Genomic DNA, 112848 nt, shown 5'->3' with positions numbered 1-112848 from the left:
GCCGTCCGCCGCTGGAGGCCCGGTGCCCGACCTGGCGCAGCAGCTTCAACCGCTGCAGCACGTCGAGCCGTTCGACCAGCGTCGGGCGGGACAGACCGGTCCGATCCTGCAGTTGCTGCCGCGTCAGCGGCCCCTCGCTGCGCAGGATCGCGAGGATGTGGCCCGGCGAGGTGGGCGAGCCGGTGCGTGCCGGGGGCATGTTGACAGGGTCTCCCTCGAGGACTTATGTTCAATAACCTGACAGAAGTGTAGGCGGCGAAATCTGGGGTGGAACTGAATGCGCGCGGCCCGCATTACCGGCAGCGGCCCCACCCGTCGTACCGTCCTCCGGGGCCTGTTCCTGGCCGGCGCCGCGTCCATGGCAGCCGGGTGCGTCGGTTTCGCGACCACGGGCGGCGACGGCATGGTCTTCCTGTCCACGCAGTTCCGGCCGGTCGCCGAGGCCGAGCGCTTCCGCTCGTTCCTGGCCGGCGCGGTCCCGGGCTCGGTGAGTTACGTCACGATCGAAGAAGGCCCGTTCGCCAGCCAGGTGCAGAGCCAGGTCGGCGCCGGGCGCACCCAGGTCGGCCTGCTCGGCGGCTCGCACAGCGACCTCGCGCCGCTCGCGGGGGAGTACCTCGAAGACGTCTCCGGGGTGCAGGCAGGCCAGGGGATCCCCGAGGAGTTCCGGGCACTGGCCAGGGCGGGCACCCAGCAGAGCTGGTACGTCCCGTGGGCGCAGGCCAGCTTCGTGCTCGCCGCGCACGAGGACGCGCTGGCCCACCTGCCGCCGGGCGCCGACCCGGAGACGCTGACCTACGACCAGCTTCTGGACTGGGCCATCGCCGCCCGCCGCGCCAACGGCAACCAGCCGGTGCTCGGCCTGCCGTGCGGGCCGAAGGGCTTGATCCACCGGTTCCTGCAGGGCTACCTGCTGCCCTCGTTCACCGGCGGGCAGATCACCACGTTCCGCTCGCCGGAGGCCGTCAGCGCGTGGCAGTACTTCAAGGAGCTGTGGGCCAACACCAGCCCGTCCAGCACCACCTACGACTTCATGCAGGAGCCGCTGCAGGCCGGTGCGGTGAAATTCGGCTGGGACCACGTCGCGCGCCTGGTCTCGGCGCCCGGCGACGAGCCGCGGCGGTGGCGCATGCTGCCCGCGCCGCGCGGCCCCCGCGGCCTCGGCTACATGGCCGTGGTGCTCGGCCTCGCGATCCCCAAGGGCAGCACCGACCGCCGCCAGGCCGAGCAGGTGATCCAGGCCCTGTCGACCCCGCAGGCGCAGGTCGGTCTGCTGCGGTCGAACGGGTTCTTCCCGGTCGTCGACGCGCAGATCCCCGCGGACCTGCCGCCCGCGCTGCAGATGGAGGCAGGCGCGGTGCAGCGCCAGCGGGACGCGCCGGGCTCCGTCCTGTCCCTGCTGCCGGTCGGCCTCGGCACCCGTGAGGGCGAGGTCACCAAGGCGTTCAAGGACTCGTTCCAGGCGATCGTCCTCGACGGCGCCGACATCCAGTCGACTTTGGACAGTCAGGCGCGGGTGCTGCAGAAGGTGTTCGACGACCTGAAGGTGCCGTGCTGGGCGCCCGACCCGCCGTCCGAGCGTTGCGAGGTGGGCTGACATGACCGTGACCACCGCACCCGCCCCGGTCGAGATCCCGGTGGCGAAGCGCCGCCGCCTGTCCGGCTCGCCGTGGCTGCTGCTCGCGCCGTCGATCGTCTTCATGCTGGCCCTGTTCGGCTGGCCGGTGATCCAGGCGCTGATCTCCGCGTTCACCGACGACTCCGGCTTCACGCTCGCCGCGTGGGAGCGGCTCTTCGGCGACCCGTACTTCCTGCGGGCGCTGCGCAACACCGTGCTGCTGATCGTCATTGTGGTGCCGGTCCAGCTCGTGCTGGCCGTCGCGATGGCGCTGCTCGTGCAGGCCCGGCCGAAGTTCCTGTCCGGCCATTTCTACCTGTGGACCATCCCGCTCGCGGTGTCCGAGCTGGCGGCCGGCCTGGTGTGGCTGTCGGTGTTCGACAGCCGCGGCTACCTGAACTCGCTGCTGGTGTCGTGGGGCATCTCGGACACCGGCGTGCAGTGGCTGAACTACACCAACACCGGCACGATGCTGCTGGCCGTGGTGATCGCCGAAATCTGGCGCGCCACCTCCCTGGTGTTCGTCATCGTCGTGGCCGGGATCCAGATGGTGCCCAAGGACTTCGACGAGGCCGCGCAGCTGTTCGGCGCGAGCGCCTGGCAGCGGCTGTGGCACGTCACGCTGCCGCAGCTCAAGCCGAGCCTGCAGGTCGCGCTGATCCTGCGCACGATCCTGGCGCTGCAGGCGTTCGCGGTCGCGCAGGCCCTCACCGGCCGGGACTTCCCGCTGCTGGTCGGGGAGACCTACCAGTGGTACGTGAACCTGCAGAACCCGGCGGTCGCCAGCGCCGCGGCGCTCGTCGTGCTGGCGCTGTCCCTGGCGACGGCGTTGTTCTACCTGCGCACCATGCGGCAGCAGGAGGCGGCCAAGTGAGCACGACCCTGCCCCCGATCGACCGGGCGCCACTGCGGCGCCGCCGTCGCCGCGCCGCCGCCGTCCAGGTCGCGTGCATCCTGATCAGCCTGTTCATGCTCGTGCCGATGGTCCTGATCGGCCTGGCCGCGGTGTCCTCGCCGCAGGCGCTGCTGGAGTTCCCGAAACCGCTGATCCCGAGCGGGTTCTCCGGGGACACGCTGCTGGCGTTCATCCAGGCCACGGGCACGATCCCGGCGCTGGGCAACTCGCTGCTCGTCGGCGTCTACACGGTCGTGCTGTCGCTGCTGGTCGGCGCGCCCGCCGGGTACGCGCTGGCGCGGCAGGTGTTCCGCGGCAAGGACGCCTACCAGGTGTTCATGCTGCTGGCCCGTGCGCTGCCGATCGTCGTGCTGTCCGTGCCGCTGGCGACGATGTTCCTGAACACCGGCGTCTACGACACGGTGTTCTCGGTGACGCTGCTGCACACCACGCTCGCGATGCCGACGACCGTGCTGATCAGCGCGAGCATCTTCGTCTCGGTGCCCACTGACGTGGAGGAAGCGGCGCAGGTGTTCGGCTGCAGCCGGTTCGAGGCGGCGCGCCGGGTCGTGTTCCCGATGGCGCTGCCGGGCCTGGCGGCGTCCTCGATCTTCACGTTCGTGTTGTCCTGGAACGAGATCCTCGGCGCCGCCGTGATCACGCTCGGGCACCGGACACTGCCCGCCCAGGTGCTGGCCTCGCTCGGGGAGGCGCCGCAGGCCTACCGGTTCGCCGGCGGCTTCGCGCTCATCCTTCCCGCGCTGGTGTTCATCTTCGTGATGCGCCGGTACCTGGTGAACATGTGGGGGACCACGCTGCGATGAGGGAGCGCAATGGCTGAGGTCGTCTTGCACGAGCTCGTGAAGACCTACCCGGGCGGCAGCGCCCGCGCCACCGACGAGGTGTCGCTGGAGGTGGCCGACGGCGAGTTCATGGTCCTGCTCGGCCCGTCCGGCTGTGGCAAGACCACGCTGCTGCGGATGGTCGCCGGCCTGGAGACTCCGGACGCCGGGCAGATCGTCATCGGCGGCCGCGACGTCACGTACCTGGAACCGCGGCGGCGCAACCTGTCCATGGTGTTCCAGTCCTACGCGGTGTTCCCCAACAAGAAGGTCGCCGACAACATCGGCTTCGGTCTGCGGGTGCACGGCGTGCCCGCGCACGAGGTGCGCAAGAAGGTCGAGTGGGCCGCGGAGCTGCTGCAGCTCACGCCCTACCTGGACCGGTACCCGGCGAAGCTGTCCGGCGGCCAGCGGCAGCGCGTCGCGGTGGCGCGGGCGATCGTGATGGACGCCGACGTGCTGCTCATGGACGAGCCGCTGTCCAACTTGGACGCCCTGCTGCGGCTGTCCTTCCGCGCGGAGCTGAAGAAGCTGGTCAACGAGATCGGCGTGACCACCCTGTACGTGACGCACGACCAGGTCGAGGCGCTGTCGCTGGGCGACCGGGTCGCCGTCATGCGCGACGGCCGCATCGCCCAGTGCGGCGACCCGGTCGCCGTCTACACCGAGCCCGCGGACGAGTTCGTCGGGGGCTTCCTCGGCAGCCCGCCGATGAACTTCCTCACCGGGACCGTCAGCGAGGACGGCACGCGAATCGACTTCGGCGGCCAGACGCTGCCGGTCCCGAGCGCCCTGAAGACGTTCCAGGGCAAGGAGTTGCGGCTCGGCATCCGGCCGGAGTCGATCACGGTGGCGCCCGGCGCGGACGGCCTGCGCTGCGAGGTGCAGGTGTACGAGCCACTGGGCTCCTCGACTCTGCTCACCACGGAGCTGTGCGGGCAGGTGCTGAAAGTGCAGGCCGCGGCGGGGTTCCGGGCCGACCCCGGCCAGACCCTGCGGCTCAGCCTGCCACCGGAGCAGTGCCGGTGGTACGACCCCGAAACCCAGCTCCTGTTGGAGGCGAAGTAGATGACCGTCGACGTCACGAGTCCCTGCGAAGGAGCCGCCGGCGGCAGAAGACCGGTCCGCTACGCCAGGCCGACCCTGGCCGCGCGGGCCGCCCGGGTGCTGCGGGACAACGACACCGGTGCCGTGATCACCGCGGCGCCGCGGCTCTACCCGCACATGTGGAGCTGGGACGCGGCGTTCATCTCGATCGGCCTGGCCCGGCTGGACCTGCCGCGCGCGGTCGCCGAGCTGGAGACCCTGTTCAAGGCGCAGTGGCGCAACGGGATGGTGCCGCACATCGTCTTCACCGACGACGACGCGTACTTTCCTGGCCCGGACCGCTGGGGCACCGACACGGCTGTCGACGGGCCGCGCAATGTGCGCACCTCGGGCATCTGCCAGCCGCCGGTGCACGCGATCGCCGTGCAGCGGATGGTGGAGATCGCCCGCACGTCCTCGCCGGAGGAGCGCGCCGACGCCGAGCGGTTCGCCCGCTCGATCTGGCCCGCGCTGTACTCCTGGCACCGCTGGCTCGTCGAGTACCGCACCCCGGGGTCGAGCGGGCTGATCGCGATCGTGCACGGCTGGGAGTCCGGAATGGACAACTCGCCGCGCTGGGACGTGCCCTACGCGGCGGTCAACCCGGGCGACGAGCTGCCGCCGTACGTGCGCAAGGACGTGCGCGTCATCGGTGACCCGAGCGAGCGGCCGACCGACAAGGAGTACGACCGCTACCTGTGGCTCATCGAGGAGATGCGCCGCGCGGGGTACGACCAGAAGGAGATCGTGCGCCGCTCCAGCTTCCTGGTCGGCGACGTGTTCATCACCGCGTTGTTCGCGGTGTCCTGCGACGTGCTGATCGAGCTGGGCACGGAGTTCGGCCAGGACGAGGACAAGCTCGCGGACCTGGCATTGTGGGCGTCGCGGGCGCGGGACGCGGTCGCGGCCAGCTGCCACTCGGTGTCCGGCATGGCTCGTGACCGGGACCTGCGCGCCAACCGGTGGCTCGACACGCAGACCATCGCCGGGTTCGCGCCGCTGCTGTGTGGCGGCGCGCCGGACGAGGTCCAGCTGCGCCTGCTGTCGCTGCTGGACAGCGATCGCTGGTGCGGCCACCCCGGCCTGCTGGCGCCGGTGCCGCCGTCGGTGTCGCCGATGCGCCCCGGCTTCAACCCGCGCCAGTACTGGCGCGGTCCACAGTGGCCGGTGGTGAACTGGCTGTTCGGGTGGGCCTTCGAGCGCCGCGGCTGGCACGAGCGGGCCCGCAAGCTGCGGGAGGCCGGACTGCGGCTGACCGACGACGGCGCGTTCGGCGAGTACTACGAGCCCTTCAGCGGCGAACCGCTGGGCAGCACCGACCAGAGCTGGACGGCGGCCGTGGTGCTGGACTGGCTCTGCGCCGACGCCGACTGACACCGAACGAAAAGAGGCTCTGTTGGTCTATGTGTGGGTGCGGTCGGGTAGTTCGGGGCGGTAGCCGCCGAGGGCGAGGAGCGCGAGGGAGATCAGGGCGTCGGGGTGTTTGAACCCGAAGGCCAGCCTCGTCAGCAGCCGGATCTTGGTGTTGGTTGATTCGATCAGCGCGTTGGACAGGCCGTGGTCCAGACTCGCGTGGATGGCGGCGAGTTCGGATCTGATGGTGCGCGCGAGCTTGACGAACTCGGGTATCCGGCATCGTGGGGCCCAGGACAGCCAGCGTTGCAACGCTTCTTTGCCGGTTTCGCCGCCGACTGCGAAAACGTGCCGGAGTCCTTCTTTGAGCAGGTAAGCACGGTAGAGGCGAGAGTCCGTTTTCGCGATCCAGGCAAGCTTGTGGCGTTGGTGATCGGTGAGGTTTTCCGGGTTCTTCCACAGTGCCCACCGTGCTCGCTTCATGGTTTGCGCGGCACCTGCCGAGGCGGTGCGGCCGCGTCGGTCCTTCTGGCTGCCGCCGGGCTGGCGGCGCGCGGTATTCCACGCCTGGCGCCGGACCTTGTCCAGGGCGTCGGTGGCCCACACGACCACATGGAACGGGTCAGCGCACCGGATGGCGTCCGGGCAGTACTGGGCCACGGTGTGGGCGATCCACGCGGCCCCGTCCGCTGATACGTGGGTGATCCGGGCGCAGCGGTCCGGTCCGAGTAACTCGAAGAACGCGGCCAGCGTGGCTTTGTCGTTGCCCGGCGCTGCCCAGACCAGTCTGCCGGTGTCGTGATCGACCACCACGGTGAGATACCGGTGATTCTTCTTGTAGCTGATCTCGTCGATCCCGATCCGGCGCAGCCCGGCCAGCCGATCAACCTGGGCGTCGATATCGGCCCGGACCCGGGTGATGATTGCCCCGACGGTCGGCCAGGCGATCCGCATCAGCTGCCGGACCGAGGTTCTCGACGACTGGGTCGCCAGCCACGCCACGGTGTCATCGAAGGCGCGAGTGTGCCCGGCACCATGGCGAGCCCACGGCACCGCGGCCACCACCACACCGTGCTCGCGGCACTGCACCCGCGGCGCGTCCGCCTCGACAAACGCCTGCACGGTGCCCAGATCCAGGGCACGCCACCGCCGCCGGCCCCGCCCAGCGTCATAGCGCGGACACCGCCGAGAGCACGCCCCGCACCGGTGTCGATCCCGCCGCCGCAACCGTACCCGGGCCACCAGTACCTGCTCGGCCTCGTCTAACTCCACTGATTCCACAACCGCGGGATGCACACCCAGCAGCCGACACCATACCCTGGCAGAGGGCACGTCGTTCTCCGTCTGTTCGTTTCTGTTCCTCGACAGCTCAGAAACCTAGACCCAGCAACGACGTGCCCCTTCTACCAGGTCAAACCCGGCCCACACATAGATCAACAGAGCCCGAAAAGAGGGGCGTGACGGCAGCCGTCACGCCCCTCTCTTTCGTGGTCTGGATCAGGCCACGCCCACGACGTCCTCGGTCGTCGGCGGTCGCTCGACCTCCACGTGCTTCTTGCTGCGCCGCTGGCGGCGTTCGATGTAGTTCGCCAGCGCGGTGAGCAGCAGGCACAGCGCGATGTACATCGCCGCGACCACCAGCGTGGACGGCACGATCGGGCGGCCGAACGTGCCCTGCGAGCCGATGTAGCGGGCGTAGTACAGCAGCTCGGGGTAGGTGACCAGGAACCCGAGCGCGGTGTCCTTGAGCAGCACCACGAGCTGGCTGATGATGGTCGGCAGCATCGACCGGACCGCCTGCGGGATCAGGACGAGCGTCATCACCTGCGTCTTGCGCATGCCCAGCGCGTACGCCGCCTCACTCTGGCCCTTCGGCAGCGCCAGGATGCCGGCGCGGAACACCTCCGCCAGAACCGACCCGTTGTACAGGGTCAGGCCCAGCACCACGGCGGCGAACGGCGGCAGGGAGATGCCCAGTGCGGGTGCGCCGTAGTAGAAGAGGAACATCAGGATCAGCAGCGGGATGGCGCGGAAGAACTCCACGATCCCGGTGGAGATGCCGCGGATCCAGGCGTGGTCGGACAGGCGCCCGGCGGCGAAGATCGCGCCGAACACCAGGGCCAGCACGGCGCCGAGGGCGAACGCCTGCAGGGTGGCGAGCAGGGCGTCGAGCAGGTCGCGCTGGACCTGGGCGTACTGCAGCCACTCCCAGCGGCGGGCGGAGAACTGTCCGCTGTCGATGAACCGCCAGATGATGTAGGCGATCACCGCGGCGACGACGAGGGTGCCCAGGACGGCGAACACGCGGTAGCGGGTGCGGGCCTTGGGACCGGGGATGTCGAACAGGACGTTGCTCATCGCGCCACGCTCCAGCGCTTCTCGAGGGTCCGCTGGATGAAGGACAGGACCGCGACCAGGATGATGAACCCGAGGGCGACCCACAGCAGGCCGACCAGCTGGTTGTCACCGCGCTCGGACAGGTACTGGCGGATCGCACCGGCCTCGGCGACGGAGAACCCGGCGGCGATGGTGGTGTTCTTCAGCAGCGCGATGAGCATGCTCATCAGCGGCGGCACCACCGAGCGGATGGCCTGGGGCAGCACGATCTGGCCGAGGATCTGGGTGAAGGTCAGCCCGAGCGCGCGGGCGGCTTCGGCCTGGCCGACGGGGACGGTGTTGATGCCCGAGCGGACGACCTCGCAGATGAACGCCGAGGTGTAGAGCGTCAGCGACACGACCGCGGCGGTGAAGTAGCTCAGGTCGATGATGTCGAGGAGCGGGTAGGCGAACACCAGGAACACGAACACCAGCGTCAGCGGGGTGTTGCGGAGCAGTGTCACGTAGGTGGCGCCGACGGCGCGGAACACCGGGACCGGGCTCACCCGAAGGCCGGCCAGGAACGTGCCGAAGATCAGGCTCGCCACGCCGGATATCAGGAACAGCTTGATCGTGGTCCAGAAGAACGGACCGTAGAGGTCCAAATTGTCGAGCAGGACGTCCATCGGGCCTTCCCCGCCGCGGTTCGATGAGTGGGTGGAAACGGGTGTGGCCGGTGAGCACGCTCGCGCTCACCGGCCACAGAGGTGTGTCAGTAGCGCTGGATCGCCGGAGGCGTCGCGGCCGAGCCGGACTTGCCGAGGGTGGCGTCGTAGATCTTCTGCCAGGTGCCGTCGTCGATGGCGGCCTGCAGCAGGTCGTCCACCTTGCCGCGCAGCGCGGCGTCGTCACGGGGCAGGCCGATGCCGTACGGCTCCTGCGAGAACGTCTTGCCGACGACCTTCAGGTTGTCCGGGTCCTGCGCGGCGAAGCCCTTGAGGATGGCGTCGTCGGTGGTGACGGCGTCCACCTCCTTGGTGATCAGCTTCTCCACGCACTGCGAGTACTTCTGGAACTCGACGATGTTCCCGGCCTCGGTCAGCTGCTGGTCGCGCACGCGCTGGATCGGGGTCGACCCGGTGACCGAGCAGACCTTCTTGCCCTTCAGCGTCTCCGGGCCGGTGATCGAGGTGTCGTCCTTGCGCACCAGCAGGTCCTGCCCGGCCATGAAGTACGGGCCGGCGAAGGACACCTGGGTCTTGCGCTTGTCGGTGATGGTGTAGGTGCCGACGTAGTAGTCGACGTTGCCGTTGGTGATCGCGGCTTCACGCGCGGCCGAGTCGACCGTGGTGAAGGTGATCTTGCTCTCGTCGAAGCCGAGGCCCGCGGCGACCATCTTGGCGATCTCGATGTCGAAACCCTGGAACTTGCCGGTCGTCGGGTCCTTCAGGCCAAGGCCCGGCTGGTCGTCCTTCACGCCGATGGTCAGCTTGCCTGCGCCCTTGATCTTGGCGAAGGTCGGCGAGCCGGCCACGTCCACGTTCTGGGCCACCGTGTAGGTGGGCAGCGCGGCGGCGTCGGTTCCGGTGTCCCCGGTGCCGCCGGAGGGCGCCCCCTCCTTGCCGCAAGCGGTCAGCGTCAGGGCGCCGACCAGCAGGCCCGCTGCCAGGGTGCGGATCTTCATCTGGATTCCTGTTCTCCCGGGATCGGGCGGCGCCTGCCGGGCGCCGCGGGAACTCAACTAGTGCGTCAGGATCTTGCCGAGGAAGTCCTTGGCGCGGTCCGACTTCGGCTTGGTGAAGAACTCGTCCGGCGACGCGTCCTCGACGATCTCCCCGTCGGACATGAACACCACGCGGTTCGCCGCGCGACGGGCGAAGCCCATCTCGTGGGTGACCACGAGCATCGTCATGCCTTCCTTCGCCAGCCCGGTCATGGTGTCCAGGACCTCCTGGACCATCTCCGGGTCCAGCGCCGAGGTGGGCTCGTCGAACAGCATCACCTTCGGCTTCATCGCCAGCGCCCGCGCGATCGCCGCACGCTGCTGCTGACCGCCCGACAGCTGAGCCGGGTACTTCTGCGCCTGGTTGGCGATGCCCACCCGGTCCAGCAGCTGCATCGCGGTCTTGCGCGCCTCGTCCTGCCCGACCTTGCGGACCTTCACCGGCGCGAGCATCACGTTCTCGACGATGGTCTTGTGCGCGAACAGGTTGAACGACTGGAACACCATGCCGACCTCGGCGCGCAGCGCGGCCAGCGCCTTGCCCTCCGCGGGCAGCGGCTGCCCGTCCACCTCGATCTCGCCGGAGTTGATCGGCTCCAGCCGGTTGATCGCGCGGCACAGCGTCGACTTGCCGGACCCGGACGGGCCGAGCACCACGACGACCTGGCCCTTGGGCACCTCGAGGTTGATGTCCTTGAGCACGTGCAGGTCACCGAAGAACTTGTTCACGCCCGCAGCCCTGATCATCGCTGGTGCTGACGTAGCTGTGCTCATCTGCCCTCCATAGCCAGGCTCACTCGGCGATCTAACACCGTGACGCGCCCCCGCGCCCGTAAATCGAATCAAACGCAACCTAGGTGTCATCCGTTCTGCCCGTTTTCGACTGACGGTGACCCCGGGTGCGGGTAACTGTAGTCAGGCGAGCGGTGCAGCTCGGACGGGGTCGCCTCGCTCGAACGGGGCATACCGCTGCGCTCGGCGTCGTCACGTTCAATACTCGGTTCGTGACCGCACGCAACCCCCGCAAGATGGCCGCCGCGCTCGTGCTCGGCGCGGGGCTGTGCACGCTCGCCGCCCCCGCCGCCCACGCCGACGGTGTCAGCCTGAAAGCCGGTCCGTACCCGACGCAGGCGGACTGCCAGTCGCGGCTCCCGTCCTGGCCGGGCCACATCTGCACGTTCATCCCGGACCTGCTGCCCGGCCCGATCCCCGAAGGCTGGTACGTCGCGCTGCGAACTTGACGCGCGCGAAGGCGGGCAACCCCGAAGAGTTACGCTGATGCCGTCATGGCTTGTCTTACCAGCGAACACGGTGCCCGATGAACGGTGGCAAAACCTACCAGATCCGCACGTTCGGCTGCCAGATGAACGTGCACGACTCCGAGCGGCTCGCGGGCCAGCTGGAGGAGGCGGGCTACGTTCCGGCGGGCGCGGACGACGCGCCCGACCTCGTCGTGTTCAACACGTGCGCGGTGCGCGAGAACGCGGACAACAAGCTCTACGGCACCCTCGGGCACCTGCGCCCGGCCAAGGACGCCAACCCGGACATGCAGATCGCCGTCGGCGGCTGCCTCGCCCAGAAGGACCGCGGCGAGATCGTCAAGCGCGCCCCGTGGGTGGACGTTGTGTTCGGCACCCACAACATCGGCGCCCTGCCGGTGCTGCTGGAGCGCGCCCGGCACAACGCCGAGGCCGAGGTGGAGATCCTCGAGTCGCTGGAGACGTTCCCCTCGACGCTGCCCGCGCGGCGCGAGTCGGCCTACTCGGGCTGGGTCTCGATCTCCGTGGGCTGCAACAACACCTGCACCTTCTGCATCGTGCCGTCGCTGCGCGGCAAGGAGCGCGACCGGCGGCCCGGCGAGGTCCTGGCCGAGGTCGAGGCGCTCGTCGCCGAGGGCGTGCTGGAAGTGACGCTGCTCGGGCAGAACGTCAACTCCTACGGCGTCGAGTTCGGCGAGCGGGACGCCTTCTCCAAGCTGCTGCGCGCCTGCGGCGGCATCGACGGCCTGGAGCGGGTCCGGTTCACCTCGCCGCACCCGGCCGCGTTCACCGACGACGTCATCGACGCGATGGCCGAGACCCCGAACGTCTGCCCGCAGCTGCACATGCCGCTGCAGTCCGGTTCGGACCGGATCCTGCGCGAGATGCGCCGCTCCTACCGGTCGAGCCGGTTCCTGTCCATTCTGGACAAGGTGCGGGACCGGATCCCGGACGCGGCCATCACCACCGACATCATCGTCGGGTTCCCCGGCGAGACCGAGAAGGACTTCCAGGCCACGCTCGACGTCGTGCGCGAGGCCCGGTTCTCCAGCGCGTTCACCTTCCAGTACTCCAGGCGCCCCGGCACCCCGGCCGCCGAGCTGCCGGACCAGTTGCCCAAGCAGGTCGTGCAGGAGCGCTACGACCGGCTGGTCGAGCTGGTCAACGAGATCGCCTGGGACGAGAACAAGAAGCTGGTCGGGCGCAAGGTCGAGCTGCTGGTCGCCGAGGGCGAGGGCCGCAAGGACACCGAGACCCGGCGGATGAGCGGGCGCGCCCGCGACGGCAGGCTGGTGCACTTCACGCCGACCGGCGCCGCGATCGAGGGTTCGGTGCGGCCGGGCGACGTGGTCGAAACCGTGGTCACCTACGGCGCGCCGCACCACCTCGTCGCCGACGGCGACCTGCTTTCGCACCGGCGCACCCGCGCCGGTGACAACGTGGAGGCGGGCCGCCGGCCCAGGACCGACGGGGTCAGCCTCGGGCTGCCGTCGTTCGGCCGCCCGGCGCCCCAGCCGGTGGCGACGGGCGGGTGCGGACTGTGAGCGAGAGCGACTACGACCGGTTGGGCACCGACGTCGACGAGGTCGTCACCAAGGCCTCCCGCACCGTCGAGCTGGGCCGACGCGGGTTCGTCATCGCGGTTCTGGTGTTCCTGCTGCTGGTGGGGCAGCTGCTGCCGTGGGTCGGCCCGCACGTGGGCTGGCAGGTGCTGCTCGGGCAGGGCGGCGGCATCCCGCAGCTGTTCGCGGTCACGTCCACGGTGATCGGCGTGCTGGCGTCCGCGCTGACGCTGGTGACGCGCCGGTGGTGGCTGTCGTGGGTGTGCGCGATGGGCGGCTGGTTCGCCTCCGTCGACGGGCTGCTGGCGATCTGGTCGCAGCAGTCGTCAGTCGCCAACGGGGCCACCGGGCGCGGCCCCGGCATCGGCATGGTGATCGCGCTGGTCGCGATCATCCTGCTGGCCGCCCAGTGGATGCGCACCGCCTGGTCCCGCACCTGAGGCGAAGCGCGGGGCCAGCGACCGGGCGAGGCCGCGGAACAGCTGCACGTGCGGGTCGCGGTCGCCGGTGCGGGTGGCGAGCACGCTGTGGTCCCACGGCGCGTCCACGACCGGCACGCACACTGTGCCGGGCCAGCGGTAGAAGCGCGCGAACGAGCTGAGGGCCGAGCCGGCGGCCCGCCCGGCCGCGACGCTCATCAGCACCTCCTGCGGGGTGACCGCGTGGTCCGGTCCGGGGCGAGGCGCCTCGCCGCCGCGGGCCTCGGTGAAGTACAGGTAGTCGGTGAACGGCCGCGGCGTGTGCGGCGGCAGTGCGACGAACGGCAGGTCCAGCACGTCGGCCAGGCGTAGCTCGCCGGCCGCGGCCAGTTCGGAGTGCGCCGGGATGACGACGATGCGGGCCTCCGTGGTGAGGACGTCGACGCTGATGCGCTCGTCGGTGACCGCCGGCCGTACGAAGGCCACGTCGACGCGGTGTTCGAGCAGTGCGCTGGTGTGCTCGGTGAAGGTGAGGGCCTCCAGGGTGAGGCGCACCTGCGGCCGCAGGTGGCGGAACGCGTTGATGACGGCCGGGGTCAGCTCGGCGGAGCCGTGCCCCATGACGCCGACGCGCAGGGTGCCGGAGTGCTCGGCGAGGTCCGCCATGTCGGTGATGGCGGCGTTGGCCGCGTCGACCAGGCCGCGAGCGTGGCCGAGGAAGCGGTGCCCGGCCGGGGTGAGCCGCACCGGGGCGCGCTCGAACAGCGGCACGCCCAGCTCGCGCTCGAGCTGCTGGACGTGGGCGGTCACGGCCGGCGGGGAGAGGAACAGGCGCGCCGCGGCCCGGCCGAAGTGCCCTTCTTCGGCCACCGCCAGAAACGAGGCAAGGCGGCGCAGATCCACGCCCTGACGGTAAGCCCGCCACGCGAGGTACGCCAAGGTGATCTACCACCCGCGCCGGCCGCCCTCCGGCTCCCGCGGCGGACGCTGCTGGGAGCCGGACGGCGGAGCGACGCACACTCGGCCCCGGCGGCCGCCCGGAACGGGCACATGATGCGCGAACAGCCGGCCCAGCACCCGCGGCGGCTACCGCTGCTGCCTGCGATGGCCGCCGCTGCTGCCCGCGGCAGAAACCGCTGGCGAGCGCGGCGCCCGCCGCTGCTTGCGGCAGCGATCGCGCTGTCCGCGGCGACGCGTCGGTTGCGGCAGCTACCGCGTCACCCGCGGCAGCTGGCGCTGGCTGCGGCGGCTGCCGGCTGTGGCAGCGATCGCGCGGCTCGCAGCGACGCGCTGCTTGCGGTAGCTACCGTGCGGCCCGCGGCAGCTACGGCTGGTGCTGGCTGCGGCCGCTGCTGCCTGTGGCAGGGTTCGCGCTGTCCGCGGCGACGCGCTGCTTGCGGTAGCAATCGCCGCGACCCACCGCTGCCGCTCGCGACCGCCGCTGCCACCCGCAGCGGCTACCGCTGCCGCTCGCGACCGCCGCCGCTGTCTGCGGCAGCAGCCGCGCGCCGCAGACACACGCCGGCTGCGGCAGCTACCGCGCGACCTGCAGCAGCCACCGCTGCAGCGTGCGGCGGCCACGGCTGCCTGCGGCAGCGACCGCGATGCTGCTCGCAGCGGCGCACCGGCTGCGGCGGCCACCGCGCCACCCGCAGTCACCGCCACCCGCAAGCCACCACCACCCGCGGCCACGGCGCCACTCGCGGCCACGGCGCCACTCGCGGCCACGGCGCCACTCGCGGCCACCGCGCCACACGCAGCCGGCACAACACCCGCAGCAGCCACCGCGCCGCCCCCAGCAACCACCGGCCCGGCCACGCCACCGCACAGCCGTTCGGGAATCGTGAACGCTCCGGTTTCCACAACGCCGCTCGAGTTAGAACCGGGGTATGACGGAGTGTGCCGTGCTGCCCGCGACCCGGCGGGCCTGGCCGCGGGCCGCCTGGTCGATCACCGCCGTGGGGTGGGGCGCCAACCAGTTCTCGCCGCTGCTCGGGGCCTACCGGCGCGAGATGGGGCTCTCCGCGGCGACCGTGACCGGGCTCTTCGCGATCTACGTCCTGGGCCTGGTGCCCGGCCTGCTGCTCGGCGGCCCCGGCGCGGACCGGTACGGACGACGGCCCGTCGTGCTCGGCGCGGTCGCTCTGTCGGTGCTCGCGACCGGCGCGCTGCTGCTCGGCGAAGTGGGCGTGCCGTGGCTGGGGGTGGGGCGCTTCGCTTCGGGGTTCGCCATGGGGGCGGTTCTCGCGGCGGGCAGTGCCTGGGTGAAGGAGCTGTCCCACCCGCCGCACGACGACACGGCCGAGGGGACCGGCGCGCGCCGGGCCAGTCTGTTCCTCTCCGCCGGCTTCGGGATCGGCGGGCTGGTCGCCGCGCTGATCGCGCAGTGGGCGCCGCTGGACGTCGCCTACCTGCCGCACCTCGTGTTGTCCGCGGTCGCCCTCGTCGCTGCGCTCAAGGTTCCGGAGACCGCGCCCCGCGCACAGCCCGGCAAGCGCGTGACCGGCATCCGCGACCCGCGCTTCCGGCGCATGGTCGTCCCGGTCGCGCCGTGGGTCTTCGCCGCGCCCGCGACCGGGTTCGCCGTGCTGCCGTCGCTGGTGGAGTCGCGCCTCGGCGGCGCCGAGACGGTCTTCGCGGGCGCCGCGATCGCCGTCGTGCTGGGGGCCGGTCTGCTGATCCAGCCGGTCGGCAGGAGGCTCGCCGCACGCGCGATCCTGCTGCCCGCGCTGATCGGGCTCGCCGCGGTCGGCACCGGGATGCTCCTCGGCCTCGCCGCCGCCGTGTCCGCGCAACCCGTCGTCGCGTTGCTCGCCGACGCCGCACTTGGCTGCGGGTACGGGCTGTGCGTGACCTTCGGCCTCACCGAGATCGCCCGCATCGCCCCGCCCGAGGGCCTGGCCCGGCTGGCTTCGGTGTGGTGGGCGCTGACCTACGTCGGGTTCTGCGCGCCGTACGTGTTCGCGCTGCTCACGCAGGTCACGACACCACCGGTGATCCTCGGGTGCGCGGCGGCGCTGGCGTTCCTGACCGGCGCGGGCGTGGCGCTGCGGCACCGGACAGCGCCATCATGACCGGGCGGACATCGCCGTCGAACTGCGGGCGATGGACGGCCTTGCGGACATCCGCGCCGGGTGGGCCACCCTCGAATCGTTGTGGGCGGACACCGTCGCCCGCGCGCGACGGCTGCTGGAGGAGGCGTCGCACGAACGCGTCGACGGCGAGTGGTCGTTCGTCGAAACCCCGCGGCGCCTGGTGACCGACGCCTAGGCGATCCGGACGATCCTCGACGAGCCGACGCCCTACCAGCCGCTGGCCCTGCCGCCGCTCATCCGCGCCCGGCTACCCCGAGGAGCCGCAACCGGTGGGGAAGTGCCTGCGCGTGGTGATGAACGAGGAGTGCGAGCTCCGCCGTTACGCGGTGCGCGACCTGGCGGTGCTGGAACGTCACTTCGACCGCACCAGCGGCAGGTAGACCTCGTCGACGATCTCGACCAGCACCTCGTCCGGCGCGGTGGGCACGCCCCGCACGACGAACTCGTTGCGCAGCAACACGATCGCCACCGTGGCGACGCGGTGGTGCAGCGCGGCCGGTGACACCTCCCCGCGTTTGACCGCGCGTTCCAGGATGGTCAGCCACGAGGTCGCCGCCTCCTCGGCTGGGTCCTGCAGTTGCCCAAGGAGTTCCGACGCGCCCCCGGCCGCGGCGATCAGCTCGCGCAGGATCGCGCCGAGCGGGGAGCTCCAGTGCCGGTTGGCGCCACGCAGCAGGGCGAGGGCGTCGTCGCGGAGGTTGCCGGTGTCCGGCACCGGCACCGATCTCGTGAGCCGCTGGTAGGCGGCGACCCCGAGGGCGAGCCGGTTCGGCCAGCGGCGGTACAGCGCGTTCTTGTTGGTGCCCGCGCGCGCGGCGACCTTGTCCATGGTCAGCGCGGCGAACCCGGACTCGGTCAGTTCGTCCGCCGCCGCCTGGAGGATCGCGTCCTCCAGCGCGGCTCCCCGCCTGCGGGTCCGGGACGGCTCCATGGGTACGTACAGTACCTTATTTCTGATAAGGTACGGCTGGTACCCTATTTGAGGAGATGGACATGCGAGCCAAGGGCATCAGCTACGACACCGCTTCGTCCAGAACGGGCAGGTCTCCCGGAAGCGGTTCGATCCGGAGGTGGTCGAGCGCGAGCTGCGGATCATCCGCGACGACCTGCACTGCAACGCGGTGCGGATCATGGGCGGCGATCCGGAGCGGCTGGAGGTCGCCGCCACCTGTGCGGCCGAGCTGGGGCTGGAGGTCTGGTTCTCGCCGTATCCGCTGGAACTGACCGAAGAGGAGACGCTGAAGCTGTTCGCGGACTGCGCCGAGCGCGCCGAGCGGATCAGGCGGCGGGGAGCCGAGGTCGTGTTCGTGGCCGGGGCCGAGCTGAGCCTGATGAACAAGGGTTTCCTGCCCGGCGACGGCATCCGGCAGCGGATCGCGTTCCTGATGGACAACCGCGAGCGGATCCCCGAACTCGGCTCGCGGGTCGGTGACTTCCTCGCCAACGCGGTCGCCGTCGTGCGGGAGCGGTTCGGTGGCCAGGTGACCTACGCGTCGGTGCAGCTGGAGCGCGTCGACTGGACGCTGTTCGACTTCGTCTCGGTGGACTTGTACCGGACGGCCGCGATCGCCGACCGCTTCTCCGACGGGGTCCGGGCCCTCGTCGAGCAGGGCAAGCCCGTCGCGATCACCGAGTTCGGCGCCGCCACCTACCGCGGCGCGGGCGATCTGGGGGCGAGCGCGCTGGACGCGGTGGAGTACGACGAGGACCGCGGGCCGGTCCGGCTGAACGGCGAGTACGAGCGCGACGAGGAGGGGCAGGCCGCGTACGTGCGCGAACTGCTGGAGACGTTCGACTCCGCGGGTGTGGACAGCGCGTTCGTGTTCACCTTCGCGCTGTACGACCACGTGCACCGCCCCGGCGGCGACGGGCGAGAGGACCTGGATCTCGCCAGCTATGGGGTGGTGAAGGTCTTCGAGGACCGCGACGGGCACGACCTGCCGTGGGAGCCGAAGGCCGCGTTCACGGCGATCGGCGAGTACTACCGGGACCACTGAACGACGGCGGCCCCTCCCCGCACCGGGAAGGGGCCGCCGCTCGAACCGGAAACCTCAGCGAATCGACAACCTCAGCGGTCCGCGACCGCCTGCTCCGCCGCCTGCATCCACTCGCGCCACTGCGCCGCCTGCTCCTCGGCCTTCTTGGCGCGCCGCTCGTCGCCGGCGGCGCGGGCCTTCGCGGCCTGCGCCTCGAACTGCTCGACCCGCTCGCGGAACTGCGCGGCCCGCGCCTGCGCCTCCGGGTCGCTGCGGCGCCACTGGCTGTCCTCGACCTCGCGGATCCGGTCCTGCACCGCCTTGAGCCTGCCGTCCAGCTCGCGGATCCGCTCCCGCGGTACCTTGCCGATCTCGTCCCACTGCTCCTGGATCCGCCGCAGCTGCGCCTTCGCCGCGTCGAGGTTGGCGCCCGGGTCGATCTTCTCGGCCTCGGCGAGCAGCTCCTCCTTGCGCGTGGCGTTCGCGGCGAACTCGGCGTCCCGCTCGGAGAACGTCGCGGAGCGGCGGGAGAAGAACGTGTCCTGCGCGGCGCGGAAGCGCTGCCACAACGCGTCGTCGGCCTCCTTGGGCGCCCGGCCCGCGGCCTTCCATTCCGTCATGAGCTCCTTGTAGCGCCCGGCGGTCGGGCCCCAGTCGGTCGAGTCGGCGAGCGCCTCGGCCTCCGCGATCAGCTCCTCCTTGCGGGCCTTCGCGGCCGCGCGCTGCTTGTCCAGCTCGGCGAAGTGCGAGCCGCGGCGCCGGTTGAACGCCTCCCGCGCCTTGGAGAAGCGCTTCCAGAGCTCGTCGTCGGTCTTGCGGTCGACGCCCTTGATCGTCTTCCACTCGTCGAGGATCGCGCGCAGCCGGTCGCCCGCGGCCTTCCACTGCACCGACTCGGCGGCGATCTTCTCGGCCTCCTCGGCGAGCGCCTGCTTGCGCCCGACCGCGGCCGCGCGGGCCTCCTCGCGCTCCTGCTTCGCCGTGGCCAGCGCGGTTTCGGCGTGCGCGACGATCTGGTCGATCCGCGCGGACAGCGCAGCGAGGTCGCCGACCACGGCCGCCGTCGGCAGGCTCTCCCGGAGCTGCGTCGCGGTGGCGAGCGCGTGCTTCGGGTCGCCCGCGCCGGACGCCAGCCGGGTGCCGAGTAGTTCGACCTCGGTGCGCAGGTCGTCGAAGCGCCGCGCGTAGTGCAGCAGCCCCTCCTCCGGCGAGCCGGCCTGCCACACGCCGACGGCGCGTTCCCCGTCCGCGGTCCGGACGTAGACGTTGCCCTCGTCGTCCACCCGGCCCCAGCGGGAGGGGTGCGGCTCGGCCGGCGGGACCGGCGCGCCGTGGCCGGCGGCGGGCGTGTGGCCGTGGGGCACCTGGTGGGGTGCCGGGGTGCCGGTGTTCTCGTCGGACATCGCAGGCTCCTTATCGCCTGTCGGCCCGCCTTGTGGCGGGCGCCCCGCTGGCGGGCGGGGCCGGGTCATGCGGGTCTCGTTCCCTCTGGCCGCATTCAAGCAGTTCAGCGCCGCTCGTGGTACTCGGTTGGGGGGTCGGAGCGGGTGATTCTACTTCCGGGCCACGTGGGATCGCTGCGATCGTCGATCTCGCTGCTCTCCGTGGTCGCGGGTTGCCCGAGAGTGGCTGCCGGTAACCTCGACGGGTGTGATCGTGCAAGCCGTGGTGGTACCGCAGCCCCCGCTGCTCGTGCCCGCGCTGTCCCCGGGGGCGAACGCCGAGCTGGAGGCGTTGCGCGCGGCGTGCCGCACCGCCGTGACCCGCCTCGCCGCCGTGACCCGGGAGTGGGTCGCGGTCGGCGCCGGTGACCACGAACGGGTCATCGAGCCCACCACGTCCGGGTCGTTCCGCGGATACGGAGCCGACGTTCCGGTCTCGCTGAGCGCAGGGCAGGCGACGCGCGCCGAACTCCCGCTGCCCGCCCTCGTCGCGGGCTGGCTGCGAGAGCAGGCGGGTGCGGATTCGGTGCGGGTGCACCTCGTGGACGGCGATCCGGCCGAGTGCGAGCGCCTCGGCAAGCTCCTCGCCAACGGCGACCGGACCGGCCTGCTCGTCCTCGGCGACGGCTCGAACCGGCACGGCCCCAAGTCCCCGGGCAGCGAGGACGAGCGCGCCCCCGCCTTCGACGAGGCGGTCGCCCGCGCGCTCGCCACCGCCGACACGGCCGCGCTGCGGGCGCTCGACCCCGGGCTGGCCGCCGAACTGGGCGCGGGCGGCCGCGCGCCGTGGCAGGTGCTGGCGGGCGCCGGCGACGACTGGCGCGCCGGACTGCTGTACTCCGCGGCACCGTTCGGCGTCGGCTACCACGTCGCGGTGTGGGAGCGCGGGTGAACCCGATCGCCGTCGTCGGCCCCACCGCCACCGGCAAGTCCGAACTCGCCATCACGATCGCGCGCGCGGTCGGCGGCGAGGTGGTCAACGCCGACGCCCTGCAGCTCTACCGTGGCATGGACATCGGCACCGCCAAGGTCCCCGCGGCGGAACGCCGCGGCGTGCCGCACCACCTGCTCGACGTCCTCGACGTCACCGAGACCGCGTCCGTCGCCGCCTACCAGCGCGACGCCCGCGCCGTCATCGAGCGTCTGCTGGCCGAGGGCAAGGTGCCCGTGCTAACCGGCGGTTCCGGCCTCTACGTGCAGGCCGTCCTCGACGACCTCCGCTTCCCGGGCACCGACCCGGCCGTGCGGGCGCGGCTGGAGGCCGAGGCCGCCGAGGTCGGCGCCGCGGCCCTGCACAGCCGCCTCACCACGCTCGATCCCGCCGCGGCCACCGCGATCCTGCCGACCAACACGCGCCGGATCGTCCGCGCGCTGGAGGTCATCGAGATCACCGGACAACCGTTCTCGGCCAACATGCCGCGACCGGGCCCCGCTCGATACGGCACCGTGATGATCGGGATCGACCGGGACACCGAGGACCTCGACCGGCGCGTGGAGCTGCGCGTGGACCGCATGTTCGCGGCCGGCCTCGTCGACGAGGTGCGGTCGCTGGTGGAGCGCGGGCTCCGCGAGGGCAAGACGGCCTCCCGCGCGCTGGGCTACCAGCAGGTGCTCGCCGAACTGGACGGAGACGGGGACTTCGCCGCCGCGGCCGAGGCGACGAAGCAGGCGACGCGCCGATTCGTTCGCAGGCAACGATCCTGGTTCCGCCGGGACGCGCGGATCCGGTGGTTCGACGGAGCCGATCTTGACGTGGCCGAGCGGGTGCTCTCCGTGGTGGCCCAGTAGTCTGATCGTGTGGTTATCGAGTTCCTCAAGGGGCATGGCACCCAGAACGACTTCGTGGTGCTCCCCGACCCTGACGCCCGGCTGGACCTGACGGCGAGCCGGGTCGCCGCGCTGTGCGACCGGCAGCGCGGGCTCGGTGCCGACGGTGTCCTCCGCGTGGTGCGCAAGGAGGCTCTGGACCTGCCTGCCGCGTCCGAGTCGGCGGGGGAGTGGTTCATGGACTACCGCAACGCCGACGGGTCGATCGCCGAGATGTGCGGCAACGGAACGCGGGTGTTCGCGCGGTACCTCGTCGAAGCGGGCCTGGTCTCCGGGCGGGAGTTCGTGATCGGCACCCGCGCCGGCGACCGTCCGGTGGTGGTGCACCCGGACCTCACGGTGACCGTGCAGATGGGGCCGGCCGCGATCACCGGCGCCTCGGTCGCCATCGTGGACGGGCACAACTTCTCCGGTGTCGCGGTGAACGTGGGCAACCCGCACCTGGTGTCCATTGTGGACGACGACATCGACGAGCTGGACCTGACCCGCGCGCCCCGCTACGACAGCGACTTCTTCCCCGACGGCGTCAACCTGGAGTTCGTCAACCCGCTCGGCGAGCAGCGCCTGAAGATGCGGGTGTACGAACGGGGAGTCGGCGAGACCCGCGCCTGCGGCACCGGCACGGTGGCCGCGGTCGCGGCCGCGCTGCACCTGGCGGGCACCGACACCGGAAAGTCCGCGGTGGACATCCCCGGCGGCCGCGTCGAGGTCACCGTGGAGCGGGGGGCGTCGACGCTGACGGGCCCGGCGGAGTTCGTGGCGCGGGGTCAGCTGGATCCGCAGTGGTGGGAGCGGGCGGGCTGACCGGCAGGTCGCGCATCCGCCGCAACGGGGAGAGCAGCACCGGCAGCATCGTCACCGCCATGAGCGCGCACCCGGTCCACACGGTGGACCGGACGCCGATCAGCTCGCCGAGCGCGCCGCCTGCCAGCCCGCCGAGCGGCATGGTGCCCCACACCACGAACCGCACGGTCGCGTTCATCCGGCCCATCAGCCGGTCCGGGCAGATCGCCTGCCGGTAGCTGACCTGCGCGACGTTGTAGACCACGATGCCGTAGCCGCTGGCCACCATCCCCAGCACGCCCAGCGCCACCGACCAGCCCGGCTGGGACAGTGGCAGCAGCAGCTGGAGCGGCCAGGTGGTCATCGGCACCAGCCAGATCGCCCTGGCCTGCCCGATCACCCGGGTCCAGAACCCGGCGGTGAGCGCGCCCAGGATGCCGCCGCCGCTGGCGACGGCGAGCACCAGGCCGACCCCGGACGGGCTCAACCCGAGATCCCTGGTGAGGAACAGGACCTGCATCGAGATCACGATCGTGCCGGCGAAGTTGCCGCTCGCGGTGCACAGCACGATCGCGCGCAGCGCCCGGTTGCCGAACACGAACTGCAGGCCCTCGGCGATCTGCGTGCGCAGCGGCGTGCCGTCGTGTGGTTCCGGCTCCGGTTCGGGCGTCCGGATGCGCAGCAGGAACAGCCCGGACGCGACGTAGCCCGCCCCGGTCGCGAGCACCGCGTTGGCCGCGCCGAACAACTGGGTCAGCCCGCCGCCGAGCCCCGGCCCGACCACCTGCGCGACCGACTGGCTGGCCTGCAGCTTCGCGTTGCCCTCCACCAGGTGCTCCCGCCCGACCAGGGGCGGCAGGTAGGACTGGTAGGCGACGTCGAAGAACACCGTCCCGACGCTGACCAGCAACGCGACTACGACCAGCTGGGTCAGGGTCAGCCACCCGGTCCACCAGGCCAGCGGGATCGTCAGCAGCAGCGCAGCGCGCGCGAAGTCGGCGCGCAGCATGAGCGGACGCCGTTTCATCCGGTCCACCCACACCCCGGCGGGCAACCCGATCAGCAGGAACGCGGCGTTCTCGGCCGCGGTGAGCAGGCCCATCTCCCCGGGCGTCGCGGACAGCACGGTCGCGGCCAGCAGCGGCAGCACTGTGATGCCCACGAACGTGCCCGCCTGGCTGACCGTGTCGCCGGCCCACAGCAGCCGGAACCCGGGGTGGTACCAGAGGGAGTCTCGTCGCGGCACACCGGTAGGGTGACGCAGTGATTGGAATCCGTCAATCACTTCGTCCGACTACGCTGGGCCGGTGCGAGACCGCCGCCCCCCGAGCGAGGCCGAGGCAGCCGCCCTGGCCTCGGGAATTCGCCTGCGCATCATCCGGTTGACCTATGCGGAGGCGTTGACGAACAAGGAAATCGCGCAGCGCCTGGGGCGGGACCCGGCGACCACCCTGCACCACGTGCGCAAGCTGGTCGACACCGGTTTCCTGGCCCCGCAGCCCGCCCGCAGGGGCAATCGCGGCGCGAAGGAGATCCCGTACCTGTCGACCGGCAAGTCCTGGGAGTTGTCCGGGGAGGACGACAGGGCGTTGTCCGAGGCCATGCTGGAGGCCTACCTGTCCGAGATCGCCGAACTGGACCGCGGCGAGCTGGACCAGTCCCGGCTGGTGGTGCGGGTCGATGCCGAGGCCAGGCGCGAGTTCGAACAGCGGATGCTGAGCCTGCTGGACGAGTTCCGCGACCGCTCGACCCCGGAGGGCGCCGAGCAGTTCGCGATCTACGTGGCGGTGTACCCGAGCCGCTAAAGGATTCGGACAATCCCGCGAATCGTGGGACCATGGAAGGACGATGACAGAACTGACCTACACAGACCTCGTGGAAGACCCGTCGACGGGCGACCTGGAACTGTCCGAGCGCGCATCCCTGCGCCGCGTCGCGGGCCTGTCGACCGAACTGTCCGACATCACCGAGGTCGAGTACCGGAAACTCCGCCTCGAGCGCGTGGTCCTGGTCGGTGTGTGGACCGAGGGCACCGCGGAGCAGTCCGAGGCTTCGCTCGCCGAACTCGCACGCCTGGCCGAGACCGCCGGTTCCGAAGTGCTCGAAGGTCTCGTGCAGCGCCGCGCCAAGCCCGACCCGGCCACCTACATCGGCTCGGGCAAGGTGCGCGAGCTGTTCGACATCGTCGTCGCCACCGGGGCCGACACGGTCATCTGCGACGGTGAGCTCTCGCCCGGTCAGCTGCGCCAGCTGGAGGAGCGGCTCAAGGTCAAGGTGATCGACCGGACCGCGCTGATCCTCGACATCTTCGCCCAGCACGCGCGCTCGCGCGAAGGCAAGGCGCAGGTCGAGCTGGCCCAGCTACAGTACCTCATCCCGCGGCTGCGGGGCTGGGGTGAGTCGCTGTCCCGGCAGGCCGGTGGCCGCGCCGGTGGCGCGAACGGCGGTGTGGGCCTGCGTGGTCCCGGTGAGACCAAGCTCGAGACCGACCGTCGGCGCATCAACAAACGCGTGGCGAAGCTGCGCCGCGAGATCGCCGCGATGGACACCATCCGGGCGACCAAGCGGGGCCGCCGCGTGGCCAACGAGGTGCCCAGCGTCGCGATCGTCGGCTACACCAACGCCGGCAAGTCGAGCCTGCTCAACGCCATCACCGGGGCCGGTGTGCTGGTGGAGAACGCGCTGTTCGCCACCCTGGACCCGACCACCCGGCGGGCGGCCACTCCGGACGGGCGCACGTTCACCCTGACCGACACGGTCGGGTTCGTGCGGCACCTGCCGCACCAGCTGGTCGACGCGTTCCGCTCGACGCTGGACGAGACGGCCGACGCGGATCTGCTGCTGCACGTCGTGGACGGGTCCGACCCCGCCCCGGAGGAGCAGGTCAACGCGGTGCGCCAGGTGCTCGCCGAGATCACCCGGAGCCACGAGAGCCCGCTGCCGCCGGAGCTGATCGTGATCAACAAGGCGGACGCGGCCGACGAGCTGTCGCTGGTCCGCCTCCGGCACCTGTTGCCGGGCGCGATCGTGGTGTCGGCCAAGACCGGCGAGGGTGTCCCGGAACTGCTCGACGCGCTGGCCGAGCGGCTGCCGCGGCCCGACGTGGTCGTGGACGCGCTCGTGCCCTACACGCGCGGTGAGCTGGTGGCGCGCGTGCACTCCGAGGGCGAGGTCCTCACCGAGGAACACCTCGCGGAGGGCACCCGCCTGAGCGCCCGGGTTCGCCCGGACGTGGCATCCGCGCTGGAGGCGTACGCCGTGAACGGATCACCGGCCTGAAATCGGTACCGTGGCTCTGGTGAGTCTCGGTAGAGCTGTGCTGGCGCCGGTCCTGTCAGTCCTGGTGGTGCTGGGGCTGGCGGGGCCGGCGAACGCGGCGCAGGCCCCGGAACCGGTGTGCTCGGTGACGGACAAGCGGCTCGGCGAGCTGTCCGGCCTGGTGAGCGACGGCTCGCGGTGGTACGCGATCAACGACGGCGGCACGAAGGTGCAGATCTTCGTGCTGGGCCGCGACTGCGCCGTGCAGCGGATCATCTCCGGCTCGACCGACCCGTACGACGTCGAGGACCTCGCCCGTGCCGCGGACGGCACGTTCTGGCTCGCCGACACCGGCGACAACCGCAAACAACGCGAGACCATCGCCCTGCTGGCCGTCACGCCGCAGGGCAAGGTGACGTTGCACCGCCTGACCTACCCCGACGGGCCGCACGACGCGGAGGCGCTGCTGCTCGACGCGTCGGGAACGCCGTACCTGGTCACGAAGAACCCGCTGGGCGAGGCGGGGATCTACCGGCCGGCGAAGGCGCTGGCCAGCCCTGGCCCGACCCCGCTGGAGCGGGTCGGGTCGATCAACATCAAGTCCACGGACACCCCGGGCGGACCGGTCGCGGGGTTCGGCTCCGTGCTGGTCACCGGTGGCGCCGTGAGCGCGGACGGCAAGGTCGTCGCGCTGCGGACCTACACCGACGCCTACCTGTTCCCGGCCCCCGACCGGGACGTGGCCGCCGCGTTGCAGCGTGAGCCGGTGCGCGTGCCGCTGCCCGACGAGCAGCAGGGGGAGGCGATCGCCTTCGACCCGGACGGCACCCTGTTGTCGGCGTCCGAGGGTGCCGGCCCGATCCGCGCGGTGCGCGGGGCGGCGGCCCTGGCGGCGGACAGCGCTGAAGAGGGCGCCGAGGCGGGCGGCCAGTCCGCGGGCTCCGGCGGGGAGGCCGCCGGCGGGGCGTCCGGCAAGGGTGGTGTGGACACGGTGCCCGGCCTGCTGCTGGCCGTCGTCGTCGCGGGCGGCGTGATGTTCGCCTGGTCGAAGCTGCGGAAGCGGTCCGGTTGATCGTTTCGAACGGCCGATCGACCGGCTAGAGACGGCGGATGACCGCGACGACCTTGCCGAGAATGGTGGCTTCGTCGCCGGGGATCGGGTCGTAGGCCTCGTTGTGCGGCATCAGCCACACGTGGCCGTCCTTCTGCTTGAACGTCTTCACCGTGGCCTCGCCGTCGATCATCGCGGCCACGATCTCGCCGTTGTTCGCCGTCGGCTGCTGGCGCACGACCACCCAGTCGCCGTCGGTGATGGCGGCGTCGACCATCGAGTCGCCGGTGACGCTGAGCAGGAAGACCTCGCCCTCGCCGACGATGTCCTTCGGCAGCGGGAAGACCTCTTCGATGGACTGCTCGGCCAGCACCGGCCCACCGGCGGCGATGCGGCCGACCAGCGGCACGTACGCGGGCTTGGGCAGCGGCGTGGTCTCGGCCTCGGCCTGCGCGGTCAGCACGCCGACGGCGCGAGGACGGTTCGCGTCTCGGCGCAGGTAACCCTTGCGCTGCAGGGAACGCAGCTGGTGCGACACCGACGAGGTGGAGGTGAGCCCGACCGCCTCGCCGATCTCGCGGACGCTGGGCGGGTAGCCGAAGCGGTCGATCCACGCCTTGATGACTTCGAGGATCTGCTGCTGGCGGGGGCTGAGACCCTCTTCGACGTCCTCGGGGTCGGGGAGGGGATGCACATCCCCGAACCGGCCGCCTGGCCTGCGGATCGTCTCGCCCGTCTCTTCCGACACCGTGCTGCCTCCCAGCTCTGGAGCGGCCGGGACCGCGCACCCGCGCGACCGGCGCTGTCCGCCTCTGCTGGTCACCCACAGTAGTGCACCCGACAGCAAACATCAAACAACTGTTCGACGACACGCCGGGGCGCGCTCGATTTTGTCGTACCCGGGTGGTACACATTCGCACGGAGGTTCGATAGAACGGTTGTTCGACCGGCGGCGCGCTCGTCGCGGGTCGCGGATCTGCGAGGAGGTTCCGCCATGTCGGTGCTGACACTTGAGGAGTGGTTGGTCCGGCGCGCGCCGGAGGAGGGCGCGGGCGGGCGCGTGCCGGTGCGGCCGCGTCGTCCGGAGGTGCGCCGTCCGCCGACGCGGGCGCGCGTGGTCGCCGGCCGCCGTCCCGGTCCGGTCGCCGCCTGCCCCCGCCGGATCGCGCCGCGGTGGCCGTGGCTCGCCGCGGTCGGGGTCGCCATCGCGCTCGCCGTCACCGGGTTGGGTGTTTTCGCCGGCTCGTTCGCGCCGGACGTCCCGGAGCGGACGGCCACCGTCGCGGTCGCGCCGGGGGAGACGTTGTGGGATCTGGCGCGGCAGTACGCGCCGGGGAGCGACGCAGGTGGCGTGGTTGAGCGCATCGAAGAGCTGAACCACCTGTCGGCGGAGTCGGTCGTGCCGGGCCTGTTGCTCACCGTGCCGGTCGAATCCGGCTCCGTGATCACGGGCTCGTGAGGCGCGCCGCCATACCTCATCACTCGCTCGTGTCGCTTGCGCCCCGCCTGCGCGCGTTCTAAGGTCCACCGCTATATCTAGTAGTTACATGGCTGTAGTTGGTCCACAAGTTGGGGTAGACTGAGGACGAGTTGTCCACAGGCGGTGGGTGTTCACCCACTGGATATCCACATGTTGATCACCAGGTTCGAGCCGTAGCGTGGCGGCGCGGGCCGGGGTGGATGTCACCCGCGGGACGAGAGGGGAAGGTGTTCGGAAGGTGCGTTGCCCGTTCTGCCGTCACGCCGACTCCCGGGTCGTCGACTCGCGGGAAGTGGACGAGGGGCAGGCCATCCGCCGCAGGCGGTCCTGCTCGGCCTGCGGTCGCCGGTTCACCACGTCCGAGACGATGGTGCTGGCGGTCGTCAAGCGTTCCGGGGTCACCGAGCAGTTCAGCAGGGACAAGGTGGTCCGGGGAGTGCGCCGGGCCTGCCAGGGCAGGCCGGTCGACGACGACGCGTTGCAGCAGCTCGCCCAGCGGGTCGAGGAGTCGATCCGCGCGGCCGGAGTCGCCGAGATCCCGAGCCACGAGGTCGGCCTCGCCATCCTCGGGCCGCTGCGGGAACTCGACGAGGTCGCCTACCTCCGGTTCGCCAGCGTCTACCGCTCCTTCTCATCGGTCGAGGACTTCGAGAAGGAGATCGCGGACCTGCGCAAGGCCATGGCAGACAAGCACGGCGACGAAAGCGCGGCCGGGGAATGAGCCCGGCGCGCGGCGGGAGGGACGAATCGATGACCGAGACCGTGGGTGCGAGCACGGCGAGCGGCAAGTCGGCGAAGCGGGGCAAGCGGGGACTGAAGATCAGCCGGGTGTTCACGACCGAGGGCGTGCACCCGTACGACGAGGTCGCCTGGGAGCAGCGCGACGTCGTCATGACCAACTGGCGTGACGGGTCGGTCAACTTCGAACAGCGGGGCGTCGAGTTCCCCGAGTTCTGGTCGATGAACGCGACCAACATCGTCACCAGCAAGTACTTCCGCGGTGCGGTGGGCAGTCCGCAGCGCGAGCGCAGCCTCAAGCAGCTCATCGACCGCGTCGTGCACGCCTACGTGAAGGCCGGCACCGAGCACGGTTACTTCGCGACGGCCACCGACGCCGAGGTCTTCGAGCACGAGCTCACCTGGATGCTGCTGCACCAGGTCTTCAGCTTCAACTCCCCGGTGTGGTTCAACGTCGGCACCTCCTCCAAGCAGCAGGTCTCCGCCTGCTTCATCCTCGCGGTCGACGACACCATGGAGTCGATCCTCGACTGGTACAAGGAAGAGGGGATGATCTTCCGCGGCGGGTCCGGCGCGGGCATCAACCTCTCCCGCATCCGGTCCTCCAAGGAGCTGCTGTCCTCCGGCGGCACCGCGTCCGGCCCGGTGTCCTTCATGCGTGGCGCCGACGCATCGGCGGGCACCATCAAGTCCGGTGGCGCCACCCGGCGCGCGGCGAAGATGGTCGTCCTCGACGTCGACCACCCGGACATCGAGGAGTTCATCCAGACCAAGGCGCGCGAGGAGGAGAAGATCCGCGTGCTGCGCGACGCGGGCTTCGACATGGACCTCTCCGGCGCCGACATCACATCGGTGCAGTACCAGAACGCGAACAACTCGGTGCGCGTCAGCGACGAGTTCATGCGCGCCGTCGAGTCCGACGCCGAGTTCGGGCTGCGTGCGCGCCTCACGGGCGAGGTCATCGACACCGTGAACGCGCGGAAGCTGTTCCGCTCGATGGCGCAGGCCGCGTGGGAGTGCGCGGACCCTGGGCTGCAGTACGACGACACGATCAACGACTGGCACACCTGCCCCGAGTCGGGCCGGATCACCGCGTCGAACCCGTGCAGCGAGTACATGCACCTGGACAACTCCAGCTGCAACCTGGCGTCGCTGAACCTGCTGAAGTTCCTCAAGGACGACGGCACGTTCGACGGTGAGCTGTTCGTCAAGGCGGTCGAGTTCGTCATCACCGCGATGGACATCTCGATCTGCTTCGCGGACTTCCCGACCGAGGCGATCGGCGAAACCACCCGCAAGTTCCGCCAGCTGGGCATCGGCTACGCCAACCTGGGCGCGCTGCTGATGGCCACCGGGCACGCGTACGACTCCGACGGCGGCCGCGCGCTCGCCGCGAGCATCACCTCGCTGATGACCGGCACGTCCTACCGCCGCTCGGCCGAGATGGCCGGTGTGGTCGGCGCGTACGAGGGCTACAGCCGCAACGCCGAGGCGCACCAGCGCGTCATGCGCAAGCACGCCGCGGCCAACGACGCGATCCGCACGATGCACACCAACGACGTGGCGATCCGCGACCTGGCCACCCGCGAGTGGCAGAAGGGCATCGAGATCGGCGCGAAGAACGGCTGGCGCAACGCGCAGGCCAGCGTGCTCGCGCCGACCGGCACCATCGGCTTCATGATGGACTGCGACACCACCGGGATCGAGCCGGACTTCTCGCTGGTGAAGTTCAAGAAGCTCGTCGGCGGCGGCTCGATGCAGATCGTCAACCAGACCATCCCGCGCTCGCTCAAGACTCTGGGCTACCAGGACGAGCAGATCGAGGCGATCGTCGAGTACATCGCCGAGCACGGCCATGTGGTCGACGCGCCGGGCCTGCGCCCGGAGCACTACGAGGTGTACGACTGCGCCATCGGCGAGCGGTCCATCGCCCCGATGGGCCACGTCCGCATGATGGCCGCGGTGCAGCCGTTCCTGTCCGGCGCGATCTCCAAGACGGTCAACATGCCGGAGACGGCGACGGTCGAGGAGATCGAGGAGATCTACTTCCAGGGCTGGAAGCTGGGCCTCAAGGCGCTGGCGATCTACCGCGACAACTGCAAGGTCGGCCAGCCGCTGTCCAGTGCGAAGAAGAAGGCCGAGACCGCCGAGGCCGCCGAGCCGGAGAAGGTCGTCGAGTACAAGCCGATCCGCAAGCGGCTGCCGAAGAAGCGCCCGAGCCAGACGCTGTCGTTCACGGTCGGCGGCGCGGAGGGCTACCTGCACGCCGGCTCGTACCCGGACGACGGGCTGGGCGAGATCTTCGTGAAGCTGGGCAAGCAGGGGTCGACGCTGGCGGGTGTCATGGACGCCTTCTCGATGTCGATCTCGGTGGGCCTGCAGTACGGCATCCCGCTCGAGTTCTACGTCTCGAAGTTCTCGAACCTGCGCTTCGAGCCGGCAGGCATGACGGACGACCCGGACATCCGGATCGCCACCAGCGTGCTGGACTACCTGTTCCGCCGCCTCGCGCTGGACTACCTGCCGTATGAGAAGCGGGCCGAGCTGGGCATCTTCACCGCGGCCGAGCGGGCCGCCCAGGTGGAGACGGGCTACGGTTCGCAGCCGGCCGAGCAGGTCGACCTGGAGGCGCTGCGCAGCACGGTCGACTCAAGCCCCGCGAAGGCCGAGCCGGCGGAGCAGCCCCAGGCTGTCCACAGCACGGCCGAGCTGATGGACCTGCACCTCGGCAAGGCCGCCGACGCGCCGTTGTGCATGACCTGCGGAACGAAGATGCGCCCCGCGGGCTCCTGCTACGCCTGCGAGGGCTGCGGCGCCACCTCCGGATGCAGCTGACCTGAAGATGTGGCTGCGGCCGGGTGCTTTCGCGCCCGGCCGTTGTCACGTTTCCGCTGCCTGCGGAGTCTTCTCAGCATGAGCGAAACGATCCTCGTCGCCGGTGGTACCGGTGTGCTCGGCCGGGCGGTCGCCCGGCGTCTGCTCGAGCCGGAGCGGGAGGTGCGGGTGCTGAGCCGTCGTCCGGCGCCGGACGGCACGGCCTACGCCTGGCGCACCGGCGACCTCCGCACCCGGCAGGGCATCGACGCGGCGGTGGCGGACGCGGACGTGATCGTGCACTGCGCGACCACGCTCGGCGGCAAGGACGTCGCCACCACCAGGAGTCTCCTCGACATCGCGCGGCGCCACGGTGAACCGCACGTCGTGTACATCTCGATCGTCGGCGTCGACCGGGTCCCGCTCCCGTACTACCGCGCGAAGCTCGCCGCGGAGGAGGCCGTCGTCGCGTCGGGGCTGCCGTGGACGATCCTGCGGGCCACCCAGTTCCACGACCTGTTGTGCCGCGTCGTGGAGGTCCAGCGCCACCTGCCGGCCGTCCTGTACCCGGCCGGGTTCCGGTTCCAGCCGGTCGACGCGGGTGAGGTGGCCGCGCGCCTGGCGGACCTTGCCCTCCACGACCCCGCCGGCCGGGCGCCGGACATGGGCGGCCGCGAGGTGCGGGATTTCGCCGACCTGGCCCGGAGCTACCTGCGCCACCGGGGCCGCCGGCGCGTGCTCGTGCCGGTCCCGCTCCCCGGCGCCACCGCCCGCGCCTACCGGGCCGGTCACCACCTGACGCCGGACACCTCGGGCCGCACCACCTTCGAGGAGTTCCTGGCCGCTCAGGCCGCCATCGCGTAGAGGACTTCGCGCAGGTCGTCCTCGCGGTCGGTGCGCCACACGACGCGCAACGCCAGCTCGGTGCGCTCCGCCAGGGGCTGCGCGACGAGCGTGCCGTCCGCGAGGTCGCCGCCGACCGCGAAGTCCGGCAGCAGCGCGACGCCGGGGCCCTGCGCCACCCACGACCGGATCGTCGACACGCTGTCGAACTCCAGCCGCCTGCCGCCCGTGCCCAGCAACCGGTCGGCGGCCATCCGGAACGAGCACCCGTCCGGCGTGACCAGCAGGGCGTCGCCGTCGTACCCGGGGTGGGCGACCAGGTGCAGCCGGTCTCGATGTCCACAAAGGACAGATCGCTGCCGTCGAAGCCCAGTGCGCCCAGTGCTGTTCCGGTGTCCAGGAGCAGACCCGCGTCCAGCGAGCCGTCCGCCACCGCGCGCGGCAACGGTTGCCGCATCAGGGACCGCACGGCCAGATCGACGTCGGGCCGCCGATCCCCGAGCCGGGCGACGACGGCGGGCAGCCGCGTGGCGACGAGCGTTTCGAGCGCCCCGACGGTGAACCGGGTGCGTTCGTCGCTCACCAGGCGCCGGATCGACTCGGCCTGGTCGAGCAGCCGCCGCGCCTCGGGCAGCAGCAGGCGCCCGCGCTCGGCGAGCACCATGCCGGTCGGTTTGCGCTCGAACAGCACCACCCCGAGCGAGCTCTCCAGCGACCGCACGTGCTCCGAGACCGTCCCTGGCGACAGCTCAAGCAGCGAGGCCGCACCGGTGACCGAGCCGGCTGACGCCACCGCGACGAACGCCCGCAACTGCCGCAACTCCATGAGATCGACTCTAGCGAGGAGGCGTTCGGAAAACCCGAACGCAGCCTGCGGAGCAGCTCCACGCGGAGACGGGCACCCCGGCGCAGCCGGATGAGCTCCCGACTCCCCTCCGGAAAAACCTGACGGCGCATCCGGTCCCGCCCGTTGAGCAGCGACCCCCGGAACCGGAGAGTCGCCGCCGTGACGACAACCGCTACCCGGGGCAGCCTCCTCGGCCTCTCCCTCGCCTACTTCCTCGTCCTGCTGGACACCACCGTCCTCACGGTCGCGCTGCCCGGCATCCGCGCCGACCTCGGCGGCGCGGTCGCCGGCCAGCAATGGGTGGTCAACGGCTACACCGTCTCGTTCGCCGCGTTCCTGCTCGGCGGCGGCGCCCTCGCCGACCGGTTCGGGCCGCCGCGCGTGTTCCGCTGGGGCGTCGCGAGCTTCGGCGTCCTCTCGCTGGCCTCGGCGTTCGCGTCGAACCTGACCGTCCTGGTTGTGCTGCGCGTCCTGCTCGGCGTCGCGGGCGCGGCGTGCCTGCCCAGCTCCCTCGCGCTGATCAGCGCCTGCACCCCGACCCGGCCGCGCGGGCGAAGGCGCTCGGCGCGTGGGCGGCCATCACCGGCGTCGCGCTCGCCGCCGGGCCGATCGCGGGCGGGCTGCTGGTCGACCTCGCGGACTGGCGGGCGGTGTTCTTCGTCAACGTGCCGCTCGCGGCCCTCGGCCTGGCCCTCACACGTGGCCGCGAGACCGCGCCCGCCGGTCGCGGCTTCGACGTCCGGAGCCAGCCCGCCACGTGCGTGTTCCTCGGCCTGCTGACCGAGGCGATCGTCGACGCCCAGCCCGTCGCGGCCGTCCTCGCGCTGCTGGTGCTCGCGTTGTTCGTCCACCGGGAGCGCCGGTCGGCGGCCCCGTCCGTGCCGCCGGTCCTGGTGCGCAGCCGGGGCGTCGCGGTGAACCTGTTCGCCGGCGCGGCGGTGAACTTCGTGCTCTCCGGCGCCTTGTTCGCGGTGACCCTGCTGCTGCAGGACGAGCGTCACCTCACCCCCGTCGAGACCGGGCTGGCGTTCCTCCCGCTCACCTTGCCGACCGCGTTCAACCCGTTGTTGACCAGCCGGATCGTCGCCTCCCGCGGTCCGCGCCTCCCGGTCGTCGCCGGGCTGACCCTGCTGACCGCAGGCGCCGTTGTCCTGGCCGCGACCGTCCACGCGCCCTACCCGCTGCTGGCGTGCGGGCTCCTGTTGCTCGGCCTCGGTGTCTCCCTCGCCCTGCCCGCGCTCGTCACCGGCGTGGTGACCGCCGCGCCCGACGGCTACGCCGGAACCGCCGGTGGCCTGCTCAACGCCGTCCGCCAGGTCGGGGCGACCGTCGACGTCGCGGCGATGGGCGCGGTGGTGGCCACCGGCGCGTTCGGCTGGGCGTTCGTGCTCGCCGCCGCGGTGGCGGCGAGCGGTCAGCTGCTGAGCTGCTGCCAGAGGAACTCGAACAGCAGCGCCCACTTGTAGGCCAGCTGCTCGTTGTCCGCCGCGGCGCCGTGCCCGCCCTCGATGTTCTCGTAGTACCGCACGTCGTGCCCCTGCTCGAGCATGCGCGCCATCATCTTGCGCGCGTGCGCCGGGTGCACCCGGTCGTCGCGGGTGGACGTCATGAACAGCGTGGGCGGGTACTTCCGTCCCTTGTGGACGTTCTGGTAGGGCGAGTACTTCGAGATGTACTCCCATTCCGCCGGATCGTCCGGGTCGCCGTACTCGGCCATCCAGGACGCGCCGGCCAGCAGCAGGTGGTAGCGCTTCATGTCCAGCAGCGGAACCTGGCTGACGATCGCGCCGAACAGCCCGGGGTAGCGGGTGAGCATGACGCCCATCAGCAGGCCGCCGTTGCTGCCGCCGTGGATGCCCAGGCGTTCCGGCGTCGTGATGCCGCGCTCGACGAGGTCCGCGGCGACCGCGGCGAAGTCCTCGTAGACCAGGTACCGGTTCTCCTTGATCGCGCCGGTGTGCCAGCCCGGCCCGTACTCGCCGCCGCCGCGGATGTTCGCGAGCACGTAGGTGCCGCCGCGCGCGAGCCAGCCGCGGCCGGTCACACCGCTGTACGCGGGCAGGCGGGACACCTCGAACCCGCCGTAGCCGGTGAGCATCGTCGGACCGTCCCCGTTGCGCGGCCGCACCACGAAGTACGGGATCCGCGTGCCGTCCTTCGAGGTGGCGAAGTGCTGCTCGACGGTGATGTCCGAGGCGTCGAAGCGGGCCGGGGCCTGCTTCAGGATCTCGGTCTCGCCCCCGACGTGCCCGTAGCAGAGGGTCGCGGGCTGGGTGAAGCCGCTGGTGTTGAGCAGGTACTCGTCGCTGTGGTCGGGATCGGTGTCGACGATTTCCGCGGTGCCCAGCTCCGGAGCCCCGGCCAGCGGCTCGCGGCGCCAGCCGTCCTCGCCGGGGGTGAGCACGTGCAGCTCGGTGTGCACGTCGGCGAGGGTGGTGAGCAGCAGGTGGTTGCACGTCCAGTCCCAGGCCTCCAGCGAGGTGCGCCCGTCCGGCTCGAACAGGACGGTGAGGTCGCGCTCGCCTGCCAGGTAGTCGTCGAACCGCGCGGCGAGCAGCGTGCCGGGCGCGTAGTCGCGGCCGCCGACCGTCCAGGCCGTGCGGGTGCGGATCAGCAGCCACTCCTTGTGGGTGCTGGTCTGCGCGTCCTCCGGCACGTCGAGCTTGACCAGGCCGTCGGGGGTGCGCAGGAACTTCTCCGTGCGGTAGAAGTCGATGGCGCGGCCGACGAAGTCGCGCTGGAACCCGGGCGTCGGGTCGTGGTAGGCGAACACCGCGACGTCATCGGGCTTGCCTTCGAAGACCGTGACGGCCTCGGCGAGCGGGGTGCCGCGGCGCCACTCCTTCATGATCCGCGGATAGCCGGACGCCGTCATCGAGCCGGGGCCGAAGTTGGTGCCGACGTAGATGCGGTCCTCGTCGATCCAGCCGACGCGGCTCTTGGCCTCCGGGAGTTCGAACCCGCCCGCGACGAACTCCCGCGCCTCCAGGTCGAACTCGCGCACGACGGCCGCGTCCGCGCCACCGCGGGACAGTTCGGCCAGCCCGCGCCGGTACGACGGCCGCAGCACCGCCGCGCCCTGCCAGACCCAGTTCTCGCCCTCGGCCTCGGCCAGGGCGTCCACGTCGAGCAGGACGTCCCAGTCGGGCCGCTCGGTGCGGTAGGAGTCGAGCGTGGTGCGCCGCCACAGGCCGCGCGGGTGCGCCGCGTCCTGCCAGAAGTTGTAGAAGTACTCGCCGCGGCGGCGGATGTAGGGGATCCGGTCGTCGGCGTCGAGCACCTCGCGGGCCTCGTCGCGCAGCTGCTCGAACCGCGTGCCGCCGGTGAGCTCGGCGACCGATTCGGCGTTGCGCTGCCGGACCCAGTCGAGCGCCCGCTCGCCGGTCACGTCCTCGAGCCAGAGGTACGGGTCTTCGTCAGCCATGTCCCCATCCTGCCAGGTGGGGATGATTTTCAACGCCAGGCGGGGTCGCGGCCGGTCAGCGCGGGGAACCGGTCCAGTTCACCGGCGTCCGGAGCGATCGCCACGGCGGGCGCGAAGACGTCGTCGTCGGGGCGCGGCCGGGTGCGCATCCGCTCGGCGAACCGGAGCGCGACGTGCACGGCCTCCGGGTCGGGTTCGTAGGGCGCGTCGAGGGTGCGGGCGAGGTCCCAGCCGTGCGCGACCGAGTCGACCAGGTGCATGGTGAGCGCGACCGGCGCGGGGAAGGTCCCGAACTCTCGGACCGTCACCTCGCGGTCCAGCACGGTGTCGTCGGCGGAGGCGGCGAGGAAGGCGTCGACCGACTTCGCGTAGGCGCGGTACGGGTCGTCACCGAGCGTCCACCCCGCGCACGGTGTCCGCAGGCCGAGGTCGGTGAGACCGGAAACGATCTTGTCCATCTCGGCGAGGACCCGCCGGTCGAGGTCTCGGATGTCCATGTTCTCAACTTGGAGCGGCCAGTGGCCCTGCTGAAGGTGCGAAACTCGGTCAAGAGAGCTGGGCCAGGCTGCGAGGTGGACATCCAGATCGAGCTGGGGGCCGGCCGGGGCCGGCGGGATGCCATCTACCGCCAGATCCGCGAACCGATCCTCGACGGCCGCCTGCGCGACGGGGACGCCCTGCCGCCCACCGGCTCGCGGTGTCGCGCAACACGGTCAGCGCCGCGTACGACCGCCTGGTCGCCGAGGGGTTCCTGGAATCGCGGGTCGGCGCGGGCACGTTTGTCGGCGCGGGCGCCCGGCGGGACGGCCGGCCACCGGACAGCGGGCCGGCTTCGCTCACCGCGGTCCCGGTGTGGGACGCCGTGCCCCGCCCGCCGGACCGGTTCCGCGAGCAGCCGTCGTTCGACTTCCGCTCCGGCGCCCCGGACGTCTCGTTGTTCCCGTTCGACACCTGGCGCCGCCTGGCCAGCCAGCAGCTTCGGCGATCCCGGCACGACCTGCTCACCTACGGCGATCCGCACGGGCACCCCGGTCTGCGGGAGGCGATGGCGCGGCACATCGGCGTGTCGCGGGCGGTCCGGGTCACGGCGGACGACGTGCTGGTCACCAACGGATCGCAGCAGGCGGTGGATCTCGCCGCCCGGGTGCTGGTCGAGCCGGGCGCCCGGGTCGCCGTCGAGGACCCCGGCTACCCGCCACCGGGCAGCTGTTCGCGACGCTGGGTGCGCGCCCGGTCGGGGTGCCGGTGGACGACGAGGGCATCGTCGTCGACGCCATCCCGGATGACTGCCGCCTGGTGTACGTGACGCCGTCGCACCAGTTCCCGCTCGGGGTGCCGATGTCGATGGCGCGGCGGGTGGCCCTGATCGACTGCGCCCGGCGGCACGACGCGGCGATACTGGAGGACGACTACGACACCGAGTTCCGCTACACCGGACGGCCACTGGAACCGTTGCGCAGCTTGGATTCCAGTGGACGGGTGCTCTACATCGGATCGTTTTCCAAGGTGCTGCTGCCCGGGCTGCGACTCGGGTTCCTCGTCGCGCCGCCGGGGTTGCGGCCGGCGCTGGCGAAGGCGAAGTACCTGACCGACTGGCATTCGGCGAGCCTCACGCAGGCGGCGCTGGCGGAGTTCATGGACAGCGGCGAGTTCGCGCGGCACATCCGCCGCACGCGCCGCGAGTACGCCGCCCGGCGCGAGGTGGTGTGCCGGGTCGTCGCGCGCGAGTTGCCGGACCTGCGGTTGATCCCGTCGTCGGCCGGACTCCATGTGAGTGCATTCAGCGCGACGCCGGTACGTCCGATGGTGCGAGCCGCGCGACGGGCGGGGGTGCGGATCTACACCCTCGGTGACTTCACCGGCGTGCGGGATGCCCTGGACGGATTCGTTTTCGGCTTCGGCGCGATCCCCCGTGACCGCATCGAGCCCGGGCAGCGGGAGTTGCGGACTTTCGCGGACAGCGACCGGGCTCTAACCTGATGTGAGCCGGGTCACGTCCAGCTTGGAGGTTGTCGATGCGGATCGCCGACTTACTGCGGAGCAAGGGGAACTGGGTGGCCACGGTGCGGCCCGAGTCGTCCATCACCGATCTGCTCGCCGGGCTGGCGGAGCACAACGTGGGCGCGATGGTCGTGGCCGGGGAGGACGGCATCGCGGGCATCGTGTCGGAGCGGGACGTGGTGCGGAAGCTCAACGACCACGGGCCCGCCCTGCTGGAGCGGCCGGTGTCGGAGATCATGACGACGGTGGTGGCGACGTGCACCCCGCGTGATTCGGTGGACGACCTGAGCGTGCTGATGACCCAGCGCCGGGTGCGGCACGTGCCCGTCGTGGAGGGCGGGCGCCTGGTCGGGATCGTCAGCATCGGCGATGTGGTGAAGAGCCGGATGGAAGAACTGGAGGCGACGCAGCAGCAACTGGCCGCCTACATCGCGCAGGGCTGAGCCGGGCGGACCGCCTTTCTCACCCTCGCGGTTCACCCGGCTGAAGGCTGGGCCCACCCTTCCAGCACCCGGTCCAGATCCGCCCGGATCCGCTCCCGGGCGTCGGCGCGCGGCACGCCGTCCATGAGCAGCCGGTCGTAGGCGGTGTCGAGGTGCCGCACCGAGGCGATCACCGCGAGCCGCACGGCTTCCTCGTCGAGCGCCCGCCCGGCCGCGGACCGCCCGACGCGCCCGCTGCCCCTGGTTCCCGCGTGCTCGGCGATCAGCTGGGCCCGTTCGGCCGGGCAGCCCGGGTACAGCCGCCGGACGACCTCCGCGAACGCGGCCTGGAACTCGACGTCCTGCGCGGCCCGGCGGTGCGCGTCCCGTTCCCGGCGCCGGGCGCGGACGTCCTCGTCGGCGAGGCACTGCTGTTCGGCGCGTTCGAGCGCGGCGTCTTCGACGAGGATCCCTTGCCGCTCATGGCGTTTGCGCCGCCGGTTGAACCGCAGGACCAGCACGGCGAGGGTGCTCTCCAGCTTCGCGCGGCGGGACAGCGCGGCGTTGCCGGCGGGCAGGAAGACCAGGTGGTCGAAGTCGGCGCAGGCGAGGCACAGGTGGCCGTCGCCTTCGGGCAGATGCAGGTCCCCGGCCGCGCCACGGGTCGCGCACCCGGCGCAGGTCCAGTCGTTGCCGGCGATGGTCACGGCGAGGTCCGGCGCCTTGTTCTGTCGCTCGGTCAGGCGTGCGCGTTGCTTGTCCGTCAGGCCTGGGGCCAGCCAATGCGTGCGGCACAGGCGATCGAGCGCGTCGTCCTCGGTGAACCGCAGGTCGCGGCGATCCCGGGTGCCCGCGACGTATGCGCTGTCGGACGGGCTCAGCCCGTTGGCGCGCGCCCAGCTGCCGAGGCACTCCAGGGCTTCGGCGATGCGCGCGGTGTCGACGGGCAGTTCCTTGGCGAGGGGGCTGAACCGCCCACGGCGCCACTCTTCGACGCGGGAGGGATGCACCCAGCCGAGTGCGGTGAACACCTCGACGGGAGCGACGTACTTGCGCTGGGCGAGCGCGGCGCCCGCCACGGAGGCGACGCGGCTGTGCAGTTTGGCGGCCATCGGCCCGGAAGTTTAACCGCGGTCGCTGCTTCCACCACGACCCGCGGTAGCAGGTCAGGGCAATTCGCTCACGGTCGGCCGCAGGGCGCTGATCCCGGCCGTCAGCGCAGCTCGTCCCCTGCCGATGCTCGTCCCCACCGGCAGCTCGGTCAGCAGCACCGCGACGTAGCGGTAGTCCTGCCCCACGAGCCCGGTCGTGTTCAGCACGACGGCCCGGTTGATCTCCATCCAGCCCTGCTTCACCGCGCGCGGCAGTCCAGGCAGGCCGTCGGGGATGCCGAAGTACTGCGGGAAGCCGTCCGCGGCGGGGGTCCGGATCGCCGCCAGCCCGTCGAGGATCGGCTGCCGCGCCTCGGGTGGCACCTCGGTGGTCAGGTAGCGGTAGATGGCCACCAGGTCGTTCGGGGTCGTCCTGGTCATCTCCCACTGGTCGGAAACCCGCGGCGGATGCGTGTTCTGCAGGTGCATCAGATCAGCCATCCGCGTGATGATCGATCCACGCCCGCCCGAGTTCCAGAGCGATTCGGCCTCGCCGTCGTGGCTGAGCGACAGCATCTCGACGATGCGCTCGCGCTGCCCCTCGCTGGGGGCGTGCCACCCGCCGGTGTGCAGCACATCGATCGCCATCAGGAGCTTGACCACCGACGCCGTGTAGAACTGCCGGTCCCCGTTCGCGGAGGTCAGCAGTTCACCGGTGGCCGTGTCGTACAGGGCGAGGCCGACGGTGGTCCCGGACACCTCGTGGGTGACCGCACCGGTCGCGGCGGCGGCGAGCCGCGTGCGCTCGTCGGCGGTCAGCGTCGAGTGCGTGGTGCTGACCGGTGTGCTCGACGGCGCGGTGCTGGACGACGGCAGGGTGCGGGGCGGCGGCAGGGTGCTGGGCGTCGCGACGGGCACCGAACCGGTGTCCGCCTTGCCGATCGTCAGCGAGGTGACGACCACGGCAGTGGCGACTCCCGCGCCCACCCCGGCGAGCACGACGCGCCATTTCATGCCCCGCATAACGTCCACCTAATCGGATTCGTGCCCCGCGGAGGTAACCGTACGGTAAAACCGCGCGATCTCGTGTCGATCTTCGTCAGGTCGGGTGGAATCTACTGTGGACCGAACGGAGCAGGGCGGGCACCCTACCCCACACCCCTGACAGGAACGCGTCACCGGCCCGCGCGAGCGGGAAGTTGTCCACATCGTCCTGAACCATCCACAGAATCCCGTTCTGTTTCGGGAAGACTGGTCTTTTGCCCCATAGTTGATTCATGACTTCCACGACCACCGACACCGGCATGGACGGCCGGATCACCGTCCGTATCTCCGACCCGGGCGAGCTGATCGCGGCGGTGCCGCATCTCCTGACGTACCGGCCCGGCCCGTCCGTCGTCCTGCTCAACCACGGCGGCCGGAAACGCCCGATCACGCCCGTGATCCGCGCGGATCTGCCCGACGAGACGTGCGAGCCGGACGTGGCCCGAGAGCTCCTGCGCGCCATGCTCCGACATCCCGGCGCCGGGGTGACGGTCGTGATCATCGGTCGCCGCCCCGGCCACCGGGCGCCGTTGGGCCGGATGCCGCACAACGGCCTGGCCCACCGGTTGATGTCCGCCTTCGGGGACTCCGGGCGGCCGGTCGACCACGCACTGTGGGTACCGGAGATCCGCGGCGGAGCGCGGTGGCGGTGCTACCACGAGAGGTGCCTGCGGGGCGTGCTGCCGGACGACCGGGAAACCGTCTTGGCCGCGACGATGGCGACGACGGGCCAGGTGACCTACGGCAGCCGCGAGGAAGTGGCACGCCTGCTCGACCCGGACGACCGAGCGGCCATCACCCGGCGGCAACGCATGCTGGACGCAGCGATCGACAATTGGCCGGCGAGACCGATCCCGACTGTGCCGGGAAGCTCCGACAAGGCGAAGCAGGCGGGCAGCCCCGACAAGGCGAAGCATGCCGCGGCAGGCAGTTCCGCGGTGGAGCCGCACGGCGCGGCGGAACCTGCTGACCGGACTGCCGGGAGGGGCGCCGCACCGGACTGGTTCGGCGAGGCAGAGTCGGCCGAGCACCTCGCCGTCGTCCGCGCCGCCCTGGCGCGGGCCGTCGCAGGCGACTTCGACCTGAGCGACGAAGACGTGGTGTCCCTGGCGATGGCCCTGTCCGACCTCACGGTGCGCGACCGTTGCCTCACGACGGCCGACCCTCCCGGCGAACCCCCGGCCACCGTCGCGGAACGGCTGTGGCTCGAACTCGTGCGCCGCACCCCGATGCCGGAACGCGCCGAGCCGGCCGTGCTGCTCGGCTACTCGGCCTACCGCCGCGGGGACGGCGTCCTGGCCGCCCTGGCGTTCGATAACGCGCTGGCCGCCCACCCCGGCCACCGCCTCGCGGAGCTCCTCCGGATCTGCCTGAGCCACCAACTCCCACCTGAAACGCTGCGCCGCCTGAGCGACTGCCAGGAAGGAGGCCTCATGCCCATGTGACCCAGCCGCGAGCGCCATCGGAAGCCAGCGCGCAAATGCATGACGGTGGACCCCTGGGGAGGTCGGCTACGGCAGGACCAGCTGTGGAGGCCGGCCAGGCACCTCAATGGCGGAGCAGACCCGCATCAGCCGCACAGGCCGAGCTGTTCGGCCGGCGTCGACTCCCTACCGAGTGGATCAGCCGCCGAGTGCCTTGCGCTCCTGCGTGAAGCGCCAGGCGTCGCGGACGATGCCTTCCAGGTCGGCGCGCTCGGGCTTCCAGCCGAGCTCCTCGCGGGCCCGGTCGCTGGCGGCCACCAGGATCGCGGGGTCGCCGGCACGGCGCGGCGCCACCTCGGCCGGGATCGGGTGCCCGGTCACGGTCCGGCACGCCTCGATGACCTGGCGCACGGAGAACCCGGTGCCGTTGCCCAGGTTGTAGATGCGGTGTTCACCGGCCCGCGCGTGCGTCAGCGCGAGCAGGTGGGCGTCGGCGAGGTCGGCGACGTGGATGTAGTCACGAACGGCGGTGCCGTCGTCGGTGGGGTAGTCCTCGCCGAAGATGCTGATGTGCGGACGGTCCCCGGTGGCCACCTGCAGCACCAGCGGGATCAGGTGGGTCTCAGTGGTGTGCCGCTCCCCGAAGCGGCCGTACGCGCCGGCGACATTGAAGTACCGCAGGCTCACGGCAGCCAGTCCGTGCGCCCGCGCGTAGCTGGTGATCGCGTGGTCGATGGCGAGCTTCGACGCACCGTAGGTGTTGGTCGGCATCGTGGGCGCGGTCTCCGGGATCGGGCTGCGCTCCGGCTCACCGTAGGTGGCCGCCGTGGAGGAGAAGACCAGGCGCGGCGTGCCGTGCGCACGCATCGCGTCCAGCAAACGGATGGAGGTGATCACGTTCCCGTGCCAGTACTTGGCCGGGTCCTGCATCGACTCGCCGACGAGGGACTTCGCCGCGAAGTGCAGCACGCCGTCGAAACCCTCGCCGAGCAGGGACGCCGTCGCGTCGGCGGCGTCGCCCTCGACGAAGCGCGCGCCGTCGGGGACGGCGTCCGCGTGGCCGGTGGACAGGTCGTCCACGACGACGACCTCGTGCCCGGCTTCCAGCAGGCGGGCCGTGCAGACGCTGCCGACATAACCGGCACCGCCCGTGACGATCAGCTTGAGGCGCGAGGAGTCGGAAGCCATGGTCTCGTCGGGAGCCTTTCTCGAGAACGGAAAAGGAGGTGTCGCCAGTGTGGACCAGCAACCTGTGAGCCACGCACAGGTCCGGCCCCGCCGAATTACAGCTCGTCGCGTCCGGCGCCGGGGGACGGGACCGCCACGAAGGCACGCGGCCAGCGGTAGCCCGCTCGGTCGAAGGCCTCCGTGACCGCCGCCTCGACAGTGTCCACAGCGGACTCGGGCACGAGGGCGATCGCGGTGCCGCCGAACCCGCCGCCGGTCATCCGCGCGCCGAGGGCGCCGTTGGCCTCCGCGACCTCCACGGCGAGGTCCAGCTCCGGGCAGGAGATCCGGTAGTCGTCGCGCATGCTGACGTGCGAAGCGGTCAGCAGCGGGCCGATGTCGCCGATCCGGCCGTCCCGGAGCAGGGCGACGATGTCGAGCACGCGCTGGTTCTCCGTCACCACGTGGCGGACGAGCGGGCCGAGCTCGCCGGGCAGCTGTGCGAGCGCGCCGTCCAGGTCGCCGGGGCCCACGTCCCGCAGCGCCTTGACGCCGAGCAGGTCGGCCGCGCGTTCGGTGCCCTTGCGGCGCTCACCGTAGCCGCCCTCGCTGTGGGCGTGCTTGACGCGCGTGTCGATGGCCAGGATGCGCAGGCCGGCGGCCGCGGCGTCGAACGGCACCTGTTCCATCTCGCCGGAGCGGACGTCGAGGAACAGCACGTGACCGTCCACGCAGCACAGCGACGCGGTCTGGTCGAGCACGCCGGTCGGGGCGCCGACGAAGTCGTTCTCGGCGCGCTGGGCCCAGCGCGCGATCTCGGCTCGCCGCTCCAGGCCCGGGTCGTCTTCGCCGGCCAGCCCGAGCAGGGCCAGCGCCACCGCGCACTCCAGCGCGGCGGAGGAGGACAGCCCGGCTCCGGTGGGGACGTCGCCGGCCAGCACCACGTCGGCGCCGCGCTCGACACCGTGGTCGCGCAGCACCCACGCCACCCCGGCCGGGTACGCGGCCCAGCCGTCGACACCACCGGGACGGAGATCGGGGATCGCGACCGGCTGGGCTTCCTGGATGCGCCCGTCGGAGCCGAGCGTGGACACGGTGAGGACCTGGTCGGCGCGCGGGGACGCGGCGGCGGCCAGCCGGTGCGGCAGGGCGAACGGCAGCACGAAACCGTCGTTGTAGTCGGTGTGCTCGCCGATCAGGTTGACCCGGCCCGGCGCGGACCACACGCCGGACGGGGGCCGCCCGTGCACGGACCGGAACGCCTGTGCGGCCTCGCTCGCGGAACTCACTTGGCCTGCGCCAGAACCGCGTGCAGCACCGACATGGGCACCTGGACCGCGCCCAGCTCACCGGTCAGTTCCGCGGTGCCGCCACCGTCCGCGCGGCGCACCGACACCACGCTGCCGGGGGCGACTCCCGCCTCCTTCAGGTCCACCATCAGCTTCTCGTCGAGCTGGATGTGCTCGGCCAGGCGCCGGATCTCCGCCTTGCCGCCGCCGGACCGCGCGAAGTCGTCCAGCCGCACCAGGTCGGCCTCGGCGGGCGGCGCGGGCAGCCCGCCCTCGCCGAGCTTGTCCAGACCAGGGATCGGGTTGCCGTAGGGCGAGGTGGTCGGGTGGTCGAGCAGCCGGACCAGCTTGCGCTCCACCGCCTCGCTCATGACGTGCTCCCAGTGGCAGGCCTCGGTGTGCACGTGCTCCCACTCCAGCCCGATCACGTCGAGCAGCAGCCGCTCCGCGAGCCGGTGCTTGCGCATGACGGCGATGGCCAGCTCCCGGCCGTGGTCGGTCAGCTGCAGGTGGCGGTCGTCGGCGACGCGCACCAGTCCGTCGCGTTCCATGCGGGCCACCGTCTGACTGACTGTCGGACCGCTCTGCTGCAGCCGCTCGGCGATGCGGGCGCGCAGCGGTACGACACCTTCCTCTTCGAGCTCGAAGATGGTCTTCAAGTACATCTCTGTGGTGTCGATGAGATCGTTCACGATGTCCCCTTCGTCCGCGACAATCCATGGTAGTCGTTCCGGGCGACGGTCACCCCAGGTGACCGGGAGGATAATCCCGCTCCTCACGGCTACCATCGGACGTCATGCAGCCCGCCGTCGTCTGGGATCCCGCCCTGCTCGGTTACGACCTCGGCGGTGAGCACCCGTTCAACCCGGTCCGGCTCGACCTCACCGTGCGGCTCGCCACTGAGCTGGGGGTCCTCGACGGCGTGGAACTGCTCGTGCCCGAGCCCGCCACCGATACCGAGTTGTACCGCATACACGCTGAGGAGTACCTGGCGGCGGTCAAGCTCGCGCCGACTGCGGGCTGGGACGTCGGCCACGGCCTCGGCACCGCCGACAACCCGGTGTTCAGCGACATGCACGACGCCTCCGCCCTGGTGGTCGGCTCGACCCTGCTCGGGGCACGCAAGATCGCCGACGGCGAGGCGCGGCGCGCGGTGAACATCGCAGGTGGCCTCCACCACGCCATGCGCGGCCGCGCCGCCGGGTTCTGCGTCTACAACGACTGCGCGGTGGCCATCTCCTGGCTGCTCGACCACGGTTTCGACCGCATCGCCTACGTCGACACCGACGTCCACCACGGCGATGGCGTGCAGGCCGCCTTCTACGGCGACCCCCGCGTGCTCACGGTCTCGCTGCACCAGCACCCGTTCACGCTGTGGCCGGGCACCGGGTACAGCGCCGAGACCGGGTCCGGCGAGGCCGAGGGCACGTCGGTGAACGTGCCGCTGCCGCCCGGCACGCGTGACGCCGGCTGGCTGCGGGCCTTCCACGCGGTCGTGCCGTCGCTGCTCGAGGTGTTCCGGCCACAGATCCTGGTGACCCAGTGTGGCGTCGACTCCCACGAGGAGGACCCGCTCGCGGACCTCGCGCTCTCGGTCGACGGTCACCGGACCATCTACGCTACTCTCCGTGACCTCGCTGAGCGTCACGCCGAGGGCCGGTGGCTGGCCGTCGGCGGTGGGGGTTACCAGCTGATCCGGGTGGTGCCGCGCTCGTGGACGCACCTCATGGCGACGGTCCTCGACCGCGACGTGAAGCCCGAGACGCCGCTGCCGCCGAACTGGGTCAACACCGTCCTGCGGGCCGCGCCGAGCGCCGAGCTGCCGCCGGAGATGACCGACGGCCGGGACACGACGTACCACTCGTGGGGGGACGGGGCGGACGACCCGGTCGACGTCGCGATCCGGGACACGCGCCGCGCGCTGTTCCCGCTGCACGGCCTGGACCCGGACGACCCGAGGGACTGACCCGACCGATCCGAGGAATCGACGTGAGATGAGCAGGAGCGACAAGCCCGGCGGGCCCCACGAGGACGAGCCGCGCGGAGCCGCAGCGGAGCAGGCCGCGGCCGGCAGGCCTGACCCGGTTCAAGGGGGTGGCGCGCCGGGGGAGGAGAGCCCAGAGGGCGACCTCGGCACGGCCGCGGGTGGTGGCGGACGGGCTGCTGCCGGCCGGGATCGGGGCGGCAGCGCGGTTGGTGAGCAGGCTGCCGGTGGCGGCTCGGGGTCGAGCGGCGGTGCGTGTGGTGAGCAGGCTGCCGGTGGCGGCTCGGGCTCGGCCGCCAGTGCGGGTGGTGGCGAGGCCGCAGGTGGTGAGCAGGCCGCTGGTGGCGGCTCGGCGCGGGGTGGCGGTGTCGATCAGGAGCAGGTGGGTGGCGCTGGCGTGGGAAGTGATCAGGGCCGGCCGGGCGGTAGCGGGGAGCAAGAGCAGTTGAGCGGCACCGGCGAGCGTGCGGACGCGGGGCAGGCGCCGACGAGCGGTATCGGCGAAAGCAATGCCGGCATGCGCGGCGGTGCCGCTGGGCCGAGCGGCGCTGGAGGGCGCGGCGTTGCTGGCGTGGGCGGTAGTGCCGGTGAGCCCAGCGGCGGCGCTGGCATGCGCAGCAGTGCTGACACGCGCGGTGGTGGTGAGCTGAGCGGCGCGGGCGAGCGCAGCAATGCTGGCGGGCGCGGCGGTGCCGCTGAGCCGAGCGGCGCTGGAGGGCGCGGCGTTGCCGACGAGCGCAGTGGTGCTGGTGAGCCCAGCGGCGCGGGCGAACGCAGCAGTGCGGGCGAGCGCAGCACCGCCGGCCGGGTGCCGGTCAGCAGCCACAGTGCGTCCAGTAGCGCCGGCCCGGGGCGGGCGGCCGGCGCGGGTGAGGGCGCGAACCGGGAGAACCACGGGCCCCGTGATCCCTATGACTACCCCCGTCATTGGGAGGCCGACGTCCTGCTCAGCGACGGCGGAACCGTCCACTTGCGACCCATCGTGCCGAGTGACGCCGACGCCCTCGTCGCTTTCCACGGCAAGCTTTCCGAGCGCACCCGGTACCTCCGCTACTTCGGCGCCTACCCGCGCATCCCGCAGCGGGACCTCGAACGGTTCTCCGTCGTCGACCACCACGATCGCGTGGCGTTCGTCGCCCTGCTCGGGGACGACATCATCGCCGTGGGGCGGTACGAGCGGCTCGGCGACGGGCCGTCGGCCGAGGTGGCGTTCGTCGTGGACGACGCGCACCAGGGGCGCGGCGTCGGGTCGATCCTGCTGGAACACCTGGCCGCCGCCGCGTCCGAGAGCGGCCTGCGCCGGTTCGTCGCCGAGGTCCTCGCCGAGAACGCCGCCATGGTGCGCGTCTTCCGCGACGCCGGTTACCAGGTCAGCCGCGCCATCGAGGAGGGCGTGCTGCACCTGGAGTTCGACATCGACCCCACCGAGGAATCCCTCGCCGTCGCCCGCGCGCGGGAACAGGCCGCCGAGGCGCGCAGCGTCTACAACCTCCTCCACCCGCGGTCGGTCGCGGTCATCGGCGCCTCGGCCGACCCCACGAAGGTCGGCTACTCGGTCCTGTCCAACCTGCTCGCCGCGGACTTCGCGGGCACCGTCTACCCGGTGAACCCGGAGCACCGCTCGGTGCGCGGCGTGCGCGCTTATCCGTCCGTTGTGGACATCCCGGACCCGGTGGACCTCGCGGTCGTGGCGGTGCCCGCGGACCAGGTCGAGTCCGTGTTGGACGGTGCGCTCGCCAAGGGTGTCAAGACCTTGCTGATCGTCACCGCCGGTTTCGGCGAGGCGGGCCCGCACGGCCTGCACGCCGAGCTGCGCCTCGTCGGCGAGGCACGCGCGCACGGCATGCGCGTGGTCGGCCCGAACGCGCTGGGCGTGCTCAACACCGATCCGGCGGTCCGGCTCAACGCCACCCTCGCCCCGCGCCTGCCCAAACGGGGCCGCGCCGGCTTCTTCTGCCAGTCCGGCGCCCTCGGCACCGCGATCCTCGCCGACGCCGAAGCGCGCGGCCTCGGGCTGTCGACGTTCGTGTCCGCGGGCAACCGCGCCGACGTCTCCGGCAACGACCTCCTGCAGTACTGGGAGACCGACACCAGCACTGACCTCGTCCTGCTCTACCTCGAATCGTTCGGCAACCCGCGCAAGTTTGCCCGCCTCGCCCGGCGGCTCGGGCGCAGCAAGCCGATCGTCGCGGTCAAGTCGGGGCGGCACGCCGTCCGCCCGCAGCTGGCCGCGACCTCCGCCGAGGTCGACGAGTCGAGCGTGCAGGCACTGTTCGAGCAGGCCGGTGTGGTGCGGGTGGAGACGCTGGCCCAGCTGTTCGACACCGCGCTCGTGTTCGCCCACCAGCCGTTGCCCGCGGGGCCGCGGATCGGGATCGTCGGCAACTCCAGCGCGATCGGCCTGCTCGCCGCCGACACGGCTCGCGCGCAGGGGCTGCGGCTCGCGTTCGATCCGGTGGACGTCGGGCCGCAGGCCGGTCCGGAGGACTTCGCCGCGGCGGTGCGGGAGGCGCTGAACAACCCGGAAACCGACGCGCTGGTCGCGGTGTTCGTGCCCCCCCTGTCGATCCCGGGCAGCACGTACGCGCGGGCGCTGCGCGAGGCGGCGCAGGCGCTGGACCAGGGAAAACCGATCGTGTCGACGTTCCTCGCCGCCGAGGGCGTGCCGGACGAACTGGCCGTGCCCGGCCCGGACGGCGCCCCCGGGCGGGGGTCGATCCCGTCCTATCCCAGCCCGGAACGCGCGGTGAACGCGCTGGCGAAGGTCGTGCGGTACGCGGCGTGGCGGCAGCGGCCGCAGGGCACGCTCATCCGCCCCGACGGGCTGCACGTCGAGCAGGCCCAGCAGGTCGTGCGGGAGATCCTGGCGGGCGGCGACAAGAACGTGGTGCTCGAGGACGCCGACATCGTGCGGCTGCTCGGGTGCTACGGCATCGACGTGGTGCCGTTCCGGGTGGTGTCGAGCGCCGGGGCCGCGATCCAGGCCGCGGAGGAACTCGGCTACCCGGTCACCGTGAAGGCCGTCGACGAACGCTTGCGCGGACGGCCGGACCTCGCGGGCGTGCGGCTGGACCTGGCATCGCCGGACGCGGTGCGGCGCGGGTACGAGGACCTGAGCGAGGTGTCCGGCGAGCGGGACGTCTACGTGCAGAAGATGGCGCCGAAGGGCATCTCGTGCCTGATCGGGCTGCAGGACGACCCGTCGTTCGGCAGCCTGGTGTCGTTCGGGTTGTCCGGGCTGGTGAGCACGCTGCTGGGGGACCGGGCGTACCGGGCGGTGCCGCTGACCGACGTGGACGCCGCGACGCTCATCCGCGAGCCGAAGAGCGCCCCGCTGCTGACCGGCTACCGCGGCGACGAGCCCGCGGACCTGGCGGCGTTGCAGGACCTGGTGCTGCGGGTCGCGGCGCTGGCCGAGGACCACCCGGAGGTGCGGGCGCTGACGCTGGACCCGGTGATGGCCTCGCCGGAGGGCGCATTCGTGGCCAACGCGCGCATCGTGCTCGGTCCGCCGCCGGCCCGGCCGGACACCGGGCCCCGGCGGCTGCGTCCGATCAACGCGACGTTCTGATCTGCGGTGGCAGGCACGCGGCGGTGCTGGGCCGGAGCCGGTAGGGGCGGGTTGGGAGATGGGGGTCGTGGGCCGCTGACGCGGTGGTGGCCGGCCGCCGGTGCGTGGCGGTGAGGCGCGGGCCGAGGGTGCGCTGAATTGTGGGGCGGCCGGGGAGGGTGTGCTGGGGCGGGCGCCGCCTGGGCTGTGGTGAGCCGTGGCGTGCTGCGGTGCGGCGCTGCCGTGCATGGGCACCGCCGCTGGGGCGCCCCGGGCTGCGGCGGCGGCGCGCCGCCGGGCCGAGCGCGCTGGCCGGAGGGCACGGGCAGGTGGGTGCGGGAACGGTTACTCCGCGGCCTTCAGGATCGGGCGGAGGTCGTCCAGGCGGTCGAACAAGTGCCAGACGTAGGAGGAGGTGCCGTTCTCCCGGTGGGGGTGGAGGTCGGCCAGTGCGGGGTCGTCCCGGTAGCTCTCGAACGCCTCCGGTGACTCCCACTCGACCAGGATCATCACCTGGCGCGGGGTGATCTCACCGGTCGCCGCCTCGCGGAACTTGCCCAGCGCGACCACGCGTCCGCCGTGGGCGGATACCTCCGCGGCCGACCGGCGCGAGTACGCCAGGTACTCCGCGCGGTCGGCGACGTCGAACAGGTTCAGCGCGTAGACCTTGCCCATGCCGGCCACTCTACGGCCGCACCGCGACCACGGATCGGCTCCCGGGGTACTCCGTCAGTACGGCTCGACCAGCAGCGGTCGTGTCGTTGTCGCCGGGGTTCCAGCAGAACGCCGCCTGAACCTGCGCATCAGCCCACCGTAGGCACCGCGGGTGTCGGCGAGTAGACGCTTTCCTTGCCACGACGCGACCACACCGGATCGGAGCACCGCGTCCCCTCCGCCGCCAGCCGCCGTTTCACGATCTTGTACGTGGATGTCCGCGGGAGTTCGTTGACAAGGCGCACGAACCGTGGCAGCTGCTTCGGCCCGAGGTCCGGTTGCGCGGCCAGGAACTCCCCGAACTCCTCGGGCGACAGCGGCCTCGACAACACCAGCGCGGCCAGCACCTGGTCGCCGACCGCCGGATCCGGCACCGCGTACACCGCCGCCTCCGCGATCGCCGGGTGCCGCAGCAGGACCCGCTCGATGGGCGCGGTGCCGAGGTTCTCGCCGTCGACCCGCAGCCAGTCCCCGAGCCGCCCGGCGAAGAAGCAGAACCCGTTCTCGTCCACGTAGGCCAGGTCCCCGGTGTGGTACCGACCGTCGCGGAGCCGCTCGGCGTCCGCCTCCGGGTTCTTGTAGTAGCCCGCGAACGCCCCCGCACCGGCGGTGTTCACCAGCTCCCCGACCACGCCCGGCGGGCAGACCGAGCCGGTTTCCGGGTCCAGCACCGCGACCCCCTCCGGCAACGGGCCCAGCGACCCCGGCGGCGTGTCCGGTGTCCGGGCGAACCCCATCCCGCCCTCGGTCGAGCCGAACGCGTCCACCACGTGGCAGCCGAACCGGCGGCCGAACTCGGCCAGGTCCGCCTCCGCGCCCTCGTTGCCGTACACGATCCGCAGCGGGTTGTCGGCGTCGTCCGGCGACTCGGTCGTTGCCAGCACGTACGACAGCGGCTTGCCCACGTAGTTGGCGTACGTGGCGCCGAACCGCAGCACGTCGTGCAGGAAACCGGATGCCGAGAACCGCCGCCGCATCGCCAGCGCCGCGCCCGCGGCGAGCCCGACCGACCATCCGGCCATGATCGCGTTGGAGTGGAACATCGGCATCGACAGGTACACGCAGTCCGAACCGGACAGTCCGAACCGGGAGGCCAGCATCTGCCCGGGGAGGGCGATCTTCTCGTGCGTGCACCGCACCGCCTTCGGGTCGCCGCTGGTGCCGGAGGTGAAGATGAGCATCAGCAGGTCCGCGGGCGTTGCGGGCACCGGGGAAAGCGGGGAGCCCGCGCACGAATCCAGCAACGCGGCCCACTCCGGCCCGTCCAGGTCCAGCACCGGCACGTCCACGCCGTCCAGCAGCGCCGCGTGCCGTCCCTCGGTGAGCACCAGCCGGCAGTCGGAGAGCCGGATGTCCCGCTCCAGCGCCGCGCCCCGGCGCGTCGGGTTCAGGCCGACCAGCACCGACCCCGCGAACGCGCACCCGCCGAGCAGGAACGAGAACGACGGCACATTGTCCGCCAGCACACCCACGTGCTTCACCGGCCCGGTCAGCAACGAACGCAGCACCGCCGCGTGGTCGGCGCACTGCTGCACGTGCTCCCGCCACGTCCACGCCGAGTCCTCGAACCGCAGGCCGGGGCCGTCGTCCGCGGCGCGCGCCAGCAGCATTTCGGTGACCGTCATGACGTCGCGAGCAGCTCGCCCAGCACCCGCAGCTGCGCCGTCGCCCCGCCGAGGGCGAACTCCAGCCGCTTGGCCGCCACGAAGTACCGGTGCAGCTCGTGGTCGGTGTCGATCCCGACCCCGCCGTGGATGTGGACCGCGGTGTGCGCGACCCGGTGCCCGGCCTCGGCCGCCCAGTACTTCGCCGTCGCGACCTCCGACGCCGCGGGCAGCCCCTCCGACAGGCGCCACGCGGCTTGCCACAGCGTCAGCCGCACGGCTTCGACGTCGATGTAGGCGTCCGCGAGCCGCTGCCGCACCGCCTGGAACGCGCCGATCACGTGCCCGAACTGCTCCCGCTGCCGTGCGTACTCGGCCGTGCGGTGTAAGGCGCTCTCCAGCACGCCGAGCTGCTGCGCACACAACCCGACCGTCGCGTGGTCGAGCAGGGACACCTCCGGCAGCCGCGAAGCCGGGACCCCGTTCAGCTCGACCAGCCCGGCGTCGGCGTGGTCGACCACGCTCTGCCGCCGCACCCCGTCCGCGGCGACCACGAACACCGCCGTCCCCTCGGGCGTGTGCGCGGGCACGACCAGCGCGTCGGCGAACGCGGCGAACGGCACCGCCGTCTGCGCCCCGGACACCCGCCAGCCCCCGCCGTCCGGTTCCGCCGTGAAGCCGCACGGCGCGCCCGCGTCCGGCAGCGCGAGTGCCAGCACCGCCTGACCGCGCACCGCCGGCACGACCCACTCCTCGATCAGCTGCCTGTCCCCGGACTCGGCGATCGCGGACGCGGCCACCACGGTCGGCAGGTACGGCACCTCGGCGACGGTCCGGCCGATCTCGGTCAGCACCGCGCACTGCCCGAGCAGCCCGAGGCCGCCGCCCCCGACCGCGGTGGGCAGCGCCGCGTCGATCACCCCGGCCCGCGCCAGCTCCTGCCACACCGTGCGGTCGAACCCGCCCTCGCCGTGCGGGCTCGCCGAAGCGCGCTCGGACAGGATGCGGCCGGCGAGCGCGGCCAGTTCGGTCACGTCCGCACTCAACGCGAAGTCCACGGGTTCCTCCTCAGCGGGTCACGGGCAGGGACAGGGCGGTCGCCGCGATCAGGTCGCGCTGGATCTCGTTCGTGCCGCCGCCGAAGGTCAGGATCAGCGCCGAGCGGTGCGCGCGTTCGAGCTGTCCGCGCAGCACGGCGCCGGGGGAGCCGGCGCGCACCACCGCGCCCGGCCCGACGACCTCCATGAGCAGCCGGTACGCCTCGATCGCCAGCTCGGTGCCGAACACCTTCGTCGCCGAGGCCGCCGCCGCACCCAGCTCGTCCGAGCCCGCCGCCCACGCGATCCGCCAGTTGCGCAGCTTGAGGTACTCGGCGTGGGCGTGCACGCGGGCCAGGTGCATCCGGACCCACTCGGCGTCGATGACCCGGCTGCCGTCCGGCTGCTTGGTCTCCCGCGCCCACCTGCGCACCTCGTCCAGCGCGGAGATGATCGGCGCGGCCGAGGTCAGCGCCACGCGCTCGTGGTTGAGCTGGTTGGTGATGAGCGGCCAGCCGGCGTTCTCGTCGGCGATCCGGGCGGACACCGGCACGCGCACGTCGTCGTAGTAGGTCGCGCTCGTGCCCGGTCCGGCGACGGTGCGCACCTTCGTCCAGGAGAAGCCGGGGGCGTCGGTCGGCATGACCAGGATGCTCAGCCCCTTGTGCCGTTTCGCGTCCGGATCGGTGCGCGCGGCCAGCCACACGTAGTCGGCGTACTCGATCAGGCTCGTCCACATCTTCTGGCCGTTGACGACGTAGGAGTCGCCGTCCCGGACCGCGCGGGTGCGCAGGGACGCGAGGTCGGTGCCCGCCTCCGGCTCCGAATAGCCGATCGAGAAGTGCAGCTGGCCGCCGGCGATGCGCGGCAGGTAGAACGCCTTCTGCTCCGGCGTGCCGAACCGCATGATCGTGGGCCCGATCGTGTTGACCGTCAGGAACGGCACCGGCACCCCGGCCACGGCCGCCTCGTCGGTGAACACGAGCTGGTCCAGCATGGGCCTGGCCTGCCCGCCCCACTCCTCGGGCCACCCGATCGCGAGCCACCCGTCCCGGCCCAGCTCGCGCACGATCTCCTTGTAGGCCTTGCCATCCCCGTACTCGCCGCCGTCCCCGGCCAGCGCCTCGCGCCGTTCCGGAGTCATCAGCCTGGCGAAGTAGTCGCGCAGTTCGTCGCGCAGCCGGTCCTGCTCGGGCGTGTAGCTGATCCGCATGCGTCACCTCCGGCCCGCCCGGTCGTTGCTGGAAGCAGACCGGTCCGTGGCGCTAGTCTAGAACACGTTCTATTTCTATCAGCTCCGCCGCCGAGGAGGAAAGCCATGGAGGTCGCGGTCGACCGGTCGCTGTGCGAGGCGAACGAGGTGTGCATCGGGTTCGCGCCCGCCGTCTTCGAGCTGAATGACGACGAGGAGTTGCGCATCGCTCACCCGTCGGTGCCCGAATCAGAAGTAGAACGTGTTTCGCAAGCGATTGCGGCTTGTCCGAAGAATGCGCTGTTCATCGTCGAGTAAACGGGCGAAACTGGGGCTTGTCCGGGACGAGAACAGATTCTAGTCTGGCCGTCGTGGAAGGTATGCGGGAACCGCGGGTGGCCATCGTGACCGGCGCCGGGGCGGGACTGGGCCGGGCGGAGGCGCTGGCGCTGGCCCGTTCGGGCGCCCCGGTCGTCCTCAACGACGTCACGGAGGCCGCGAAAACCGTCGTCGAGGAGATCGAGGCCGAGGGCGGCCGGGCGCTGCTCGTCACCGGGGACGTGGGCGAGCGCGCCACCGCCGACGCCCTCGTCGAAGCCGCGCTCGACCACTTCGGCGGGCTGCACGTCGTCGTCAACAACGCCGGGGTGCTGCGCGACCGGATGCTGTTCTCGATGTCCGACGAGGAGTGGGACACCGTGATCCGGGTGCACCTGCGCGGGCACTTCCTGTTGTCCCGCAACGCGACCGCGCACTGGCGCGCCCAGTCGAAGGCCACCGGCGGGCCGGTGTTCGCGCGGATCGTCAACACCGCGTCCGAGGCGTTCCTCGTCGGATCCGCCGGTCAGCCCAACTACGCGGCCGCCAAGGCCGGCATCGTGGGCCTCACCGTCGCCACCGCCCGGGGCGCCGCGCGGTACGGCGTGCGGGCCAACGCCATCTGCCCGCGGGCGCGCACCGTCATGACCGCCGCGGTCTTCGGCGACGCGCCGGACGGCGGTGTCGATCCCTTGTCGGTGGACCACGTCGCCCCTTTCGTCGCGTTCCTCGCCTCGGAGCGGGCGGAGCGCATCAACGGCCAGGTTTTCGTGGTGCACGGCGGCATGGTCGCGTTGCTGAAACCGCCCGCCGTCGAGCAGCGGTTCGACACCGCGGGTCCGCTGTGGACGGCCGACGAGCTGGCGGCCACCGTGGGCGCCCACTTCGACGACCGAGATCCCGACACCATGTTCGCCGCCACCGAGATCCTGGAGCTCCCATGACACTTACCGTGCAGCCGCACCGCGAATCCGTCGGCCTCAAGACCGGTCAGCTCTACCTCGACGGCCAGTGGGGCCCCGGCACCGGCGGCGACTCGTGGACCCACCGACACCCGGCCACCGGCGAGGAGATCGGCGAGTTCGCCATCGCCACGGAGGCCGACGTCGACGCCGCGGTCGCCTCGGCGCGCGTGGCCTTCGAGTCGGGCACGTGGTCGAACTCCCGCGCGAGCACGCGTGTCGCGGTTCTGCACCGGTACGCGGACCTGCTGCGGGAGCACGCCGAGGAGCTGCGGTCGTTGCAGGCGCTGGACAACTCGGTGCCGCTGTCGTTCAGCAGCACGATCTACGCGACCTCAGCCGGCGCCGCGGCGGACGTGTTCGACCACCACGCGGGCTGGGTCGACAAGCTCGGCGGCGAGACCCTGACGCCGTACCAGGGCGGCGACCACCTGGCGATGACCTTCCGCGAGCCGATCGGCGTGGTCGCGGCGATCTTGCCGTGGAACGCGCCGTTCCTGCTGTTCGCGCAAAAGGTCGCCCCGGCGCTCGCGGCTGGGTGCACCATCGTGCTCAAACCGTCGGAGTACTGCACGTTCACCGTGCTACGCATGGTCGAGCTGCTCGTCGAGGCCGGGCTGCCGGCCGGCACGCTCAACGTCGTCACCGGCCCCGGCGACCCGGTCGGCGAAACGCTGATCACGCACCCCGGGGTCGACAAGGTCAGCTTCACCGGCAGCCGCGCGGTGGGCAAACACATCGTCGAGGCGTCCGCGGGCACGCTCAAGCGGGTCTCGCTCGAACTCGGCGGCAAGAGCCCGGCGCTGGTGTTCGCCGACGCGCCCAACGTCGCGCTGGCCGCGGCCACGGTCGTCGGCGCGGTCACGATGGGCCTGTCCGGCCAGGCCTGCGTCGCCAACACCCGTGCCCTGGTGCACCGGGACGTCTACGACGAGTTCCTCGGCGCCGCGCAGGGCATGGCGCAGGCGGTGACCTACGGCGACCCGTTCGACCCGAGGGTCATGGCGAGCCCGCTGATCAACGAGAAGCAACTGGAACGGGTGCTCGGCTACATCGAGAAGGGCAAGGCCGAGGGCGCCCGGCTGGTCACCGGCGGCGAGCGGCTCGGCGGCGACCTGGCGAACGGCAACTTCGTCGGCCCGACCATCTTCGCCGACGTGGACAACCACGCGACGATCGCGCAGGAGGAGATCTTCGGCCCGGTGCTCGCGGTCGTCCCGTTCACCGACGAGGACGAGGCCGTGCGCCTGGCCAACGACACCGAGTACGGCCTCGGCGCGGGCCTGTTCACCGCCGACGTCCAGCGCGCGTTCCGCGTGTCGCGCAAGCTGCGCGCGGGCACGATCGGCATCAACGGTTTCCAGATCGAGCCGCACCTGCCCTTCGGCGGGTTCAAGCAGTCCGGGCTGGGGCGCGAGGGTGGTAAGTCCTCGATCGAGGCATACACCGAGCTCAAGTCGGTGTACCTGCCGCTGACCGACCAGATGATGTGATGGGACGCCTCGACGGGAAGACCGCGCTGATCACCGGCGCGGCCAGGGGACAGGGCGCGGCCGCGGCCCGGCGGTTCACGCAGGAGGGCGCGAAGGTGATGGTCGCCGACGTCGCCGACGACGACGGCAAGGCCCTCGCCGACGAGATCGGCGCGGTCTACCAGTACCTCGACGTCTCGCGCGAGGACGACTGGGCCGCCGCGGTGCAGCGCGCCGAGGACGAGTTCGGCGGCCTCACCGTGCTGGTGAACAACGCGGGAATCCTGCACTTCTCGGAGCTGGCGCACACGTCACTGGCCGATTACGAACGCGTCATCGGAATCAACCAGATCGGGGCGTTTCTCGGCATGCGCTCGGTCGTTGAACCGATGACGCGGGCCGGTGGCGGCTCGATCATCAACGTGTCCTCTGTGGAGGGTCTGGCCGGCATGCCGTTCCTCGTCGCCTACACCGCGAGCAAGTTCGCGATCCGGGGGATGACGAAGGTGGCCGCGCTGGAGCTGGGGCGCAAGGGGATCCGGGTCAATTCGGTCCATCCCGGCATGATCGACACGAAGATGGTCGCCGACGCCGCGGGCGGAGCGGAGATCGACATGGCCTGGGTCGGCAAGAAGGTCGCGCTGGGACGCGTCGGCAAGCCCGAGGAGATCGCGCAGCTCGCGGTGTTCCTGGCCAGTGACGAGAGTTCCTACTGCACGGGCGGGGAATTCGTCGCCGACGGCGGGGCCACGGCTACCCATGCTCTCAATCTGCAGGGGTGATCAAGACCACGGGAATACGAAGTAAACACCGCTAACGCAAAGCGGTTTCCCGCAAGGGAGTAAGACTCAGAGCAACGAGGCTGGGGTCGCGGAGGTGTGATGGGGTCACGCACGGGAACGCTCACGATACCGGGCACCGCCGCGCTCACCCAGGTCGGCCGCCTGTCCACACTGGCCTGGGAAGTGCTGCGGGCGATCCCGCGCAGGCCCTTCCAGTTCCGCGAGTGGATCCTGCAGTGCTGGTTCTTCGCGAGCGTCACGATCCTGCCCACCGCGCTCGTCGCCGTCCCGTTCGGCGCGGTGATCGCGCTGCAGCTCGGCTCGCTGACGCAGCAGATCGGCGCGCAGTCGTTCACCGGCGCGGCCAGCGCACTGGCCATCGTGCAGCAGGCCGCCCCGCTGATCACCGCCCTGCTCGTCGCGGGCGCCGGAGGAAGCGCCGTCTGTGCTGATATCGGCGCGCGCAAGATCCGCGAAGAGATCGACGCGATGGAGGTGCTCGGGGTCAACCCGATCCAGCGCCTCATCGTGCCGCGCGTGCTCGCCGCGATGGTCGTGTCCGTGCTGCTCAACGGCCTGGTCAGCGTGGTCGGCGTGCTCGGCGGTTACTTCTTCAACGTCGTCATGCAGGGCGGCACCCCCGGCGCGTACCTGGCCAGCTTCAACGCGCTGGCGCAGCTGCCGGACCTCTACGTCAGCGAGATCAAGGCCGTGCTGTACGGGTTCGTCGCCGGGGTGGTGGCCGCCTACCGCGGGCTCAACCCGGCGGGCGGGCCGAAGGGCGTCGGCGACGCGGTGAACCAGGCCGTGGTCATCACGTTCCTGCTGCTGTTCCTCATCAACGTCGTGCTGACCGCCATCTACCTGCGGATCATTCCGCCGAAAGCGCTGTGATGACCGCCGAAACGCTGGAGAGACGGCCCGGGGTGTCCGACCGGACACTCGAGATGATCGCGCGCCCCGGCGCCGTGCTGGAGGGACTGGGCAGCCAGCTCTCCTTCTACGTCCGCGCGCTCGCCTGGGCGCCACGCACGCTTCGCCGCTACAGCAGGGAAACGCTGCGGCTGCTGACCGAGGTCTGCTTCGGCACCGGCGGTCTCGCGGTGATCGGCGGGACGCTCGGCGTGATGATCGGCATGACCCTGTTCACCGGTCTCATCGTCGGCCTGCAGGGTTACGCCGCGCTGAACCAGCTCGGCACCGCCGCGCTCACCGGGTTCATCTCCGCCTACTTCAACACCCGCGAGGTCGCGCCGCTGGCCGCCGGTCTCGCGTTGTCGGCGACCGTCGGCTGCGGGTTCACCGCCCAGCTCGGCGCGATGCGCATCTCGGAGGAGATCGACGCGCTCGAGGTCATGGCGGTGCCCAGCCTGCCGTACCTGGTCACCACGCGCGTGCTGGCCGGGCTGGGCGCGGTGATCCCGTTGTACGCGGTCGGGCTGCTGTCGTCCTACCTGGCCTCGCGCCAGGTCACGGTGTGGCTCTACGGCCAGTCCGCGGGCACCTACGACCACTACTTCGGGCTGTTCCTGCCGCCCGAGGACGTGCTGTGGTCGTTCGGCAAGGTGATCGTGTTCAGCGTGCTGGTGATCCTGTCGCACTGCTACTACGGCTACACCGCCAGCGGCGGGCCCGCCGGCGTCGGCGTCGCGGTGGGGCGCGCGGTGCGGACGTCGATCGTGCTGATCTCGGTGCTGGACTTCTTCCTCAGCCTCGCGGTCTGGGGCGCGACCACGACGGTGAGGATCGCCGGATGAGACGGGCGGTGCTGCTGCGGCGGCTCTGGCACCAGGTGCTCGGCCTGGTGTTCCTCGTCGTGTGCGGGCTGTTCTTCGTCACCACGGTCGCCGCCTACAACAAGGAGTTCACCCCGGTCGCGATGGTGCGGCTGGAAACCGACCACGTCGGCAACCAGCTGCGCAAGGGCTCAGACGTCAAGATCCGCGGTGTCGTCGTCGGCGAGGTGCGCTCGATCCAGGCGATGGGCGACCACGCCGCGCTGGAACTCGCGCTGGACCCGGACCAGCTGGGCCTGATCCCGGACAACGTCTCCGCACGGCTGCTGCCCAAGACCCTGTTCGGCGAACGCTACGTGGCCCTGCAGATCCCGCCCGATCCGTCGGACCGGCACATCGCGGCGGGCGACGTCATCCCGCAGGACCGCAGTAGCTCGGCGATCGCGCTGGAGCAGGTGCTGAACAACGTCATGCCGCTGCTGCAAGCAGTCCAGCCGCAGAAGCTCGCCAGCACGCTCAGCGCGGTCTCCACCGCGCTCGACGGCCGCGGCGAGCAGCTCGGCGCCACGCTGGTGAACCTGTCCGAGTACCTGGCCGGGCTCAACACGTCGCTGCCGGACATCAAGGCCGACATCACCGGGGTGGCGAACGTCGCGGACACCTACGACCGGGCCGCGCCGGACTTCCTGCAGGCGCTGGCCGACCTGACCACCACCACGAAGACCCTGGTGGACAAGCAGCAGGCGCTGACCCAGGTCTGGGCGTCGGTGACGAACGCGAGCGACGACCTGGACAGCTTCCTTCGCGTCAACCAGGCCAACCTGATCAACCTCACGGTCACCTCGCAGTCCACTTTGGAGGTTCTTGCGAAGTACGCGCCGGAGTACCCGTGCCTGCTGCAGCAGCTGGCCGAGGCCGTGCCGCGCGCGTACGAGGCCTTCGGCGCGGGCACCGACAAGATGAACCACGTGACGATCCGGTTCGTCGCCGACCGCACCAAGTACGAGCCGGGCAAGGACGAACCGGAGTACCTCGACAAGCGCGGGCCGCGTTGCTACCCGATGGTGCTGCCGCCCGGTCGCTGGCCGCAGTACCCGCCGGGCGGGCCGATCCAGGACGGCTCGACCCACCCGCCCGCGGGGCCGGGCGCGAGCGTTCCGCTGCCCAGCAACGGGATCATCGACGGCGGGGCGTCCACCACCGGATCGGTCGCGAACTCGCCCGCCGAGCAGGACCTGGTCGCCGCGCTGCTGTCGCCGGCCGCGCCGCAGGACGTGCCGGGGTGGGGAACCCTGCTCGCCGGCCCGCTCTACCGCGGGGTGGAGGTGGAGGTGCGATGAACCGGTTCGTCCCGTCGCTGGTCAAGATCCTGATCTTCGCCGTCGTCACGGTGCTGCTGACCGGGATCCTCGGCTCGACCATCGCCAACACCAACTTCGGCGTCACCTCCACCTACACCGCGCGCTTCACCGACGCCTCCGGCCTGCACGAGGGCGACGACGTGCGGATCGTCGGCGTGAAGGTCGGTCAGGTGGACGAGATCACCGTCGAGGAGGACGGCGACACCAGCTACGCCGACGTGCACTTCACCGTCCAGTCGGCCTACCGCCTGCCCGGCTCGGTCACCGCGGCCGTCAAGTACCGCAACCTCGTCGGGCAGCGGTACCTGTCGCTGGGCACCAACGTGCCCGGGGACGACCAGCTGGCGGCCGGCGGCATGATCCCGCCGGAACGCACGCAGCCCGCGCTGAACCTCACCGTGCTGTTCAACGGGTTCAAGCCGCTGTTCGCGGCCCTGGACCCGCAGCAGGTCAACCAGCTCTCCTACGAGATCATCCAGGTGTTCCAGGGTGAGGGCGGCACGATCGAGAGCCTGCTGTCGCACACCGCGTCGCTCACCCAGACCATCGCCGACCGCGACGAGGTGATCGGCCAGGTGATCGGCAACCTCAACACCGTGTTGACCACGGTGAACGACCGTGGCCCGCAGCTGTCGAACCTGATCGAGGCGACCCAGCAGCTGGTGTCCGGGCTGGCCGCGCAGCGTGGCCCGATCGGCGACGCGGTGTCCGCGCTGGGCGAGCTGACCGACGCCACGGCCGGGCTGCTCGCCGACGTGCGCCCGCCGGTCCAGCAGGACATCGCCGCGCTCGGGACGCTGTCCGGCACGCTCGCCGACTCCGGGCAGCTGATCGACGAACTGTTGAAGAAGCTGCCCGGCAACCTGGAGAAGTTCACCCGGACCCTGAGCTACGGCGGCTGGTACAACTACTACCTCTGCGGTCTGACCGGGACCATCGGCGTGACGTCGCTGAACATCACGCTGCCGATGCTCCCGCTGCCCGCGACCGAGGTCCCGGAGAGGTGCCAGGCGTCATGAAGGCGCTCAAGGACCGCAACCAGGCCGCCGTCGGCGCGGTGACGCTCGTGCTCGTCGTGCTGGTGACGCTGGTGTCCTACTTCTCCGACGAGCTGCCGCTGCTCGGCACCGGGACCACCTACCAGGCCTACTTCGCCGAGTCCGCGGGCCTCGCGGCGGACAACGAGGTGCAGGTGGCCGGCGTGAAGGTCGGCCAGGTCACCGACGTGTCGCTGGCAGGCAGGAAGGTGCTGGTCAAGTTCAAGGTGGAGAACACCCGCGTCGGCGACGAGTCGACGGCGTCCATCGAGATCAAGACGCTGCTGGGGGAGAAGTACCTCGCGCTGAAGCCCAAGGGGGGCGGCGCGCAGGACCCGGACGAGCCGATCCCGGTCGAGCGCACCACCACTCCGTTCCAGCTGCAGGACGCCTTCCAGCAGCTGAGCACGACGGTCGGGCAGATCGACACGAACCAGCTCGCGCAGAGCTTCGACGCGGTCGCCGACGCGCTCAAGGACACGCCGCAACCGTTGCGGGACACGCTGTCCGGCCTGTCGGCGTTGTCGCGCACGGTGTCCTCCCGTGACCAGGAGCTGGCGAACCTGCTGGCGAACTCCAGCCAGGTGTCGCGGACGCTCGCCGACCGCAACGCCCAGCTCACCGCGATCATCAACGACGGCAACCTGCTGCTCGGCGAGCTGCAACGGCGCCGGGACGCGATCAAGGCGCTGCTCACCGGCACCCAGCAGCTCGCGGCCCAGCTGTCCGGGCTGGTCGCCGACAACCGCGCGCAGCTGCGGCCGACTCTGGAACGGCTCGGCGAGGTCACCACCATCCTGCAGAACAACCAGGACAACCTGAACCGCAGCCTCGAGCTGCTCGCGCCGTTCACCCGCGTCGGCGCGAACGCGACCGGCAACGGCCGCTGGTTCGAGGGCTACATCTGCGGGCTGCTGCCGCCGGTGATCAAGGCGGGCGGGCTGTCCATCAACCCCGAGGGCTGCACGCCGCCGATCTCCGCGCCGGACCAGGGATTGGGGGGCGGATGACGCTCGACAGCCGTGCCGCGCGCGGCGTGTACCGCTGGATCGCGACCGGGTGCGTGCTCGCGCTGCTGGTGACGGCCGGCTTGTACCTGGTGTTGCGGGACAGCGTCGGCACCCGGATCTCCGCGTTGTTCGACCGGACCGTCGGCCTCTACGCCGGCTCGTCGGTGCGCGTCCTCGGCGTGCCGGTCGGCGAGATCACCGGGGTCACCCCGGAGGGCGCCGTGGTGCGCGTGGACATGCGGATCGACGACGACGTGCGGATCCCGGCCGACGCCGGCGCCGTCGTGGTCGCCCCGAGCCTGGTCAGCGACCGGTACGTGCAGCTCACGCCGGCCTACGACAGCGGACCGGTGATGGCCTCCGGCGCGCTCATCCCGCAGGACCGCACCGCGACGCCGATGGAACTGGACGACCTCTACGGCACGCTCGACAAGCTGTCGATCAGCCTCGGGCCCAACGGCGCCAACGCGAACGGCGCGCTGTCCGACCTGCTGAACACCGCCGCGGCCAACCTCGACGGCAACGGGCTGAACCTCAACAGCACCGTCACCGAGCTGGCCAACCTGTCGCGCACGCTGGACAACTCGAAGGAAGACCTGTTCGGCACCGTGCGGAACCTGCAGTCGTTCACCACCGCGCTCGCGGACAGCGACGCGCAGCTCAACGAGTTCTACCAGCGGCTCGGGAACGTGACGGGCTTCCTCGCCGAGGACTCCGACGACGTCAGCGCCGCGCTGGCCGCGCTCGGCTCATCGCTGGGCGACGTGCAGAGCTTCGTCGCGGAGAACAAGGACCTGCTCACGTCCAATGTGGACCGGCTGGCGAGCATCACGCAGGTGCTCGTCGACCAGCGGGCCGCGCTCGCCGAGGTGCTCGACGTCAGCCCGACCGGCATGACGAACTTCATCAACTCCTACGACGCGGCGTCCGGCAGCATCGCGATCCGCTACAACGCCAACGAGTTCACCAACCCGCTGATCACCACGCTGTGCCGGCTGATCAAGGCGTCCACGCCGGTCGGCCTGCCGACGACGGTCAGCGACGTGTGCGAGGCGATCGCCCCGGTGGTCGAGGGCATCGCGAAGGTCCCGTCGATACCGCAGCTGCTCGCCGACATCAACAGCGGCAAGCTCCCGCCGCTGCCGTTGCTGCCGCTGGTCGACATCCCGGAGGCCGGATCATGAGGCGGCTGACCGGGGTGCTGTGCGGGGTCCTGCTGCTCCTGGCGGGCTGCGGCACGGCCGGGTTCTCCGGGCTCTACAACACGCCGCTGCCGGGCGGGGCGGACCTCGGTGACCACCCGTACCGCATCACCGCGCAGTTCGCCGACGTGCTCGACCTGGTGCCGCAGGCTTCGGTGAAGGTCAACGACGTGCCGATCGGCCGGGTCGACAGCGTCGAGCTGGCGCCGGACAGCAGGTCCGCGATCGTGCACATGAGCCTCAACGGCGACCTGAAGATGCCGGAGAACTCGTTCGCCCAGCTGCGCCAGTCGAGCCTGCTCGGGGAGAAGTTCGTGCAGCTCGCCGAGCCCGCCGGGGAACCGGCGGCCGCGCCGCTGCGCGAGGGCTCGGTGATCCCGCTGGCGCGCACCAACCGCAACCCCGAGGTCGAGGAGGTGCTGGGCGCGCTGTCGCTGCTGCTCAACGGCGGCGGAGTGAACCAGCTGGCCGACATCACCCGCGAGCTGAACCACGCGCTCACCGGCAACGAGGCGGAGATCCGCGCCCTGCTGGCGCGGGTGGACCGGATCGCGACCGAACTGGACGGGCAGAAGTCGGAGATCATCCGGGCCATCGACGGGCTCAACCGGCTGTCCGGCACGCTCGTCGCGCAGACCGCGAACCTGACGACGGCGCTGGAAGACCTCGCGCCCGGGATGGCCGTGGTGACCCAGCAGCGGGACCAGCTGGTCGGGATGCTGCAGTCGCTCGACCGGTTGTCCGGTGTCGCCGTGGACACGATCGACGCGAGCCGGGAGTCGCTGCTGGCGGACCTGCGGGCGCTGGCGCCCACACTGTCCAAACTGGCCGAAGCGGGCACGAACCTGCCGGAGGCGCTGAAGATCCTGCCGACCTACCCGCTGCCCGACGTCGCAGGCGACGTGGTGAAGGGCGACTACGCGAACGTGACCGCGCGGCTCGACCTGAACCTGGACGCGATCTTCCAGAACATCGCCAACTCCGGGAAGTTCCCGTCGTTCCAGTTGCCGAGCGACAACGAGACCAGCACGCAGGCCGCGGCGCCGCCCCTGCCGATCCCGCAGCCCACGGCGCCGCAGGCGCAGACCCAGCCGCAGCCGGTGACCGGTCTGCTGCCCGGGCTGAGCGACCTGCTCGGCAACCTGCTGGGAGGGACGCCGTGATCACCCGCAAGCACCGGATCCAGCTGATCGCGTTCCTGCTGATCGCGCTCACGTCGGTGGGTTACGCGGGCGGCCGGTATGCCGGGCTGGACCGGCTGTTCGGCACCAGCGGCTACCTGGTCACGGCGAACCTGACCGAGTCGGGCGGGATCTTCGAGGGCGCCGAGGTGACCTACCGGGGCGTCGCGGTCGGCCGGGTGTCCAAACTGCACCTGACCGACGAGGGAGTCGCGGTCGACCTGGACATCACCTCCGACGAGCAGATCCCGGCCGACACCGAGGCCGTGGTCGCGACCCGGTCGGCGGTCGGGGAGCAGTACGTCGACCTGCGGCCCAAGCACCAGGACGGGCCGTACCTGGCGAACGGATCGGTGATCACCAGCGACCGCACGGCGATCCAGCTCTCGCCGGACACCGTGCTCGCCAACCTGGACCGCCTGGTCGCCAGTGTGGACACCCAGTCGCTGAAGACCGTGGTGGACGAGACCTACGACGCGTTCGCGGGCAGCGGCCACGACCTGCAGCAGCTGCTCGACACGGCGAACTCGTTCACCACGGCGGCGACGGGGAACCTGCCGCAGACCACGCGGCTGCTGGCCGACGGCCGGGTCGTCCTGAACACCCAACAGCGGCAGGCCGACACGATCACCTCGATGGCCACCGGCCTGCGCACGATCGCCGAGCAGCTCAAGGGCGCGGACCCGGACCTGCGGAAGGTCATCGACACCACGCCCGGCCTGGCGCGGGACCTGGACACGATCCTCGCGACGTCCGGCACCGACCTCGGCGTGCTGATCGCGAACCTGCTCACCACCGCGCAGATCACCTCGGTGCGCACCGACGCGATCGAGGAGCTGCTGGTCGCCTACCCGGTGATCTCGGCGTTCACCCGGTCCGTCTGGTCCAACGGCGAAGGCCACCTCGGGCTGGTGCTGAACTTCTTCGACCCGCACTCGTGCACCAAGGGCTACGAGACGACGCAGCAGCGCCCGGCGAACGACACCCGCGAAGTGCCCGCCAACCGGCAGGCCTACTGCGCCGAGCCGCCGGGCAGCGCGACCGGGGTGCGCGGCGCGCAGAACGCGCCGTACGCGGGCAAACCGGTCAACCCGGCGAAGCCGTCCGGCCCCGCGCCGTCGCCCGCCCAGTCCACGTCGACCCAGATGCCCGGGGTGCTGGGGCTGGTCAGCGGGACCGCGAGCTCGCTGGGGCAGCTGCTGGGGCTGCCGGGATGACCCGGGTGCTGGGCGCGCTGGCCGCGGTGGCGGTGCTGGCCGCGGCGTGGTTCGGGTGGAGCTGGTGGAGCGCGGCGCACGACGACGGACTGGTCCGCGCCCGGGACCGGGACGCGGTGATCACCGCCGCGGGTGACGCGCTGGTCGCGTTGAACACGATCGACTACCGAGAGGCCGGTGCCGCGCTGGACCGGTGGATCGGGGTGACGAGCGGCCAGCTGGGCTCGTCGCTGAGCGGGGACCGGCAGGGGCAGGTGGACCGGGCCACCGCGGCGAGGCTCGTCGCGACGGCGTCGCTGCGGCAGATCGCCGTGACGGAGCTGAACGGGGACGCGGCGCGGGTGATCGCGGTGCTGGACGTGTCGATCGCGTCCGGCGGTGGTGAGCCGAAACCGGGCCGCAGCCACCTGACCGCGGACGTGGTGCGGGCGGACGGGACCTGGAAGATCACGTCCGTGCAGGGGGCTTCGTGACTTCCCGCGTGGCGACGTGGGTTTCGGTGCTCACGGCGGTGATCGTGCTGGCCGGCGGGTTCGCCGGGTGGGCCGCGGTGCAGGCCGGGCAGTGGCGCACGTCGAACGCCGCGCTGGCCGACCCGGCGGCGACGGCAGAGGCATCGGACCAGATCAGCGCGGCCCTGAAGGCGGTGTTCTCCTACGACTACGGCAACCTGGCGCGCACCGAGCGGGCGGCCGCGTCGGTCCTGGTGGACGACGCGGTGACCCAGTACCGCGACACCTTCGCCGCCGCGCAGGAGCAGGCGGTGTCGCAGAAACTGATCCGCACGACGACGGTGGCCTCGCTCGGGCTGCAGGACCTCCACGGCGACACCGCGCGGGCACTGGCGTTCCTGGAGCAGCAAACCCTCAACACGGCGAACGGACAGCAGGCGTCATCGTCGGCAGCGGTGTCGGTGGTGGCCCGCAAGGTGGACGGGGCGTGGAAGATCACGGCGCTCACGCCGCTGTGATCACAGGCGCAGCAGAGCGTACCGCGTCGTCCGGCCCGGTTGCGTGTACGTGCGCACCAGGTCGGCCAGCTGGTGCACCAGCAGCAACCCGCGCCCGCCCGGCGGGTCCGCCAGGAACCCGTCGTCGTGCACGGCGCAGCACAGGTGGCCGTCCGCGGGCCACAGCTCGACCCGGCACGAGCCGCCCGGGTGCCGCAGGCTGTTGGTCACCAGCTCGGTGACGATCAGCTCCAGGTCGGGCACCCGGGCCTCGCTCAGGCCGAACACCCGCGCCTGCGCCGCCGCCCAGTGACGGGCCTCGCGGACACCCCCAGTCGCCGGTCACCGCGAACTCGACGGGGGCCGCGGCCGGCACCGGCTGGTTGTAGCGCGCCACCACGTCGTCCGGCGCGTAGTCCGCGCTCGCGTACCGCCGCGACGCCTCCCACACCTCCGGGTGCGTCTCACGGGCGTCGGCGACCACGGACGGCTCCAGCGCCGCCGTGTCGTAGGGGCACACGATCGTCACGTCCCGGCCGTCGAACGCGTGGTTGATCAGCGCCTCGTGCTGCGCGCACGCCGGGTACCCGGTGGCCGAGCGGCCTGCCCAGATCGGCTCGCCGATGATGCGCACGTGCCGGTCCGGGTGCGCGTCGGCGAACCGGCGCAGCACCGTCGGAATGATCCGGCCGGGTTGCGGCCCGCCTCGGTGATGTCCAGCCACAGCACGTCGTCCGAGCCGGCCGCGGGCCGCAGCACGGACAGCCGGTCGCCGGGCACGGCGACCGCGACCGGCTCCCGCCGCGCCAGGCCGTCCGTGACGAAGGGCACGAGGGCGTCCAGGTATTCGTCGTCGGAGGCGTAGAACAGCGCGGGGTGCACGAACGCGGTCACGCGGCCCCCTCCACCCGCACCGTCGGCAGCCCCAGCACTTCGACCAGGCCGGAGACGGCCGGCGAGGGATCACGCAACACCAGTGTCCCACCACGGTTCGCGGCGTGCTCCGCCAGCCGCGTCAGGCTGCGGTGGTCGGCGAACCGCGGACCGCTGACGTCGAGCACCAGGTTGCCGTTCACCGGCGGGGATCCGCCCGCCGCAGCGCCTCGACGAGCAGCTCCTCGGTCGACAGGTCGAGCTCCCCGGCGAGCGCGGCCGACGCCGACGCCGAGCCGAACAGCCAGAACCCGGGGTCGGCGTTCGTCGCCGGATGCATGGACGCCACCCTCGCCACCACCTCGTCACCCACTCGGCCGCGGTCGTACCCGCACATCGCGGAGAACGGCCGCGCGGCCGCGTACCGGTCCACCGCGTGCTCGTAGCGCGCGAGCGTGTCGAGCTGCCCCGGGGTGGTCACGAGCGGCGTCCAGTCCGCCGCGACCCGCAGCCCGATGTAGCCCGCCGCCAGCGCGGCCTCGGTCGCCAATGCGTAGTTGCGCGCCTGCGCGTCCGGATCGACCACCGCGCCCTCCGGGCACGCTTTGTCGAGCGAGACCGTCCGCGCCGCGCCGGTGCGAAACGCGTCGTCCAGCCCGTCGAGCGCCGGGTCGCCGGGCGCGACGTACCAGACCTGCCTGCCGCGGGCGAGCCCGTCGCGCAGGAACTCCCGCGCGCGGGCCCGGAAATCCGCCGTGGACTCGAAGGCCCAGCACCGGTGATCGTGAATCACGAATCACCGACACAGCGTAGTGGTCTCGTTACTTTTCGTACAGGCCTTCGATGAAGGTCGCGTAGTTCTTCGTCACGACGTTGCGCTTGAGCTTCAGGCTCGGCGTGATCTCGCCGCCCGCCTCGGTGAAGTCGTTGCCCAGGATGACGAACTTCTTGATCGACTCGGCGTGCGAGACCTGCTTGTTCGCCTCGTCGACCGCGCCCTGCACGGCCGCGATGAGGTCCGGGTCCTGCGCCAGGTCGGCGACCGTGGCGTCGGCGGGCTTGCCGTTCTGCGCCTTCCAGGCCGGGAAGAACTCCTCGTCGATCGTGACCAGCGCGGCGATGAACGGGCGCTGGTCGCCGACCACCATCGCCTGGGAGATCAGCGGGTGGGCGCGCATGGTGTCCTCGAGGCCGGACGGGGCGACGTTCTTGCCGCCCGCCGTCACGATGATCTCCTTCTTGCGCCCGGTGATCTTCAGGAAGCCGTCGGAGTCGAGCTCGCCGAGGTCGCCGGTGTGGAACCAGCCGTCCTCCAGCGCCTCCTTGGTGGCGGTCTCGTTGTTGAAGTACGCCTCGAACACGACGTCGCCCTTGAGGAGGACCTCGCCGTCGTCGGCGATGCGCACCGAGGTGCCCGCCACCGGGCGGCCCACGGTACCGACGCGGAACGCGTCCTGGGTGTTCACGTTCGCCGCGGCCGAGGTCTCGGTCAGGCCGTAGCCCTCGAACACCGGCACGCCGATGCCGCGGAAGAAGTGCGCGAGCCGGGCGCCCAGCGGCGCGCCGCCGGAGACCGCGGCGATGCAGCGGCCGCCGAGCGCGGCGCGCAGCTTGCCGTAGACCAGTTTGTCGAACAGCAGGTGCTGCGCCTTCAGGCCCAGCCCGGCGCCGTCGGTGTCCTGCGCCTCGCTGTAGGACACGGCGACCTGCTCGGCCCGGTCGAAGATCTTGCCCTTGCCCTCGGAGTGCGCCTTCTGCTTCGCGCCGTTGTAGACCTTCTCGAACACGCGCGGCACGGCCACCACGAACGTAGGCCGGAAGGTGCCCAGGTCGGCGACCAGGTTCTTGACGTCCGGGGTGTGGCCCAGCGTCACGCGCGCGGTGACGGCGGTGACGGCGATCGCGCGGGCCAGCACGTGCGCCAGCGGCAGGAAGCACAGCAGCGAGTTGCCCTGCTCCATCAGCTGCGGGAAGGCGTTGATGTCGGCGCGGATCTCGGCGAGCAGGTTGCGGTGGGTCAGCTCGACGCCCTTGGGGCGGCCGGTGGTGCCCGAGGTGTAGACGATGGTGGCCAGGTCGCCGGCCCGCACGATGCGGCGCCGCTCGTGCACGGTGTCGTCGGCCACGTCGGCGCCCAGCGTGGTCAGCTCGTCCACCGCGGGGCGGGCCGCCTCGATCTGCCAGGTGTACTGCAGGGCGGGCAGCCGGTCGCGGACCTCGTCGACGGCGGCCAGGTGCCCGCTCGTCTCCACGAAGACGCCCTTGGCGCCGGAGTCGGACAGGATCCAGGCGACCTGCTCGGGCGAGGAGGTGTCGTAGATCGGCACGGTGACGGCGCCCGCGGCCCAGATGGCGAAGTCGATCAGCGTCCACTCGTAGCGGGTCTTGGACATCAGGCCGACCCGGTCACCCCGTTCGATCCCGGCCTCGACCAGGCCCTTCGCGACGCCGATGACCTGCGCGGCGAACTCGCGGGCCGTGACGTCCAGCCACGAGCCGTCCACCTGGCGCCGGAAGCTGATCGCGTCGGGGAACCGCTCGGCGTTCGCCCACACGATGTCGGCGAGGTTCTCGTCATCGGCAACCGGCTGCACTGCCGGGGCGCTGTACTCGCGCACGGTGGACCTCCGTGGTTCAAGGGTGTTACTCGCCAGTCACAACTTAGCGTCGGTGACACCTTACGACCAAGGGGTCGGACCGCCGGTAACACGGGCATGACATTCTGCTGGGCGTGAGCACGCTCAACGGTGCGCCGCCCAGCATCGACATCGTCGACGAGACCTTCATCGCGGTGCCGCCCGGCACCGTGGCGGCGGTGTTCGCCGATCCGGCCGCGTGGCGGCGGTACTGGCCCGACCTGGTGCTCGAGGTCTACACCGACCGCGGCGAGGAGGGCCTGCGCTGGACCGTCCGCGGCGCGCTGGTCGGCACGATGGAGGTCTGGCTCGAGCGCACGCTGGACGGCACGCTGCTGCACTACTTCCTGCGCGCGAGCCCGGCCGGGGAAATGAGCCCCCGGCAGCTGCGCCGCGAGTTCGACCGCCGGGCGCGCGCGGCCAAGGCAGTGGCGCTGGGCCTGAAGGAGGTCCTGGAGGACGGGCGCGAGCCTGGGATTCCCCCACGAAGCGCTTGACCCCGCTGTCAGCTTGCGCCGCTACCGGCACCGGCACGCGGGTCCTGCTGGAATTTTCCGTAAACTAGGTCATCATGCGCGTTCATGTCGTCTCGGACGTCCACGGCAACACGGAAGCCCTGGCCAGGGCCGGTGAGGGGGCGGACGCGCTGATCGTCCTCGGGGACCTGCTCGACTTCGTCGACTACCACCAGCACGACCAGGGCATCCTCGGCACGCTGTTCGGCCCCGAGAAGGTCGCCACGTTCGCCCGGCTGCGCCGCGAGGGCACCCGCGAGGAGTCGATCGCCTTCTCGAAGTCCCTGTGGTCGAGCCTGGACGACCCGGCCGCCGCCGTCGAGGAGGCCGTGCGCGAGCAGTATGCGGCGATGTTCGCGGCGATGACCGCCCCGACCTACGCGATCGCGGGCAACGTCGACTCGCCGGACCTGTGGCCCGAGTTCGCCGGTGACGACGTGCGGCTGGTCGAGGGCGAGATCGTCGAGATCGGCGGCCTGCGGTTCGGGTTCGCGGGCGGCGTGGTGCTGCCGGCCGGGGCCACGATCCGCCGGTCCAACCCGGTGTGGCGGCCCTACCTGCGCACGCAGGAGGAGTTCGACGAGGCGGTGGGCAAGCTCACCGACATCGACGTGCTCTGCACCCACCAGCCGCCCGCGCTGCCCGAGCTGACCTACGACGTGGTCGCCCGGCGGCACGAGCTGGGCTCGTCGGCCCTGCGCGGGCTGGTCTACGCGGAGCAGCCGCGGTGGTCGCTGTTCGGCCACGTGCACCAGCCGCTGTCGGCCCGGCTGCGGGTGGGCCGCACCGAGTGCCGCAACGTCGGCCACTTCAAGGTCACCGGGCGCCCGTACGTCCTGAGGTGGTGACGCGGGCCAGGCGGTAACCTCTCCGCCATGGCCGACCAGTCCACGCAGTCCATCGAGGTCGACGCGCCGCCGGAGAAGGTCATGGCGGTGATCGCGGACTTCGCGTCGTACCCGGAATGGGCCAAGCAGGTCCGGGAGACCGAGGTGCTCGCCACCGACGACGCGGGCCGTCCCAAGCAGGTCAAGCTGACCCTGGACGCCGGCCCGATCAAGGACGTCTACACGCTGGAGTACGACTGGGCCGCCGACGGCCGGTCGGTCAGCTGGCACCTGGTGCGCGGGCAGATGCAGAAGGCGCAGGACGGCCGCTACGAGCTGGAGGCGGTCGGGAACCGCACGCGGGTCACCTACACGCTGTCGGTCGAGCTGGTGCTGCCGATGATCGGGCTGCTGCGCCGCAAGGCGGAGAAGATGGTCATGGACACCGCGCTCAAGGAGCTCAAGCGCCGCGTGGAGGACCTCGCCTGAGGGCGGGACGGCCTATGACCCGGCTGCTGCTGTTCACCGGCAAGGGAGGCGTCGGCAAGACGACGCTCGCCGCGGCGACGGCGGCGGGCCTGGCCGCCCGCGGGTACAAGACGCTGGTCGTGTCCACCGATCCGGCGCACTCCCTGGCCGACGCGTTCGGCCAGCGGCTCGGCCGCGAACCGTCCGACGTGGACACCCGGCTGCACGGCGCGCAGGTCGACTCGCGCGGCCTCGTCGACGACATCTGGCAGGACCTGCGCGGCAGGCTCAAGGGCGCGCTCGCGGGCGCCGGGGTGGACGCGCTGGACGCCGAGGAGCTGAGCGTCCTGCCCGGCGTGGACGAGCTACTCGCGCTCACCGAGGTGCAGCGGCTTGCCGAGGCCGGCCGCTGGGACGTCGTGGTGGTCGACTGCGGGCCGACCGCGGAAACGCTGCGGCTGCTCGCGCTTCCCGAGGCCGTGGCCGGGTACCTCGACAAGGTGTTCGGCTGGCAGCTCACGCTCACCGGCTCCCGTGGGCTGGCCCGGTCGGTGCGTGACCTCGCGGCGCACGTCTCGGCGCTGCGCGACCTGCTGACCGATCCGGCCGTCACCACCGTGCGGCTGGTGCTGACGCCGGAGCGGGTCGTGGTCGCCGAGGCGCGCCGCACCCTGAGCTCGCTCGCGCTGCGCGGGATCCGGGTCGACGGGCTGATCGTGAACCGCCTGATGCCCGCGCCCGGCGTGTGGCGTGGGGCGGCGGCGAACTGGATGCGCACCCGCCGCCGCCAGCAGGACGAGGTGCTGAGCGAGCTGACGTGGGAGCTGGCCAGGGTGGAGCACCGCGCCGCCGAGCCGGTCGGGCTGCCCGCGCTACGGGAGATCGCCACCGAGCTGTACGGCGATCGTGACCCGCTGGAGGGCAAGGGATCCACCTCCGCGCCGCTGCTGCATGTGACCGAAGTGGACGGTGGGTACCGGCTGCGTCTGGCGCTGCCGCTGGACCGCGGGGCCGGGCTGGAGCTGGCGCGCGTCGACGACGACCTGGCCGTCACCGTCGACGGGTTCCGCCGCCTGGTGGCGCTGCCGGAGTCGTTGCGCCCGTGCCGGATCACCGGCGCCGAGTCCGATGCGGACGGTCTCGTCGTCTCGCTCACCAAGCCGGGGGAGGACCGATGACGACCGAAGGCGTGACCGCGGCGAGCCTGGCCGAGGAGATCCGGCTGCTCGTCGAGATGGTCGTCGAACGCGCGGCGCCCTGGCTGGACGGCGTGGTCGCCGCCGGGCACGGCACCGCCGACAAGCCCGAGGACGGCGGCGACTGCGGCTGGTGCCCGCTGTGCGCCGTGGTCGCTGTGGTGCGCGGTGAGAAGCCCGAGTTCGTCGCCCGCGTCCTGGAGCAGGCGGCGCAGATCATCGCGTTGCTGCGGGCCGTGCTGGCCGACCGGTGGGAGCCGCAGGAGGGCGTGCACATGCCCGGGTTCCAGCCGCCGCCGCGGCCGCAGCCGGACTCCGGCCGGGTGCAGCGCATTCCCGTGCAGTGGCGGGAGGGCTAGTGCACGCGATCGGCCTGGACGTCGGCGGCACGAGCGTCCGTGCCGGCGTGGTGGACGAGCACGGCTCGATCCTGGACACCGCGCGGGCGGGCACGCCGGCCGCCGAGGACGCGCTCGAAGACGCCATCACCGGCGTGATCGACGAGCTGCGCAACCGGCACGACGACGTCGCCGGGGTGGGCCTGGCGGTCGCCGGGTTCATCGCCAACGACCGGCGCACCGTGATGTTCGCGCCGCACCTGGCGTGGCGGCACGTGCCGGTGGCGGACCGGATCGCCAAGCGCGTCGGCCTGCCAGTGACGCTGGAGCACGACGCGAACGCCGCCGCGGTCGGCGAGCACCGCTTCGGCGCCGCGCGCGGGGCCGGGGTCGCGGCGCTGGTCGCGATCGGCACCGGGATCGGCGCGGGGCTGCTGCTGGACGGCGAGCTGTACCGGGGCGCGAACGGAGTCGCCCCGGAGCTCGGGCACCTGACGGTGGTGCCGGATGGGCGGGCGTGCCCGTGCGGCAAGTACGGCTGCTGGGAGCGCTACTGCAGCGGCACGGCGCTGGCCGCGACCGCGATCGAGCTGCTGGCCAGGTACCCGGGCACGTCCACGGTCCTGTCCAGGGACATCGGGCTGGACCCCGGCGCGCTGACCGGTCGCCGGGTGGCCGGGGCGGCGCGCGACGGCGACCCGATCGCGCAGCGGGCGGTGGCCGAGCTGGCGAAGTGGCTCGGCGAGGGGCTGGCGCTGGTCGCGGACGTGTTCGACCCGGAGATCGTGGTGATCGCGGGCGGGGTGTCGGAGTCGGCGCCGCTGTTCCTCGACGAGGCCCGCGAGCACTACGCGGCCGCGATCACCGGCGGCAGGCACCGGCCGCTCGCGCGCATCCGCACCGCGCAGCTGGGCGACGACGCCGCGCTGGTCGGGGCCGCCACGCTCGCGCTCGAAGCGACGGCGGTATGACAAGCTGGAACGATGACCCCTGATGACGGCGACGGCTTCGTGTACTGCGAGCGCGGCCACCGGCATTGGGGCCTCTTCGGCGCCGCGGGCCTGCTGCTGACCGATCCCGAGCGGGGTGTGCTGCTGCAGCATCGGGCCTGGTGGACGCACCACGGCGAGACGTGGGCGCTGCCCGGCGGCGCGCGCCGCGGTCACGAGTCCGCGCGTGAGGCCGCGACGCGTGAGGCGGCGGAGGAGGCCGCGGTGCCGTCCGCCGCGGTGCGGCCCACCGCGGAGTCGGTGGTCGACCACGGCGGCTGGAGCTACACGACGGTCCTGGCGAACACCCGGCACCCGGTGCGGGAGCGGGTGGTCAACGAAGAGAGCGCCGAGCTGCGGTGGGTGCCGCCGGACGAGGTCGGCTCGTTCCCGCTGCACGCCGACTTCGCGGCGGCCTGGCCGGCGCTGCACGCCCAGGTCGGTCGTGAGCTGGTGCTGGTCGTCGACGCGGCCAACGTGGTCGGCTCCCGGCCGGACGGCTGGTGGCGGGACCGGGCAGGCGCGGCGGAGCGGCTGCGGGACCGGTTGTCCGGGCTGGCGCGCGACGGGGTGCGCAGCGCGGACGTCGGGCTCGGTGGGGCGGACTGGTCGTGGTGGCCGCGGGTGCAGATGGTCGTCGAAGGCCAGGCGAGGGACGTGCCCCCGGCCGACGAGGTCGAGGTGATCGCCGCGGTCCGCGACGGCGACTCCCAGATCGTGGAAAGCGTCCGCAAAACGCGCGACGCCCGCCCGGACGACCACGTGGTGGTGGTGACGGCCGACCGCGAGCTGCGGGCGCGGGTGACGGCGGAGGGCGCGAGCGTCCTCGGCCCGGCGACGCTGCTGAACCTGGTGGCCGACTGAGGAACTCACACCCCTGAACGCAGAACTCACGCCCCCGAGCGCGAGTTCTGCAGTCCCCGGGCCGGCGCCTATGAGCGCGCCCCGGGCACCAGCGTCTCGGTCAGCTGGTCCACCCCGGCGGCCATCAGCTCGGCGAGGTCGGCGCGCGGGTCGCGCAGCCACTGCTCGTACGCGGCCAGCGCGATGCCCAGCGCGGTGTAGGCCACGGTCTGCGGGGCGAGCGCCGAGGCGGCCACCCCGAGTCGTCCCGCGACGAATTCCGCGATCACCTGCCGCCAGTCCGCGTACCGCAGCGTCGAGTGGGCCTGCAGCGCCGGCGTGGTCAGGATCAGCTCCATCCGCTGCCGGTGCCACACCGCCTCGGACGGGTCGACCCGGTTGAAGTCCACCAGCGCCTCCCTCAGCACGCCGGGCAGCGGGCGGTCCGGCGGGTAGGACGCGAGGCGCTTGCGCATCTTGTCCAGCTGGCCGTCGAAGTCGCCCCAGGCGATGTCGTTCTTCGACGGGAAGTAGCGGAAGAACGTGCGCCGCCCGATGCCTGCGGCCTTCGCGATGTCGTCGATCGTCGTGCGGTCGAACCCGCGGCTGGCGAACAGTTCGAACGCCACGTGCTCGACTTCGGCGCGCGACGTGATCGGCTTGCGTCCCGCCCGGGGGGCCGGATCCGCCTTTTCGGTCATCCCTCTTCCATTCGGCACTCGGTGCCATTATTGTCCGAGAAGCGCGGCCGCACCGGAGCGGCCCATCGCCGAAGGGAGCATCCCATGTCCGAGGCCAAGAACGTCGCCCCCGCCGTGGAAGACTCGCTCGTCGAGGAGGACCTGCTCGTGGAAGAGGTCTCCATCGACGGCATGTGCGGCGTCTACTGACCGTGTTCGATCCGGACCAGGCCTACCGGTGCTCCCCCCGCGTCGCGTTGCGACCGGAACCGTTCGGGGCGCTCGCCTACGACTTCGGCACCCGGAGGCTTTCGTTCCTGAAGACGAAGATCCTGGTCGAGGTGGTGCGCACGCTCGGGGACCAGCCCGACGTGCACACCACCCTCGACGCCGCCGGCGTCCCCGGCGACCAGCGCCCGGCCTACCTGAAGGCGCTGGCCGGACTCGCCGAGAACGGCACGATCGAACCGCGCTGAACCACTGAGAAGGGCGTGCGATGAAGCTCGTCGAACACTTCAAGCAGGGGCTGAACTCGCCCATCTGCCTGACCTGGGAACTGACCTACGCCTGCAACCTCTCGTGCGTGCACTGCCTGTCCTCGTCGGGCCGCCGTGACCCGCGGGAGCTGAGCACCGCGGAGTGCAAGGCCGTCATCGACGAGCTGCAGCGCATGCAGGTCTTCTACGTCAACATCGGCGGCGGCGAGCCCACCGTCCGCGCCGACTTCTGGGAACTCGTCGAGTACGCGGTGGACCACCAGGTGGGCGTGAAGTTCTCCACCAACGGCGTGAAGCTCACCCCGGAGCGGGCGCGGTGGCTCGCCGCCACCGACTACGTGGACGTGCAGATCTCCCTGGACGGTGCGACCGCCGAGGTCAACGACTACGTCCGCGGCCCGGGTTCCTACGACACCGCGATCCGGGCGATGCGGAACCTGAAGGACGCCGGGTTCCGCGACTTCAAGCTCTCCGTCGTGATGACCCGGCACAACGTCGGCCAGCTCGACGAGTTCAAGGCCATCGCCGACACCTACGGCGCCCAGCTGCGCATCACGCGGCTGCGCCCGTCCGGCCGCGGCGCGGACACCTGGGACGAGCTGCACCCGACCGCCGAACAGCAGCTGCAGCTCTACGACTGGCTGATCGCCAACGGCGAGAAGGTCCTCACCGGCGACTCGTTCTTCCATCTCAACGCGCTCGGGTCGGACCCGCTGCCGGGCCTGAACCTGTGCGGCGCGGGCCGGGTGGTGTGCCTGATCGACCCGGTCGGCGACGTCTACGCCTGCCCGTTCGCGATCCACGAGGAGTTCCTCGCGGGCAACGTCCGCGACGAGGGCGGGTTCGCCGGCGTGTGGAACACCTCCGAGCTGTTCGAGCGGCTGCGCGGCCCGCAGGCCGGTGGCGCATGCACGTCCTGTTCGGCCTACGACGCCTGCCAGGGCGGGTGCATGGCGGCGAAGTTCTTCACCGGCCTCCCGCTGGACGGTCCCGATCCGGAATGCGTGAAGGGGCACGGGGAACTGGCGCTGGCCGGGGTCAGCGGGGCGCCGCGGTCGCACATCGACCACTCGCACCGCAAGACCCGCCAGAGCCGCAAGACCAGCAAGGTGCCGGTCAGCATCGGGTTCGGCCCGCCCGAGGGCAGCGTCCGGCCCGACCGGGCCTGCGACACCAGCCCGCTCGCGGGGTTCCAGCCAGGACGATGAGCAGGCTCGCCGGCCCCGTCCGGGTCGGCGGCGGCACCGCCCCGAGCCGGGTCCTCTTCGGTCCGCACGAAACGAACCTGGCTCGGGGGCGGGCGCTCGCCGAGCGGCACGTCGCCTACTACCGGCGGCGGGCCGAGGGCGGCGCCGGGATCGTCGTCACCGAGACGGCGAGCGTGCACCCCTCCGACTGGCCGTACGAGCGCGCGCCGCTGGCCGCGGAGTGCGGTCCGGGGTGGGCGTCCATCGTGGACGCGTGCCGTCCACACGGGACGGTCGTGGTCGCCTCGCTCGGGCATGCCGGTGGGCAGGGTTCGTCGGCCTACCACCAGTCCGCGTTGTGGGCGCCGTCGCGCGTGCCGGACCCGGTGAGCCGTGAACTGCCGATGGAGATGGAGGCTCCGGAGATCGCGGAGCTGATCGCCGGGTTCCGCGCCGCGGCGGCGCTCGCCGCCGAGTCCGGTGTGGACGGTGTGGAGATCGATGCCGGGCAGTATTCGCTGCTGCGGCAGTTCTGTTCCGGGCTGACCAACCGGCGCACGGACGCCTACGGCGACCGGGGAATGCTGCTGCGTGGGGTAGTCGCCGCCGTTCGGGAGGCGATCGGGGACCGCATCCTCGGGCTGCGGCTGGCGTGCGACGAAGGTGCGCCGTGGGGCGGGATCACGCCGGAGACCGCGCCCGTGCCCGCCGGGATCGACTACCTGGTGCCGGTGCGGGGTTCCGCGTTCGCCGACGCCCGGCCGGACGCACGCACCGAACCGGGCTTCAACGTCGACCTGTGCCGGGCGTTTTCCGGGCGCGCCTTGACGGTGTTGCAGGGCAGTGTGGTGGATCCGGCGCTCGCGGAGTGGGCGCTGGACTTCGCCGGGCTGGTCGAGATGACCCGCGCGCAGATCGCCGATCCGGACCTGGTGCGCCACGTGCGGGCCGGGACGCGACCGCGGCCGTGTGTGCTGTGCAACCAGAAGTGCCGGGTGCGGGACTCGCGGAACCCGGTCGTTAGCTGCATCGGCGAGCCGCGCAGCGGGCACGAGACCGAGGATCCGCTGCCGCGCCCGGGTTCCGGGGAGGTGCTGGTGGCCGGCGGCGGCCCGGCCGGGCTGGAAGCCGCGCGGGTGCTCGCCCTACGGGGTTTCGACGTCGAGCTGACCGAGCGCGACGACCGCCTCGGCGGGATGGCGCGCGTCGCGGCGCGGCTTCCCGGGCGGGACCGGCTGGCGCGGCTCGTGGACTGGCTGGAGGCCGAGGTCCGGCGGCTGGGCGTGCGGATCACGACCGGCGTGGAGGCCGTCGCGGCGGACGGGCGGCCGGTGGTCGTGGCGACCGGTAGCAGGCCCGGCCCGCGGGACTACTCCGTCGAGGGCGGCCGGGTGCTCGACGTCACCGCCGTGCTGGGTGGCGCCGAGCTGCCGGACGGGCCGGTCGTGGTGCACGACCCGCTCGGCGACTGGACCGGCGCGGGGGCCGCCGAGTTGCTGGCCGCCGGGCGCTCGGTGACGATCGTCAGCCCGGATCCGGTGATCGCGACCCAGGTGCGGGACGTCGCCGCGGTGAACGCGCGCCTGCAGCGGGCCGGGGTGGAGCTGGCGAAGCGATCGCGCCTGCGGGTGGCGCGGCGGGACCACGTGGTGGTGGAGGACGTGCTCACCGGGGAGTGCCGGGAGCTGCCGTGCGCCACCGTGGTCCACTGTGGACATCGGCTGCCGGAGGCCGCGCTGCCCGGGGCCGCGGTCGGTGACGCGGTGGCGCCCCGGACGATCCACGAGGCCGTGCTGGACGGCCGTCGCGCGGCGGTGGCGTTGTGAGCCTGCTGTTCGAACCGTTGCGGCTGGGGCCGGTCGAGGTGCGCAACCGGATCGTGTTCGCCGCGCACCTGACCAACTACGCCACCGGCAACCTGCCCACCGAGCAGCACGCGGCCTACTACGCCGCGCGGGCCGCGGGCGGCGCCGGGCTGATCATCTCCGAGGAGCACGTCGTGCACCCCTCGGACTGGCCCTACGAGAAGGTGATCCACGGGTACCGGCCGGAGGTCGTGCCCGGTTACCGCCGCATCACCAGCGCCGTGCACGCGCACGGGGTGCCGATCTTCGCGCAGCTCAACCACAACGGCGGGCAGGCGTCGTCGATGTACTCGCGGCGGGCGGTGTGGGCGCCGTCCCCGGTGCCGGACCCGCTGTTCCGCGAGGTGCCCAAGGCGATGACCGTCGCGGAGATCGCCGAGGTGGTCGCCGGGTACGGGCGGGTCGCGCGGCACTGCGCCGAAGGCGGGTTCGACGGCGTGGAGATCCAGTGCTCGCAGTCGTCGCTGCTGCGCGGGTTCCTGGCGCCCGCGGCGAACCTGCGGACCGACGACTACGGCGGCCCGCTGCCCAACCGCGCGCGGTTCCTGCGGGAGGTGGTCGCGGCGGTGCGCGCGGCGATCGGCCCCGAGCGTGCGCTGGGGGTGCGGCTCTCCGGCGACGACCTGGTCGAGGGCGGCATCACGCCGGCCGAGGCGGCCGAGGTGGCACGGATGATCTCGCCGGACATCGACTACCTGAACACCTCGATCGGAGTCGCGACCTCGACGCTGTACATGGTCGAACCGTCGATGGCGGTCCCGCGGGGGTATGCGTTGCCGGTGTCTGAAGCGTTGCGGCGCGCGGCGGGGGTGCCAGTGGTGGGCATCGGGCGGATCAAGTCGCCGGAGGAGGCCGAGCGCGCGCTGGCCGAGGGGCGGTGCGACCTCGTCGGCGTGGTGCGCGGGCAGATCGCCGACCCGTCGTTCGCGGCGAAGGCGCGGGCCGGGCGGGAGGTGCGGACCTGCCTGTCCTGCAACCAGGAGTGCGTCGGGCGGATGGGTCTCAACCGGTGGCTCGGGTGCGTGGAGAACCCGCGTGCCGGGCGGGAGGCGGTGCCGCTGCCGCCGCCCGGGCCGCGCCCCAAGCGGGTGCTGGTCGTCGGTGCCGGCCCGGCCGGGCTGCAGGCCGCGGCGACTGCGGCCGGCCGGGGGCACCGGGTGACGGTGTTCGAGCGCGGCGAGGTGGGCGGGCAGATCGCGCTGGCCGCGACCGCGCCGGGCCGGGGCGAGCTGGGTGACCTGGTGCGGAACCTGCTGACCGAGTGCCGTGACGCCGGTGTCGACTTGGCGACCGGTGTTGCGGTGACGGCTTCGTTTCTGCTGGACGAGGCGCCGGATGCCGTGGTGCTGGCGACGGGCGCCCGGCCGGTGCTACCGGAGTGGGCGGTCCTGCCGCGGGTGGTGCACGCGCGGGAGGTGCTGGGCGGTGTCTCGCCGTCCGGCGCGGTGGTGGTGATCGACGAGGTCGGCTTCCACCCGGCGACGTCGGTGGCGGAGCTGCTGGCGCGGCGGGGCTGCCGGGTGACGTTGTCGACGCCCGGGATGGTCGTCGGGCAGGACCTGGGGCTGACGCTGGACCGGGAGCTGTTCGGGCGGCGGGCGCACGCGCTCGGGATCGCGGAGCGGACGGACGAGATGGTGCTCGGCGCCGCGGCGACGGAGGATGGGGGCGTGGCGTTGCGGATGTTGAAGCACACGACCGGCGAGACCACGGAGGTCCGCTGCGACTGGGTGGTGTGCGCGACGCACCAGGAACCGGAGGACGGGCTGTGGCACGCGCTGCGGGAGGCGCCGTTCCCGGTCCTGCGCGCCGGCGACTGCGTGACCCCGAGACGCGCGCACGCGGCGGTGGTGGAGGGCCATCGAGCGGGGGTGGCGTTGTGAGCGGCGTGGCTGGTCGAGGGGCGGCCCGCGGACGGACAGTCGGCGCGGTGCCGCACGCGGCACCGCGGTGGGTGAGTGCTGTGGGGGATGGGGCCGCTGGGCAGGGTCGCCGGGTGTGCGCTGTCCTTGTGGCCGGTGCGGCTGGTCGAGGGGCGGCTCGTGGGCGGGCGGTCGGCGCGGCGCCGCAGCACGCCACGGCCACTCGGGTGGCCGCTCGCGGCCGGGTTGTCACCGGGTGGGTGGTGTCGTCGTGAGCGGGCAGCTGGCAGGCTCCGCTCGTGGAGATGATCACGTGACCCCCCGCGTCGCCCTCGTGACGGGAGCCGGTCGGGGGATCGGGGCGGCCGTCGTGCACCGGCTCGCGGGCGAGGGCTGGCGCGTCGTCGCCGTGGACGTCGCCGACGACGACCCGGAGGTGGGTTACCCGCTGGCGCGGCGGGAGCAGCTCGCCGAGGTCGCCGCGAAGTGGCCGGGCCAGGTGCTCGACTTCGGCGCCGACGTACGTGACCAGCGGGCCCTCGACGAGGCCGTCGCCGTCGCCGAGCGTGAGTTCGGCGGGCTGGACGCCGCTGTCGCCGCCGCGGCGGTCATGGCGGGCGGGCGGCCGCTCTGGGAGACCACCGATTCCGAGTGGGAATCGTTGTTCGGCGCCGGTGTGGACGGCGTCTTCCACCTCGCCCGCGCCGCGGTGCCCGCCCTGCTGCGCCGCCCGCAGCCGCGCACCGGACGGTTCGTCGCCCTCGCCTCGGCCGCCGCGCACACCGGGCTCTGGCGGCTGGCCGGATACAACGCCGCCAAGCACGCGGTCGTCGGGCTCATCCGCGGCCTCGCGACGGACCTGCGCGGCACCGGCGTCACCGCGACGGCCGTCTCACCCGGCTCCACCCGGACGCCGATGCTGCAGGCCACCGCCGCGCTCTACGACCTGGACGACGTCGAGGAGTTCGCCCAGCACCAGCTCGCCGAGCGGCTGCTCGAACCCGAGGAGGTGGCGGCCGCGGTCTGCTGGCTGTGCGGCCCGGACGCGAGCGCCGTCACCGGCACGGTCGTCCACGCGGACGGGGGTTTCACGGCATGACGGTGCTGCGCTTGGACCCCTCCACCAAGGCCGTCGCCGGCGGGCGTGTCCTCGTCGGCGGCTCGCCGCTGCGGATCATCAAGCTGTCCGCCACCGGCGCGCGCCTGTTCGCCCAGTGGGCCAGTGGTACACCTGTCGGCGACAGACCGCACCACCGTCGGCTGGCGGAAAAGCTCACCCTCGCCGGGATGGTCCACCCCATCTACCCCGAGGCGAAGCTCACGCCGCAGGACGTCACCGTCGTGGTCCCGGTCCGCGACCACGCGGACCGCCTCACCGGGCTCTTGTCGCGCCTGACCGACGTGCGCGAGACGCTCGTCGTCGACGACGGGTCGGCGGTGCCGGTGCCGCACGCGGTCGACCGGCACCCCGTCGCACGTGGACCGGCGGCGGCGCGCAACACCGGCTGGCGCAAGGTGACCACCGAGCTGGTCGCCTTCCTCGACGCCGACACCCGCCCCGAGCCGGGCTGGCTCGGGCCGCTGCTGGCGCAGTTCGAGGACCCGGCCGTGGTGGCCGTCGCGCCGCGGGTGCGCAGCGCGCCTGGCGACGGCACGCTGTCCCGGTACGAACGGCTGCTGTCCTCTTTGGACATGGGCGCCACCCCGGCGCAGGTCCGGCCGCGCGGCCGCATCACCTACCTGCCCACCGCCGCGCTCGTCGTGCGAACCTCGGCGCTGCAGGCGATCCACGGCTTCGACGAGGACCTGCGGTTCGGCGAGGACGTCGACCTGATCTGGCGCCTCGTCGACGCCGGCGGATCCGTGCGTTACGAGCCGGAGTCCGAAGTGGTGCACGAGCCGCGGACGACGTGGCGCGCCTGGCTGAAGCAGCGCCACGACTACGGCACGTCCGCCGCGCCGCTCGCGAAACGCCACGGGCGGCAGGCGCTCGCGCCGGTCCGGGTGTCCGGCTGGACCGCGCTGGCCTGGCTCGCGCTGGCCGCCGGGCGGCCGAAAACCGCTGTGGCGATCGGGCTCGGCACCGCGGCCCTGTTGCCGCGCAAGCTGAAACCCCTTGACGTGCCGTCGAAGGAGGCACTCGGCATCGCGTTGCGCGGGCACGTCGCGGCGGGCCGGTACCTGGCCGATGCGCTCACCGGGGCGTGGGGCCCGGCCGCGGTCCCGTTGCTGGCGCTGTCCCGGCGCGGTCGTCGCGTCCTCGCCCTGGCCTATGCGCGCCACCTCCTCGACTGGGCCCGCACCCGGCCGGACATCGATCCGCTGCGCTGGCTGCTGGCCCGCGCCGCGGACGATTTCGCTTACGGCACCGGGGTTTGGCGCGGCTGCCTGCGCGAGGAGGAACCCGGCCCGCTGATTCCCGACCTGTCAAACTGGCCCACCCGTCGCCCACCGCCACCCTCACCGGAGCCGCTGCGCGGCACTGCCTCGATCCGGAAACGGCTGTGAACCTCGCCGACGTCGCGTGGCCCGAACTCGGTGAGCGCCGCCTGCTGGCCGTGCCGCTGGGCGCCACCGAGCAGCACGGTCCGCACCTGCCGTACACGGTGGACACCGAGATCGCCGTCGAGTTGTGCCGCCGCCTCGCCGAGGCCTGTCCGGAGGTGGTCGTCGCGCCCCCGCTGCCCTACGGTTCCAGCGGGGAGCACGCCGGTTTTCCCGGCACGCTGTCGATCGGTCAGGAAGTCACGGAACTCCTCGTGGTCGAGCTGGTGCGCTCCGCCGACGCGTTCGCCGGGGTGCTGCTGGTGTGCGCGCACGGTGGCAACGCGGTCCCGTTGCGCCGCGCGGTGGCGAAACTGCGTTACGAGGGCCGGAACGTGCGCGCGTGGTGCCCGGACGGTCCGGCCGACGACACGCACGCCGGGCGGTTGGAGACCTCGGTGATGCTCGCGTTGCGTCCGGAAGCCGTGCGCGTGAACAGGTTCGAAGCCGGGGCGACGCGGCCGTTGCCCGAGCTGATAGGCCGGTTGCGTGACGAAGGTGTGCGTGGGGTGAGCCCGAACGGGGTGCTGGGTGACCCCGCGGGGGCGACCGCGGAAGCGGGGCGCGCGACCCTCCGTCGATGGGCGGACGGTCTACTTGAAGCTGCCGCGGCGGTGGCCAAGGATGGCATCATGTAGCAGTCGGTGCATGAGACCCCTGTCACAAAGAGGTGATCGGTGTGAAGACCAAGGCCGCTGTCCTGCACTCCGCGGGCAAGCCGTTCGAGATCGAGGAACTCGAGCTCGACGGCCCACGCGAAGGTGAGGTCCTGATCAAGTACACGGCCGCCGGGCTGTGCCACTCGGACCTGCACCTGATCGACAACGACCTCGTGCCGCGGTTCCCGATCGTGGGCGGGCACGAGGGCGCCGGCGTCATCGAAGACGTCGGGCCGGGCGTCACCAAGGTCAAGCCCGGTGACCACGTGGTGTGCTCGTTCATCCCGAACTGCGGCACGTGCCGCTACTGCGCCACCGGCCGGTCGAACCTGTGCGACATGGGCGCGACGATCCTCGACGGTGGCATGCCGGACGGCAGTTTCCGCTTCCACCGCGGCGGCACCGACTACGGTGCGATGTGCATGCTCGGCACGTTCTCCGAGCGCGCCACGATCTCCCAGCACTCCGTGGTGAAGGTGGACGACTGGCTGCCGCTGGAGACCGCGGTGCTGGTGGGCTGCGGTGTGCCGACCGGCTGGGCGTCGGCCAACTACGCGGGCGGCGTGCGCGCGGGCGACACGTGCGTCGTGTACGGAATCGGCGGGATCGGCATCAACGCGGTACAGGGCGCGGCGCACGCCGGCGCCGCGAACGTGATCGCGGTCGACCCTGTCGCGTTCAAGCGCGAAAAGGCGCTGGAACTGGGCGCCACGCACGCGTTCGCCTCGGCCGACGAGGCGGCGGCGAAGGTGGCGGAGCTGACCTGGGGCCAGATGGCCGACCAGGCGCTGATCACCGTCGGCACCGTGGACGAGCAGGTCGTGACCGACGCGTTCAACGTGATCGGCAAGGGCGGCACGGTCGTCATCACCGGACTGGCCAACCCGGAGAAGCTGACGGTGCACCTGTCCGGCGGCGTGATGACCCTGTTCGAGAAGACGGTCAAGGGCACGCTGTTCGGATCGGCCAACCCGCAGTACGACATCGTCCGGCTGCTGCGCCTCTACCAGGCGGGGCACGTGAAGCTCGACGAGCTGGTCACGAAGCGCTATTCGCTCGAAGAGGTCAACGAGGGCTACCAGGACCTGCGCGACGGCAAGAACATCCGTGGCGTGATCATGCACTCGGCGGACTGAGGTTCGTGCGGACGAGGGCGGGGGCTGGGGGCCTCCGCCCTCGTTTGGTGCGGGGTGGGGTGGGGGTGTGGCGGGGCTGAGGTGTGCCGAGGGGGCCGGTCGTGGGGGTGCGAGGGGCCGGTCGCGGGGCGCGGAGGGCCGGTCGCGGGGCGCGAGGGGACCGGCCGCGGCGTGCGGAGGGCTCGTCGTGGGGCTGCGGGGGCGGGTTGCGGGGGCGCGAGGGACCCGCGTTCGGGCTTGGGCGAGGGGTTCAGTCGGGCTCGGGCGAGGGGTTCAGTCGGGCTCGGGCGAAGGGGTCAATCGTGCAGGCGCGAGTGGGCCACTCGTGCACGAGCGAGAGCGCCACTCATGTCCGCGCCGCGCGTCGTGCCTTCGCGAGGTGCCAGTCGTGTCCGCGCGGCGGGTCGTGCCCTCGTGAGTGGGCCAGTCCCGCCTGCGCGAGTGGGCCGGTCGTGCCCTCGTGAGCGGCCAGCCGCGTCCTCGTGAGAGTGCCGGTCGTCCCCTCGTGAGTGGCCAGCCGCGTCTGCGCGGGAGTGCCGATCGCGCCCGCGCGGGAGGGCCAGCCGTGCCCCTGCGAGGTAGCCAGTCGAGCCCGAGCGCGGGTGCAGGTCGTGCCCGAGCGAGTGTGCGCGTCGAGTCTGCCCGAGGTGGCTAGTCGTGTCCGCGTGAGAGTGCCGGTCGTGTAGGCGCGGGAGGCTCGTCCGTGCCCTTGCGAGGTGGCCAGTCGTGTGCGCGAGTGGGCCGGTCGTGCCCACGCGAGAGGTGCCGGCGCTCCTACGCGCGAGGTGGCCAGTCGTGCCCGCGCGAGTGGGCCGGTCGTGCCCACGCGAGGAGCCCAGCCATGCACCCCGCGAGAGGGCCCCTCGTCCGCCGACGCAGCTACCTCTCTCGCCGCAAACGCGGGCACGCACCCCAGCCATTGATCGACCGTCGCGATCAGTGGGCCGTCCGGCGCAACCGGATACGACGTTCGGCTGTGTCCGCGTCACAGTTGTGTGGTACGAGACTGTCATCCGGTCACAGAGATGCCCCGGCACGGCTACGGATCGTTGACCACCGTCGACCCCGATTCTTATCGTGACCGCGATCAACGTGGATCTCGGAAGGACACTCTCGATGGCGCATCAACGGCGATCGCCCGCGTCCGGGGACGGTGCTCCGTCCCTGGAACGGCGCCGGTTCCTCGGCTACCTCCTCGCGGCGCCCACCCTCGCGGTCGCGGCGAAGCTCGGCGGTGATCTGGCCTCCCCGGCCCCGGCCGAAGCCGCGATCCCCACCCTCCCCGGGGCCGCCGACATCCTGGACCTCGGCGACGCCCTGACGCTCGCGGCGATGCCGACCTCCAACCTCATCGCGATCCAGCTCAACCGCGACGACACGGTCTCCTTCGCGGTGCCGCGCGCCGAGGTCGGACAGGGCATCACCACCACCATCGCGATGCTCATCGCCGAGGAGATGGACCTGCCGCTGAGCAAGGTGGGCGTCAACCTCGCCGACGCCCGCCCCGAACTGGTCTTCAACCAGCTCACCGGGGGCTCCAACTCGGTGCGCTCCCTCTACACCCCGGTCCGCACCGCGGCCGCCATCGCGCGCGCCCGCCTCCTGGCCACCGCCGCCGAGCAGTGGAAGGTCGACGCCGCCACGCTCACCACCCGCGACGGCGTCATCCGCTCCGCCACCGGCCGCACCGCGACCTACGGCTCGCTCGCCGAAGCCGCCGCCAGCGCCCGCACCGAGGAAACCAGCGCGACGCTGAAGAAGACCTCCGAGTTCCGCATCATCGGCAAGCCCACCGGCCGCATCGACGCGCTCGACGCGGTCACCGGGCGCAAGCAGTTCACCATGGACCTCCAGGTCCCGAACGCCAAGCCGACCATGGTCTGCCGGCCGCCGACGATCAACGGCACCGTCAAGGCCGTCCGCAACCTCGCCGAGGTGAAGGCGATGCCGGGCGTCACCGACGTCGCCACCGTCTCCACCGGCGTCGCCGTGCGGGCCGAGACCTTCGGGCAGTGCATCGACGCCATCCGGGCGCTCAAGGTGGACTGGGGACCGGGCACAGTGGACGGTGAGACCGACGCCTCGGTCGAGCAGAAGCTGCGCGCCGCCGCGCTCCCGATGACCGTGCCGCCGGTGCTGACCCAGTCGATCGACGCCGAGTTCGTCTTCGCCTTCGCCAGCAACAGCGCGCTGGAGACCAACTGCGCCATCGCCGACGTGCGCGCCGACCGCGCCGAGATCTGGTCCGGCCTCAAGTCGCCGATCACCACCCAGGAGCAGATCGCGCTCAAGCTCGGCCTGCCCATCCCGGCGGTCAAGGTGCACGTCGTCACCGGCGGCGGTTCCTTCGGCCGCAAGCTGTTCGGCGACGCCGCGATCGAGGCCGCGGAGATCTCCAAGAAGATGGGCAAGCCCGTCAAGCTCATGTGGCACCGCGCCGACGACGCCCGCCACGGCCGCACGCACCCGATGTGCATCTCCCGCGTCCGGGTCAACCACGCGCTCGGCAACGTCGTCAGCTACGAGCAGCGGCACACCAGCGTCACCACCGACTTCGGCCACGGCCTAGGCGAGATCCTCACCGCGGTCGCGGCGAAGCTCCCGGTCGGCGACATCGGGTTCTCCCAGACGGTGTTCATGCTGTCCACGTCGATGCCGTACAACTTCGGCGCGGCCACGCAGCTGCTCAACGAGGTGCCGCTGAAGTTCCACACCTCCAGCATGCGCAACGTCTACTCGCCGAACGTGGTCTGCGCGCGCGAGCTGATCGTCGACCAGCTGGCCGCGAAGATGGGCCAGGACCCGCTGACCTTCCGCCGGAACTTCCTCAAGGACGACCGCATCCGCAAGGTCCTCGACAAGGCCGCCGAGGTCGGTAACTGGGGCCGGAAGATGCCCGCCGGCACGGCACAGGGCATCGCGCTGCACCACGAGTACAAGAGCGTCAGCGCGGTCCTGATGGAGATCGACTGCCGCCCGGAGACGGTCAACCGCAAGATCCGCAACGGGGTCGCCGGCCCGCGCGTCACCAAGGCCGTCGCGGTCGTGGACGCCGGCCTGCCGATCAACCCGAAGGGCCTGGAGGCGCAGACGATCGGCTGCGTCAACGACGGCATCGCGATGGCGCTCACCTCGAGCCTGCACATCGACAACGGCCTGCCGCTGGAAGCGAGCTGGGACAACTACTTCTACACCCGGCAGTGGAACACGCCGCCGGAGATGGAGGTCGTGGTCATGCCCGCCACGACCGGTGAGCCCGGCGGCGCGGGCGAACTGGCCGTCGCCAGCTCGTTCGCCGCGGCCGCCTGCGCCTACGGCCGGGCGGTGGGGAAGATGCCGACCCGCTTCCCGATCAACCACGGCACGCTGAGCTTCGAGCCGAAGCCGAAGGTGCCGCCGGTGCCCGAATCGCCGGTCGACGGCCTGGCCTACACGTTCTGAGGAGCCTTCGTTGTCCCAACACACTTTCCTGGTCAACGGCACGCGGGTCACGGTCGACACCGACGACAAGGTCCGGTTGCTCTGGGTGCTGCGCGACCTGCTCGGCATCACCGGTCCGAAGTACGGCTGCGGCATCAACGTGTGCAAGGCGTGCACGAGCCACATCAACGGCAAGGCGTTCAACCCGTGCTCGGTCCCGGTGTCGGCGATCGGCCCGGACGACGAGATCACCACGATCGAAGGCCTGGCCGACCCGGCCACCGGTGAGCTGCACCCGATGCAGCAGGCCTGGATCGACCGGGACGTGGCGCAGTGCGGCTACTGCCAGCCCGGCCAGATCATGGCGGCCATCGCCAAGGTCAAGCAGGCCCGCGCCGAAGGACGGGAGATCAGCGACTCCGACTTCGAGGAGATCCGCAACATCTGCCGCTGCGGCACCTACTCCCGCATCCGCGAGGCGGTGAAGAGCGCGGCCGCCAAGATGTGAAGCGCGAAACGCATTTGCGGCAACACAGCCCCGCAATCCGCCGCGATTGCGGGGCTGTGTCATGCCAATGCGCAACCTTGGACACTTTCGTGTTAGATGTCCACTCGCGAGCCCTCGACGGGGAGGACGGACATCTCATGAGGTACACGGGCGCCGAACCCGCGGTGGCCGGCCTGGCCGGCCGGGCGATGACGCGGTTGCCGGAGATGACCAAGGCGACCTACGAGCAGATCGTCGAGGAGATGGCCGTCTACCGCGAGGAGCGGTTCGTCTCGCACGCCGACCTGTTCGCCTCGTGCCGGGACAACCTGCAGTTCCTCGTCCGCGCACTGGCCGAGCCCGGCGCGCCCGACCTGTCCAAGGCGCGGGCGACCGGGCGCGAGCGCGCGCTGGCGGGGGCGCCGTTGCCGGAGATGTTGCGCGCGTTCCGCATCGGTTTCACCGAGGTGTGGCAGTGCTTCGTCGAGCTGACCGCGCCCGCGCAGGACGTCGCCACCCTGGTCTCGGCGACCACCGCCATCTGGGACCTGATGGACGACTACATCGAGGAGCTCACGTCGACCTACCGCGCGACGGTGGCCGAGATCAGCCGCACCAGGCAGAACCGCAGGCTGGCGCTCGTCGAGGCGCTGTTCACCGGCGGCAGCACGACCGAGGGCACACTGTGGGACATCGCGCGGATGCTTGACCTGCCGCTAGAGGGCTCGTTCGTCGTCGTCGCCGCGGAAACCCCCGGGCTCGGCCAGGAGGCGCTGCCGCTGATCGAGGTCCGGCTGCGGGAGCGGCACCACGCGTCGGCGTGGCGGCTCACGCCGGAGTTGCAGATCGGGGTCGTGTCGGTGCGCGATCCGGACCAGGTGCTGGAGCTGCTGCGGGAGAACCCGCGCGGCCGGGTCGGGATGAGCCCGGTGTTCACCGGCCTCGGCGACACCGCGCGCGCCCTGCACCTCGCGCGGGTCGCGCTGTCGAGCCTGCCCGCGGGGACGAAGGACGTGGCGCGGTTCCACGAGTCGCCGCTGGCCGGGCTGGTGGCGAGCGACCCGGAGGCGTCGGCGCAGCTGGCCGGCCAGGTGCTGCGGCCGATCCTGGAGCTGCCCGGCGAGGAGGGCAACGTGTTGCTGCTGACGCTGCGCGCGTGGTTCGACTGCGGCGGGTCGACCAAGCAGATCGCCGAGCGGGTCTACTGCCACCCGAACACGGTGCGGCACCGGTTGAAGCGCATCACGGACGTGTTGGGCAGGTCATTGAGCGACCCGTCCGACATCGCCGAACTCGGCACAGCCCTGCGCGCACTCGCCATGTTCGGCGAAAGCGCCCGCAGAGCCGTGCGGAGCTAGTTCAGCTTCTTGCCGGTGGCCTTGGTGAACGCCTTGGCGCCGGCGCGGTCCACCGCGGCCTTGACGCCGCCGAAGATCGCTCCCTGCAGCACCGCCGCGAGGAGCACCTCCTTGGTGGAGTAGTCGGACGACGTGGCCTCCGGCGCGTCGTCCTCGCCGGTCGCCGCCTTCCAGGCCTGCTTGAACAGCATCCCGGCGAGCACCCCGCCGAGCGCGCTCACGGCCAGGCTCAGCGGTTTGTACAGCAGTTTCATCCCGTTACCTCTCCACAGTGGACCCGGCTCCACCCGTCCGGGTACCCGGAGTTCCGCTCCGTGACACTTGCACGTTGTGCAGGCGCGGCCAGGGGCGTACTTTGGCGCGATACTTCGCCGGGAGGGTGGCTGGTGGTAAGGGGCAAGGTCGTCCGCTTCGACGACATGCGCGGGTACGGGTTCGTGGCGCCGGAAGGGGGTGGCGAGGACGTCTTCATGCATGTCAACGACCTCGACGTGGACAAACGTCTCATCGCCCCCGGCGTGGTCGTGGAGTTCACCGTCGAGGACGGCGAGCGCGGGCTCAAGGCGTCGGGCATCCGGCTGGTGCGCCAGGCCGGCGATGACGACGGCGAGGACCCGTACGGGACCCGCGACTTCCGCGGCGAGCTGACGGAGGCGCTGCTCACCGGCGTCCCGACGCTCACCGCCGAGGAGGTCCTACGGGTGCGCCGCGTCGTCCTCGAACTCGTCCACGACCACGGCTGGCTCGGCCGATAGATGTTTTCCCGCTCGTCGTGCGGGCACACGAACGGGCATGAAGGCTGTTACCTGGCACGGCAAGCGTGACGTCCGCGTCGACGAGGTCCCGGACCCGCGGATCGAGGAGCCCACGGACGCGATCGTCCGCATCACCTCGACCGGCATCTGCGGCTCCGACCTGCACCTGTACGAGGTGCTCGGGCCGTTCATGGGCGAGGGCGACATCCTCGGCCACGAGCCGATGGGCATCGTCGAGGAGGTCGGCTCCGGGGTCACGAACATCAAGCCTGGCGACCGCGTCGTGGTGCCGTTCAACATCTCCTGCGGCCACTGCTTCATGTGCGACCAGGGCCTGCAGTCGCAGTGCGAGACCACCCAGGTGACCCAGAAGGGCAAGGGCGGCGCACTGTTCGGCTATACCAAGCTCTACGGGCAGGTGCCCGGTGGTCAGGCCGAGTACCTGCGCGTGCCGCAGGCCCACTACGGGCCGGTCAAGGTGCCCGAGGGCCCCACCGACGAGCGGTTCGTCTACCTGTCCGACGTCGTGCCCACCGCCTGGCAGGCCGTCGAGTACGCGGGGATCCCCGACGGTGGCAGCGTCGTGGTGTTCGGGCTCGGCCCGATCGGGCAGATGTCCTGCCGCATCGCCGCGCACCGCGGCGCGGGCAAGGTGATCGGCGTCGACCTGGTGCCGGAGCGGCTGGCGCTGGCGGAGCGGTACGGCTTCACCACGGTGGACGCGAAGGCGGTGAAGGACGTGCCGGGCGTGGTGCGGGAGATGACCGGCGGTCGCGGCGCAGACTCGGCGATCGACGCGGTCGGCATGGAGGCCCACGGCGCGCCGCTCGGCAAGCTCACCCACCAGATGGTGGGGCTGCTGCCGGACCAGATCGCCGCGCCGCTGATGGAGAAGGGCGGCGTGGACCGGCTCGCGGTGCTGCACCAGGCCATCGCCGCGGTGCGCCGCGGCGGCACGATCTCGCTGTCCGGCGTCTACGGCGGCATGCTCGACCCGATGCCGATGATGGACCTGTTCGACAAGCAGATCCAGCTGCGGATGGGCCAGGCGAACGTGCGGCGGTGGATCGACGACGTGCTGCCGCTGGTGAGCGACGACGCCGACCCGCTCGGCGTCGAGGACCTCGCCACCCACAAGCTGCCGCTCGAGGAGGCGCCGCGCGCCTACCGGATGTTCCAGCAGAAGCAGGACGGGGCGATCAAGATCCTCTTGAAGCCTTCGGTGTGACGAACGCGGCACGCGAGAATTTCCGGACAGCGGAGCGTAGCCCCGGATGATCACCCGGCTATGATCTGGCTCCCTGGGATTGTCCAGCAGCGTGGCACCCGTGTTCGAAGCAACTCCACTGCAGGAGCCGTACACCCATGTCCACGCCCCGGAAGCCGGACCCCCTGTCCGACCTCCCCGCAGGCCAGAGCGCCGATCAGGTCGGGATGTACCACTGGGACATCCGGGCCGCGAAGTGGACCTGGTCCTCGGAGATCCACCTGATGTACGGCTACCAGCCCGGTTCGGTCGAACCAGGCCTGGACCTGGTCACCAAGCACGGCCACCCGACCGACCGGCGCCAGCTGGCGGCGGTGTTCGACGAGGCCCGCCGCACCGGTCAGCCGTTCAGCGCGCAGCAGCGCATCCTCGCCGCGGACGAGAGCACCCGCGCGGTCGTCGTGGTCGGTGACGTCGAGGAGGAGGACGGCGAGGTCGTCGGCGTGCACGGGTACTACGTCGACCTCACCACGGCCCGGATCCGCGAGGCCGAGCAGCTGTCCGAGCTGGCGGGCGAGGCGGCCGGGCTGCAGCGCGCGATGGCCTCGCGCGCCACGATCGAGCAGGCCAAGGGCATGATCATGCTCGCGTACGGGCACGACTCGGCAGGCGCGTTCGAGCTGCTCATCCGCGTGTCGCAGCAGAGCAACGTCAAGCTCCGCGACCTGGCCGACCGGCTCGTCGAGGCCGTGCACGCGTCCGGCCAGCCGCCCGCGCAGGCCCGTGACCACCTTGAAACGATTCTGGCTCGATTGTCGGCGGCGGAGGACGTGTAACCGGCGAGTCTCGAGGTACCCGGAACGTGACACGGGTGAAAGGAGACATGCCGCGATGAGCACGATCACCGAGTCCGTTGACGTGAACGTCGACGTCCGCACCGCCTACAACCAGTGGACCCAGTTCGAGTCCTTCCCTGAGTTCATGGAGGGCGTCGAGGAGATCCGCCAGCTCGACGACACGCACACGCACTGGGTGACCAAGATCGGTGGCGCGAAGCGCGAGTTCGACGCGACGATCACCGAGCAGCACCCCGACGAGCGGGTCGCCTGGCGGTCCGACTCCGGCCCGAGCCACGCCGGCGTCATCACGTTCCACCGGCTCGACGACCGGAAGACGCGGGTGACCGCGCAGATGGACATCGACCCCGAGGGCTTCGTCGAGCAGACCGCCGACAAGCTCGGCATCCTGGACCGCCGCGTGCACGGCGACATGGAGCGCTTCAAGGCGTTCATCGAGAAGCGCGGCGGTCAGGAGACCGGCGCGTGGCGGGGTGACGTGGACCGTCCCGGCCGCTGATGGCCACCAAGACGCAGCGGACCGCCGCCGAGTTCGTGCCTGACAGCCGATCGCTGGACCGGCTCCGCTCGGCGGCGCTCGGCTGTCAGGGATGCGACCTGTACCGCGACGCCACCCAGACAGTGTTCGGGGACGGGCCCGCGCCGGCGAAGGTGATGATGCTCGGCGAGCAGCCGGGGGACCGCGAAGACGTCGCGGGTGAGCCGTTCGTCGGACCCGCGGGCCGGTTGCTGGACCGGGCGCTGGAGGAGGCCGGGGTCGACCGCTCGCAGGTGTACGTGACCAACGCGGTCAAGCATTTCAAGTTCGTGCGGGCCGAGCGGGGGAAGCAGCGGATCCACAAGAAACCCTCGCGCGGGGAGATCGTGGCGTGCCGGCCGTGGTTGGTGGCCGAACTGGAGGCCGTGCAGCCTTCCGTGGTGGTCCTGCTGGGGGCGACCGCGGCCTCGTCGCTGATGGGGCCGTCGTTCCGGGTGACGGCGCATCGTGGGGAGTTGTTGCCCGCGCCGGAGGAGTTTTCCGGGCGGCCGGAGCGGGTTCTGGCTACCGTGCATCCGTCGTCGGTGTTGCGGGCTCCGGATCGGGATGAGGCGTTCGCGGCGTTGGTGAAGGATTTGCGGGCTGTGCCTGACGTGATATGAATCTTGAAGAAGGCCCCTCACCAATCTGGCGAGGGGCCTGTTCGTGTGCGTTGTCAGGTGTTGCGCTTGCTCAGGCCGTCGCGGATTTTGTCGATCAAACCGGCCCCAGGGTCGAGGATCAGGTTCATCGGGGGGCGGTCCGGCGCGGCCGGGTGGGGGCGGGTCGGCGCCATCTTCTTCGCCTTCGCCACTTCGTCACCCAGGTCGCGCAGCTCGTCCGGTGAGCAGGCGGACTGCAGCTTCGGCAGCAGATCCTTCTCCTCGTCCTCGATGTGGTGCCGGATGTCGTCCATCAAGCGGCGCATCAGCTCGTCGAACCGGGGGTCGGTCGCGGGCACGTCCTCCAGCTGCTTCATGACCTCCTCGGCCTCCGCGTGCTCCTCCAGCTCGTGGTCGGCCAGCTCGTCGCCGTTCTCCAGGTGCTTGCGCGCCGCCGGGTACATGAACTGCTCCTCGGCGACCGAGTGGCGCACCAGCTCGGCGATCACGTGGTCGGCCAGGTCCCGCCGGTGCTCGGGGGTGCCCGTGCCCGCCTCCAGCTCCGTGAAGATGCGTTCGATGTGGCGGTGATCGGAGATGATCAACGCGATCAGATCAGGTTTCTTTGCGGCAGTCATGCGATTGCGGTACCCGTACGGGTGGAACCTAACCTCACGGATGACCGGTCAGGCGCAACGAGAAGTTGTCGAACGTCGCGGGCAGCGGGCGGCCGGGCCCGGGCTTGGGGGAGGAGTCCACTGTGTAGTCCCGGTCGCCGATCATCGTGGCCAGCACCGTCGCGGTGGTGAACAGCACCAGGTTCTTCGCCGGGCACTCACCCGGCCCCGCGCTGAACGGCACCAGCGACGGCTCCTCCTGAGCCCGCCCGTCCAGCCAGATCTCCGGCACGAAGCTGTGCGCGTAGGGCAACCGCGAATCGTCCCGGTGGAACAGCGGCGCGAACACCAGCAGGCCGGTCCCGGCCGGCACCCGGTGGCCGTGCCAGTCCAGCTCCTTCGTCGTGTCCCGCAGGATCGCCGGCGTCGTCGGCCACAACCGGACCGTGTCCAGCACGCACGCGCGCAGATAACCCAGCTCGGCGCCGGACGCGAGGTCCTGCCGCGCCTTCTGCCGCTGGGCGGGATGCGTGGCCAGCAGCGCCAGCGTGCGGAAGGTGACCATACCGGCGGCGTCGAACGCGAACAGCCAGTGCCCGATCTGACTGGCCACCTCGTCGTCGGCCGCGAGCCCGCCGGCCAGGCTGTCCTCCGGCGCACGGGCCAGCAGCACGCGCATCCGGCCGAGGAACTCCTCCCGCAACCGACGCCGGCGCGGCAGCAGGTACGACCAGTTCGCCGACAACCGCAACCGCTCCAGCAGGTCCGTCGTCGTCCGGTCGTCGCGGGCGTGGTCGCCGAACACCACCCGGCGCACCATCCGCCACCACACCGGCGCGAACGTGTCCCAGTCGAGCGGACCCGGCCCCAGCGCGGCGAACTCGTCGGCGACCTTCGCCCGCACCGACGGCGCCAGGTGGTGCGTGGGGCGGCTCGTCTCCAGCGCGCGCTCGGTCCACTCCCGGCGGCGATCGCGCTCCAGCCCCGCGGAGATCAGCACACCGTGCGGCTGGAACTGCGACAGCGCCTTCTTCTTCTCCAGGCTGGCCGGGGTGAACGGCTCCGGGGAGTCCGCCAGCACGCGGCCGACGTCGTCGGGGGCGAGCACCAGCGCGAACGACCGGCCGGGCACGGCCAGGCGCAGCAGGCCATCACCGTGGCGGGCCCGCAGCTTCTGCAGCGTCTGCACCGCGGAGGCGTCGGCCTGCATCTTCTCCAGCAGGGTCATGACCCGCGGCCGCCGCTTGATCACCCCGCCGGCGAGCGTGGGCGCGACGATACCGGCGAACACCTTCGCCGTCTCCGCCACCGAGGCCGTCGGCAGGCCGCTCATCGGGTCACCAGCTCCGCGATCCGGTCCAGCGAGTGCTTCGCCTCCGGGATGTTCGCGATCATCCACGCGTGGAACATGCCGCCGTACTCCCAGTACTCGAGCGGCACGCCCTGCTCCTTCGCCTTGTGGTAGAGGTTGCGCGCGTCGGCCAGCAGCACGTCCCGGGTGCCGATGAAGCAGCTCAGCGAGCCCAGCCCGCGCAGGTCCCCGTTGATGGGGCTGACCAGCTCGTTCGCCGGGTCCAGGTCGCCGGCGTAGAGCCGTCCGGCCTCCCGCAGGCCGGTGACGCCCAGGTACGGGTCGTGCCGGTCGTACTCGGGCAGCGCCGGATCGGTCATCGTGATGTCCAGCCACGGCGACAGCATCACGACCTCCTTGGGCTGCGGCCTGCCCTCGTCACGCAGTGCCCGCGCCAGCACCAGCGACAACCCGCCGCCCGCCGAGTCACCCATCAGGACCTGGTCCCGCGGGTCGACCTCGCCCAGCACCTCCTTGTAGGTGGCGTGGATCATCGACAGCGTGTCGTCGTAGTGGCTGCCCGGCGCCAGCGGGTACAGCGGCGCGGTGACCGCGCAGCCGGTCCTGGCGATCAGCCGCGCGAAGAACTTCCAGTGGTCACCCTGGATCTGGTGCACGTACGCGCCGCCGTGGAAGTACAGGACGTGCCGGCTGGTGGCGTTCGCCCGCGGGCGCAACGTGTCCACCGGGTGCCCGTGCACCTCGGTGCGGTCGACGTCGACCTGCTTGCGCACCGCGGGGGGCGGCAGCGCGTTCTCCCGCTGCTGCCGCGGCCCCATGCTCTTGTGCAGCGCGTCCACGTCGGTGAACGTGCGTTTGCGTCCGGTCAGGAGCATCTCGGCGATCAGCAGTTTCGCGTGCAGGCTCGTCTTCCCGATCACCGGTTCCGGTTACCCCTGCTCCTCCTGCGCGAAACTAGACCAGGTCACGGGGGAACCTGCGGTGCCAGTTGCGGGAGAACACCCGGTTCGCGCCCTCGTAGCCGTCCAGCGTGGCGTGCAGCACGAACTCCTCGGGCGTGCACGACAACACGGTGTGCGTCTCGGTGCGCGCTTCCCAGTCGCCGCGCGCGAACGTCATGCTCCACTTCGTCTCCCCGCGCACCGACGCGAAGTCGTTCGCCACCGAGCTGTACCGCTCGTAGGCGCGCCGGGTGATCTCCAGGTCGATGTCGTCCAGGCGCACCGTGCCGGAGTCCTTCACGATTTCCAGCGCCGACCGGTAGTCCACCAGGTCACGGGACACCGTCCAGCGCTGATCGCCCGGCTGCAGCACGGTCGTGGTCATCGGCGGCGACCCCTCGGGTTCGCCGAACACCGGCCCGGTCACCTCGTCCGATTCGCGGATCGGCCGCACCGGCAGCGTCAGGGAGCTGCCCGGGGTGTGGACGGTGAGCCGCGCGGGCTCCGGGGCGGGCCACGCCAGCGGCCAGTACGAAGTGGACAGTGAGAGCCGGATCCGGTGTCCGGGCGGGAAGGCCTGCGCGACACCGTTGAGTTCCAGCTCCACCTGGTAACGCTTGCCCGGCTCCAGCGGCCGCGGGTCGTGGTTGCTGTCGCGGTGGGTCAGGTTCAGCAGCCCGTAGGTGATGCGGGTGGCCCGCCCGTCGGGGTGCACATCGGACAACCGCGCCGCGACCATCGCGACCGGTTTGTCCACCGACAGCTCCAGCCGCACCTTCGGCGCACCGAGCACCTCGCACGTTTCGGTGAGCTCGTCGCCGTCGAACACCAGCGAGCCGCCGTCCTCCTCGCGCTGGTCGTAGGGCAGGTCCGGTGGCGCGTTGTAGGAGGCCCACTTGCCGGCGAACTGCCCCACCGACAGCGGCGACTCGACGTGCAGTTCGGACTCCGGCACCTCCTCGTCCGGGCGCGCGATCCGGTGCTGCGCCAGCGGGTAGGTGCGCCAGTCGATGTGCGGCGAGGGCCACTGCGGCTCACCGACCCAGCGACCGGGGCGCTCCTCGTAGGACGTCGACGGCGGCACGCTGTCCTGCATCCAGGTCAGCAGCATCGGCCCGTCCATCGCGCCGTTGTCGCGGTCCTTGAGCCAGTGGTCCCACCACTTCACGACCTCCTGCAGGTACCCGATGGCGGGTCCGGGCTGGCCGAGGTGCGGGTACTTGTGCGACCACGGGCCGATCAGGCCCTTGCGCGGCACGGACAGGTTGGCCAGCAGGCGGGTCACGGCGTTGGAGTAGCCGTCCGCCCATCCGCTGGAGGCGAGCACCGGCACCTGCACGTCACTGTAGTTCTCGCACACCGAGGCGTGGCACCAGTACTCGTCGCGGCGCTGGTGTTCCAGCCAGGTGTCCACCCACGGGCCGACGCCTTCGGCGCGTTCCAGCCACATGTCCCGCCAGTGTTCGCCGACCAGTGCCGGGTCGGGCGGCAGGGTGCTGTAGGCGAACATCGTCCCGGCCTCGCCGAGGTTGTCCGACAGCATGCAGCCGCCCATGTAGTGGAAGTCGTCGGAGTAGCGGTCGTCGGTGAACGACGAGATGACGATCGCGCGCAGGCTGGGCGGTTTCCGCGCGGCCACCTGGAGCGCGGCGAACCCGCCCCAGGAGATGCCCATCATGCCGGTGCGCCCGTCGCACCACGGCTGGTCGGCGATCCAGGCCAGCACGTCCTCGGCGTCCCGCTGCTCCTGTTCGAGGTACTCGTCGGTCAGGACGCCCTCCGACTCACCCGAGCCCCGCAGGTCCACGCGCACGCAGGCGTACCCGTGGCCGGCGAGGTACGGGTGGTGGACGGAGTCGCGGACCGCGGTGAGGTCCCGCTTGCGGTACGGGATGTACTCGAGGATCACGGGGACCGGTTCGTCGTCGGCCGACACCGGCCGCCAGATCTTCGCGGCCAGTCTCGTGCCGTCGGACACCGGTATCCAGACGTGCTCTTCCTGAGTGATCTCGTACGGCAGGGAGCGGACCTCCCGCATAGCCGATCAAACCTCCTCGAACTCGAACTTCAGCGAGTCGATCGTGCGCTGGTACTTGTCCTGCAGCTCGGCTTCGCTGTCGGCGCCGACGTAGACGAAGGCGAGTTCGTAGCTGTAGCTGTCCTGGGCGTCCATTTCGGACAGGCGCTGGCCCTCAGCAGGCACGATGTCCACCTCGACGCCCGGGATGTCCCGCTGCAGCTGCTGGACCTCCTCCTCGGTGGGGATCCGCTTGACGACGCCGTCTTCGAAGCGGCGGTGGTACCACTTGGCCGCGATCTTGTACTTGCCCTTGTCATGTGGCATGTTCGGGCGGCGGCCGAGGCCGAGCTCGATCATGTTGTAGTGGTCGGGCACGCCGTCGACGTCCTCGAAGATCTCCGCGTGCGACTGCGAGTGCCGCGGGTTGATCTCCAGCAGCCTGACGTCGCCGGTGTCCGGGCGGCAGAAGAACTCGATGGAGAACGTCGAGTTGTTGAGACCGATCTGCTCGATGACCTTCTTGGAGACGTCGAGCATCTTCTCCACGACCGGCTCGGGCAGCTGCGAGGGGTACTGGTGGCGCAGGAACGACGAGCTGTCCGGGTAGTTCAGCGAGTCCAGCGCGCCGTAGACGACGACCTCGCCGTCGTGGACGTAGCCCTCGGTGGCGGCCTGCTGCCCGGTCATCTCCTCTTCGGCGAGCGCGGCGAGCGCCCCGGCGTTCGCGATCTCCGGCGGGATGTCGATGCCGGTCACCTGGTCCAGGATGTACTGGAACGGTTTGCCGACGCGCCCGATGCCGGCGCGGATTTCCTCGACGGCATCGGCGAAGTCGTCCTCGTCCTTGACGTGGAAGGCCAGTTCGGAGGAGAACGACTTGACTGGTTTGAGCCACATCGGGAACGACAGGCCTTCCGGCGGTTTCGGGTCGCCGTCGAGGTCGACCAGCGCGAACTGGGGGATCGCGTCGGTGGCCTTCTGCTGTTCGAGGCGGCTCCAGTACTTGTGCTCGCACTTGAGCACGCCTTCGAGGTTCGGGGTGGGCAGGCCAAAGCGGCGGCCGAGGATCGGGACCATCGTGGTCACCGGGAAGTCCCAGTAGCCGACGATGGCGCCGATCTCGCCGTCGAAGGCCTTCAGGTCGGCCACGGCTCTGTCGATCAGGTCGGCGATGGGGATCTCGCCCTCCTGCACGTCCGCCTGCGTGAGGAGCTGGTGGTAGCGGTAGTTCTCCGCCCCCGGCACGCGTCGCAGGGTTCGCAGGTTCGCGTCGTCGAGTCCCAGCACGAAGATGTTGGTTTCGCTCACCAGGAGTTGATCCCCGTTGTCGGGATTCGGTAAACACCGGCGGGGACGGGGTAACCTCGGCCACGTGCCCGACCTCAGCGAGTATCGGCGGAAACGCGATCCGAAGCGGACGCCGGAACCGATGCCCGACCGGGTGGTGCCGCGGGGTGACGACGACGTGTTCGTGATCCAGGAGCACCACGCCCGACGGCTGCACTGGGACGTGCGTTTCGAGCGCGACGGGGTCCTGGTGTCGTGGGCGGTGCCGAAGGGGCTGCCGCAGCGCCCCGGACCGCCCCGGCTGGCGGTGCACACGGAGGACCACCCGTTGGAGTACGCGACTTTCGAGGGCGAGATCCCGAAGGGCGAGTACGGCGGCGGGAAGATGATGATCTGGGACAGTGGCACGTACGAGGTGCTGCACTGGAACGACCACAAGGTCGAGGTCGACATGCACGGTTCCCGGGTGCGGGGCCGGTTCCTGTTCGTGAACAGTCATAAGGCGGATTCGCGGGACTGGCTGGTGCGGCGGATTGACAGGGGTAGCGGCGAGGAGCTGCCGGAGTTCGTGAAGCCGATGCAGGCGCGGGCGGATTCGCTGCCGCCGGACGAGGACGACTGGGCGTACGAGTTCCGCTGGCAGGGGGAGCGGGTGCAGGTCAGGGTGGAGGGCGGCAGGGTCACGGTGCGTGACCGGACGGGCGAGGACGTCACCGTGTTGTACCCGGAGTTGCGCACGCTGGGCGAGTCGCTGGGGGCGACGGAGGTCCTGCTGGACGGCGAGCTGATCGTGCTGGAGGAGGGCAGGCCCAGCCGGAAGGCGCTCAAGACGAGGGTGACGGCCGAGCCCCGATCGGTGAAACGACTGGCCGAACGCTCCCCGGTGCTGTTCCTGCCGTTCGACGCGCTGCACGTGGACGGGAAGTCACTGCTGGACCAGCCGTACCGGAAGCGCCGGGCGAGGCTGCGGAAGCTAAAGCTCGCCGGCGAGTACTGGCGAACGCCCGAGTCCTATGACGGCGGTGGGGCGGACGTGCTGGCGGCCAGCCTGGCGAACGGCCTGGGCGGCGTGACCGCGAAGCGCCTGGATTCGGTTTACGAGGCCGGAAAACGAAGCGAGGCTTGGCGCACCATCGCCAAGTAGCGCACCAATCGCCGCCCGGCAACGAAAGCAAGCGACTACCCCAACCAGACCTCCCCCGCCCCCGATCCGCAGCCGTTCCAGCGCCGTGAGGCGCTTTCCGCGCGACAGCGCGGCTTTTAAAGATCAAAAGATAGTCCTCGCCGGACGGGCAGGCTCCGGGATGACCACCCAGCTACCTTGGGGCGGGATCAGGGCGCGTTTCACGCGCCCTCACCTGGGGCAATCTGGGCCGTGAGCATCGAGCTGCCTGAACCGCGTTCCCTGTGGGTGGACACCGCGCCGGCGCCGGGCCGGGCTGGGCGGGATCTGCCCGCCGAGGCGGACGTCGTCGTCATCGGGGCCGGTATCGCGGGTCTCACCACCGCCTACGGGCTCGCTCGTGCCGGCAAGTCGGTCGTGGTCCTGGAGGCGGCCCAGGTCGCCTCAGGCGTCTCCGGTCACACCACCGCGAAGCTGTCCGCCCAGCACGCCCTCAAGTACGCCACCCTCACCTCCCGCAAGGGCAAGCCCGCGGCCACGAGGTACGGGCGCGCCCAGTTGGAGGCGATCGAGTGGGTGGCCCGCACGTCGTCCGAACTGGGCATCGAGTGCGGCTTCCGCAGGCGGGACAGCTTCGTCTACTCCACCGACAGCTCCCAGCTCGGCAATCTCCAGCAGGAGGCCGACGCCGCCGCCGAGGCCGGGCTCCCGGCGGACCTCGTCGAGCACGTCGACCTGCCGATCACCACCGTCGGCGCCGTCCGGTTCGTCGACCAGGCCCAGTTCCACCCGCGTCACTGGCTGCTCGGCCTCGCCGACCACATCGAGCGGCTCGGTGGGCGCGTCATCGAGCGGGTCCGGGCCCGCAAGCTAGACGAACGGCCCTCGCCGATCGTGCACACCGATCGCGGCCGGATCAAGGCCCGGGACGTCGTCGTGGCCACCCACTACCCGATCTTCGACCGCGGCCTGTACTGGGCGCGCCTCGACATCACCCGTGACCTGGTCGTCGCAGGCGTCGGGGAGGCGCCGCCCGGCATGTACCTGGACGCGGTGACCCACCGGTCCATCCGCGGCCACACCGAGGGCGACCGCCACTACATCATCGTCGGCGGCGAGCACTACCGCACGGGCGAGCCGGTCGACGTCGAGGCCCGCTACCGGCGTCTCGCCGAGGCCGCCACCACTTTCGGCGTCACCAAGGCCACCCACCGGTGGTCCGCGCACGACATGACCACCCTCGACCACGTGCCCTACATCGGCCGTTACCACCCGGCCACCCACCACGTGTGGGTGGCGACCGGATTCGGGCAGTGGGGCATGACCGGCGGCACCTCCGCCGGCCTCGTCCTGACCGAGCTGATCACCGGCGGCGACCACCCCGCCGCGAACCTCTACGACCCGAACCGCTTCGACCTGAAGTCCTCGGTCACCCTCGCCGAGGACGGGGCCAAGGTCGGCAAGCAGTACGTGGCCGGCTACACCCGCGCCCTGACCTCGACCGCCGGCGACCTCGCCCCCGGAACCGCCAAGGTGTCGCGCCGCGGCGCGGACGTCGTCGCCTCCTACCGCGGCGAGGACGGGCAGCTCCGGGAGGTCAGCGCCCGCTGCACCCACCTCGGTTGCGTCGTCGCGTTCAACAACGCCGAGAAGACCTGGGACTGCGCATGCCACGGATCGCGATTCGCCACGGACGGCTCGGTGATCCAGGGCCCGGCGACCCGCCCGCTGCCGCCGGCCTGACCCTCGGCGTCGAGGAGGAGTTCCTGCTCCTCGACCCCGCCACCGGCGCGACCCTGCCGCGGGCGGCCGGGATCCTGGCCGCGGACCCGCCGCTGCCGCCCGGGGCCAGACTGCACCGCGAGCTGCGCGCCACCCAGGTGGAGGCCGCGACCGGCGTGTGCACCGGCGCACGGCAGCTGCGCGAACAGCTCGTCCGGAGCCGCAAGGCCCTCACCGACACGGCCCGCCTGCACGGCGCGGTCGTCGCCTCCTGCGGCACCCCAGTCCTGTCCGGACCATCCACATCGGACAACCAGGATGGCCGGTTCGGGGACATCGACCGGATCTACCGCGGCATGGTCGCCGACTACGAGGCGTGCGGCTGCCACGTCCACGTCGGCGTGCCGGACCCGGAGACCGCGGTCGCGGTGATGAACCACCTGCGCCCGTGGCTGCCGACGCTGCTGGCGCTGTCGGTGAACTCGCCGTTCGACCACGGGCGCGACACCGGCTACGGCAGCTGGCGCATGGTGCAGCAGTCCCGGTTCCCCGGCGCCGGGATCCCGCCGTACTTCCCCGACCTCGCGGCCTACCGCGCCGAGGTGCGGCGGCTGGTGGACTGCGGCGCGCTCGTCGACGAGTCGATGTCGTTCTGGCTCGTCCGGCCGTCCACAGCGTTTCCGACGCTGGAGTTCCGCGTCGCCGACGCCGCATCCACTGTGGACGAGGCGGTGTTGCAGGCCGTGCTGTCCCGTGCCCTGGTGCGGCGCGCGCTGGCCGCGGACACCGCGCCGCCCGAGATGTCCGAGCAGGTCGGCGCGGCCGCGCTGTGGGCCGCCGCCAGGGACGGCATCGACGGCGAGGGGGTGCACCCGTTGCAGGCCCGCCGGGTGCCGGCCTGGGAACTGGTCAAGGAGCTCGCCGGGTTCGTCGCACCCGCCCTGGACGAGACAGGGGACCGGGACCTGGTGGCGATCGTCCTGGAACGCCTGCGCCACGAGGGCAGCGGGGCCCGGCGCCAGCGCAAGGCCGTCGCGGGCGGCCTGCCCGCCCTGCTCGCCACCCTCACCAACCAGGGTTGACAGCCGCCGGGCAGGGGTAACCGTGCGTCGTGACGACCGCCATGACGCTTTCGGCTGCCCTCCCGGCGGCCAGGGGACCGCTGTCCGAGGCCGTGATCGAGGCACTCGGCCGCGACGAGCGCGGGGACTTCCCGGAGCTGCCGGAGACCGCGGACGCCGACCCGTTCGGCGACGACCTGCAGCTCGCCCTGCACGTCTGCTACGAACTGCACTACCAGGGGTTCACCGGGGTCGCCCCGGAGTGGGAGTGGGATCCCGACCTGCTGCGCCTGCGCGCCGCGATGGAGCGGGTGTTCCTGGCCGCGCTGCGCGCCAACACCCCTTGCGGCGACGACGTCGAGGAGGCGCTCGCGCCGCTGCTCGTCGAGCCGGTCAACGGCACCGGCCTGTCGCACTTCCTCGCCGCCGACGGCACCTGGGACCAGGTCCGCGAGTACTTCGCGCTGCGCTCGATCTACCACCACAAGGAGGCCGACCCGCACGCGTGGGTGATCCCGCGGCTGCGCGGCAAGCCGAAGGCGGCGCTGGTGGCCGTGGAGTTCGACGAGTACGGCGGCGGTCGCGCCGACCAGGTGCACGCCCAGCTCTACGCCGACCTGCTCGACGGCGCCGGGCTGAACTCGCAGTACCTGCACTACCTCGAGCACGCCCCGGCGTGCATGCTCGCGGTGGTCAACATGATGTCGTTGTTCGGCCTGCACCGGCGGTTGCGCGCCGCGCTGGCCGGGCACTTCGCCGCCGCCGAGATCACCACCGCGCCCAGCGCCCAGCGCATGGAGAAGGCATTGCGGCGCCTCGACGCCGACCAACGCTGCCGGTACTTCTACACCGAGCACATCGAGGCCGACGCGGTCCACGAGCAGGTCATGCGCCGGGATGTCCTCGGCGGACTGCTGGCGACGGAACCGGAACTGGCGGGCGACATCGTGTTCGGCATCCAGGCCACCGACCTGGTGGAGCAGCGCTTCGCCCACCACGTGCTGGGCGCCTGGCAACAGGGCCGCAGCGCGCTGCGCAAACCCTTGTAGACAGCGGAGGAGCGGCGGACCCGATCCGCCGCTCCACGTCAGTTCCGCACCCGCTTGCGATGGCTCGTGTCGCAGAAGGGGTACCGCTTGCTGCGGCGGCACGCGCACAACGCCACCACGAACCGGTCGGAGCGCGCGACCGTGCCGTCGGGCATCTCCAGCTCGACGGGCCCCTCCACGAGCACCGGCCCGCCGTCGACGAGCGTCACCTTGCGGGGTTCAGCGTTCCGTCCGGTCGGCACGGATCACCACCAGTTCCTCGTGTCGCTGGCCGGGTGCGATGAGCCCGGCGCGTTCCAGGAAGTCGGCCCTGCCGCGCAGCACCGGGCCGAACGGCTCGATCGTCCGCGCCACCACGGAGGTCTTCAAGCCGTTGTCCCGCAGCGTTTCCACCGTCTGGCGGATCCCGCAGAGCGACGAATGCACCACCAGCATCGTCCCGCCGGGGGTGAGCAGGTCGTAGGCCCGGTCGCACAGGCAGTCCAGGTGCTTGCGCCCGTCCGCACCCGCGTCCCAGGCCAGCGCGGCACCGTCCGGATCCGCGTCGGACTCGCACGGCACGTAGGGCGGGTTGGCCAGCACCACGTCGAACGGCGCGCCGTCGATGGCCTGCGCGAGGTCGCCGTGCCGGACCGCCACGGGCAGGCGGCGCACCCGCGTGTTGAACCGCGCGCTCAGCACGGCGGGCAGGTACCGGTCTACGGCGGTCACGCTCGCCGCTCCATTGCGGACCGCGGCGATCGCCAGCGCGCCGGTGCCCGTGCACACCTCGAGAACCCGCGCGCCCGCCGGCAGGCGCGCTTCCCGCATCGCGCGCATCAGCAGCCAGGTGTCCGCCTGCGGCCGGTACACCCCGGGAAGTCTCAGCAGCTTCACCTGTTGCAGGTACCACCGGCAGGAGAAGTCAAACTCCGCGCAGGAGACGGATGACGGCCCGCTCCAGCACCTCGCGGTCCTCGTCACCGCGGACGCCGCCGATCCGGCGCACGGCGGAGGCGATGGTCTTGCCGATCGCGTGCGCCTCGACGATCCTCGGGTCTACATAGGACTTCCGGCACACCGCGGGGGTGTTGCCCAGTTCCTCGGAAACCTGGCGCATCACCGCGGCCTGCGTGCGTTTCAGTCCGCGCTGGGACTTCACCTCGTCGGCGGCGGCGAACGCGGTGGCCGCGAGGACGGTCGCGTTCCACGTCCGCAGGTCCTTGACGGTGAACTCGTCACCGACCATTTCCTTGAAGTGCTCGTTGATCTCGTCGGCGTGGACCTCGTGCCACCCGTTGGGTGTGCGGTAGACGAACAGCCGGTCGCTGCCGGTGCGCGACCTGCGCAGCGCCTTGACCGTCGCGGCCAGGTCGGGGTCGGTCAGCGTGATGTTCCGTTCGATCCCGCCCTTGGCGGGGTAGCTGAACCTCAGTTCGTCCCGCTTCACGGTGACATGCTCACGCAGCAGCGTCGCCGCCCCGTAGGTGCCGTGGTTCTCGGCGTACTCCTCGCTGCCGACCCGGAACACGCCGCGGTCGATCATCCGCAGCGCGGCGGCCAGCACGCGCTCGCAGCCAAGGCCCGGCCGGGTCAGGTCCTCGGCGATCCGCTGCCGCCACTTCGGCAGCCGTTTCGCCAGTTCGACGACGCGCTCGTGCTTCTCCTCGTCCCGCGCCCGGCGCCAGCGGTCGTGGTAGCGGTACTGGCGGCGGCCCGCGTCGTCGGTGCCCACCGCCTGGATGTGGCCGTTCGGGTGAGGGCAGATCCACACGTCGCGCCACGCGGGCGGCACGGCGAGGCTCTTGATCCGCTGCAGGGTTCCCTCGTCGCGCAGCGGCTCCCCCTCGGGGGTGAAATACCGGAAGCCACGGCCGCTGCGCTGCCGCCGGATCCCGGGTTCGGAGAGCTTGCTCTTGCGCAGTCGCATCGCCGTCAGGTGATCCGGGCACAGGCGCTGGTGACGGCCTCGAGGTCCGGGTAGGTGGAGTCCGGGATCGCGCCCAGGTGCCCGAGCGTGCTGTCGTCCGCGCCGTGCGCGGTCGCCTGCCGGATCAGCTCGGCCCGGCCGCAAGGGAAGTCCACTTCGGACAGCAGGGCGTGGAGTCGGTCGGGGTCGGGCGTGGTCATGGTCGCCGGTTACCCCCGGTCCACCCCCGCAAACGGCCGATCAGACCGGTCTGTCCGGACGGTACCGAACGCGGTTTTGCCGGGTTATCATCGGCGCGCCATGACCACCACCCTGCCAGCCGGTGCCCGTGAGCGGATCCTGGAGACCGCTTACCAGCTCTTCTCGCGCCGCGGCATCCGCGCGGTGGGTGTGGACGAGGTCATCGCACGCTCGCAGGTCGCCAAGGCGACGCTGTACCGGCACTTCCCGTCGAAGGACGACCTCGTGCTGGCCTTCCTCGACCGGCGCGAACAGCTGTGGACCGTCGGGCTGATCGAACGGCAGGCCCGCGCCCGCGGCGCGACGCCGGAGGGCAAGCTGCTCGCGATCTTCGACGTGCTCGACGACTGGTTCCGCTCGCCGGCGGACTTCGACGCGTGCGCGTTCGTCAACGTCCTGCTCGAAATGGGCGCCGACCACCCGCTCGGCCAGGCCTGCATCCGGCACCTGGACACCCTCCGCGGCATCGTGGCCGGCCTGGCGCGGGAGGCAGGGCTGGCCGAGCCCGAGGACCTCGCCCGCTCCTGGCACCTGCTGATGAAGGGCGCGATCGTCTCCGCCGCCGAAGGTGACGCCGACGCCGCGGTGCGGGCCCGGGAAATGGCGCGCGACCTGCTGGCCCGGCACCGGAAATAAGCCCGCGCCCGGCGTGGTTGCGACCGGTATGACAACCGATGGTCGTGGCCGGGTCCGGATCGAGCCGGGCGCCAAGCGGGTACGGGCGGTCTTCGGCGGCCAGGTCGTCGCCGACACGCTGCACCCGCTCATGGTGTGGGAGGTCCCGTACTACCCGGTCTACTACGTCCCGCGCGAGGACGTGCGCAGCGAGTACCTGGTCGCCACGGGGGAGACGGCGCACTCGCCGAGCCGTGGCGACGCCGACGTGTTCACCGTGCGGGTGGGCGACCGCGAGGCGGCCGGCGCGGCGCTGGGCTACCAGGACTCGCCGTTGGAGGCGCTGAAGGGGCACGTGCGGCTCGACTTCGCCGCCATGGACTCGTGGTTCGAGGAGGACGAGGAGATCTTCGTGCACCCCCGCGACCCGCGGACGCGCGTCGACATCCTCGCCAGCTCGCGGCACGTGCGCATCGAGATCGACGGCGTGACCGTGGCCGAGTCCCGCAGCCCGCGGCTGCTGTTTGAGACCGGTCTGCCCACGCGGTACTACTTGCCTAAGACCGACGTCCGGCTCGACCTGCTGGAACCCAGCGACACGATCACCCGGTGCCCGTACAAGGGCGAGGCCTCGTACTACTCGGTCCGCGTCGGCGACCGGTTGCACTCCGACGTGGTCTGGTACTACCGGTCCCCGCTGCCGGAGAGCCAGAAGGTGCAGGGGCTGGTCGCCTTCTACGACGAGAAGGTCGACGTGTACCTGGATGGGGTGAAGCAGGAGCGGCCGAAGACGAAGTTCTAGTCTTCGGGGCATGTCCGACCGCTTGTACTTCCGCCAGCTGCTGTCCGGCCGCGACTTCGCGGTGGGCGACCCGGTGGCCACCCAGATGGTCAACTTCGCCTACCTGATCGGCGACCGGGAGACCAGGGAGGCGGTGGTCGTCGACCCGGCGTACGCGGTGGGGGACCTGCTGGACGTGCTGGCCGCCGACGACATGCGCTTGACCGGGGTGCTGGCCACGCACCACCACCCCGACCACGTCGGCGGCAGCATGATGGGCTTCACGCTGGCCGGGCTGCCCGAGCTGCTGGCGCGCGAGTCTGTGCCGGTGCACGTGAACCGCAACGAGACGGAGTGGGTCCAGCGGGTCACCGGCGTGTCGGCGACGGACCTGACCGGGCACGACCACGACGACGTCGTGGAGGTCGGCGCGGTGTCGATCCGGCTGCTGCACACGCCCGGCCACACCCCCGGCAGCCAGTGTTTCCTGGTCGACGGCCGGCTCGTCGCCGGGGACACCCTGTTCCTGGAGGGCTGCGGCCGGACGGACTTCCCCGGCGGCGACGCCGAGGCGATGTACCACAGCCTCCGGTGGCTGGCGGACCTGCCGGGCGACCCGGTGGTCTACCCCGGGCACCAGTACTCGGCCGCGCCGTCCGCGTCGCTGTCGTCGGTGAAGGAGAACAACTTCGTCTACCGCCCCCGCAACCTCGACGAGTGGCGCACGATGTTCGGCGGCTGAGACCTGGTTGGAGGCGACTTGCGGGCCGGTGCGGGTAGCGGAACCTGAGGCGGCCCCTGGCTGTTGGATCGCCTCCTCATGAATGCCAATTCACCACGTCGGCGCTGTCCTCGCCAGGAACCACCTCAGAACCCGCGGCGGTGCCGGTTGACGGCCCACTGCAAGCGGCTTCCGCCGCTTATGAAACAGAAGCTAGAGGTACTCCCGCGCCACCCGTTCGGCGAGCCGCTCCAGCAGGGGCCCCGGTTCGGTCAGGCAGCGCTGCACGTCCGGTTCGATGGCCGTGAGTCCGTAGGCCGCGGTGAAGCCCGCTGACCGGAGGGTGTCCGGTGAGAGCGTGTTGCGCCCGGCTAGCGCCACCACCGGGATCCCGCGCTCAGCGGCCGCCGCGGCGATGCCCGCCGGGCCCTTGCCGCGCAGCGTCTGCTCGTCCAGGGAGCCCTCGCCGGTGATCAGCAGGTCCGCGCCAGGCAGCTTCTCGGTCAGCCCGGTCAGCTCCAGCACCACGTCGATGCCCGGCCGGAACGACGCCCCGAGCATCGCCAGCGCGTAGCCCGTCCCACCGGCCGCGCCCGCGCCCGGCACGTTCGCCACGTCGACCCCGGACCCCCGCACGACCTCGGCCAACTGCCGCAGCGCCGACTCCAGCAGCTCGACGTCCTCCGCCGAAGCGCCCTTCTGCGGCCCGTACACCGCCGCCGCGCCGTGCGGGCC

General features: G+C 71.5%; 108 protein-coding genes and 5 pseudogenes (2 of these 113 cut by a window edge). 73 read left to right on the top strand and 40 right to left on the bottom strand.

The features are described from left to right. Window positions 1-199, bottom strand: the 5' portion of a protein-coding gene (locus AMETH_RS25130) for an ROK family transcriptional regulator (protein WP_017983942.1). It extends 965 nt beyond the left edge of the window; only the first 199 of its 1164 coding nucleotides appear in the window; its start codon is at window positions 197-199; its stop codon lies beyond the left edge, outside the window. Window positions 200-277: 78 nt separating this feature from the next. On the opposite strand from AMETH_RS25130, the gene AMETH_RS25125 reads away from it, so the two are divergent. The 5 genes from AMETH_RS25125 to ggh are packed head-to-tail and all read left to right on the top strand — an operon-like array spanning window position 278 to window position 5815. Next, window positions 278-1597, top strand: coding sequence for an ABC transporter substrate-binding protein (locus AMETH_RS25125; RefSeq protein WP_017983941.1), 1320 nt, complete (start codon window positions 278-280; stop codon window positions 1595-1597). 1 nt (window position 1598) lies between these two features. After that, window positions 1599-2492 carry a carbohydrate ABC transporter permease gene (locus AMETH_RS25120; protein ID WP_017983940.1) on the top strand — a complete coding sequence of 298 codons (894 nt, stop codon included), beginning with the start codon at window positions 1599-1601 and terminating at the stop codon, window positions 2490-2492. After that, a complete protein-coding gene (locus AMETH_RS25115) occupies window positions 2489-3337 on the top strand; it encodes a carbohydrate ABC transporter permease (protein ID WP_017983939.1) in 849 nt (282 codons plus the stop codon). Before AMETH_RS25120 ends, AMETH_RS25115 begins: the two co-directional genes overlap by 4 nt. 9 nt (window positions 3338-3346) lie before the next feature. Then, the gene (locus AMETH_RS25110; protein ID WP_017983938.1) at window positions 3347-4423 is read left to right on the top strand and encodes an ABC transporter ATP-binding protein; all 1077 of its coding nucleotides are present in this window, start codon (window positions 3347-3349) and stop codon (window positions 4421-4423) included. Further along, complete coding sequence (gene ggh, locus AMETH_RS25105) at window positions 4424-5815, top strand: glucosylglycerate hydrolase (protein ID WP_017983937.1); 1392 nt, start codon at window positions 4424-4426, stop codon at window positions 5813-5815. Between the two features lie 27 nt (window positions 5816-5842). Here the strand turns inward: ggh and AMETH_RS25100 are convergent, their stop codons facing one another. From AMETH_RS25100 to AMETH_RS25080, 5 genes are all read right to left on the bottom strand, one after another. Continuing rightward, window positions 5843-7126: an ISL3 family transposase gene (locus tag AMETH_RS25100; RefSeq protein ID WP_026153346.1), complete on the bottom strand. Its 1284-nt coding sequence runs from the start codon at window positions 7124-7126 to the stop codon at window positions 5843-5845. A gap of 165 nt (window positions 7127-7291) precedes the next feature. Next, a complete protein-coding gene (locus tag AMETH_RS25095; protein WP_017983935.1) occupies window positions 7292-8152 on the bottom strand; it encodes an amino acid ABC transporter permease in 861 nt (286 codons plus the stop codon). Continuing rightward, entirely contained in the window at window positions 8149-8796 is a 648-nt protein-coding gene (locus AMETH_RS25090) for an amino acid ABC transporter permease (RefSeq protein ID WP_017983934.1), read from the bottom strand. Before AMETH_RS25090 ends, AMETH_RS25095 begins: the two co-directional genes overlap by 4 nt. An 86-nt stretch (window positions 8797-8882) precedes the next feature. After that, window positions 8883-9794, bottom strand: coding sequence for a glutamate ABC transporter substrate-binding protein (locus tag AMETH_RS25085; RefSeq protein WP_017983933.1), 912 nt, complete (start codon window positions 9792-9794; stop codon window positions 8883-8885). Window positions 9795-9851: 57 nt separating this feature from the next. After that, window positions 9852-10580 carry an amino acid ABC transporter ATP-binding protein gene (locus AMETH_RS25080; RefSeq protein ID WP_017983932.1) on the bottom strand — a complete coding sequence of 243 codons (729 nt, stop codon included), beginning with the start codon at window positions 10578-10580 and terminating at the stop codon, window positions 9852-9854. 257 nt (window positions 10581-10837) lie between these two features. On the opposite strand from AMETH_RS25080, the gene AMETH_RS25075 reads away from it, so the two are divergent. The 3 genes from AMETH_RS25075 (at window position 10838) to AMETH_RS25065 (ending at window position 13094) form a co-directional block, all read left to right on the top strand. Next, window positions 10838-11074 carry a hypothetical protein gene (locus tag AMETH_RS25075; protein ID WP_017983931.1) on the top strand — a complete coding sequence of 79 codons (237 nt, stop codon included), beginning with the start codon at window positions 10838-10840 and terminating at the stop codon, window positions 11072-11074. A 77-nt stretch (window positions 11075-11151) separates the two neighbouring features. Next, the gene (gene miaB, locus AMETH_RS25070) at window positions 11152-12636 is read left to right on the top strand and encodes a tRNA (N6-isopentenyl adenosine(37)-C2)-methylthiotransferase MiaB (protein ID WP_017983930.1); all 1485 of its coding nucleotides are present in this window, start codon (window positions 11152-11154) and stop codon (window positions 12634-12636) included. Beyond that, the gene (locus tag AMETH_RS25065) at window positions 12633-13094 is read left to right on the top strand and encodes an Rv2732c family membrane protein (protein ID WP_017983929.1); all 462 of its coding nucleotides are present in this window, start codon (window positions 12633-12635) and stop codon (window positions 13092-13094) included. The genes miaB and AMETH_RS25065 overlap by 4 nt, the downstream gene beginning before the upstream one ends. Here AMETH_RS25065 and AMETH_RS25060 read toward each other — a convergent pair. Beyond that, a complete protein-coding gene (locus tag AMETH_RS25060; protein WP_081617592.1) occupies window positions 12981-13976 on the bottom strand; it encodes a LysR family transcriptional regulator in 996 nt (331 codons plus the stop codon). The genes AMETH_RS25065 and AMETH_RS25060 overlap by 114 nt on opposite strands. A gap of 986 nt (window positions 13977-14962) precedes the next feature. On the opposite strand from AMETH_RS25060, the gene AMETH_RS25055 reads away from it, so the two are divergent. Together AMETH_RS25055 and AMETH_RS39350 are read left to right on the top strand one after the other, a co-directional pair. Continuing rightward, a complete protein-coding gene (locus tag AMETH_RS25055) occupies window positions 14963-16147 on the top strand; it encodes an MFS transporter (RefSeq protein ID WP_223842930.1) in 1185 nt (394 codons plus the stop codon). A 31-nt stretch (window positions 16148-16178) separates the two neighbouring features. Continuing rightward, window positions 16179-16343, top strand: coding sequence for a hypothetical protein (locus tag AMETH_RS39350; protein WP_017983926.1), 165 nt, complete (start codon window positions 16179-16181; stop codon window positions 16341-16343). 177 nt (window positions 16344-16520) lie between these two features. Here the strand turns inward: AMETH_RS39350 and AMETH_RS25050 are convergent, their stop codons facing one another. Continuing rightward, window positions 16521-17099: a TetR/AcrR family transcriptional regulator gene (locus AMETH_RS25050; RefSeq protein WP_017983924.1), complete on the bottom strand. Its 579-nt coding sequence runs from the start codon at window positions 17097-17099 to the stop codon at window positions 16521-16523. 62 nt (window positions 17100-17161) lie between these two features. Between AMETH_RS25050 and AMETH_RS25045 the strand changes: the two are divergent. After that, a pseudogene (locus AMETH_RS25045) lies at window positions 17162-18165 on the top strand (hypothetical protein). Window positions 18166-18236: 71 nt separating this feature from the next. Here AMETH_RS25045 and AMETH_RS25040 read toward each other — a convergent pair. Beyond that, window positions 18237-19547: a DUF349 domain-containing protein gene (locus AMETH_RS25040; protein ID WP_017983922.1), complete on the bottom strand. Its 1311-nt coding sequence runs from the start codon at window positions 19545-19547 to the stop codon at window positions 18237-18239. A gap of 247 nt (window positions 19548-19794) precedes the next feature. On the opposite strand from AMETH_RS25040, the gene AMETH_RS25035 reads away from it, so the two are divergent. The 3 genes from AMETH_RS25035 to dapF are packed head-to-tail and all read left to right on the top strand — an operon-like array spanning window position 19795 to window position 22217. Further along, entirely contained in the window at window positions 19795-20478 is a 684-nt protein-coding gene (locus tag AMETH_RS25035; protein ID WP_017983921.1) for a class III extradiol dioxygenase subunit B-like domain-containing protein, read from the top strand. Continuing rightward, window positions 20475-21374 (top strand): tRNA (adenosine(37)-N6)-dimethylallyltransferase MiaA, encoded by a 900-nt coding sequence (gene miaA, locus AMETH_RS25030; RefSeq protein WP_017983920.1) that lies wholly within the window; start codon window positions 20475-20477, stop codon window positions 21372-21374. The genes AMETH_RS25035 and miaA overlap by 4 nt, the downstream gene beginning before the upstream one ends. 9 nt (window positions 21375-21383) lie before the next feature. After that, window positions 21384-22217, top strand: a complete 834-nt coding sequence (dapF, locus tag AMETH_RS37300) for a diaminopimelate epimerase (protein ID WP_081617591.1) — start codon at window positions 21384-21386, stop codon at window positions 22215-22217. On the opposite strand, the gene AMETH_RS25015 is transcribed toward dapF, so the two are convergent. Next, window positions 22123-23442: an MFS transporter gene (locus AMETH_RS25015; protein ID WP_017983917.1), complete on the bottom strand. Its 1320-nt coding sequence runs from the start codon at window positions 23440-23442 to the stop codon at window positions 22123-22125. The two genes, dapF and AMETH_RS25015, sit on opposite strands and share 95 nt — an antisense overlap. A gap of 103 nt (window positions 23443-23545) precedes the next feature. On the opposite strand from AMETH_RS25015, the gene AMETH_RS25010 reads away from it, so the two are divergent. From AMETH_RS25010 to AMETH_RS25000, 3 genes are read left to right on the top strand one after another with little or no spacing between them, the layout of a single operon-like run. Next, window positions 23546-24001, top strand: coding sequence for an ArsR/SmtB family transcription factor (locus tag AMETH_RS25010; protein WP_081617723.1), 456 nt, complete (start codon window positions 23546-23548; stop codon window positions 23999-24001). 43 nt (window positions 24002-24044) lie between these two features. Further along, window positions 24045-25475, top strand: coding sequence for a GTPase HflX (gene hflX, locus AMETH_RS25005; RefSeq protein WP_017983915.1), 1431 nt, complete (start codon window positions 24045-24047; stop codon window positions 25473-25475). 19 nt (window positions 25476-25494) lie between these two features. Continuing rightward, window positions 25495-26526 carry an SdiA-regulated/phytase-like domain-containing protein gene (locus AMETH_RS25000; RefSeq protein ID WP_038532352.1) on the top strand — a complete coding sequence of 344 codons (1032 nt, stop codon included), beginning with the start codon at window positions 25495-25497 and terminating at the stop codon, window positions 26524-26526. 25 nt (window positions 26527-26551) lie between these two features. Here AMETH_RS25000 and lexA read toward each other — a convergent pair whose 3' ends face one another. After that, window positions 26552-27253, bottom strand: a complete 702-nt coding sequence (gene lexA / locus AMETH_RS24995) for a transcriptional repressor LexA (RefSeq protein ID WP_017983913.1) — start codon at window positions 27251-27253, stop codon at window positions 26552-26554. Between the two features lie 246 nt (window positions 27254-27499). On the opposite strand from lexA, the gene AMETH_RS24990 reads away from it, so the two are divergent. The 4 genes from AMETH_RS24990 (at window position 27500) to AMETH_RS24975 (ending at window position 32401) form a co-directional block, all read left to right on the top strand. Beyond that, window positions 27500-27964 carry a LysM peptidoglycan-binding domain-containing protein gene (locus AMETH_RS24990; protein ID WP_017983912.1) on the top strand — a complete coding sequence of 155 codons (465 nt, stop codon included), beginning with the start codon at window positions 27500-27502 and terminating at the stop codon, window positions 27962-27964. A 259-nt stretch (window positions 27965-28223) separates the two neighbouring features. Then, window positions 28224-28706 (top strand): transcriptional regulator NrdR, encoded by a 483-nt coding sequence (gene nrdR / locus AMETH_RS24985; RefSeq protein WP_017983911.1) that lies wholly within the window; start codon window positions 28224-28226, stop codon window positions 28704-28706. Between the two features lie 29 nt (window positions 28707-28735). Next, window positions 28736-31558, top strand: a complete 2823-nt coding sequence (locus AMETH_RS24980; protein WP_017983910.1) for a vitamin B12-dependent ribonucleotide reductase — start codon at window positions 28736-28738, stop codon at window positions 31556-31558. Window positions 31559-31636: 78 nt separating this feature from the next. Then, a complete protein-coding gene (locus AMETH_RS24975; RefSeq protein WP_017983909.1) occupies window positions 31637-32401 on the top strand; it encodes an SDR family oxidoreductase in 765 nt (254 codons plus the stop codon). On the opposite strand, the gene AMETH_RS39345 is transcribed toward AMETH_RS24975, so the two are convergent. Both AMETH_RS39345 and AMETH_RS42760 read right to left on the bottom strand, forming a co-directional pair. After that, window positions 32383-32664 (bottom strand): LysR substrate-binding domain-containing protein, encoded by a 282-nt coding sequence (locus AMETH_RS39345; protein ID WP_267283495.1) that lies wholly within the window; start codon window positions 32662-32664, stop codon window positions 32383-32385. The two genes, AMETH_RS24975 and AMETH_RS39345, sit on opposite strands and share 19 nt — an antisense overlap. Before the next feature lie 170 nt (window positions 32665-32834). Further along, window positions 32835-33206: pseudogene (locus AMETH_RS42760) on the bottom strand (LysR family transcriptional regulator); the annotation flags it as partial. Between the two features lie 180 nt (window positions 33207-33386). Here AMETH_RS42760 and AMETH_RS41695 point away from each other — a divergent pair. Both AMETH_RS41695 and AMETH_RS24965 read left to right on the top strand, forming a co-directional pair. Further along, a pseudogene (locus AMETH_RS41695) lies at window positions 33387-33722 on the top strand (MFS transporter); the annotation flags it as partial. Then, complete coding sequence (locus AMETH_RS24965; protein ID WP_267283447.1) at window positions 33722-34693, top strand: MFS transporter; 972 nt, start codon at window positions 33722-33724, stop codon at window positions 34691-34693. The pseudogene AMETH_RS41695 and the gene AMETH_RS24965, both read left to right, overlap by 1 nt. Here AMETH_RS24965 and AMETH_RS24960 read toward each other — a convergent pair. Both AMETH_RS24960 and AMETH_RS24955 read right to left on the bottom strand, forming a co-directional pair. Beyond that, the gene (locus AMETH_RS24960) at window positions 34642-36651 is read right to left on the bottom strand and encodes a prolyl oligopeptidase family serine peptidase (RefSeq protein ID WP_017983906.1); all 2010 of its coding nucleotides are present in this window, start codon (window positions 36649-36651) and stop codon (window positions 34642-34644) included. The genes AMETH_RS24965 and AMETH_RS24960 overlap by 52 nt on opposite strands. Before the next feature lie 29 nt (window positions 36652-36680). After that, window positions 36681-37148 (bottom strand): TIGR03086 family metal-binding protein, encoded by a 468-nt coding sequence (locus tag AMETH_RS24955; RefSeq protein ID WP_017983905.1) that lies wholly within the window; start codon window positions 37146-37148, stop codon window positions 36681-36683. Between the two features lie 75 nt (window positions 37149-37223). Between AMETH_RS24955 and pdxR the strand changes: the two are divergent. Then, window positions 37224-38631, top strand: a pseudogene (gene pdxR, locus AMETH_RS24950) (MocR-like pyridoxine biosynthesis transcription factor PdxR). Window positions 38632-38666: 35 nt separating this feature from the next. After that, window positions 38667-39095 carry a CBS domain-containing protein gene (locus tag AMETH_RS24945; RefSeq protein ID WP_017983904.1) on the top strand — a complete coding sequence of 143 codons (429 nt, stop codon included), beginning with the start codon at window positions 38667-38669 and terminating at the stop codon, window positions 39093-39095. Window positions 39096-39127: 32 nt separating this feature from the next. Here AMETH_RS24945 and AMETH_RS24940 read toward each other — a convergent pair whose 3' ends face one another. Beyond that, window positions 39128-40186, bottom strand: a complete 1059-nt coding sequence (locus AMETH_RS24940; RefSeq protein WP_017983903.1) for a DUF2293 domain-containing protein — start codon at window positions 40184-40186, stop codon at window positions 39128-39130. Between the two features lie 54 nt (window positions 40187-40240). Then, window positions 40241-41188 carry a serine hydrolase gene (locus AMETH_RS24935; RefSeq protein ID WP_017983902.1) on the bottom strand — a complete coding sequence of 316 codons (948 nt, stop codon included), beginning with the start codon at window positions 41186-41188 and terminating at the stop codon, window positions 40241-40243. A 254-nt stretch (window positions 41189-41442) separates the two neighbouring features. On the opposite strand from AMETH_RS24935, the gene AMETH_RS24930 reads away from it, so the two are divergent. Continuing rightward, window positions 41443-42654 carry a DUF4192 domain-containing protein gene (locus tag AMETH_RS24930; RefSeq protein WP_017983901.1) on the top strand — a complete coding sequence of 404 codons (1212 nt, stop codon included), beginning with the start codon at window positions 41443-41445 and terminating at the stop codon, window positions 42652-42654. Window positions 42655-42831: 177 nt separating this feature from the next. Here the strand turns inward: AMETH_RS24930 and galE are convergent, their stop codons facing one another. The 3 genes from galE to AMETH_RS24915 form a co-directional block, all read right to left on the bottom strand. After that, on the bottom strand, window positions 42832-43821 hold the full coding sequence (gene galE / locus AMETH_RS24925; RefSeq protein ID WP_017983900.1) for a UDP-glucose 4-epimerase GalE: 990 nt from the start codon (window positions 43819-43821) through the stop codon (window positions 42832-42834). A 95-nt stretch (window positions 43822-43916) separates the two neighbouring features. Further along, the gene (gene galK, locus AMETH_RS24920) at window positions 43917-45089 is read right to left on the bottom strand and encodes a galactokinase (RefSeq protein ID WP_017983899.1); all 1173 of its coding nucleotides are present in this window, start codon (window positions 45087-45089) and stop codon (window positions 43917-43919) included. Next, window positions 45086-45781 (bottom strand): iron-dependent transcriptional repressor DtxR, encoded by a 696-nt coding sequence (locus tag AMETH_RS24915; RefSeq protein WP_017983898.1) that lies wholly within the window; start codon window positions 45779-45781, stop codon window positions 45086-45088. Before AMETH_RS24915 ends, galK begins: the two co-directional genes overlap by 4 nt. Window positions 45782-45885: 104 nt before the next feature. On the opposite strand from AMETH_RS24915, the gene AMETH_RS24910 reads away from it, so the two are divergent. Next, window positions 45886-47055 (top strand): acetoin utilization protein AcuC, encoded by a 1170-nt coding sequence (locus AMETH_RS24910; RefSeq protein ID WP_017983897.1) that lies wholly within the window; start codon window positions 45886-45888, stop codon window positions 47053-47055. Window positions 47056-47683: 628 nt separating this feature from the next. Beyond that, window positions 47684-50644, top strand: coding sequence for a bifunctional acetate--CoA ligase family protein/GNAT family N-acetyltransferase (locus tag AMETH_RS24900; RefSeq protein ID WP_223842929.1), 2961 nt, complete (start codon window positions 47684-47686; stop codon window positions 50642-50644). A gap of 324 nt (window positions 50645-50968) precedes the next feature. Here AMETH_RS24900 and AMETH_RS24895 read toward each other — a convergent pair whose 3' ends face one another. The 4 genes from AMETH_RS24895 to AMETH_RS24880 all read right to left on the bottom strand — a co-directional run bounded on the left by AMETH_RS24895 (window position 50969) and on the right by AMETH_RS24880 (window position 55191). Continuing rightward, the gene (locus tag AMETH_RS24895; protein ID WP_017983894.1) at window positions 50969-51298 is read right to left on the bottom strand and encodes a DUF1330 domain-containing protein; all 330 of its coding nucleotides are present in this window, start codon (window positions 51296-51298) and stop codon (window positions 50969-50971) included. Between the two features lie 128 nt (window positions 51299-51426). Beyond that, window positions 51427-52962, bottom strand: coding sequence for a long-chain-fatty-acid--CoA ligase (locus AMETH_RS24890; RefSeq protein ID WP_017983893.1), 1536 nt, complete (start codon window positions 52960-52962; stop codon window positions 51427-51429). Then, a complete protein-coding gene (locus AMETH_RS24885; RefSeq protein ID WP_017983892.1) occupies window positions 52959-53999 on the bottom strand; it encodes an acyl-CoA dehydrogenase family protein in 1041 nt (346 codons plus the stop codon). The genes AMETH_RS24890 and AMETH_RS24885 overlap by 4 nt, the downstream gene beginning before the upstream one ends. 10 nt (window positions 54000-54009) lie before the next feature. Then, window positions 54010-55191, bottom strand: coding sequence for an acyl-CoA dehydrogenase family protein (locus AMETH_RS24880; RefSeq protein ID WP_017983891.1), 1182 nt, complete (start codon window positions 55189-55191; stop codon window positions 54010-54012). Window positions 55192-55296: 105 nt separating this feature from the next. Between AMETH_RS24880 and AMETH_RS24875 the strand changes: the two genes are divergently transcribed. The 14 genes from AMETH_RS24875 to AMETH_RS24810 all read left to right on the top strand — a co-directional run bounded on the left by AMETH_RS24875 (window position 55297) and on the right by AMETH_RS24810 (window position 68418). Then, on the top strand, window positions 55297-55488 hold the full coding sequence (locus AMETH_RS24875) for a ferredoxin (protein ID WP_017983890.1): 192 nt from the start codon (window positions 55297-55299) through the stop codon (window positions 55486-55488). Window positions 55489-55550: 62 nt separating this feature from the next. Beyond that, window positions 55551-56432 carry a 3-oxoacyl-ACP reductase gene (locus tag AMETH_RS24870; RefSeq protein WP_017983889.1) on the top strand — a complete coding sequence of 294 codons (882 nt, stop codon included), beginning with the start codon at window positions 55551-55553 and terminating at the stop codon, window positions 56430-56432. Next, window positions 56429-57943, top strand: coding sequence for an aldehyde dehydrogenase family protein (locus AMETH_RS24865; protein ID WP_026153342.1), 1515 nt, complete (start codon window positions 56429-56431; stop codon window positions 57941-57943). The genes AMETH_RS24870 and AMETH_RS24865 overlap by 4 nt, the downstream gene beginning before the upstream one ends. Beyond that, window positions 57943-58704 (top strand): glucose 1-dehydrogenase, encoded by a 762-nt coding sequence (locus tag AMETH_RS24860; RefSeq protein ID WP_017983887.1) that lies wholly within the window; start codon window positions 57943-57945, stop codon window positions 58702-58704. Before AMETH_RS24865 ends, AMETH_RS24860 begins: the two co-directional genes overlap by 1 nt. A 99-nt stretch (window positions 58705-58803) precedes the next feature. Continuing rightward, the gene (locus tag AMETH_RS24855) at window positions 58804-59598 is read left to right on the top strand and encodes an MlaE family ABC transporter permease (protein ID WP_017983886.1); all 795 of its coding nucleotides are present in this window, start codon (window positions 58804-58806) and stop codon (window positions 59596-59598) included. Next, window positions 59598-60461 (top strand): MlaE family ABC transporter permease, encoded by an 864-nt coding sequence (locus tag AMETH_RS24850; protein ID WP_017983885.1) that lies wholly within the window; start codon window positions 59598-59600, stop codon window positions 60459-60461. The genes AMETH_RS24855 and AMETH_RS24850 overlap by 1 nt, the downstream gene beginning before the upstream one ends. After that, entirely contained in the window at window positions 60458-61780 is a 1323-nt protein-coding gene (locus AMETH_RS24845) for an MCE family protein (RefSeq protein ID WP_026153341.1), read from the top strand. The genes AMETH_RS24850 and AMETH_RS24845 overlap by 4 nt, the downstream gene beginning before the upstream one ends. Then, the gene (locus AMETH_RS24840) at window positions 61777-62820 is read left to right on the top strand and encodes an MCE family protein (protein ID WP_017983883.1); all 1044 of its coding nucleotides are present in this window, start codon (window positions 61777-61779) and stop codon (window positions 62818-62820) included. Before AMETH_RS24845 ends, AMETH_RS24840 begins: the two co-directional genes overlap by 4 nt. Further along, entirely contained in the window at window positions 62817-63848 is a 1032-nt protein-coding gene (locus tag AMETH_RS24835) for an MCE family protein (protein ID WP_017983882.1), read from the top strand. The genes AMETH_RS24840 and AMETH_RS24835 overlap by 4 nt, the downstream gene beginning before the upstream one ends. Continuing rightward, the gene (locus AMETH_RS24830; protein ID WP_017983881.1) at window positions 63845-65032 is read left to right on the top strand and encodes an MCE family protein; all 1188 of its coding nucleotides are present in this window, start codon (window positions 63845-63847) and stop codon (window positions 65030-65032) included. The genes AMETH_RS24835 and AMETH_RS24830 overlap by 4 nt, the downstream gene beginning before the upstream one ends. Further along, window positions 65029-66213, top strand: coding sequence for an MCE family protein (locus AMETH_RS24825; RefSeq protein WP_017983880.1), 1185 nt, complete (start codon window positions 65029-65031; stop codon window positions 66211-66213). Before AMETH_RS24830 ends, AMETH_RS24825 begins: the two co-directional genes overlap by 4 nt. Further along, complete coding sequence (locus AMETH_RS24820; RefSeq protein WP_017983879.1) at window positions 66210-67448, top strand: MCE family protein; 1239 nt, start codon at window positions 66210-66212, stop codon at window positions 67446-67448. Before AMETH_RS24825 ends, AMETH_RS24820 begins: the two co-directional genes overlap by 4 nt. Next, a complete protein-coding gene (locus AMETH_RS24815) occupies window positions 67445-67921 on the top strand; it encodes a hypothetical protein (RefSeq protein WP_017983878.1) in 477 nt (158 codons plus the stop codon). The genes AMETH_RS24820 and AMETH_RS24815 overlap by 4 nt, the downstream gene beginning before the upstream one ends. Further along, the gene (locus tag AMETH_RS24810; protein WP_017983877.1) at window positions 67918-68418 is read left to right on the top strand and encodes a nuclear transport factor 2 family protein; all 501 of its coding nucleotides are present in this window, start codon (window positions 67918-67920) and stop codon (window positions 68416-68418) included. Before AMETH_RS24815 ends, AMETH_RS24810 begins: the two co-directional genes overlap by 4 nt. Here AMETH_RS24810 and AMETH_RS42755 read toward each other — a convergent pair. The 4 genes and pseudogenes from AMETH_RS42755 to AMETH_RS24795 all read right to left on the bottom strand — a co-directional run bounded on the left by AMETH_RS42755 (window position 68419) and on the right by AMETH_RS24795 (window position 71888). Next, window positions 68419-69291, bottom strand: a pseudogene (locus AMETH_RS42755) (anti-sigma factor RsbA family regulatory protein). Further along, the gene (locus AMETH_RS40785; protein WP_017983876.1) at window positions 69288-69473 is read right to left on the bottom strand and encodes an STAS domain-containing protein; all 186 of its coding nucleotides are present in this window, start codon (window positions 69471-69473) and stop codon (window positions 69288-69290) included. Before AMETH_RS40785 ends, AMETH_RS42755 begins: the two are co-directional and overlap by 4 nt. Then, window positions 69470-70063, bottom strand: a complete 594-nt coding sequence (locus tag AMETH_RS24800) for an MEDS domain-containing protein (RefSeq protein ID WP_017983875.1) — start codon at window positions 70061-70063, stop codon at window positions 69470-69472. Before AMETH_RS24800 ends, AMETH_RS40785 begins: the two co-directional genes overlap by 4 nt. A gap of 28 nt (window positions 70064-70091) precedes the next feature. Continuing rightward, the gene (locus tag AMETH_RS24795; protein WP_026153338.1) at window positions 70092-71888 is read right to left on the bottom strand and encodes an AMP-dependent synthetase/ligase; all 1797 of its coding nucleotides are present in this window, start codon (window positions 71886-71888) and stop codon (window positions 70092-70094) included. 113 nt (window positions 71889-72001) lie between these two features. Between AMETH_RS24795 and AMETH_RS24790 the strand changes: the two genes are divergently transcribed. The 7 genes from AMETH_RS24790 (at window position 72002) to AMETH_RS24760 (ending at window position 77103) form a co-directional block, all read left to right on the top strand. Next, entirely contained in the window at window positions 72002-72403 is a 402-nt protein-coding gene (locus AMETH_RS24790) for a hypothetical protein (protein ID WP_017983873.1), read from the top strand. 74 nt (window positions 72404-72477) lie between these two features. Beyond that, complete coding sequence (locus AMETH_RS24785) at window positions 72478-73269, top strand: metallophosphoesterase family protein (protein WP_017983872.1); 792 nt, start codon at window positions 72478-72480, stop codon at window positions 73267-73269. A 27-nt stretch (window positions 73270-73296) separates the two neighbouring features. Next, a complete protein-coding gene (locus AMETH_RS24780) occupies window positions 73297-73737 on the top strand; it encodes an SRPBCC family protein (protein WP_017983871.1) in 441 nt (146 codons plus the stop codon). Window positions 73738-73751: 14 nt separating this feature from the next. After that, entirely contained in the window at window positions 73752-74894 is a 1143-nt protein-coding gene (locus AMETH_RS24775) for an ArsA family ATPase (protein ID WP_017983870.1), read from the top strand. Beyond that, the gene (locus AMETH_RS24770) at window positions 74891-75271 is read left to right on the top strand and encodes a hypothetical protein (protein ID WP_017983869.1); all 381 of its coding nucleotides are present in this window, start codon (window positions 74891-74893) and stop codon (window positions 75269-75271) included. The genes AMETH_RS24775 and AMETH_RS24770 overlap by 4 nt, the downstream gene beginning before the upstream one ends. Before the next feature lie 14 nt (window positions 75272-75285). Further along, complete coding sequence (locus AMETH_RS24765; protein ID WP_026153337.1) at window positions 75286-76221, top strand: ROK family protein; 936 nt, start codon at window positions 75286-75288, stop codon at window positions 76219-76221. A 12-nt stretch (window positions 76222-76233) separates the two neighbouring features. Then, on the top strand, window positions 76234-77103 hold the full coding sequence (locus AMETH_RS24760; RefSeq protein ID WP_017983867.1) for an NUDIX domain-containing protein: 870 nt from the start codon (window positions 76234-76236) through the stop codon (window positions 77101-77103). 68 nt (window positions 77104-77171) lie between these two features. Here AMETH_RS24760 and mftR read toward each other — a convergent pair whose 3' ends face one another. After that, window positions 77172-77783 carry a mycofactocin system transcriptional regulator gene (gene mftR / locus AMETH_RS24755; RefSeq protein ID WP_017983866.1) on the bottom strand — a complete coding sequence of 204 codons (612 nt, stop codon included), beginning with the start codon at window positions 77781-77783 and terminating at the stop codon, window positions 77172-77174. Window positions 77784-77867: 84 nt separating this feature from the next. Between mftR and mftA the strand changes: the two genes are divergently transcribed. The 12 genes from mftA (at window position 77868) to AMETH_RS24695 (ending at window position 92777) form a co-directional block, all read left to right on the top strand. Beyond that, a complete protein-coding gene (gene mftA, locus AMETH_RS24750) occupies window positions 77868-77972 on the top strand; it encodes a mycofactocin precursor MftA (RefSeq protein WP_017983865.1) in 105 nt (34 codons plus the stop codon). After that, the gene (gene mftB / locus AMETH_RS24745; RefSeq protein ID WP_017983864.1) at window positions 77957-78238 is read left to right on the top strand and encodes a mycofactocin biosynthesis chaperone MftB; all 282 of its coding nucleotides are present in this window, start codon (window positions 77957-77959) and stop codon (window positions 78236-78238) included. The genes mftA and mftB overlap by 16 nt, the downstream gene beginning before the upstream one ends. A 20-nt stretch (window positions 78239-78258) precedes the next feature. Next, window positions 78259-79467, top strand: a complete 1209-nt coding sequence (mftC, locus tag AMETH_RS24740) for a mycofactocin radical SAM maturase (RefSeq protein WP_017983863.1) — start codon at window positions 78259-78261, stop codon at window positions 79465-79467. After that, complete coding sequence (locus tag AMETH_RS24735) at window positions 79464-81272, top strand: mycofactocin system FadH/OYE family oxidoreductase 1 (protein WP_017983862.1); 1809 nt, start codon at window positions 79464-79466, stop codon at window positions 81270-81272. Before mftC ends, AMETH_RS24735 begins: the two co-directional genes overlap by 4 nt. Then, window positions 81269-83194, top strand: coding sequence for a mycofactocin system FadH/OYE family oxidoreductase 2 (locus AMETH_RS24730; protein ID WP_017983861.1), 1926 nt, complete (start codon window positions 81269-81271; stop codon window positions 83192-83194). Before AMETH_RS24735 ends, AMETH_RS24730 begins: the two co-directional genes overlap by 4 nt. Window positions 83195-83486: 292 nt before the next feature. Beyond that, window positions 83487-84272, top strand: coding sequence for a mycofactocin-coupled SDR family oxidoreductase (locus AMETH_RS24725; protein ID WP_017983860.1), 786 nt, complete (start codon window positions 83487-83489; stop codon window positions 84270-84272). Next, window positions 84269-85681, top strand: a complete 1413-nt coding sequence (mftF, locus tag AMETH_RS24720; RefSeq protein WP_017983859.1) for a mycofactocin biosynthesis glycosyltransferase MftF — start codon at window positions 84269-84271, stop codon at window positions 85679-85681. Before AMETH_RS24725 ends, mftF begins: the two co-directional genes overlap by 4 nt. Next, complete coding sequence (mftE, locus tag AMETH_RS24715; RefSeq protein ID WP_017983858.1) at window positions 85678-86355, top strand: mycofactocin biosynthesis peptidyl-dipeptidase MftE; 678 nt, start codon at window positions 85678-85680, stop codon at window positions 86353-86355. Before mftF ends, mftE begins: the two co-directional genes overlap by 4 nt. 41 nt (window positions 86356-86396) lie before the next feature. After that, window positions 86397-87512 (top strand): NDMA-dependent alcohol dehydrogenase, encoded by a 1116-nt coding sequence (locus tag AMETH_RS24710; protein WP_026153336.1) that lies wholly within the window; start codon window positions 86397-86399, stop codon window positions 87510-87512. 1116 nt (window positions 87513-88628) lie between these two features. After that, window positions 88629-90953 (top strand): molybdopterin cofactor-binding domain-containing protein, encoded by a 2325-nt coding sequence (locus AMETH_RS24705; RefSeq protein WP_017983856.1) that lies wholly within the window; start codon window positions 88629-88631, stop codon window positions 90951-90953. A 10-nt stretch (window positions 90954-90963) separates the two neighbouring features. Next, window positions 90964-91440 carry a (2Fe-2S)-binding protein gene (locus AMETH_RS24700; protein WP_017983855.1) on the top strand — a complete coding sequence of 159 codons (477 nt, stop codon included), beginning with the start codon at window positions 90964-90966 and terminating at the stop codon, window positions 91438-91440. 137 nt (window positions 91441-91577) lie between these two features. Continuing rightward, entirely contained in the window at window positions 91578-92777 is a 1200-nt protein-coding gene (locus AMETH_RS24695; protein ID WP_017983854.1) for a PucR family transcriptional regulator, read from the top strand. Here AMETH_RS24695 and AMETH_RS24690 read toward each other — a convergent pair. Further along, complete coding sequence (locus AMETH_RS24690) at window positions 92774-93031, bottom strand: DUF4235 domain-containing protein (protein ID WP_017983853.1); 258 nt, start codon at window positions 93029-93031, stop codon at window positions 92774-92776. The two genes, AMETH_RS24695 and AMETH_RS24690, sit on opposite strands and share 4 nt — an antisense overlap. Window positions 93032-93163: 132 nt before the next feature. On the opposite strand from AMETH_RS24690, the gene AMETH_RS24685 reads away from it, so the two are divergent. The 5 genes from AMETH_RS24685 to AMETH_RS24665 all read left to right on the top strand — a co-directional run bounded on the left by AMETH_RS24685 (window position 93164) and on the right by AMETH_RS24665 (window position 96736). After that, window positions 93164-93532 (top strand): cold-shock protein, encoded by a 369-nt coding sequence (locus tag AMETH_RS24685; RefSeq protein WP_017983852.1) that lies wholly within the window; start codon window positions 93164-93166, stop codon window positions 93530-93532. Window positions 93533-93569: 37 nt separating this feature from the next. Continuing rightward, on the top strand, window positions 93570-94760 hold the full coding sequence (locus tag AMETH_RS24680) for a zinc-dependent alcohol dehydrogenase (protein ID WP_017983851.1): 1191 nt from the start codon (window positions 93570-93572) through the stop codon (window positions 94758-94760). Window positions 94761-94897: 137 nt separating this feature from the next. After that, a complete protein-coding gene (locus tag AMETH_RS24675) occupies window positions 94898-95575 on the top strand; it encodes a PAS and ANTAR domain-containing protein (protein ID WP_017983850.1) in 678 nt (225 codons plus the stop codon). A gap of 55 nt (window positions 95576-95630) precedes the next feature. Next, complete coding sequence (locus AMETH_RS24670; RefSeq protein ID WP_017983849.1) at window positions 95631-96095, top strand: SRPBCC family protein; 465 nt, start codon at window positions 95631-95633, stop codon at window positions 96093-96095. Beyond that, entirely contained in the window at window positions 96095-96736 is a 642-nt protein-coding gene (locus AMETH_RS24665; protein WP_017983848.1) for a UdgX family uracil-DNA binding protein, read from the top strand. Before AMETH_RS24670 ends, AMETH_RS24665 begins: the two co-directional genes overlap by 1 nt. A 53-nt stretch (window positions 96737-96789) precedes the next feature. Here AMETH_RS24665 and AMETH_RS24660 read toward each other — a convergent pair whose 3' ends face one another. Genes AMETH_RS24660 through AMETH_RS24640 form a run of 5 tightly spaced genes read right to left on the bottom strand, consistent with a single transcriptional unit; the run spans window position 96790 to window position 102913 of the window. Continuing rightward, window positions 96790-97353 (bottom strand): hemerythrin domain-containing protein, encoded by a 564-nt coding sequence (locus AMETH_RS24660; protein WP_017983847.1) that lies wholly within the window; start codon window positions 97351-97353, stop codon window positions 96790-96792. Window positions 97354-97387: 34 nt separating this feature from the next. Next, complete coding sequence (locus tag AMETH_RS24655) at window positions 97388-98665, bottom strand: cytochrome P450 (protein ID WP_017983846.1); 1278 nt, start codon at window positions 98663-98665, stop codon at window positions 97388-97390. Continuing rightward, the gene (locus AMETH_RS24650) at window positions 98662-99564 is read right to left on the bottom strand and encodes an alpha/beta hydrolase (RefSeq protein ID WP_017983845.1); all 903 of its coding nucleotides are present in this window, start codon (window positions 99562-99564) and stop codon (window positions 98662-98664) included. Before AMETH_RS24650 ends, AMETH_RS24655 begins: the two co-directional genes overlap by 4 nt. A 34-nt stretch (window positions 99565-99598) precedes the next feature. Further along, window positions 99599-101623 (bottom strand): CocE/NonD family hydrolase, encoded by a 2025-nt coding sequence (locus AMETH_RS24645; RefSeq protein ID WP_017983844.1) that lies wholly within the window; start codon window positions 101621-101623, stop codon window positions 99599-99601. A gap of 6 nt (window positions 101624-101629) precedes the next feature. Continuing rightward, complete coding sequence (locus tag AMETH_RS24640) at window positions 101630-102913, bottom strand: ATP-grasp domain-containing protein (protein ID WP_017983843.1); 1284 nt, start codon at window positions 102911-102913, stop codon at window positions 101630-101632. A 64-nt stretch (window positions 102914-102977) separates the two neighbouring features. Here AMETH_RS24640 and AMETH_RS24635 point away from each other — a divergent pair, with 64 nt between their 5' ends. The 4 genes from AMETH_RS24635 to AMETH_RS24620 all read left to right on the top strand — a co-directional run bounded on the left by AMETH_RS24635 (window position 102978) and on the right by AMETH_RS24620 (window position 107847). Further along, window positions 102978-104036 (top strand): DNA polymerase ligase N-terminal domain-containing protein, encoded by a 1059-nt coding sequence (locus tag AMETH_RS24635; protein ID WP_017983842.1) that lies wholly within the window; start codon window positions 102978-102980, stop codon window positions 104034-104036. 231 nt (window positions 104037-104267) lie between these two features. Beyond that, on the top strand, window positions 104268-105758 hold the full coding sequence (locus AMETH_RS24630) for an FAD-dependent oxidoreductase (protein ID WP_017983841.1): 1491 nt from the start codon (window positions 104268-104270) through the stop codon (window positions 105756-105758). Further along, a complete protein-coding gene (locus AMETH_RS24625) occupies window positions 105683-106819 on the top strand; it encodes a carboxylate-amine ligase (RefSeq protein ID WP_017983840.1) in 1137 nt (378 codons plus the stop codon). Before AMETH_RS24630 ends, AMETH_RS24625 begins: the two co-directional genes overlap by 76 nt. A 41-nt stretch (window positions 106820-106860) precedes the next feature. Beyond that, entirely contained in the window at window positions 106861-107847 is a 987-nt protein-coding gene (locus tag AMETH_RS24620; protein ID WP_038532343.1) for an iron-containing redox enzyme family protein, read from the top strand. Between the two features lie 38 nt (window positions 107848-107885). Here the strand turns inward: AMETH_RS24620 and AMETH_RS24615 are convergent, their stop codons facing one another. From AMETH_RS24615 to AMETH_RS24600, 4 genes are read right to left on the bottom strand one after another with little or no spacing between them, the layout of a single operon-like run. Then, window positions 107886-108089 (bottom strand): CDGSH iron-sulfur domain-containing protein, encoded by a 204-nt coding sequence (locus tag AMETH_RS24615; RefSeq protein WP_017983838.1) that lies wholly within the window; start codon window positions 108087-108089, stop codon window positions 107886-107888. Further along, complete coding sequence (locus AMETH_RS24610; RefSeq protein WP_026153333.1) at window positions 108067-108723, bottom strand: HemK2/MTQ2 family protein methyltransferase; 657 nt, start codon at window positions 108721-108723, stop codon at window positions 108067-108069. The genes AMETH_RS24615 and AMETH_RS24610 overlap by 23 nt, the downstream gene beginning before the upstream one ends. A 28-nt stretch (window positions 108724-108751) precedes the next feature. After that, complete coding sequence (locus AMETH_RS24605) at window positions 108752-109756, bottom strand: DNA topoisomerase IB (RefSeq protein WP_017983836.1); 1005 nt, start codon at window positions 109754-109756, stop codon at window positions 108752-108754. Window positions 109757-109761: 5 nt separating this feature from the next. Next, window positions 109762-109956 (bottom strand): DUF2795 domain-containing protein, encoded by a 195-nt coding sequence (locus AMETH_RS24600; RefSeq protein ID WP_017983835.1) that lies wholly within the window; start codon window positions 109954-109956, stop codon window positions 109762-109764. Between the two features lie 100 nt (window positions 109957-110056). Here AMETH_RS24600 and AMETH_RS24595 point away from each other — a divergent pair, with 100 nt between their 5' ends. Genes AMETH_RS24595 through AMETH_RS24585 form a run of 3 tightly spaced genes read left to right on the top strand, consistent with a single transcriptional unit; the run spans window position 110057 to window position 112134 of the window. Continuing rightward, a complete protein-coding gene (locus AMETH_RS24595; RefSeq protein WP_017983834.1) occupies window positions 110057-110632 on the top strand; it encodes a TetR/AcrR family transcriptional regulator in 576 nt (191 codons plus the stop codon). Window positions 110633-110660: 28 nt separating this feature from the next. Continuing rightward, entirely contained in the window at window positions 110661-111413 is a 753-nt protein-coding gene (locus AMETH_RS24590; RefSeq protein ID WP_017983833.1) for a DUF427 domain-containing protein, read from the top strand. A gap of 10 nt (window positions 111414-111423) precedes the next feature. Further along, a complete protein-coding gene (locus AMETH_RS24585) occupies window positions 111424-112134 on the top strand; it encodes an MBL fold metallo-hydrolase (protein ID WP_017983832.1) in 711 nt (236 codons plus the stop codon). A 192-nt stretch (window positions 112135-112326) separates the two neighbouring features. Here the strand turns inward: AMETH_RS24585 and AMETH_RS24580 are convergent, their stop codons facing one another. Continuing rightward, on the bottom strand, window positions 112327-112848 hold the final stretch of the coding sequence (locus tag AMETH_RS24580) for a glycerate kinase (RefSeq protein ID WP_017983831.1). 585 nt of this gene lie beyond the right edge of the window; the window shows 522 of its 1107 coding nt (coding positions 586-1107); its start codon lies beyond the right edge, outside the window; it ends in the stop codon at window positions 112327-112329.

Origin of the sequence: Amycolatopsis methanolica 239, assembly GCF_000739085.1 — a bacterium.
GTDB lineage: Bacteria > Actinomycetota > Actinomycetes > Mycobacteriales > Pseudonocardiaceae > Amycolatopsis_E > Amycolatopsis_E methanolica.
The sequence above is the reverse complement of the archived record's forward strand: the minus strand, read 5'-3'. Positions and strand labels throughout refer to the sequence as shown.

Coding starts and splice junctions, on each gene's coding strand:
- AMETH_RS25125 (WP_017983941.1), top strand. CDS start 278: ATGCGCGCGGCCCGCATTACCGGCAGCGGCCCCACCCGTCGTACCGTC.
- AMETH_RS25120 (WP_017983940.1), top strand. CDS start 1,599: ATGACCGTGACCACCGCACCCGCCCCGGTCGAGATCCCGGTGGCGAAG.
- AMETH_RS25110 (WP_017983938.1), top strand. CDS start 3,347: ATGGCTGAGGTCGTCTTGCACGAGCTCGTGAAGACCTACCCGGGCGGC.
- ggh (WP_017983937.1), top strand. CDS start 4,424: ATGACCGTCGACGTCACGAGTCCCTGCGAAGGAGCCGCCGGCGGCAGA.
- AMETH_RS25095 (WP_017983935.1), bottom strand. CDS start 8,152: ATGAGCAACGTCCTGTTCGACATCCCCGGTCCCAAGGCCCGCACCCGC.
- AMETH_RS25090 (WP_017983934.1), bottom strand. CDS start 8,796: ATGGACGTCCTGCTCGACAATTTGGACCTCTACGGTCCGTTCTTCTGG.
- AMETH_RS25085 (WP_017983933.1), bottom strand. CDS start 9,794: ATGAAGATCCGCACCCTGGCAGCGGGCCTGCTGGTCGGCGCCCTGACG.
- AMETH_RS25080 (WP_017983932.1), bottom strand. CDS start 10,580: ATGATCAGGGCTGCGGGCGTGAACAAGTTCTTCGGTGACCTGCACGTG.
- miaB (WP_017983930.1), top strand. CDS start 11,152: ATGAACGGTGGCAAAACCTACCAGATCCGCACGTTCGGCTGCCAGATG.
- AMETH_RS25055 (WP_223842930.1), top strand. CDS start 14,963: ATGACGGAGTGTGCCGTGCTGCCCGCGACCCGGCGGGCCTGGCCGCGG.
- AMETH_RS39350 (WP_017983926.1), top strand. CDS start 16,179: ATGGACGGCCTTGCGGACATCCGCGCCGGGTGGGCCACCCTCGAATCG.
- AMETH_RS25050 (WP_017983924.1), bottom strand. CDS start 17,099: ATGGAGCCGTCCCGGACCCGCAGGCGGGGAGCCGCGCTGGAGGACGCG.
- AMETH_RS25040 (WP_017983922.1), bottom strand. CDS start 19,547: ATGTCCGACGAGAACACCGGCACCCCGGCACCCCACCAGGTGCCCCAC.
- hflX (WP_017983915.1), top strand. CDS start 24,045: ATGACAGAACTGACCTACACAGACCTCGTGGAAGACCCGTCGACGGGC.
- AMETH_RS24990 (WP_017983912.1), top strand. CDS start 27,500: ATGTCGGTGCTGACACTTGAGGAGTGGTTGGTCCGGCGCGCGCCGGAG.
- AMETH_RS24980 (WP_017983910.1), top strand. CDS start 28,736: ATGACCGAGACCGTGGGTGCGAGCACGGCGAGCGGCAAGTCGGCGAAG.
- AMETH_RS24975 (WP_017983909.1), top strand. CDS start 31,637: ATGAGCGAAACGATCCTCGTCGCCGGTGGTACCGGTGTGCTCGGCCGG.
- AMETH_RS24960 (WP_017983906.1), bottom strand. CDS start 36,651: ATGGCTGACGAAGACCCGTACCTCTGGCTCGAGGACGTGACCGGCGAG.
- AMETH_RS24955 (WP_017983905.1), bottom strand. CDS start 37,148: ATGGACATCCGAGACCTCGACCGGCGGGTCCTCGCCGAGATGGACAAG.
- AMETH_RS24945 (WP_017983904.1), top strand. CDS start 38,667: ATGCGGATCGCCGACTTACTGCGGAGCAAGGGGAACTGGGTGGCCACG.
- AMETH_RS24940 (WP_017983903.1), bottom strand. CDS start 40,186: ATGGCCGCCAAACTGCACAGCCGCGTCGCCTCCGTGGCGGGCGCCGCG.
- AMETH_RS24935 (WP_017983902.1), bottom strand. CDS start 41,188: ATGCGGGGCATGAAATGGCGCGTCGTGCTCGCCGGGGTGGGCGCGGGA.
- AMETH_RS24930 (WP_017983901.1), top strand. CDS start 41,443: ATGACTTCCACGACCACCGACACCGGCATGGACGGCCGGATCACCGTC.
- galE (WP_017983900.1), bottom strand. CDS start 43,821: ATGGCTTCCGACTCCTCGCGCCTCAAGCTGATCGTCACGGGCGGTGCC.
- AMETH_RS24910 (WP_017983897.1), top strand. CDS start 45,886: ATGCAGCCCGCCGTCGTCTGGGATCCCGCCCTGCTCGGTTACGACCTC.
- AMETH_RS24900 (WP_223842929.1), top strand. CDS start 47,684: ATGCGCAGCAGTGCTGACACGCGCGGTGGTGGTGAGCTGAGCGGCGCG.
- AMETH_RS24895 (WP_017983894.1), bottom strand. CDS start 51,298: ATGGGCAAGGTCTACGCGCTGAACCTGTTCGACGTCGCCGACCGCGCG.
- AMETH_RS24890 (WP_017983893.1), bottom strand. CDS start 52,962: ATGACGGTCACCGAAATGCTGCTGGCGCGCGCCGCGGACGACGGCCCC.
- AMETH_RS24880 (WP_017983891.1), bottom strand. CDS start 55,191: ATGCGGATCAGCTACACGCCCGAGCAGGACCGGCTGCGCGACGAACTG.
- AMETH_RS24875 (WP_017983890.1), top strand. CDS start 55,297: ATGGAGGTCGCGGTCGACCGGTCGCTGTGCGAGGCGAACGAGGTGTGC.
- AMETH_RS24870 (WP_017983889.1), top strand. CDS start 55,551: ATGCGGGAACCGCGGGTGGCCATCGTGACCGGCGCCGGGGCGGGACTG.
- AMETH_RS24865 (WP_026153342.1), top strand. CDS start 56,429: ATGACACTTACCGTGCAGCCGCACCGCGAATCCGTCGGCCTCAAGACC.
- AMETH_RS24860 (WP_017983887.1), top strand. CDS start 57,943: ATGGGACGCCTCGACGGGAAGACCGCGCTGATCACCGGCGCGGCCAGG.
- AMETH_RS24855 (WP_017983886.1), top strand. CDS start 58,804: ATGGGGTCACGCACGGGAACGCTCACGATACCGGGCACCGCCGCGCTC.
- AMETH_RS24850 (WP_017983885.1), top strand. CDS start 59,598: ATGACCGCCGAAACGCTGGAGAGACGGCCCGGGGTGTCCGACCGGACA.
- AMETH_RS24845 (WP_026153341.1), top strand. CDS start 60,458: ATGAGACGGGCGGTGCTGCTGCGGCGGCTCTGGCACCAGGTGCTCGGC.
- AMETH_RS24840 (WP_017983883.1), top strand. CDS start 61,777: ATGAACCGGTTCGTCCCGTCGCTGGTCAAGATCCTGATCTTCGCCGTC.
- AMETH_RS24835 (WP_017983882.1), top strand. CDS start 62,817: ATGAAGGCGCTCAAGGACCGCAACCAGGCCGCCGTCGGCGCGGTGACG.
- AMETH_RS24830 (WP_017983881.1), top strand. CDS start 63,845: ATGACGCTCGACAGCCGTGCCGCGCGCGGCGTGTACCGCTGGATCGCG.
- AMETH_RS24825 (WP_017983880.1), top strand. CDS start 65,029: ATGAGGCGGCTGACCGGGGTGCTGTGCGGGGTCCTGCTGCTCCTGGCG.
- AMETH_RS24815 (WP_017983878.1), top strand. CDS start 67,445: ATGACCCGGGTGCTGGGCGCGCTGGCCGCGGTGGCGGTGCTGGCCGCG.
- AMETH_RS24785 (WP_017983872.1), top strand. CDS start 72,478: ATGCGCGTTCATGTCGTCTCGGACGTCCACGGCAACACGGAAGCCCTG.
- AMETH_RS24780 (WP_017983871.1), top strand. CDS start 73,297: ATGGCCGACCAGTCCACGCAGTCCATCGAGGTCGACGCGCCGCCGGAG.
- AMETH_RS24775 (WP_017983870.1), top strand. CDS start 73,752: ATGACCCGGCTGCTGCTGTTCACCGGCAAGGGAGGCGTCGGCAAGACG.
- AMETH_RS24770 (WP_017983869.1), top strand. CDS start 74,891: ATGACGACCGAAGGCGTGACCGCGGCGAGCCTGGCCGAGGAGATCCGG.
- AMETH_RS24760 (WP_017983867.1), top strand. CDS start 76,234: ATGACCCCTGATGACGGCGACGGCTTCGTGTACTGCGAGCGCGGCCAC.
- mftR (WP_017983866.1), bottom strand. CDS start 77,783: ATGACCGAAAAGGCGGATCCGGCCCCCCGGGCGGGACGCAAGCCGATC.
- mftA (WP_017983865.1), top strand. CDS start 77,868: ATGTCCGAGGCCAAGAACGTCGCCCCCGCCGTGGAAGACTCGCTCGTC.
- mftC (WP_017983863.1), top strand. CDS start 78,259: ATGAAGCTCGTCGAACACTTCAAGCAGGGGCTGAACTCGCCCATCTGC.
- AMETH_RS24735 (WP_017983862.1), top strand. CDS start 79,464: ATGAGCAGGCTCGCCGGCCCCGTCCGGGTCGGCGGCGGCACCGCCCCG.
- mftF (WP_017983859.1), top strand. CDS start 84,269: ATGACGGTGCTGCGCTTGGACCCCTCCACCAAGGCCGTCGCCGGCGGG.
- AMETH_RS24705 (WP_017983856.1), top strand. CDS start 88,629: ATGGCGCATCAACGGCGATCGCCCGCGTCCGGGGACGGTGCTCCGTCC.
- AMETH_RS24695 (WP_017983854.1), top strand. CDS start 91,578: ATGAGGTACACGGGCGCCGAACCCGCGGTGGCCGGCCTGGCCGGCCGG.
- AMETH_RS24690 (WP_017983853.1), bottom strand. CDS start 93,031: ATGAAACTGCTGTACAAACCGCTGAGCCTGGCCGTGAGCGCGCTCGGC.
- AMETH_RS24680 (WP_017983851.1), top strand. CDS start 93,570: ATGAAGGCTGTTACCTGGCACGGCAAGCGTGACGTCCGCGTCGACGAG.
- AMETH_RS24675 (WP_017983850.1), top strand. CDS start 94,898: ATGTCCACGCCCCGGAAGCCGGACCCCCTGTCCGACCTCCCCGCAGGC.
- AMETH_RS24670 (WP_017983849.1), top strand. CDS start 95,631: ATGAGCACGATCACCGAGTCCGTTGACGTGAACGTCGACGTCCGCACC.
- AMETH_RS24665 (WP_017983848.1), top strand. CDS start 96,095: ATGGCCACCAAGACGCAGCGGACCGCCGCCGAGTTCGTGCCTGACAGC.
- AMETH_RS24660 (WP_017983847.1), bottom strand. CDS start 97,353: ATGACTGCCGCAAAGAAACCTGATCTGATCGCGTTGATCATCTCCGAT.
- AMETH_RS24655 (WP_017983846.1), bottom strand. CDS start 98,665: ATGAGCGGCCTGCCGACGGCCTCGGTGGCGGAGACGGCGAAGGTGTTC.
- AMETH_RS24645 (WP_017983844.1), bottom strand. CDS start 101,623: ATGCGGGAGGTCCGCTCCCTGCCGTACGAGATCACTCAGGAAGAGCAC.
- AMETH_RS24625 (WP_017983840.1), top strand. CDS start 105,683: ATGCCACGGATCGCGATTCGCCACGGACGGCTCGGTGATCCAGGGCCC.
- AMETH_RS24620 (WP_038532343.1), top strand. CDS start 106,861: ATGACGCTTTCGGCTGCCCTCCCGGCGGCCAGGGGACCGCTGTCCGAG.
- AMETH_RS24605 (WP_017983836.1), bottom strand. CDS start 109,756: ATGCGACTGCGCAAGAGCAAGCTCTCCGAACCCGGGATCCGGCGGCAG.
- AMETH_RS24600 (WP_017983835.1), bottom strand. CDS start 109,956: ATGACCACGCCCGACCCCGACCGACTCCACGCCCTGCTGTCCGAAGTG.
- AMETH_RS24595 (WP_017983834.1), top strand. CDS start 110,057: ATGACCACCACCCTGCCAGCCGGTGCCCGTGAGCGGATCCTGGAGACC.
- AMETH_RS24590 (WP_017983833.1), top strand. CDS start 110,661: ATGACAACCGATGGTCGTGGCCGGGTCCGGATCGAGCCGGGCGCCAAG.
- AMETH_RS24585 (WP_017983832.1), top strand. CDS start 111,424: ATGTCCGACCGCTTGTACTTCCGCCAGCTGCTGTCCGGCCGCGACTTC.